The sequence below is a fragment of the Pinirhizobacter sp. genome (assembly GCF_036499745.1).
In the GTDB taxonomy this organism is placed as follows: domain Bacteria; phylum Pseudomonadota; class Gammaproteobacteria; order Xanthomonadales; family Rhodanobacteraceae; genus Pinirhizobacter.
In genome coordinates this window covers 57,473-169,595 of sequence record NZ_DASYDG010000030.1, presented here as the reverse complement: position 1 = coordinate 169,595, position 112,123 = coordinate 57,473, and the positions used below count along the sequence as shown (strand labels likewise).

Sequence of the window (112,123 nt, the reverse complement as noted above, 5' to 3'; positions counted from 1 at the left end):
CGGGTGGAAGCCATCGAGATCCAGATCGGCCGCACCGGCGCCGCCACGCCCGTGGCGCGTCTTGCCCCCGTGCAGGTCGCCGGAGTGACGGTGACCAACGCTACCCTGCACAACGCCGACCAGGTGGCACGGTTGGATGTTCGCGTGGGCGACGGGGTGATTGTCCGCCGGGCGGGCGATGTCATTCCCGAGGTCGTAAGGGTGGTGGAAGACATGCGGCCGAAGGGCACGCATCCGTGGAGCATGCCCTCGACATGCCCGGTCTGTGGTTCAGCCCTACTGCGCGAGGAGGGTGCCGCCGCTTTTCGGTGCTCGGGTGGATTGATCTGCGCTGCGCAACGAAAGGAAGCCCTGATCCACTTCGCCTCGCGCCGGGCGATGGATATCGATGGCCTCGGCGACCGCTTCATCGACGGCCTGGTGGAGCTGGGCATCGTGCACACGCCGGCCGACCTCTACGACCTCACCGTCGAGCGTTTCGTCGACATGAAACAGCAGCTGGACGAACGCGACGGCACGGTGCCTGAGACCGTACGCCAGGGCAAGATCGCCACGCGTTGGGCCGAAAACCTCGTTGATTCGATCCAGCGAAGCAAGCAAACCACGCTGCCGAGGTTCCTGTTCGGCCTGGGCATCATGCACATCGGCGAGAGCACGGCCAAGACGCTGGCCAACTGGTTGGGCAGCCTTGAACGCATCCGCCACACGCCGGCGTCGGTACTGCGCGTGCTTCCGGATATCGGCCTGGAGGTTGCCCGTTCGATCGAGGCGTTCTTCGCCCAGGAAGGCAACCAGCGCGTGGTTGATGCGCTGGTCGATCCGAAAGGCGCGAGTATCACTTTCAGTGATGAGTCCACGCCGTCGCCCGCGCTGCGTGATCGCCTGGGCATGACGGTGCTGCTGGATTCTTTGAATGTCAGCAAGCTCGGACCCAAGGCCACGGCGCTTCTGGCCCAGCATTTCCCGACATCGGCGAAACTGATCTCCGCGGGGGAAAGCCACTGGATTACCGCGGGGCTCAACGCTGCGGCGGCGGCGAACCTGGCTGCGGCGCTTGCTTCGAAGGAAACACGCCAGGAGTTGGGCAACGCTGAGAAAGCCGTGCAGGCTCTGCTGGCAGCCATCCCGGCGAAGGCGGAGGCCGCCAGCCTGCCGCTGGAGGGCCAGACCATCGTGCTCACCGGCAGCCTGCAGGCGCTGGGCCGCGATCGCGCCACGGAATTACTCGAATCACTTGGCGCCAAGGTGTCGGGCTCGGTGTCGAAGAAAACCACGGTCGTATACGCAGGCGAGGCGGCTGGCTCCAAGCTTGCCAAAGCCGCCGAGCTCGGGGTTCCAGTGAAGGACGAGGGCGATCTGCTGGCCTTGCTCACCTCGCATGGACTGGAGCCATAGGTGAGCGCACTTCGGGAGAGACTGGCGCGGCGCGCGTCGCTTCACGCGTTCGTCCGCGCGTTCTTCGGCGCTCGCAACGTGCTGGAAGTGGAAACCCCGGTGTTGTCGGCCGCCGCCAATACCGATCCCAATATCCAGAGTTTCTGCACGCAGTTCACCGGCCACGTCGATGCAGGCCCACGCGAGCGGTGGATGCGCACGTCGCCGGAATTCCCGTTGAAAAGATTATTGGCCGCAGGTTCCGGCGATATCTACGAGCTTGGCCGGGTGTTCCGCAACGGCGAGGCGGGTGGGCGCCACAATCCGGAATTCTCCATGCTGGAGTGGTACCGGGTGGGGTTCGACCACTTGCAGCTGGCCGATGAAGTGGTTGAGCTGGTGCGCGAGGCATTGGCGCTGAAGGGCCGCGAGGCCGGGGTGCTTACCGTAAGCTATCGCGAGTTGTTCCGTAGCGAGCTTGGCGTGGACGCCCTGCTTGACGAGATCGATCAACTGCAGCCACCGCTGGCCGGTTTCGGCATCGATCCGGAAGGACTCACGCGGGATGACTGGCTGGATCTGTTGATGACCCACCTGCTGCAACCGCGCTTTCCCCGCGACCGCATCACCGTGGTCGTCGACTACCCGGCCAGCCAGTGTGCACTGGCGCGCGTGCGTCGGGACGACCCGCCGGTGGCCGAGCGGTTCGAGCTGTACCTTGGGCCCACCGAACTTGCCAACGGCTACCACGAACTCAACGACGCGGCCGAGCAGCGGGCGCGTTTTGAACGGGACAACCGCGTTCGGCGGGAACGCGGGCAGATCGAATTGCCGATGGACGAAGCCTTGCTGGCCGTGCTCGATGGTCTGCCCGATTGCGCTGGCGTGGCCTTGGGTGTCGAACGCCTGCTGATGTGCCTGGAAGATTCCCATGCCATCGCCGATGTGCTGGCCTTTCCCTTCGACCAGGCTTGATGCAAATCGCAGCGCTGCTTTTCGTTGCAGCTCCGTATCCACATGGCAGGCCGATAGATGAATGACTCCATGAGCACGAACGTCGATCATGCCCCTGTCGACGACCGTCCCCTTAACCGCAGGGACGTCAAGACACTGCTGCTGTCGGCCTTGGGCGGGGCGCTGGAGTTCTACGACTTCGTCATCTTTGCGTACTTCACCAAGGTGCTGAGCGTACTGTTCTTCCCGGCGACGATGCCCGAATGGCTTCGCCTGCTCGAGACGTACGGGATTTTCGCCGTGGGCTACCTTGCCAGGCCTTTGGGCGGCGTCGTGATGGCGCATTTCGGCGACCGCATCGGTCGTAAACGGATGTTCACCCTCAGTGTGTTCCTGATGGCCGTGCCTACCTTGCTGATGGGCCTGTTGCCGGTGTATGCGCAGATCGGTGCACTGGCGCCGGTGTTGTTGCTGCTGTTGCGCATCGTGCAGGGCGTGGCCGTCGGCGGTGAAGTGCCCGGCGCGTGGGTTTTCGTGGCCGAACACGTGCCGGCACGTCGCGTGGGACTGGCCTGCGGCAGCCTTTCCGCCGGCCTCACCGCCGGTATCCTGATCGGCTCGTTGATGGCGCAGGGGTTGAACTCGCACATGAGCCAGGCCGCGATCCTCGACCATGGCTGGCGCATTCCCTTCCTGCTTGGCGGTGTTTTCGGCTTCCTCGCCGTGTACCTGCGGCGCTGGCTCAGCGAGACACCCGTGTTCATGCGCATGCGCGAACGCCGCGAACTCAGCCCGGAGCTGCCGGTGAAGGCCGTGCTTACGCATTACCTGCCCGGGGTGGCACTGTCGATGCTGGTGACCTGGGTGCTCACCGCGGCGATCGTGGTAGTGATCCTGCTTACCCCCACCATCGTGCAGACCGCCTTCAAGGTGCCGGCACCGCTGGCCTTCATGGGCGCCAGCCTTGCAGCGCTCGGATTGACCTTCGGTTGCATCGGCGGCGGCCTGCTGGTGGATGCCGTCGGGCGCGGCCTTGCCATGCTGTTGGGGTCGGTCGGCCTGGGCGTGGCAACTTACGCGTTGTACTTCGACCTCACCACGGGCGCTGCGCATTTCCTGCCGCTGTATACCCTGGCGGGATTCTTCGCCGGCATCTCCGGCATCGTGCCATCGGTGCTGGTATCGGCCTTTCCACCCAACGTGCGGTTCTCGGGTATCTCGCTGTCGTACAACGTGGCCTATGCCATCCTGGCCGCGGTGACGCCACCGCTGGTGGGCTACATGGCCAAGTCGGTGGGCGGCCTGGCTCCTGCACATTATGTCGGTGGCGTGGCGGTGATCGGAGTGCTGTGCGGGGTGTACCTGCTGGCCACGCGTCGCCGGCTCTTCGTTGCGGGCAACACTGTTTCATGACGCAGACAGATACACCACTTCTTCGATCCATCCACCACGTTGCGATCATCGCCGGCAACTACGAGCGCTCGAAGGACTTCTACACCCGTGTACTGGGCCTGCGCGTCATCGCCGAGGCGTATCGCGCCGAACGCGATTCCTGGAAGCTGGATCTGGAAGTCTCGCCTGGCATGCAGATCGAACTGTTCTCGTTTCCCAACCCGCCGGCGCGCGCATCACGTCCCGAAGCGATGGGCTTGCGCCACCTGGCTTTCAGCGTGCCGGACGTCGCGCAAGTGGTGGACATGCTCCATGCGCGCGGCATCGAGTGCGAACCCATTCGCGTGGATGAATACACCGGCCGGCGTTTCACCTTCTTCGCCGATCCCGATGGTCTTCCCCTGGAACTATACGAAGCCTAGAACTCAAGTTCCTGGGCGGCGCACAGGTAATCCACAATGGGCGCGACTCTCTTGAAGTTGTCCACGAGGTAGGACAGCAGTTCGGTGGAGCACGCCAGATCCTCGCTGAAATTCTCCCCGGCGGCGAAATTCTTCCGCCGCAGGTCGTCGATCAACGGGTGGTCGGCGGGAAAGCCGCGCGGTGGCCGCGACAGGCTTTCGCCGTAGAACTCGAAGCGCGAGGCGAAGGTCTTGCTACGCGTCGCGGCGATCCACGCCTTGGGATTGTCGTCCAGGAAGCTACGGATCTTCTTAAGTACGTCCGATTCCGGATGCCACAGGCCACCGCCGGCGAAGCATTCGCCAGGCTGCAGATGCATGTAGAACGCCGGCGCCTGGATCTCGTGGCGCCGCTCGTGGAAGAAGCGCGCGCCGGCCCAGGTTTTGTAGGGTGTCTTGTCGCCGGCGAAGCGGGTGTCGCGGTGCATGCGGAACAGCGAGCCGCCCACCTTGCGCGGGTCGGCGCGGTAGTGCGGGCTGATCTTCGCCAGCGGTGCGGCAAGGTCGGTGATCAGGTCCAGGTAGGGACTACGCACATGGCTTTCGTAGTCGTCCTTGTGGTCGTGGAACCAGCTGCGGTTGTTGTTGCGGCCAATGGCTTTGAAGAAGCGGAAGGTGGCGGGGCTGAAATAGACGCGTGGCATCAGGCAAGCTCATGGGCCCAGGCTTCGAGGCGATCGAGCAGGGCGTGTTGGTCGGGGGAAAGGTCCGGGCGCAGCCGTTGCACGGCAATTTCCGCGCGGTACTGGGCCAGGGTCAGGGTGGTCAGCTCGCCTTTGTTGTGCAGCCGGGCCTGGCGGAAGGCTTCCCAGCGCTCATGTTCGGCCAGGGTGAGTGTGTGCGGCCAGTTGCGCGCGCGATAGCGGAACAATAATTCCCCATACCGCGGATCGCGAAAGGTGAAGCCTGCCGTGCCCAGCATCTCGGCCGGCGTGGCGCGCACCTGGCCCAGCAGTCGTTTGTCGGCGTCGGGCAGGAAGCCATCGTAGAGCGCGAGTTCCGGGTCGACGGCCGGCGGCAGATTGGCGGCGTTGGCAAAGATGCGACGGAGTTTCTCCGCCAGGCCTGGATGGGTGCGCAACCGTTCGAGGTTGGCATGGGCTGCATCCATCTGCAGCCCAAGCCGTTCGATATCCGGTGCGGTGAGCACCGACAGCGGCGCCAGCGCGGGTGAACGGTTGGCGCGCACGGTGCGCAACGCCACGCGCTCGACACCCTCGGGAAGATCGGCCCGCGCGGTGAACATCCGATCGGCGATGGCTTCTTCGTCGAGATCGAACAGGGGAGTTGGGTCGTCGTTGAGGTCGAAGACGATGGTCTCGCCGTTGCGGGTGGGATGCATGGCCAGGGGCGCCACGATGGCCAGGCAATGCCGCGAGGCCGGGTAGCGTGAGGACACATGCACCACCGGCGTCATGTGGACCACATCGAGCAGGTCCTGCACCCGCGCCTTGCGCCGCAGGCCCAGGTACCAGTCCCACAGCCGCGGCTGTTTTTCGCGCAGCAGACGCGCCAGGCCGATCAAGGCCTCGACATCGGACAGTGCATCGTGGGCGCGCTCCTGTTTCAACCCGTTGGCGCGGGCAAGGTCTTCCAGCCGGAAACTCGCGCCGCCGTCCTCCCGGCGCGGCCACGCAATGCCATCGGGCCGGAGCGCATGGCACATGCGTACCAGGTCGATCAGGTCCCAGCGGGAATTGCCGTTCTCCCATTCGCGGCCATAAGGCTCGAAGAAGTTCCGGTACAGCAGGTTGCGGGTGAACTCATCGTCGAAGCGCAGCGAGTTGTAGCCCACCCCGCAGGTACCGGGCTGGGCCAGCTGCTCGTGCACGGCGGCGGCGAAGTCGGCCTCGATAAGTCCCTCGCGGTCGGCGTCCTGCGGCGCGATGCCGGTGATCAGGCAGGCCACCGGGTGGGGTGGGGAGTCTCGCGGGGGCTTGCCGAAGAACATCACCGGCTCGCCCACGGGCTCCAGATCCATCGTGGTGCGGATCCCGGCGAACTGCGAGGGGCGGTCGCGCCGGGGATCGGCGCCGAAGGTCTCGTAGTCGTGCCAGAAGAAGGTCGGGTCGGCCATCTTCACATCATCGCACGGCCCCTTGGCTTTCCAAGCCGCCCCGCGGTCCCTAGACTTCCCGCCAGACTAGGAGACACCATGGCCCAGGCCCACGAAGACAACCTGATCTGGATCGACCTGGAAATGACCGGGCTCGATACCGACGAGGATTCGATCCTGGAGATCGCCACCATCGTCACCGATCGTGAACTCAATATCCTGGCTGAAGGGCCGGTGTTCGCCATTGCCCACGAGGAATGGCGCCTGCAGGCGATGGATGCGTGGAACCGCAACCAGCACACGCGCTCTGGCCTGTGGGGCCAGGTGGCGGCGTCCCAGGCCACCCACTCGGTGGCCGAGGAAGCGACGCTTGCCTTCCTGCGCGAGTGGGTGCCCAGCGGCAAGTCGCCGATGTGCGGCAATTCCATCTGCCAGGACCGCCGCTTCATGCACCGGCAGATGCCGAAGCTGGAGCGCTTCTTCCACTACCGGAACCTGGATGTTTCCACCCTGAAGGAACTGGCACGCCGCTGGGCGCCTGGTGTGGCCAAGGGCCATGCCAAGGACTCCGCGCACACCGCGCTGTCGGACATCCACGATTCCATCGACGAGCTGCGTTACTACCGTGGCTTCATGGGCGAGCTGGGCGGCAAGGGTCCCGCCTCATGATCGACGCGATGTTCGCCACCACGCTGGACTGCAACGGGCGGCCGCTGGTGCTTGACCGTGCGCGGGTGGTGGGCATCGTCAATGTCACACCCGATTCGTTCTCCGACGGCGGCGCCCATGCCCATACCGCGTCGGCCGTGGCACATGGCTTGCGGCTGGCGGAAGAGGGCGCCGACATGCTCGACGTCGGCGGGGAGTCCACGCGCCCGGGTGCGGCGGATGTTTCCGTCGAGGAAGAACTGGCCCGGGTGATCCCGGTGATCGAGGGCCTGGTGGCAGCCACCCGGCTGCCCATTTCGATCGACACTTCCAAGCCTGAAGTGATGCGCGCCGCGGTGGCCGCGGGTGCGGGCATGATCAACGATGTCTATGCCCTGCGCCGCGAGGGAGCGCTCGATGCCGCCGCGGACCTGCGCGTGCCGGTGTGTCTGATGCACATGCAGGGCGAGCCGCGCATGATGCAGGACAACCCCCATTACGACGACGTGGTAGGCGAGGTGCATCGTTTCCTTACCGACCGGATCTTCTCCTGCGAGCTGGCCGGCATCGACAAGCGCCGCGTGCTGGTGGACCCGGGCTTCGGCTTCGGCAAGACACTCGAACACAACCTGGCGCTGCTGCGCGCCACGGCGCGCTTCGCCGAACTCGGTGCCGGGGTGTACACCGGCCTGTCGCGTAAATCGATGATCGGCCAGCTTACCGGTCGCAAGGACCCGGCCGACCGCGCCGCCGGCTCCGTGGCGGCGGGCCTGGTGGCTGTGCAGCGCGGTGCCATCATGCTGCGGGTGCACGACGTGGCCGCCACGGTCGATGCCCTGGCCGTCTGGCATAGCGTCAAGGCCGGCGATGTGGCCCCCCGGCCAGGTCCGGCCGCCCCACGCTGGCCGGACGACGAGTAGGACCCCCGTCCGCCGGGGGGTATCATGACCGCCTTTCGAGCCAAGGCGGCCAACGCAATGAGCCAGCGCAAGTATTTCGGGACGGACGGCATTCGTGGGCGGGTCGGCGACTGGCCGATCAATGCCGAGTTCATGCTGCGCCTGGGTCATGCCGTGGGCACCGCCCTGGCGGCCCGTCGTGGCGCGCGGGTGAGCGTGGTGATCGGCAAGGACACGCGGGTCTCCGGCTACATGTTTGAATCGGCGCTGGAAGCGGGCCTGGTGGCCGCCGGCGTGGACGTGAAACTGCTCGGTCCAATGCCCACCCCCGCCGTGGCCTACCTCACCCGCTCCATGCGCGCGGATGCCGGCATCGTGATCAGCGCCTCGCACAACCCGCACTACGACAACGGCATCAAATTCTTTTCCTCGCAGGGGGAGAAGCTTTCCGATGCGGTGGAAGCGGCGATCGAGGATGGCCTGGAAGGCGCCTTCGTCACCGTGGCCTCCGAGCAGCTAGGCAAGGCCCGCCGGGTGGATGATGCCGCGGCGCGGTACATCGAATTCTGCAAGAGCACGGTGAACGAGGATTTCTCGCTCGCGGGAATGAAGATCGTGCTGGACTGCGCCAATGGAGCCACCTACCAGGTGGCCCCGAAAATCTTCGCCGAGCTGGGCGCCAGGGTGATCACCATCGGCGCCGAGCCCGACGGCTTCAACATCAACCATGAGTGCGGCTCCACCAGCCCTGCAGCGTTGCAGAAAGCGGTGGTTGAGAAGGGCGCTGACCTGGGCATCGCCTTCGACGGCGACGGCGACCGCGTGCAGCTGGTGGACCGCCATGGCGTGCTCGCCGATGGCGATGTCCTGCTTTACGTGCTGGCGCGCAGCTGGCGCGAGCGGGGCATGCTGCGCGGCCCGGTGGTGGGTACGTTGATGAGCAACTACGGCCTGGAACGCGCGTTGCGCGAGATGGGCGAGGACCTGGTGCGCGCCAATGTGGGCGACCGCTACGTACTGCAGCAGCTGAAGGATCGCGGCGGCGTGCTGGGCGGGGAAACCTCCGGGCATATCCTTACTTTGGACCGGTTCACCACGGGCGACGGCATCGTCGCAGCGCTGGCAGTACTGGAGGCCCTGGTGATGTCGGGTGAGGACCTCACCGTGGCCCGCGCCGGGCTTTCCACCGTGCCGCAGGTGATGATCAACGTGCGTGCCGATGGCGCCCGCGAGGCTCTGGACAGCGAGCACGTAAAACAGACGTGCGGCGAAGTGGAAGCCGCCCTGGCTGGCCGGGGCCGCGTGGTACTGCGTGCCTCGGGCACCGAACCCCTGGTGCGGGTTACCGTGGAGGGGCCGGAGGAGGGCGAAGTGCACCAGTTGGCGACGCGGCTGGCCGACGCGGTAAAATCAGCGGCTACCGTCACCGGCTGATCAAACGCATGAAACACGTACCTACCCTGGATATCCGTCGCTACGATACCGACCGCGAGGCGTTCGTGGCGGAACTGGGCGCCGCCTACCGGGAATTCGGTTTCTGCTGCATCGCAGGTCACGGCATCCCGCGCCAGGATATCGATGCCGCCTACGACGACTTCGTGCAGTTCTTCGCCTTGCCCGACGCCACCAAGCGCAAGTATCACGTCCCCGGCGGCGGCGGGGCGCGTGGCTATACGCCGTTCAAGGTGGAAACCGCCAAGGATTCGAAGCTCCCGGACTTGAAGGAGTTCTGGCACATCGGCCGGGAAATTCCCCGGGATTCGAAATACGCCGAGGTGATGGCGCCGAACCTGTGGCCGGAAGAAGTGCCCGGTTTCAAGGAGCAGGGCTATGGCCTGTTCAAGGCGCTCGACAACCTGGGTTCACGGGTGCTCAGGGCGCTTGCCTTGCACATCGGCCAGCCAGAAGATTACTTCGCCGACAAAACCGACCAGGGCAATTCCATCCTGCGCCCGATCCACTATCCGCCGATCGAGCAGGACAACATTCCCAATGAGCGCGCCGGCGCGCACGAAGACATCAACCTGATCACCCTGTTGGTGGGCGCCAGCGCCGAAGGCCTGGAAGTACTCACGCGCGAGGGCGAATGGCTGCCCATCACCACCGAGGGTGACGCCATCGTGGTGAACATCGGCGACATGCTGCAGCGCCTGACCAACCACGTGTATCCGTCCACCACCCACCGCGTGGTGAATCCGCCCAACGCCAATGCACGCAAGCCGCGTTACTCCGTGCCGTTCTTCCTGCACCCGAACCCGGATTTCGTCATCGATGTGTTGCCTTCATGCGTGGATGGTGCTCACCCCAGTCGCTACCCCGAGCCGATCACGGCGCACGAGTATCTGCAGGAACGGTTGCGCGAGATCAAGCTGATCTGATTCGGCTGCTGCCGATACCGCAAGGGGCTGCGTGGGTTACGCAGCTCATTGCTGATGTCGTCTAGCCGTGCGTTTCGCTGGTTCCGATCAACTCTGGTACCGGCTTCGCCTCGCGCGAAAGGTACGGGTGCGCGAACACTGCGGACAGGATCACCACCACACCCGCGTAGAACGCCACGCCCAGCTCGCGCTGTTCGCCCAGCAGCAGCACCGCCAGCACGATGGCGTACACCGGTTCCAGGTTGGTCACCATCTGCACGCCGAAGGCGGTCAGGTGGCGCAGTGACACCAGGGCCAGGGCGAAGGGCAGCAGAGTGCAGCCGTAGGCCAGTAGCACCAACAACAAGGCATCGTGCCCAGTGGGAATCTGGAACCCGAAGAACGGCATGAACAGCGCCAGGAACACGCCGCCGGTGCCCAGCTCCACGCAGGTGACAGTCAGCGGATCGGCGTGTTCCACCATGCGCTTGTTGAGCGAAGCGAAGAGTGCGCAGAAAAACGCCGAGACCACCCCCACGGCGATGCCCGCGTACATATGCGCAGGCACGCCACCGGCCACAAGCGCTACGCCTGGTACTACGGCGACGCCAAGCAAAAGCTCGCGCGGATTGAAGGGCCTGCGCGCCACCCAGGGTTCCACCAGCGAAAGGAAGACCGGCGCAAGCGCGATGCAGGTAGCGCCCACCGAGGCATTGGCCAGCTTGATCGAGGCGTAAAAAGTAAGCCAGTGGATCGCCACCAGCACGCCGATACCGGCGTAAGCGCCGAGCAGGCGTAGCGGCATCGCCCGCAGCGAGCGCCACACCCGTGGCACCAGCAGCAACGCACCGGTTACCAGGGCCATGCGCCAGGTAACCAGCGACAGGGCGTCCAGTGCGATGGTCTTGCCCAGGATGGCCGTGAAGCCCCACAGGAGGACGCAGAAGTGGATCTGCAGGCGGGCTTTGGCGATGGGTTGCATGGGATGGCATGGTAGCAATCTCCCGGTGCCGGGCGAGAGAAAAGGTCGACTGGTTTCGTGGTGATGCCGGTTAGAGGATGGTGCGGTAGCCGGCGAGGGCCTTAGTGGTCTGGACCAGGCCGTGCTTGCGAAGCAAGGCGAGAAAGTCGTCAACAGACATGGGCGGGTTTAGCAACTGCGCCCTGGCTTTCTGGGCGGCTTTCACCACTGCAGCCGCGTCAAGATCGAAGAGGTTGTCCACGAACTCATCGGGGTGCTGGGCCTCGATGCCATAAGGCGCCAGGATCTCGGTGGGAAAATCGCGCTGATTCAGAGTCACGATGACACTGGCACCGCAGCGAATGGCGGCTGCCAGCACATGACGATCATCGGGATCGGGCAACGTCAGCCCCGGAATCAGATCTCGATACCATTCGACACAGGCGTCGGGGATCGCTTTGTCCATGAGGTCAGCGGTGCGCTTAACCTGTTCGGGAGATATGTCCGGACGGGCGGCAAGTAGACTGCGTTGCCATTCGTCGTGGATGTCAGCGCTCCAGCGCGGTCGAAATTTGCCCGTCAGGCCCAACCACATTACGAAGGCCCGCAAATGGCTGGGGTAGAGGATGTTTGCGTCGTAGATGGCGGTAAAGTTCGAATGCCTCACTCGTATCCCAATTCTTGTGCTTGTATGGCGAGTTCCGCCATGGCCTGCTCGCTGGCTTTATCTCGTGCATCCTTGAACTGCATGAGGTCTATAAATCGAACGCGCCTGTGCTTGCCGGTTCGATGAAACGCCAGGAATCCTTCCTCCAGGAGCTTGACCAAGTGCGGTCTGGATACATTGAGCAGATCAGCCGCTTCCTGGGTCGTCAGTTCTGCATGAACGGGCACTACTTTCACGGCATTGCCATCGGCCAACTCGGCCAGGATGTCCACCAATAGCCGAAGCGCCGACGTCGGCAGCTCCACTTGATGGGCCTGGTTATGATCATCAAAAATCTGGATGCGCTGGGTTTCGAACCGAGTTGCCAAATAGGCCGCCAAGGCGCGCTGACCCACTACGGCCGCCTGGACTTCGCGCTCGACAGGCAGCGTCACCTGGGTGTGGGTGGGTGTATTCATGGATAGGAGCTCCGGACATTCGCAATTTGGCGTATGCATGCTAAACGAAATAATCGAAATTCGCAATATTCGAAAGGGTGAGCCGGTAGCATTGGGCATAGAACCCAAACGTTGTGCAATTGGGTGCGGCAGGCTGCTTCGATTTGTGTAGTCATTCGCCAACTAGGAGCGCCGCTGGCTGGGCCGGATGCTGCAAGCGCGGGTATCCATTCGCGCTATTTCCAGTTGACGACTATTTCGCCGATTGCGTCTTTCCCGCCGGCGGTGCCTTTGCTGGCAAGTTCTTCACCTGATCAAGCAGCGCGTTACACGTGTTCTCTTCCTTGTTGTAGCTAGGCGAGATCAGCGGAATGAGTGCTGCCACTGGCGCAATCACCGCCGCAGCGACCACGCCGCCGCCGCGCAGGATCAGCGGCCCGGCATGCACGCCGGGGCTCGGGTTCTTCAACGTGCCATGCACGTACAGCGGCGAGCGCAGCGAGAACACGCGGAAGCCCTTGGTATGCGGCACGATGTCCAGGTCCATCTTTTCGGTCTTGAAATCCACCGTGCCTGAGACATTGATGATCGCGTCCTCGGTGTCGAAGGCAAACAGGCGGGCGTCAACCAGGCCGTTGGTGGCGGTCATGTCGGTGGCGGCGCAGTTGATCTTCACCGTCTTGTCGCCGAAGAGCTTGGCGCCGATGTAGTTACCGACGTTGAGGCCTGCAATTTCAAGCAGTGATTTGGAAATGGCGCCATCGTTGACCAGCATCTTGATCTCGCCGTTCGACGAGCCCAGCAAAGCTGCTACCGAATTTCCCGTGGCCGAGAGGGCGACATCGCCGTTGAGTTCGCCGAAGCTGGTCTGCATCGGGGCGAAGCCGGGGAAGAGTTCCTTCAGCTTCATGTGCCGGGCGGACATCTTGATGTTGCCCTTCATCGGCACCGCCTGGCCGTTCAGGCCGATCGTGCTGTCCACCGTGCCGCCGGCCATGCCGAACTTCAGGGGCTGAAGGCTAAGTACGCCGTTGTCCATCACCATGTGGGTTTGCAGCGAGGTAATGGGAAGCTTGGCATCCTGGATGATCTTTTCGCCGGCGAAGGTAACGTCCGCGTCCATCGCCTTCCAGCGATCGGTGCGGAACGGTTCCACCGGCAGCGCCTTGTCCGCCGGTTGTTTGGTGGCGTCGCCGCGCTGGGCCTTTTCCTTGTTGGAATCGGCACCGATCAGAGGGGCCAGGTCAGAGAACTGCAGCAGGTGAGAAGTGACATTACCCGAGAGCTTTGGCCGTGGTCCGCCGCCGTTGAAGGTGAGCGAGCCATTGAGATCGCTGCCGCCTACGCGTCCGGTGAAGTCCTGATAACGGAACACGCTATTGCCTTTCTTCAGGTTGGCGATCAAATGACCTTCGGTGGCGAAGGGGGGCGTGTCAGGCAAGGTGACGCCGGTGATCGCGTAGAGCTTGGCCATGCTGCTGCCGGAGAACCACAGGCGCACATCCAGAGCGCCCATGTTCACAGGGTCGGTCAGGGTGCCGACGATGGCAATGTGCGTGTCGCCGATGCGCGTATCGGCCTGCACCGGGAAAGGCTTGGTGGAATCGCGCAGGGCCAGCACGCTTCCGGTCTTGCCACGGCCCTCGATGGACGCGCCGTGGAAACTGCCCGACATCTTCCAGCCGAAGGCGTAAGTCTGCCGCTGCTTGGTTTCGTCGGCGCGATCGTTCTTGCCCGCCTTGTTCTTGCGCAGGTCTTTCGAGGTACCCACGGTGGCGCCAGCCTGGCCTCGGGAGGCCTGTTCCTGCTGGGCCAGGATGTCCGAGAACGGTATGGCTTTTTCCAGTTGCGCCACGTCGATCTTCATCGACAGCGCGGTGGCGGCGTCCGCCAGTTCAATGTGGCCCTTGTCGAAGCCGATCTCATTGAGCTCCATCGCCCATTCGGACGGCCCGGTGCTTTCGGGCATCTTGAAGGTCCAGTTGTCGCGGCCATCCTTCACCCGCTCAAGGTCGATGGTGGGCGCAGTCAACTGCAGGTGGGGCACGATGATGCGATGGTGCAACAGGCCAAGCGGCCCCAGGCGGAACTGCACGGCCTCGAGCTTGGCGAAACTTGGTGTCTTTGCCCAGTCGGGGTTGGCGACGGTGATGTCCCGTGCGGTGAATTCAGGCCATGGCACGATCGAGCCGATGCCCGTTTCCGAAGGCTCGCGCGCCCAGTGCACGCTCAGGTCGCCGTTGATGGCGAAGGGCCGGCCGATGGCTTCGGAGACCTTCTCATTGACGTAGGGCCTGGCCCGGTTCCAGTCGAAGGTGACGATCACGATCACAATGATCACGATAAGCAACAGCACGATGCCAAGCACCCATGCCAGGATTTTCCTGCCCCGTTTCATCGTGGGTATCCGCCGCGTTGCCAGTCCAGTAGTCCTAGCCATAACGGAGCGAGCGGCAAATTTATGTCGTTTGCCGTCGGCGAACCTTAATACCGGTTCAGTCGTCCGCGGGGTCGAGCTGCCAATAACCGGTGGCCTTCACCCACTCCGCGTTCACGCCATCGCGTGCCACCAGCGCCTGCCGGATCAAGCGGGCACGCCGTGATTCGGTGGCGATCCACCAGAACACGTCGCCATCGGGCAGGGGTAGCGCAGCCACGGCATCCTGTAGCAGGGTGCCGCCACCGGGCGGCGTACCGTCACGATGCATCCACGTCACCTGAACGTTCGCTCGCGATGGGAAAGACTGCCGATTATGTTCATCGGCAATCTCCACCAGCACCGTGGCGTTGGCGCCGGCAGGGAGTTCGCCGAGCCAGCGTCCGATCGCGGGCAGGGCGGTTTCATCGCCCACCATCACGTAGTGATCGAAGTCGTCGGCGATGAGCATCGAGCCGCGCGGACCGCCCAGGCCGATCACCTGGCCTGGTGCCGCCGTGGCAGCCCAGCTCGCCGCCGGGCCGTCGCCGTGCAGTACGAAATCGATGGCGAGCGTCTGCCTTTTTGCGTCGAAATGGCGTGGTGTGTAGTCGCGCATCGGCGGCCGCGGCGTGTCCTCGCCGAACACGATGCCATCCGCTCCCATGGTGGGTCGCGGCACCGGTTCGCCATTCACGGGGAAGAACAGCTTGACGTGGTCATCCGGTGCGGCGCTGTGGAAACCGGCCAACTGTTCGCCGCCGAAGGTGACGCGGCGCATCGATGGCGTGATGTCCTGTACCTCCAGCACCTGGACATGCCGGAACACCAGCGGATGCCGGACGCGCCGGCTGTCGTGAATGGCGACCGTCATGCCTTGTCCCCACTGGCGATGGCCGCGGCGGCCTTGCGCAGGATGGCGGTGATGCGCGCGGCTTCGTCAACATTCCAGGCACCGGCACGGGCGAACAGGGCGTGTTTGATTTCGTGCATGGCCTGGCGCACATCGTTGGGCGCATTCATCTTGTGCATGCGGTGCGCGTTGTCCTGCATGCGCCGCATCAGTGTGTCGACCTCGGCGCGGTTGCCGTCGAGCCAGGCCACACCTTCAGGCGTAATGGCGTAGCGCTTCTTGCCGCCGTCGGTGGCCTCGACCACCGCGTAGCCCAGCTCCTCGAGCATGGTCAGGGTGGGGTAGACGGTGCCGGGGCTCGGCGAATAACCGCCACCGACCATCTCCTCGATGGTGCGGATCAGTTCATAGCCGTGACGGGGTTGCTGTTCGACCAGGGCCAGCAGCAGCAGTCGCAGGTCGCCCTGGCCGAACATGCGTCCACGGCCGCCCATCGGGCCGCCGCGCATGTCTTCGTCGTCGCCAAAGAAGCCGCCGCCCCGGCGGCCACCGCCGCCGAACATGCCGTGGCGGCCCATGAAGTGATGGTGGTGGTGATGGGCGTGAGCCTCGTGGATGCGGTCGCGGATGTCGTTAAAACGGTCATGCCAGCGCATGGATCTATCTCCGATATATCGTAAGTGTGGATGTACGATATATCTTAGATAGTCCAAAGACAACCCCCTTGAAGCAGAATACTTCCGGGGGCCGGGTGATCAGCCGAAGGTAAAGGTAAAGGCGTGGAACGAGCCCTTCGGTACCTTGATGGTCACCACGTGGTCGTTGTAGTTGCTGCCCTCGGCCAGCGTGTAAAGCATGCTGGCCTGCACGGTGACTGGCGGCTGCGGCTTGCCGTCGACGGTGATTTCGAGCGTTGTGGGCGTGACGGCACTTGCCACCATGTGCAGCTTGGCAGCTTTGTAGTGCAGGCGGATCTCACCGTTCGCGCCCACCAGCGTGGCGTTCTCGCGGCCGATCTCCCAGGCACCGACCAGGGCGAACTTGTTCAGTTCAAGCCGCGCCGGTGCGGTGAAGTCGCGCGTGCCAAGGCGGCCGCTCTCGGGGCTGGCAAGGAATTCCTGGCGATCGCTGCCGAAGTACATCTCGGGACTGCCCACCTGGCCCAGCGTGCTGGGCGCCTCGTTGCCTTGAAGCGGCGGCAGGCCCAGCAGGGTGCGGATCTCGTTCTCCGTTTCCAGGTAGTGGCCTTCGCCGAAGCGCTTGGAAACGATGTTGCCGTTCTTGTCGATCAGGTACTCCGCGGGCCAGTACTGATTGGAGAACGCATCCCAGGTTTTCAGGTCGTTATCCATCGCCACCGGATAGGTGATGTTGTAACGCTTGATGGCGTCGCGCACGTTGCCTTCCTGGCGCTCGAAGTCGAACTCCGGCGCGTGCACGCCCACGATCACCAGGCCCTTGTCCTTGTATTTCTGGTACCACTGCGTCACGTGGGGAAAGGTTCGGATGCAGTTGATGCAGGAGTACGCCCAGAAATCCACCAGCACCACCTTGCCGCGCAGGCCCTGCATGGTGAGCGGCTTGGAGTTCAGCCAGGTGGCGATCCCGGTGAATTCCGGCGCCTTCTGCGCAGCCGCTGGCAACACGGCGGAGAGGCCGACCAACGCGGCAAGAAGGGGGACGAGGAAACGGCGGGCAAACATGGATGGTGTCCTTGGGTGTGCGAAGTCGTGGAAAAGACCGTGGTAACGCCATCTACCTTACACGGCGTACCCTTGCCGCTTCGTATCTTGCCCGGAACCTGATCGATGGCCCGTCAATCCCGCACGCAAGGCCGCCACCCCGAGCCCACGCCACCGTTGGGTTTCCGTGAGCGGCTGGGTGCGATGGCCAATGTGCCGCAGTTCCTGGCGGCGATCTGGCGTACCAGCCGTACCCTTACCGTGCTCGACCTTGGTTTGCGCCTGATGCGCGCGCTACTGCCGGTGGCCACGTTGTTCGTGGGCAAGCTGATCATCGACGAAGTTACCCGCCTGATCCGCGGCGGGGCGTTGTCGGGCGGCGTGCTCGACTACGAGCACCTGTGGTGGTTGCTGGGCACTGAGTTCGCGCTGGCGGTGGGATCGGACCTGCTGGGCCGCGTGGTGTCACTGGTGGATTCGCTGTTATCGGAGCTTTACGCCAACCGCACCAGCATCGAGTTGATGGAACACGCGGCAAGCCTGGACCTGGAAGACTTCGAGGACGCCGACCTGCAGGACCGCCTGGACCGCGCGCGTCGCCAGGTGGCTGGTCGCAGCGGCATGCTGTCGCAATTGTTCGGCCAGGCGCAGGACATCGTGACCATGGCCAGCTTCGCCATCGGCCTTGCGGTGTACACGCCTTGGTTGATCCTGCTGTTGGTGGTGGCGCTGGTGCCGGCATTCCTGGGCGAGATCCACTTCAACGCGCGTAGCTACCAGGTGAGCTATGAATGGACACCCGAGCGTCGCGAGCTGGACTACCTGCGCATGGTCGGTGCCAGCGCGAGCAGCGCCAAGGAAGTTAAAAGCTTCGGCCTGAACCCCTTCCTGATCGAACGCTTTACCAGGTTGTCCCGATCGATGTACGCGGCCAACCGGCGTATTGCCGTGGCGCGTGCAAGCTGGGGTGGCCTATTCACCACGGTGGGCACGCTGGGCTATTACGGCGCCTATGCACTGATCGCCTGGCGCACCGTGCATGGTGAATTCACCATCGGCGATCTTACGTTCCTGTCGGCCTCGTTCCGCCGGCTGCGCACCTTGCTGGACGGTTTGCTCTCCGGTTTCTCGCAGCTGGCGGGGCAAGCGCTGTACCTGGAAGACCTGTTCTCGTTTTTCCGCATCCAGCCTGAAATTCTTTCGCCGAAGGACGCCCGGCCATTCCCGGTGCCGGTGCGCGAGGGTTTCCGTTTCGTCGATGTCGGTTTCCGCTATCCCGGCGCTGAGCGCTGGGCCGTGCGCCATCTTGATTTCACCCTGCGCGCCGGCGAGGTGCTGGCGCTGGTGGGCGAGAACGGCGCGGGCAAGACCACCATCGTCAAGCTGCTTTCGCGCCTGTACGACCCCGACGAAGGGCAGATCCTGCTCGATGGCCACCCATTGGAGGACTACGACCTGGACGCACTGCGCGCGCACATCGGTGTGATCTTCCAGGACTTCGTGCGTTATTACCTTCAGGCGGGAGAGAACATCGCCGTGGGCCGCATCGATGCGCGCGATGACAAGACAAGGATCGAGGATGCCGCTGCGCGCAGCATGGCCGACGAAGTGATCGGCAAGCTACCCAACGGATACGACCAGATGCTGGGTAAATTCTTCAAGGGCGGTGTGGACCTGTCCGGTGGCGAATGGCAGAAGATCGCCATCGCCCGCGCTTACATGCGAGCTGCGCCCTTGTTGATCCTGGACGAGCCCACCGCGGCGCTCGACGCGCGCAGTGAATACGGCGTGTTCCAGCGTTTCAAGGATCTCTCCGCCGGGAAAACCGCGGTGATCATCTCGCACCGGTTCTCCACCGTGCGCATGGCCGATCGCATCCTGGTGCTGGGCAATGGCCGTGTGCTGGAAGTGGGCAGCCACGAAGAACTCGTGGCTGCCGGAGGACAATATGCGGAGTTGTTCGAACTGCAGGCCGCCGGATACCGTTAGGGCTTTTCGCGCACCGGTACATTGATGTTGCACAGGTCGATCTTGCCGGCGGGCAGGGTATAGAAGTCGTCGTGGCGGTTGCGCTTGGCGTCAACCACCGCGGCAAACGTCGCGGAGTCCGTGCGTAATACCTGGATCGGCGTGCGCTCGGCCGCGGGTACGTCGGTAGCCATGCGCACGCTCTTGATCGTGGTGCGCATGGAAGCGTCCTTGTAGAAACCCATGGGTTCGGCGCCGCGCGGGTAGGCTGAGAGGAATTCCATGCCCTTGATTACCTTGCCGGCAACGGCGAGGTTGCGATCGAGGTTGCGCGGGGCCTGGCCGATGATCGCGTACAGGGAACTGCCGCTGCCGGTGGTGGGACCGACGTCCCGCGCCACGCCTACCGCGCCGTAGCAATGGGCCAGCCACGCCTGGCCGCTGGCCTTGTTGCGGGCAGCGGGAAAGCCGTTGGAAAAACCTACTTCCGGTGCGTATACATCGCCGTCGGGCAAGGGTGTCCAGGCAAGCTTTGCGTCGATCGGGCGGGTGAATTCCGGGGGCAGGGAGGCCTTGGCCTTGCCCAGCGATTTCATCTTGGCCTTGTCGTCTTCCTCGGGATCGCCCCATTGGGTAACGAAGTTGTCCTGCACGCGGATCACTGCCAGGCCGTCGAAATAATGTTCGCGCACGAGGGTGCGGATATTGGCCGCATGCAGGGGCGTGAAGTCCGGTGCGAGTTCGATGATCACCCGGCCCTGGGGAAGATCCATGTACAGCAGGTTCTCAGGGTCCGGCGTACGCCATTCCTGTGGCGACGACTTGGCCAGGATGTCCTTCACCGGCGGCGTCTTGGTTGCATCGCTTGCCACCGCAGCGGTGGCCAGGCCCAGCGCAACCGCGCCGGCGAGCAGGAGGGTCTTCATCTTAAGCTTCCCCGAACGTTGGTCAGGGGCCGAACGTAGCAGGTTCGTCACACCAGCTGTAGGTCCTTCGGCCTGGAGCCAGGGAATACCTGCTGCACCTGTTTGGGAGAGAGGCCCCAGCCACGGGCCAGCAGTCCGCCGATCACGTCACGGTAGTTGTTGAGCACGGGGTAGTCGCGGTCCTGCAGAAGGTTCGGCTGGGTGATGGCCACCTGATCGCCGGCGATACGGCCGCCGCGGACGCGGCCGCCCAGCACCCAGTAGGTGGTGCCGTGACCGTGATCGGTGCCCTGATTGCCGTTCTCGCGGAAGGTGCGGCCGAACTCCGACACCACGATCACCACGGTGTTGTTCCATTCCTCGCCCAGTGCGTCGGCGTACGCCGCCAGCCCCGCGCCCAGGTTGCCCAGGTTGTTGGCCAGCTGGCCCTTGGCCGCGCCCTGGTTCACATGCGTGTCCCAGCCACCGACATCGACGAAGCCCAACCGGTACTGGTCTCGCATCAGCGTGGCCATGCGCTGGGTTTCCAGGGCGAATCCCTTGGCACTGACGGCTCCGCGCGCGGAGGCCACCATTTCCCTGGAAAGGTCCGCCGATACCTGTTGCCGGAGTTTCAGCCCGTCACTGGCGGCTTGCTCAAGCGGCGTACCACGGTACATGCCGGCCAGCAGTGCCGATTGTCGGTCGTCGAACGATGCCTTGCCGGCGCCGCGCAGCGAGATGTTCGGAATGTCGCCGGCACCCTGGAAGGACAGCGGCAGGGAATCGGTGAAGGCGATCGGTGTTGCCGGTTTCATCACCTGTGACAGGCGTGCCAGGAACCCCGAACGTTGCGCCATCGAATGGCCGTCCGGTTCGCCGGCCTCGATGTTGTCCTGTGTTTCGAAATGGCTGCGCGAAAGGTCGGTGGTGCCCGAGAACGGAATGAAGGCTACCTGCTTGCGATCCCACAGCGGCTTAATCGTGTCTTTCACTGACGGCGCCAGGCCCCAGTGGCCGTCGAGCGCGGTGGCGCTGTCGGGATTGGCGGCATCGGGTTTGGCGATCGCCAGTTTCGGTCGCGACTGGTAGTAAAAGTCGCTGCCATACGGCACCAGCAGGTTGTTGGCGTCATAGCCGCCACGCAGGAATACCACCAGCAGGCGCGGCGTATCCACGGGAGCTGCGAAAAGCCGTCCGGGCGCCAGGCCCAGGGCAGGGACGGCGGCGGCTGCCGCGCTGGCCAGGAGGAATTGTCGACGGTTCATGGCTACCTCTGGTTGAACTCGGGGCTGCTCAAAAGGAAGGTGTTCCATTCCACCGGCGACTTCGCCTGTGCCAGGGTGGCCTTCGTGGATTCAGACAGCCATGGCATCAAGGTGGCGGCGACCAGCGGGGAATTCTTAAGACCCGGCGGTGGCAGCCTTGGCGGTGGTGTCTTGTCGCCCGGTAGCGGTTCGGGTGCAAACAGCTGCGGTGCGCCGCCACCGATCGCCCGGGCGATTTCGAAGCGGCGGCTCAACTGGCCCGAACTGCTCCATGCACCACCATCGAGCGACCAGCCGTCCGGTGTGAGACGGCCAAAGGTTGGCTGCGCCATCTGTTGCGCCCAGCGCAGTATCGGCATCGGGCTCACCACTGGCTTGCCATCAAGGGTAAGTCGCAGCGCCGAGGCAATGAAGCGGTTCGGGTCCTTGAATTTCACCGGAGGCATCGCATTGAGCTCCGGTGCGGTGAACAGGGTGCGCATGACCTGCGCGATATCCCCATCGGTACGCAGGAATGTATCAGCCAGGCGGTTCAGCAGGGCCGGCGGTGGGTTGTCGCCGGCGAAGTACACGGCGATCTTCCGCGTGATGAATTTCGCGCAGGCGGGCGTGCGCGTGAGCTGGGTGACCGCGTGTTCGATTTCGTCGAAACCGCTGCCCTTGATCGGCCGTCCCATCAGCACCTTGTCGCTGAAGTCGTGCCGCGCCGGGTTGAATTCGAACAGGTTCTCGTAACGGTAGTAAGGCAACAGCCTGGGCGGCAACTTGCGCGCGGTGTCGTCGAGCTTCACGCCGACGCCGGTCAACACCAGCGCCATCTGCTGTACGTCGGCCTGGGTGTATCCGCCGTCCACGCCCAGCGTATGCAGCTCCATCAGTTCGCGGGCATAGTTCTCGTTGACGTGGCCCCTGGCGTTCTTGGAGTTATCCAGGAAGTCGAGCATGGCCGGGCTGGTAAGGGTCGCCATCACCAGGTCGCGGAACTTGCCCAGGGCATTCGGACGGATCACCCGGTCAGCGTAGTCGCCGACAAACAGGCGCACGCGCGCCTTGTCGCCGAATACGCTGAAGTGGTTCAGCCAGAACCAGGTGAGCTGCTCGCGAAGCTGGTCGCGGCCATACACCTCGTGCAGCATGATGGTGGCCCGGGTTTCCTGCTCCAGCACCTGGCCTCGCTGGCGAAGATCCTTGCGAGCCTGTACCTGTTGGGGTCCGTCGGGCATCGCGCGGATCACCTTCTGGGCGTCACGGAATTGCACGGCCAGGTCTTTCAGCGGGGTCTTCGTTACGGTCAGGCTGCGCACGAAAGCATCGATGGCTGGCGGCAGCGAGGTGTCGCTGCCGCGCAATTGTTCCTCGAGGAAGGCTTCGCGCCCTTCACGCTGATAGGTTTCAAGCGTCTGGGTATCGGCGCCGAAGCCCACGCGCGAAAGCCAGGTGATGTCATCGCGCCCGACCGGCGCGGCTTGCGCACAGGCGACGGGGAAGAGGGCCAGGGCAACGATCAGGTGGCGTCGGGTCACGCGAGGGTCCTTCTCCATGGAAGCTAAGAAGGAAACGCGCGACACCGCGATTGGTTAACCGGTCATGTTCGGTCGCCATTCACCGGCCGCGTTTTACCCATCAGAATTCGTCGACGATCTCCACTCCCGAGCCTGACCGGCGCGCGTAAAGCTCCGCCGCTTCGCGCACGGTGTCGGCATGACTGCGATTTGGCGCCTGCACCTCAAGGTAGTAGGTGCTGCTGCCACCCCCCATGTCGTCGGAATTTTCAGATGAACTGGAATCGTCGCGCATCACCGGCATCATGTCGTCCACTTCCTCGACATGCTCGATGCCCTCGATGCCGTGCAGCACATTGATCAGCGAATCGACGTCCTCGCGATTACCGGTAAAGCGGATGCGGATCATGGCCATGGATTCAGGCTCCTTGTCGCGGGAAGGCCTATCGTGGGACGCGCCGTGTGTGCCCCGGGTCAAGACGCCGCTACCATGCGCGTTCGCAGCACATTCAAAGAGGGCCCCATGGCCGACAAGCAGTACGACCGCCGCTACTTCGACAAGTGGTACCGCCATCCCCGCCATAGCGTGCAATCGCGTGCGGAGCTTCAGCGGAAGGTGGCCATGGTGGTGGCGCAGGCCGAGTACTACCTTGGCCGGCCCCTGCGCAATGTGCTTGATGTGGGTTGCGGCGAAGGCAACTGGCGGGCGGTCCTCAGGAAGTTGCGGCCTGGTATCGATTACCGCGGCCTGGACGCCAGTCCCTACGTGGTGGAGCGGTTCGGCCGCAGCCGCAGCATTGGCCTTGCTACCTTCGGCCAGCTCGAACACCTGCGCTTCGATGATCGTTTCGACCTCATCGTATGCACCGATGTACTGCACTACCTGCGCCCGGCGGAGATCCGCAAGGGCCTGGCCGGCATCGGTGAGATGCTCGAGGGCATCGCTTTCCTTGAGCTCTACACCAGCAAGGACGACGTCGCCGGAGACCACGACGGATTCTTCTCTCGAGCCCCGGCCTGGTACCTGCGGCAGTTCGGCGATGCCGGCCTTTTGCCGTGCGGCTCACACTGCTACCTGGGCCCGCGCCTGGAACGCCACGTCGCCGCCCTCGAGCGCGCCTGGTAACCCCATAAGGGGTCAGAGTCATTTTGGGATCGACGAGTGTGCGAACGCACCACTTAATGACTCTGACCCATTTACGGCTTGTCGCTAGTGCATGGCGACGAACCAGGCACCGGCGGCTATGAGGTTGTTCGCGCCGTGCGCCAGCACCGCCGGCCAGATCGATCCGCTGCGCACGCGTAGCCACCCGCACACCCAGCCGAGCAGGAACAGGTTGGGCAGGGCGTAAGCGGCGCCATGGAGGTCCGGCAGGTGGACCAGGGCGAACAGCGCGGCACTGGCGGTGATGGCGAAGGCCGACGACATGTGCTGGCTGAGAGCGCCCAGGAACACCCCGCGGAACAGGGTTTCTTCAACCATCGGGCCCACGCTCACCACTACCAGCAGCAGCACCACCCGGGCGCCGAAAGGCGTGCCACGGCCGATTTCGGTGATGGTCTGGCCCAGGTCCTGGCCGTGTGCGAGCCAGCTGGTCAGGATGCCGCCGACGATGGGTACGACGAAGCCCAGTCCCGCTGCCGTGACCAGGAACCGGTCCGATGCGCGGACGAAACCCAGGCCCGGCAGGCGCCCGGCGTCGAGCCAGGAGCTCCAGCGCCAGCGCACCAAAGCCATGATCATCGCCGTAGCCAGCAGCAGGGTAACCACCACCACCGTCGGTAATCGCAGCGCCGGCGCCAGGCCCGCGGAACCTGCGTCCAGCATCAGGTTGTCGATGACCAGGATCGACTGGCCGACGATGGCGCCCACGGCCAACTGCAGGAGGAAATAGACCGCGATCAACACCAGTGCTTCCCACCAGCGCGGCGGCGGCTGAGTGGCAGGGGTGGGAAGATCGATGGCGTGGCTCACGTGCTTTTTGTTCCGTTATGCGTTTACGGCAAGGTGGCGCCCTTATGCCTTGGGCGCAAGGGCGTCTTCCGGCAGGGGTGTTGCGGCAGCCGTGTATGATCGGCTGTTCCTGAATGGAGGAATCCCGGCGCCTGCCGCCGACCCATGTTCGTTTTCGACTGGCTATCCGACCCCTCGGCCTGGGCAGGCCTCCTGACGTTGATCGTCCTGGAGATCGTGCTGGGTATCGACAACCTCGTGTTCGTCGCCATCCTTGCCGACAAGCTTCCACCGGGACTGCGCGACCGGGCACGCTTGCTGGGCCTGGGCATGGCCCTGGTCATGCGCCTGGGCCTGCTGGCGGTGATGTCATGGCTGATTGCGCTCACCCAGCCGCTGTTCGACATCCATGGCTTCGGCCTGTCGTGGCGGGACATCATCCTGTTGGTTGGCGGTGCTTTCCTGTTGTTCAAGGCCACCCTGGAACTGCACGAGCGCCTGGAGGCGGGCGACGACGGCGATGGCCGCGGCGGGAAGCCTGCGAGCTTCTGGCTGGTGGTGGTCCAGATCGTCGTGCTCGACGCGGTGTTCTCGCTCGACTCGGTGATCACCGCGGTGGGCATGGTCGATCACCTGTCGATCATGATGATTGGCGTGGTGGTGGCGATGCTGCTGATGATCACCGCGTCCAAGCCTTTGACGGAATTCGTCAACGCGCGGCCCACGGTGGTGATCCTGTGCCTGAGCTTCCTGTTGATGATCGGCTTCAGCCTGGTCGCCGAAGGCTTCGGCTTCCACATCCCCAAGGGATACCTGTACGCGGCGATCGGCTTCTCTATCATGATCGAGACCTTCAACCAGACCATGCGCCGCAACCGCCGGAAGAACGTCGCCGGCGGCGTGCGCGGCATGCGTGCGCGGGCTGCCAAGGCCGTGTTGCGGATGCTCGGTGGCGATGAAGAAGATGCATCCCGCAGCAAGCCTACCGAGCCTGAGGCCGGGAACGAATCGGTGTTCGGCAAGGACGAACTGGCGATGGTGCAGGGCGTGCTTGACCTCTCGCAGCGCCCGGTACGCTCGATCATGACGCCGCGCACGGCGATTGTCTGGATCGATCCTGATGAAGACGTCCAGACGCTTCGGGACGAAGCCCGCCAATCGCCACATCACTGGCTCCCGCTGGCCCGCGGCGACCTGGACGCCCTGGTCGGCCTGGCCTCGTCCCGGGACCTGATGGCAAGCCTGGCCGAGCACGGCCGGGTGGATGTCGATGTCATCGCGCGCAAGCCCATCACCGTGCTTGAATCGCTGAGCGTGCTGCGCCTGATCGACGAATTCCGCCGCTCACCGTTACAGGTGGCGATCGTGGTTGACGAATACGGCAGCGTGCTCGGCCTCGCCACTCCCGCCGATGTGCTCGAAGCGATCGCCGGCGAATTCCCCGACGAGGCCCAGGGCGACCCGGCTGCCGTCAGCGAATCCGACGGCGCGTGGCTGTTCGATGGCAGCCTGGACTTCCGCCGCGTCGGCCACCTGCTCGATACCGAATTCACCGCCGACGACAGCTTCTCCACGCTGGCAGGGTTCGTGTTGCAGCACATGGGCCGCATGCCCGAAGCGGGTGATGCGTTTGCGGTAGCCGCGTGGCGGTTCGAGGTTGTCGCCATGGACGGGGCTCGCGTGCAGCGGGTCCGCGCTTCGCGCGGGGTGTAGGTCCGCTTCGCGGGGGGTGCCGGCTTCGCCGGGGGTGTGACGCTGCCGCGGGGTGCCGGCGCTGCGCGCCGGGTCTTGTCCCCCTGCCGGGGGACGCGTTCATTCTTTTTGCTTGCCCAAAAAGAACCGAACCAAGAAAAAGGGCACCCCGGGTTGCGGTGGCCTGCGCGCCTTTGGCGCTTCGGCGCGGGAGGGATCGCGGGGCCGGGTGAGCGCGCTTCCATGCGCGCGCACCCGGTGTCGGCATCCATGCCTCCACCCCTGCGGGGCCTTTTCCGCGCCCCCTCCCTCACCTCCACACGGGGCCCCGGAAGGGCTGATCGCCGTGGCTGTGCGCTTCGCGCGGATGCCAGTAGGCCCTTACGTCGCCCCCCAATGTTTGGAGCAATTGGTTACTGGGGGTCTGAGTCCTAGTGCGTGAGCGTCGACATGGCGGACCGGACCTCGAAGAGAGGAAGGACATTGCACTCAATTGCGATGTCTCGTCGGCATCGCACTCAATCACTATGACTCTGACCCCTAATGGCGTAATGGCGTAATGGCACATTAGTGGTGCAACGTAGGAAGCGTCTGCGCGCAGCGCACAGCGCCCGACACCGTGCGAGCGTTTCGGGGCCCCGTGGAGGGATCGAGGGAGGCGGGCCGGAAAAGGCCCCGCAGGGGTGGCGGCATGGATGCCGCCATCGGCTCCGCGCGCCGGGAGCGCGCTGAGCCGACCCCGGCCCGTCTCCCGGCCGCGCAGCGGCGAGCCCGACCCGGGGTGCCCTTTTTTCTTGGTTCGGTTCTTTTTTGGGCAAGCAAAAAAGAATGAACGCGTCCCCCGGCAGGGGGCAAGACCCGGCGCGCAGCGCCGACACCCCGCGGCAGCGCCACACCCCCGGCGAAGCCGGCAACCCCGCGAAAGCGCCGCCACTGCTATCGTGCGCCTTACCGAAAGGCCGAACGGGGAGAAGGCCATGCTCTGGCAGAAAGGTCGTCGTAGCGACAACGTCGAGGATGTGGGATCCGGGGGCGGTGGGCGGGGATTTGGCGGCGGCGGGTTCGGCGGGGGGCGTGGGCTGGGACTGGGCGGGATCGTGATCCTGGCCATCCTGGGGCTGGTGTTCTTCAAGGATCCGACGGCGCTTTTGCAGGGCGACCAGGGTGGTGCACCGGTGCAGACCCAGCAGCGGGCGGCGCCGCAACCGGGGGCGGCCAGTGCCACGCCGGAGCAGAAGGATTTCGTGCGGGCGATCCTGGGCGATACCGAAGACACCTGGCATCAGATATTCCAGGAGAAAGGGAAGACTTATGTCGACCCGAAGCTGGCGCTATTCCGCGGTAGCGTGAATACCGCGTGCGGTTCGGCGTCGGCGGCGGTGGGGCCGTTCTATTGCCCGGGCGACCAGGTCGTTTACCTGGACGTGGATTTCTTCGATGAGCTCAGCAGCCGGTTTCATGCGGCGGGCGATTTCGCCCGGGCTTACGTGATCGCCCACGAGGTAGGCCACCATGTGCAGGAACAGTTGGGCATCTTCGACAAGGTGGCGCAGGCGCGGCGCTCGGGCGCGCGTATGGAGGGGGCCGATGGCCTTTCGGTGCGGCAGGAATTGCAGGCGGATTGTTTTGCCGGCGTATGGGCCAACCGGGGGCAGCAGCGCAACAAATGGCTGGAGCCAGGGGACATCGAATCGGCCATGACAGCGGCAACGGCCATTGGCGACGACGCTCTGCAACAGCAGGCTCAGGGACGCGTGGTGCCGGATTCGTTCACGCATGGCACCTCGGCGCAGCGGGTGAAATGGTTCAAGGCGGGGTTCGCTAGCGGCGATCCGAACAGCTGCAATACTTTCGTCGGCGTGCCCTGATAAAGGAAAGGGTCGAAGCTGAACTTCGACCGCTCTCCATCAAGCGACCGCACTTTCCTGCATCCGCATCCAGGTTCAAACCACCAGCAATCAAGTCCGACGCGGCGGCTTCTTGCCCAGGTACGGCTTCTTGCCGTGCGGCTTGTCGCCACTGAAGCGACGCGGCGGCGGAGGCGGCGCGCTGCTTCCAGCTTCTTCCTGCCCGTTCCATTCGGCGATCTGCAGTTTCTGGCCCGACACCCAGACAGCTTTCAGGTGGGTGAAGACTTCCGGGGGCATGCCCTCGGGGAGGTCGATCAGGCTGTAGTGGCCGCGGATGGAAAGACGGCCGATGAACTGGCTGTCGATATTGGCTTCGTTGGCCACTGCACCGACGATGTTGCCGGGCTTTACGCCGTGGTCGTGGCCCACTTCAAGGCGGTAGGTACGCTTGCCGTGTTCGGTGACGTGCTCGCGCATGGCGCGGGCTGGGGCCGGGCGGCGTTCGGCGGAATCGAATTCCCGGCGGGGGGGAGCGTCGCGGCCGTGGTCGCTTCGCCGTGCGCGGTCGTCGCGTGACGGCCGGTCCGGTCGGTCGGTGCGCTCGGTACGCTGCGGACGCTCGGTGAATTCCCGGCGTGCGGGAGGCTCCAGCAGCAGGGGCTGGTCGCCCTGGGCGATGCGGGCCAGGGCAGCGGCGATCTCGACTGCCGGCACGTTGTTTTCCTGCTCGTACTGCTCGATCAGCTGCTGGAACAACTGCAGGCCGCCGGTGGCCAGCGACTCGCCGATACGGGTCTTGAACTTGGCGATACGCTGGTCGTTCACCGCTTCCACGGTGGGCAGCTGCATCTGTTCGATCGGCTGGCGGGTGGCGTTTTCGATTGCGCGCAGGAGGTTGCGCTCGCGCGGGGTCACGAAGAGGATCGCTTCGCCGCTGCGCCCGGCGCGGCCGGTGCGGCCGATGCGGTGCACGTAGCTTTCGGTGTCGGTGGGGATGTCGTAGTTCAGCACGTGGCTGATGCGCTCGACATCAAGCCCGCGGGCGGCGACGTCGGTGGCCACCAGGATATCGAGCTTGCCATCCTTCAACTGGGCGATCACGCGCTCGCGCTGCGGCTGGGCGATATCGCCGTTGATCGCGGCGGCGGCGAATCCGCGCGCCTGCAGTTTCTCGGCGAGCTCTTCGGTGGCCTGCTTGGTGCGCGTGAAGATGATCATCGCGTCGAACGATTCGGCTTCAAGGATGCGGGTGAGTGCGTCGAGCTTGTGCACGCCGCTGACCCACCAGTAGCGCTGGCGGATATTGGCGGCGGTGGTGGTCTTGGTTTTGATCGTGACTTCGACCGGGTTTTTCAGGTGCCTTTGCGCGATACGCCGGATCTGCGAGGGCATGGTGGCCGAGAACAGCGCAACCTGGCGCGTCTCGGGCGTAGCCTGAAGCACTTTCTCGACATCATCGACGAAGCCCATGCGCAGCATTTCGTCGGCTTCGTCCAGCACAAGGAAACGTAGCTCGGAAAGATCGAGCGTGCCCTTGTCCATGTGGTCGATCACGCGGCCCGGTGTACCCACCACGATGTGCGCGCCGCGGCGCAGGCCATGCAGCTGCGGGCCGTAGCTCTGGCCGCCGTAGATCGGCAGCACCTGGAAGCCGGGTATGTAGGTGGCGTACTTCTGGAAAGCCTCGGCTACCTGGATCGCCAGTTCGCGCGTGGGTGCCAGCACCAATGCCTGCGGCTTGCCATGGGTAATGTTGATGCGCGAGAGGATCGGCAGGGCGAAAGCGGCCGTCTTGCCGGTGCCCGTCTGCGCCTGGCCCAGGACATCCCGGCCCTCAAGCATCGAAGGGATGATCGCGGCCTGGATCGGCGAGGGTGTCTCGTAACCCACTTCGGTGAGCACGCGGGCGACGTTCGGCTCGAGGGCGAGCGCGCTGAACCCGGGCGTGGCCGGGGTGGTTTCGGAAGCAGGGGAAGACATGGGAACCTCGGGGAACATGGGACGCGCCAACGGCCTTTGCGGCGGGGCGAAGCGGGCATTCTAGCAGCCACGGGCACCGCCTGCAGAATTTTTGCTGCAATGCGGTGGGGTAGACTTGCCGGTCGCGAGTGGTTCGCATTCATTCACGGGAAAAGGTCGTTCGATGACAGGCATCGAGGTCATAACCGAACAGCGCAGTTTCGGCGGAACCCAGGGGTTTTACCGACACGAATCGACCGTCTGCAGTGGTCCGATGAAGTTCGCGCTGTACTTGCCGCCACAGGCCGCCGATGGCCCGGTACCTGTCGTGTACTGGCTGTCCGGGCTCACTTGCACGGAGGAGACCTTCACCATCAAGGCGGGCGCCCAGCGCGTCGCGGCTGAACTGGGGCTGGCACTGGTGATGCCAGACACCAGCCCCCGCGGCACGGGCTTGGAGGGCGCCACCGGCGACTGGGAGTTTGGCGAGGGCGCGGGTTTCTACCTCGATGCCACGCAGGCACCGTGGTCGTCGCGCTTCAACATGGGCTCCTATGTGGCGCGCGAACTGCCCACCCTGGTTGAGCAGGGTTTTCCCCTTGACCGGACGCGCCGTGGCATTTTCGGCCACTCCATGGGCGGCCATGGCGCGCTGGTCACGGCGCTGCGCCATCCCGGGCGTTATCGCTCGCTATCTGCGTTCGCCCCGATCGTGGCGCCCTCGCAGGTTCCGTGGGGTGAAAAGGCTTTTGGGCGTTACCTCGGCGACGACCGCGAGGCGTGGAAAGCCTTCGATGCCTGCGAGCTGGTGAAGAAGCAGAGGTTCGATGGCGAAATCCTCGTCGACCAGGGCCTGGCCGACCCATTCCTTGCTAGCCAGCTGAAACCCGGTTTGTTCGAAGCGGCTTGCGCGTTGGCTGAACAGCCCCTGCGCATTCGCCGCCACGAAGCCTACGATCACAGCTACTACTTCATCTCTAGCTTCATCGAAGACCACCTGCGCCACCACGCATCGGCTTTGCGCACATGAGTACGCCTGTCCTGCGCACGCCTCGCACGGAATGCCGGCTGGCCCGCATCCCCGATGCCAGGGCCGTGCATGCCTATCGCATCGAGAACCGGGCGCACCTGGCGCCATGGGAACCCTTGCGCGAGGACGGTTACTACACGCTGGAAGGCGCTCGCACCTCGATCGTGCAGTGGTCGAGCGTATCGCGGGCAGGTGTTGCATGGCCTTTCGTCATCTTCGAGCCCGATAGCGGCCAGATGATCGGCTCGTTCACTTTCGCCAATATCGTTCGCGGTGTGTTCCAGGCCGCGCACCTGGGTTACGGGCTGGCCGCGGCATGGCAAGGGCAGGGCGTGATGGCCGAGGCACTGCGCGCTGGCCTGCAGTATGCCTTTGGACCACTCGACCTGCACCGCGTAATGGCCAACTACATGCCACGCAACGAGCGGAGCGGACAATTGCTGCAGGCGCTGGGCTTCGAACGCGAAGGCATGGCGCGTGGATTCCTGAAGATCCACGGCGTGTGGGAAGACCACGTGCTCACGTCCAAAGTGCGCGACGACTAGGCCGCGGCGACTTGAAAGGAAAAGGCCGCTTTCGCGGCCTTCTCCATCTCGCATCGTTGGCTTGGCTCAGGCCTTGTTGCTGGCCGCGCCGCCACGGCGGTTGCGCCGGCGCTTGTTGCCGGCGGCGTGCTCGCCGCCACCATTGTTCACATGGCCGTGCGGACGGTGCGTGGCCGGTGGGCGCTGGCCCGGCTTGCCGTCGCGCGAACCGCTGCGCTGTGGACGCTGGCCCTGGGGCTGGCGCTGGGCCTGCTTCGGACGAGGTGCCGCTGCATCGGTGCGCAGCGGCGTGGACGGCTCGAAGCCGGCCATGTCGCTCACGTTGAGCTCGTCTTTCAGCAAACGACGGATGTCGCGCAGCAGGCCGGCTTCGTCGTGGCTGACCAGCGAGATCGCCTGGCCGTCGGAACCGGCACGGCCGGTACGGCCGATACGGTGCACGTAGTCTTCGGCCACCATCGGCAGGTCGTAGTTGATCACGACCGGCAGCTGGTCGATGTCGATGCCACGCGCGGCGATGTCGGTTGCCACCAGCACCGTGATCTTGTTGGATTTGAAATCCGACAGGGCCTTGGTGCGGGCGTTCTGGCTCTTGTTGCCGTGAATGGCAGCGGCGCGGATGCCGGAGACTTCCAGGTGGCGAACGAGCTTGTCGGCGCCATGCTTGGTACGGCTGAACACCAGCGTCTGGCGGCGGCTGTCGACCGACAGGATGTGCAGCAGCAGGTCGCGCTTCCTTTCGGCGTCCACCGGGTGCACGTGGTGGGTGACCAGGGCGGCCACCGAGTTGGCGGGAGTGACCGACACCTCGCGCGGATTGCGCATGAATTCACGAGCAAGCGCCTTGATCTCCGGCGCGAAGGTGGCCGAGAACAACAGGGTTTGCCGGTTCTGCTTGGGCAGCGCGTTGAGGATGCGCTTCAACGCCGGCAGGAAGCCCATGTCGAGCATGCGGTCGGCTTCGTCGAGCACGAGCACGTCGATCTTGGAGAGATCCACCGAACGCTGCTGCATGTGGTCGATCAGGCGGCCTGGGGTAGCCACGATGATGTCCACGCCGCGGCGCAGTGCCGTGAGCTGGTTGCCCATGCCCACGCCGCCAAAGATGACGGTGGAAGACAGGCGCAGGTGGCGGCCGTACTCGCGCACGTTGTCATGCACCTGGGCGGCAAGTTCGCGGGTCGGCGTGAGTACCAGCGCGCGCACCGGACGACGGCCGTCGCCCTGGGTCTTATCGGAGAGGCGTTGCAACAGCGGCAATGCGAAGGCCGCCGTCTTGCCGGTGCCGGTCTGGGCAGCGGCCATGAGGTCGGCGCCCTCGAGCACCAGCGGGATCGCCGCGGCCTGGATGGGGGTAGGTTCGGTGTAGCCCTGTTCGGACAACGCACGAAGAAGCGCGGGCGCAAGGCCCAGCGACTCGAAGGACATGGAAAAACTCCTGATGTGCCCGGGCGCTCCCTGATACCGCGCCTCAAGCTGGTGATTTCACGGCCGCCCATCGAATGAGGGGCTGGCCGGTGCCGTGCGCGCAACCGGGGTGGGGGATCGGGCGGGGGAATGTCCCTCGCCGATGAGTCCGCAAGGGAGTCGGGGGCGTCTACGAGCCGGACAAGTGTATCAGGCTTGGACTTCTCGTGCGACCTGGGCCCGTTCAGGCACGCCGTCCGACCAATAAGTAGCTATTGAACGGGGTACGGCCGCGCAGGGGCTGCATCGATACGCGGAGCCCCGCGTCGCGCAAGGGCGCCTGGATTTCCTCGGCAAGGGGGTAGTGCTGGGCACCGCCGGGAATCCAGCCTGAGGCCCGGAGAATGTGTTCTTCCCATACCGTGAAGCGGAACCGCCAGTTGGGTTCACGGACTACATTGCGCAGGATCAGTACCCCACCCGGTGCCACCAGCGAGGCGGCGGCCGAGAGCAGGTCCGGTTGTCGTTCGCGGGGCAGGTAGTGCAGCACGTCCAGCATGGCCACGTCGCCCTGCAGGTCATGGGCGTCCGCGGCATCACCATGTTGCAATTGCACGCGCCGGTCGATGCCGCCGCGGGCGAGCGCGACCTTGCCGACCTCGATCTTGCGTGCGTCGTGGTCGGTACCGATGTAGCGGTCGAGCAGGCCGCAGCCGTGCAGGTAGTGCGCCAGCAGGCCGATGCCGCAACCGATGTCGAACAGCGGCAGGGCGCTATTGCCACGCACGCGCGCCGCCGCCGCATATACCGGATCGGCTGCAAGCTTGAAGCCGATGTAAAGCCGCTGGTTGAATGTGCTGAAGCGGCGGGCAATGCGCCGGCGGGCACGGCGGTCCAGGTGGGGTACGTCGATGGCGGGAATCCTGGTCGTCCTCGGCGGCGAACCATCGAGCCGGTGCGACGTGCCCGCACCGGCTTCAGGTTCGATCAATGCTGGCCGGCACCGGGCGGTTTGGCGGCGACATAGGTGTTGTATTCGGCAGGCGACAGGCGGCCGTTGTGGTCCGCGTCGGCCTCGCCGAAATGTGCACGCAACTGCTTCAGTGCGTCGACGTCCTTGGGGATGTCGCTACGACCGAGCGACCCCTTGTGGTTTTTATCCAAGTCATCGAATGACGGCGCTTCGCCGGAGGTCGACGACGTGGTCGACGCGCTCATGGGCGCCTGGTTTGGATGCGGCTGGGGTTGCGCCGCCTGCAGGGCGAGTGCGGGGCCGGCCAGAAGGGTGATGGCGCCGGCGGCGAGGACATGACGAAGCTGCATGGGTGGCTCCTCCGTGGTTGGTCCGCTTGAGTCTATCCCCACAATGTCCTCGCCGTGTGAGCCGGATGTTTCAGGTCCGGAGGAATTTAAGGGGCAGATCAATGCCCCGCACCCGGTTACACTTCCCCGGGCCTCCGTCGGTCAACAAGGCTGATCATGTCGTTCCTTTCCCCCCTGCGAGAATTGGATCGGACCCAGCGGCACACGGTCCTTGCAAGTTTTCTCGGCTGGACGCTCGACGCATTCGACTATTTCCTGCTGACCTTCGTCATCGTCGGCATCTCCAACGAGTTCAAGGTTTCGCCCAAGGAAGTGACCTTCGGCCTGTTCCTTACGCTGGCGGCGCGTCCGATCGGCGCCTTGCTGTTTGGCCGCCTGGCCGACCGTTTCGGGCGCCGCCCGATCCTGATGCTCGATGTGATCCTGTTTTCCGCCTTCGAACTGGCGACCGCGTTTTCCTCTTCGCTCACCATGCTGCTGGTACTGCGCTTCTTCTTCGGCGTGGCGATGGGCGGCGAGTGGGGCCTGGGTGCCTCGCTCGCGATGGAGTCGGTACCGCCCAAGGCGCGTGGCCTGGTTTCCGGGTTGCTGCAAAGCGGCTATCCCTGCGGTTTCTTCCTCGGTGCCCTGGCCAACTGGCTGCTGATCGACCATATCGGTTGGCGCGGCTTGTTCGTGGTCGGCGCGGCGCCTGCCTTGCTGGTGCTCTACATCCGCCGCTCGGTGCCCGAATCCCCTGTATGGGAGGCAAGCCGCGCCGAGCACGGCAAGCGCAGCCTCACCGAATCGATGCGCGGCCACTGGAAGCTGGCGATCTACATGACCTTGTTGATGGCTGCCTTCAACATGTTCAGCCACGGCTCGCAGGATCTCTATCACACCTTTGAGGAGAAGAGCCTGCACCTGCCGACAGGGTCGGGCGCAGCCTTCATGCTGGTGGCCATGCTGAACCTGGGGGCGATGGTCGGCGGCCTGTGCTTTGGCGCCTGGTCCGAACGCATTGGCCGGCGTCGGGCTATGGTGATCGCAGCTTTGCTGGCGATCCCGGTGATTCCGCTGTGGATGCATGGTGGTTCGCTGCTGCTGTTGGCGATCGGTGCCTTCCTGATCCAGGTGATGGTGCAGGGCGCCTGGGGCGTGGTGCCAACGCACCTGAACGAGCTGTCGCCCGATGGCGTACGCGGCACGCTGCCGGGCTTTGCCTATCAGATCGGCAACCTGCTGGCCGCCTACACCGGCAACGCCCAGCTGCTGATTGCCGACTGGCATGGCGGCGACCTGGCCTTTGCCATGGGGCTGTGGATTGCCGTGGTGGCAGTGATCCTTGCCCTCCTGGCCGGATTCGGCCCGGAGGCCCGCGGCGTGGGTTTCGGCACCGGGCGTAAAGCCCCGTCGACGTGACTTGGGCACCACCCAGCCGCTAACATGACCGGTTTGCACCCCAGAGAACATCCCCATGCAGGCTGCGAAGGACAAGGTCATCTCGTTCCACTACACCCTCACCGTCGACGGTGAGAAAGTGGAAACCTCCCGCGAAGGCGGTGAACCGTTGTGGATCCTGCTCGGCCACGGCCAGCTGATCCCGGGCCTTGAAGCCGGCCTTGAAGGCAAGTCCGCGGGCGACACCTTCGAAGTCACCATCGCGCCCGAGCAGGGCTACGGCGAGCGCCGCGACGGCCAGACCCAGCGCGTGCCCAAGAAGTACGTCCCGAACGCTGCCAAAGCCAAGGTCGGCCAGACCATCGTGCTTGCGCTGAAGGAAGGCGGCCAGCGCGTGGTGACGGTACAGAAGGTGGGCATGACCACGATCGACGTGGACCTCAATCATCCGATGGCTGGCAAGACACTCACCTTCGCCATCGATGTCGATCTGGTACGCGACGCCACCGAAGAAGAGCTCAAGCACGGCCACGCTCATCCGAAGGGCGACGGCGAACATTGATATCCTGAGCTAGCCGGCAACAACAAAAAAGGCGCCTAAGGGCGCCTTTTTTGTTGCCGAAAGATCGATCAGACCAGCGCGATCTCAACGTCGACGTTGCCGCGCGTGGCGTGCGAGTACGGGCAGATGTCGCGGTGGGCGGTGTCCACCAGTTCCTGTGCGGTGGCCTTGTCCACGCCTTCCAGGTGTACGTCAAGCTTTACCTTGAGGCCGAAACCGGTCGGTTCACGCGGACCGATGCCGACATGGGCGGTGACCGATGCATCCTTCAGGGCGATCTTTTTCTCACGGGCGACGTGGCGCGTGGCGCTTTCGAAACAGGCCGCATACCCGGCGGCGAACAGCTGCTCCGGGTTGCTGCCGACGGCGCCGGCACCGCCCAGCTCCTTCGGGGTCCTCAGGTCGATGTCGATCACGCCGTCGCTGGATTTGGCGTGGCCGTCGCGGCCGCCGCTAACCGTGGCGGTGGCGGTGTAAAGAATCTTGCTGACGCTCATGGGGGGTTCCTTTCAGTGGGGGGTTAGACGGGGTTGTTGGTGCGAAGCCGGGCGGTAAGGTCGTGCAGATCGCCCAGCAGCTGCATGGCAGCGCTTTCTTCAAGGCCGGTGCGGCAGAACACCTGTTCGGAAACGTCATTTGCCTTGTGCCGAAGCGCATGGCCATCTTCGGTAAGGGTGACGATGAGTTCGCGCTCGTCGTCGGCATTGCGTTGGCGCGTCACCAGGTTCGCCTGCTCCAGACGCTTCAGCAGTGGGGTGAGGGTACCGCTGTCCAGTTGCAGCTGCTTGCCCAGTTCACCCACCGTCACACCATCAGTTTGCCAAAGCACCACCATGACGATGAACTGCGGATAGGTAAGGCCCAATTCGGACAACGGGCCGCGGTAACCGGCTGTCATGGCGCGGGAGGCGGCATAGAGGGCGAAGCAAAGGTGGTTGTCGAGCGGTCTCATGTTTCGAACAATAGCGCACAATTAAATTGTGCGCAATATGATTGACGGTGATCGTTCAGCGACCCGTTAAGCAGGACGGCCTAAAGGACGCGCCGTCCGTATACGAAGTGGTCTTTCCAGTAAGGGCCGTCCAGATTGTCCAGGCGCACGGTGCCGCCACTGTTGGGCGCATGGACGAAGCGGCCCTTGCCGACATAGATGCCTACGTGGCTTACCGAACCCCGGCTACCGAAGAACACCAGATCGCCGCTGGCGAGGTCTCCGGCATCCACGCGCTCGCGGCCCGCTCCCGCCATTTCCTGTGAGGTGCGGGGCAACATCACGCCAGTGGACGTCTTGTAGATGTAACCCACCAGGCCGCTGCAGTCGAAGCCGCCCGCTGGCGTGTTGCCGCCCCAGCGATAGGGCGTGCCGACCAGGCCGATGGCGCGGAAGAGTACGTCGTTGGCGGCGTCCGGTGGCGGCGCGGCGGCACGCTCGTTGGACCAGCCCAGGTTCATGGGGTGGGAGGGCGAACGGCTGGGGGATGACGAGCAGGCGGCAAGAAGCGCCAGTGAAAGTACGGCCAGCGCCCGGACAAGCGTGGAGCGGTGGTTTCGCGTGGCAGTGGTGCAGGCGCGATAGCCCATCGTGCGCAACGTCAGTGGCGTTGACCTGAGCTTATCAAAACAATGGCTTGCGTCAACCTCTTGAGTGAATCGATGAGAAGTGGTCTATAGCGTCCCACCTTATCGACTCAATCAGGGACACTAGTGCCCATGGAAATCGAATCGTTCGACATGATCGTGCTGGGTGCGGGATCCGGTGGCCTTGCCGCCGCCATCCGCGCCGGCCGCCACGGGGCTCGCGTGGCGATACTTGATGACGGCGTCATCGGCGGGACCTGCGTGAATGTGGGTTGCGTACCGAAGAAGGCCATGTGGTATGCCGCGCAAATATCCGACGGCTTCGGCCTGGCGCGGGACTACGGCTTCAAGGATGTAGGTGACGGCCGCCTGGACTGGCCGGCTTTCATCCGCCGCCGCCAGGCCTACATCGATCGCATCCACGCCGGCTATCGCAAGACCCTGGCCGAAACGCACGTGCACATGATCGCCGCCCGCGGCACATTGATTGCCGCCGACCGTGTCACCACCGGCACGCGCACATTGTCAGCCCCGCACATCGTCGTCGCTACCGGCGCGCGGCCGCGCCGGCTGGACACACCGGGCTTTGACCTGGGCATGGTGTCCGATGGCTTCTTCGAGCTGCGCGAATGTCCCCGCCGCACGGCCATCGTCGGCGGTGGGTATATCGCGGTGGAACTGGCCGGGGTCCTGCGCGCGCTCGGCAGCGACGTTACGCTTTATGTGCGCAACCGCCTGATGGGCGGCTTCGATGAGCCCATGGCCTATGCGCTGGGTGAGCACATGGTTGGCCATGGCATCGACATCAACTATGGCTGCCAGATCCAGGACGTTCGCCGTGAAGGCGCGCAACTGCGATTGACCTGCGACAAGGGCGATCAGCCCGGTCCCTACGATGCACTGATGTGGGCCGTGGGCCGCGACCCCAATTCATCGGATATCGGGCTGGAGGGCCTTGGCGTGGAGTGTGATGCAGGGGGCCATATCGTGGTCAACCGCTACCAGGACACCTGCGTGCCGGGCTTGCATGCCATCGGCGACGTCACCCAGGCCAAGGCCCTGACGCCAGTGGCCGTGCAGGCGGGCCGGCGCCTGGCCGACCGTCTGTTCTGCGGCAAGCCCGATGCCCACGTCGACCCCGATTACATTCCCAGCGTGGTGTTTTCCCATCCTCCACTGGGCACCGTGGGCCTGACCGAAGTTGAGGCGCGACAAGTGCATGGCGATGCCGTCACCGTTTACCACGGCAGTTTCGTACCCATGCAGTTCGCCCTGGCCGGGCGCAGCGAGCGCTCGCTGATCCGCATGATCTGCGCTGGGCCAGATGAACGCGTGGTGGGCCTGCACATGCTCGGCGTTGAAGCCGATGAGATCATGCAGGGCTTCGCCGTTGCCTTGCGCCTTGGCGCATGCAAGAAGGATTTCGACGCTACGGTGGCCATCCACCCGACATCGAGCGAGGAGCTGGTGCTCCTGAATGCTCGCACCGCCTAGTTGGAAGGTAGACCATGGAAACGTTCCAGTTGCACCGCGGCACCGCGCCACTGCTGGTGAGCCTGCCGCACAACGGCAGTTTCATTCCCGTCGACATTACCGAACGCATGCATCCGCTGGCGCAGGTTTCACCGGATTCGGATTGGCATGTCGATCTCCTCTACGACTTTGCCATCGGCCTGGGCGCCAGTGTGATCAAGCCATTGGCCTCGCGATACGTCGTGGACCTCAACCGGCCCGCCGACGGACACGCGTTGTATCCCGGGCGCACCGAAACTGGCCTGGTGCCCACGATGATGTTCGACGGCGCCCCGATCTATCGTGACGGCGAAGCTGTGGGTCCGGATGAAACCGCCGCACGCGTCAACCAGTACTGGCGGCCTTACCACACAGCGCTCGCCAGCGAGATCGCACGCATGCGCGATGTACACGAACGCATCGTGCTGTGGGAAGGCCATTCAATCCGTGCCGTGGTGCCGATGCTGTTCGAAGGACGGCTGCCGGACCTGAACCTGGGCACGGCCGATGGCGTCAGTTGCGATCCGTCGCTGCAGGCATCACTCGCGACGCAGCTGGAAGGCCAGGACCGCTACACGCATGTGGTCAACGGGCGCTTCAAGGGCGGCTATATCACGCGCGCTTACGGCAACCCCGGCCAGGGCGTGCACGCGGTGCAACTGGAACTGGCGCAGGTCAATTACATGGACGAGAAAACTTTCGCCTATGACGAAATCAAGGCTGCCGGATTGAAGAAAATCCTTCATCCCCTGCTGCAGGCGTGCATCGGCTTCGCCCAAGCTGCAGCGGGTGCTTCGCAATAACTTACGTTATTGATTAAAAAGGCGTTTTTTCAAGGAACGGAAGCTGAATGCCTTCAGGTTTGTTCATTGTGCGTACGCCTTTGACGGCGCAGGTTAGGCCCTGTCGCGCCGCCCGAGGCGTCGGGTTCCGACCGGGTCCGCGACACCTTCCAACCTAAGGCACTCAGATCATGCGCAAGCTTGCGATCGCTTCCCTCCTCGTGGCGAGTTTTGCCCTTTCGGGCGCCGTGCTGGCCGCCCCGCAGGCGGACGCCGCCGCCAAGTCGGGTACCACTGCCAGTTCCAGTTCTTCAACCGCTCCCGCCAAGCACAAGAAGCACAAGGCCAAGACCTCGAAGACCAAGTCGGATGCGGCAGCCTCTGCCAGCACCAGCGGCAAGTAACCGAAACTGCGGCACCGGTGAAACCCCCGGCTGCGAGGCCGGGGGTTTTTTTGCGTCTTCAGGCGACCGCGACGACCATGCCGTTGCGCAACCAGTCACCCAGCATCGCACCCGCCACGGTGGTAGCCGCCTCTTCGCCGGTGCGACGAGCAAGATCGATGCAGATTTCCCCGAAGCTCGCGCCCATCGTGGCCAGGTCCAGGCAAGTGGCCTCTTCAACCGGCATGCTGGCAAACCGTGTGGATAGTCCATGGCGCCAGACGCGGAGCGCTGGTGGGGTCGTTTCGGTTGGCGAGGTGGATGGAATCCTGTCCTCGTCCATCGCGCGCCAGATCGCCGCCACGTTGCTCTGCACGTGGCGCCAACGCAGGGTCGGTGCGAAGGTTAGAACCGCCTGGTCCCAATCGATATTGACCAGTGCGGCCATGGCAACAGGTGCCTGGTCGGGGCCGGCGAATGCACGGCGCAATGTCCAGTCGAGCCACGCCAGTTCACCTACGTCTGGATCCCGTGGCCAGGCATGATCCAGGTGGGCGGTGAAGCCATCGCCATAGGCGTCCAGGGTCCAGGCGTGAGGTGGATGCAGCCGGATATAAACGTCGGCGGCTTCGTCGAACGCAGCATCGCCGATCCACAAGCGGGTTTTCTCGAAGGTCTCGCGCAGGCATTGCTTGAGCTGGCTGCGATAGGCGTGGGTATAGACGGCCATGCCTTCCGGGGTGGCGCCCGCAGGCAATGGGTCTGCACCCTGCAGGTGGGCGCTGAATGACCGCTGCATATCCCTGAGATTCATGCCGCGCGGGTGCTTCGGTGGCATGCGGTTCCGCCGGCGATCGTGCGCGCCGCGGCAACCTCGGCGAGCAGTTCGGGCAGGGGCGGGATGTGGTCGTCGCGCTCGATCATCGTGGCGACGTCGCCCATGTATTCACAGGCACGCGCATAGAGATCCCACACCGCCGCCGGCACGGGCGCATCGTGCGTGTCGATCAACATGTGCTCGCCCTGGCTGTGGCCGGCCAGGTGAACCTGGCGAACGCGCTCCCAGGGAAGATCGACAAACCATTGCGCCGTATCGAAGCCGTGGTTGATCGCGCTGACATAGATATTGTTGACGTCCAGGAGAAGGTGGCAACCGGTGGCTTGGCACATCGCGGAAAGAAAGGCGGCCTCGGTCATGGCCATACCGGGGAACGCAATGTAGGTGGATGGGTTTTCAAGCAGTAATGCCCGTCCCAGGATGTCCTGCACGCGGTCGATGTTGGTGCAGACCACGGCCAGCGCTTCTTCGCTGTAGGGTAGGGGGAGCAGGTCGTGTGAATTGAAACCGTCGACACCTGTCCAGCACAGGTGGTCGGACACCCATAGCGGGTCGACACGATCGACCAGCTGGCGCAGTCGACGCACATAGCCGACATCGATGCCGTCGACGGCGCCGATGTTCAGCGATACGCCGTGCAGGGCGACGGGGTATTGCCCGCGCACGCGCGCCAGTACATCGAGCGGGCGGCCACCATCGACCATGAAGTTCTCGGAAATCACTTCGACGAAGTCCACCGGCTGGGGTGCCGCCAGGAAGGCATCGTAGTGGGGCGGCCGCAGGCCAATGCCGAATCCTTGGAAGGGCGTGATCGCATCGCGCTGCATGGTGGGCTCCTCAAAAAAAGGAGCCCGGACGGTTGTCCGTCCGGGCCTGGTCTTCGATCAGCCCGCCGGCGGGGTGGTGCTGCCACCCTGGGCCGAACATTCCTTCACCGACACGGCCTTGAAGCCCTGGCCCTTGCAGGAATTCTGGCCCTTGCACTCGTGGTTGCCGGATTTGCAATCCGACGTGCCCTTGCAGCTGTTGATGCCGTAGCAGTGCACGACCTTGACGTCATGCTCGGCAGCCTGCGCCGGGCTGACGGCGGCGACGGCGAAGATGGCGGCGGCGGCAGCGATGCCATAGGTAGCGGTATGGTTCATGGATGTATCTCCAGCGTGGGTTGATGCCGATTGGCGTGCATGAATTCGTGGACTCGATGCCGGCGGTTACACCGCCTTAAAAAAAATCATCAGCTGATTCGAAGCGCGCGATCGGCCGACCACTTGCCACCGCCGCGGGCCACAAGGTAGATCAACAAGGCGGCCCACGAAAGATGGGTCGGCCAGGCGTCGGGATACACGAACACTTCGATCACCGTGGTCATGCCTAGCAAGGCAAGCGCGGAAAGCCGCGTGGCCAGTCCCAGCACCAGCAACACCGGAATGAACGTCTCGGCGTAGGCCGCCATGTGCGCGGCGATGTCCGGTGGCACGAGGGGAATTTTGTATTCGTCCTGGAACAGTTGGTACGTGCTGTCGGTGATGGTAAGGAAGCCTTCGACCTTGGTGCGTCCGGACTGGAAGAAGATCGCGGCGATGGAAAAACGCGCCAGCAGGGCAAGAAACGAGTGGCCGACCACATCCGATACCCAGTCGCAGAGGTGGTTCCAGCGCGCGGCCAGGCTGCTGCGCATCGGTTGAATGGTGGTGTCGGTCATGGGAGATCCTTGGCGGATGGTGGGAGGGTGGCGTTGGTGAAGGCGCCCGTGGTGATCAGTTGCACCAGCGCCATGTCCAGGCGCGCGGCGTGGTGTGAATGGCGGGCCACGTTCATCGATGCCCCGAGCGCATGACCTGCCTGGATGGCCTGGAGAAGATCGCAGGTGGCCTGGTCTATCGCGGTGGTGTGGACACGGTCTGTCCGTCGCACGATGAGCGTGGCTTCACCCGTCCAGTGAAGGTCGCCCTGGACGGCGTGGCCGACGCGGCTGGCCTCCCAGATGCTGCGCGAAGGAAAGGCTGAGCTTTGCCAACGCACCGAGGGATGCAGGTGCAATTCGCAGCGGCCGAGGTCCCGTGCCGACATGTTCAGCAGGGTGTCCGGTTCCAGGGTCGGTGCGTCCGTGGCATGTGATGACGCCAGCAACAGCCAGTCCAGCCTTGCAACGTCCGCGAGGTAGGGAATGTCGCTGGCGGCTTCGATGGTTTCGAGGAAATCGGCAAAGTTTTCCCCATAGCCGATCAGGCGTCCGTCCAAAGGCATCGATCCGCTGGCATACAGGGCAGCTACCGACCGGAACCAGTCCCGTCCCACCAGGCACGCCACAGCAGGGAAATTCGCCTCGAGGGCATCGACACAGGCCTTCATCCAGGTGTTTCGATAGACCGCGAAGCCAGCCTGTGCCGAAAGCGCAGATGCGGGCGCCCCGTCACCACGGATGGCATCGATGAAGTGGTCCTGGAACGCGGCGAGGGAAACGTTCATGCTGCCTGCCTTTTCGCAGGCAGCCACTGGGCCGCCATGGCGCGCTCACGCATCAGTTCCTCCCACGATGGTATGTTGCCGTCGCGTTCGATCAGCACGGGCACGGCTCCCACGCGGGCGATGACATGGCGGAAGAGTTGCCAGACCTCATCGCCGACGGGCGCATCGTGGGAATCCACCAACAGGGCCGGCCCCAACACGGGATCCTGCGCATGCCCGGCAAGGTGGATTTCGGTGACTGCCTCCACCGGGAATGCGTCCAGATAGCCAAGGGCATCGGTGCCCAGGTTCCGTGCACTGACATGGACGTTATTGATGTCCAGCAACAGGCCGCATCCGCTGCGGCGTGCAAGCTCCGTCAGGAAATCGGTTTCGCTGAAATCGTGCCCATCCAGGTGCACGTAGTGCGAAGGGTTCTCCACCGAAATGGCGCGACCCAGTGCTTCTTGTGTGCGCTGGATGTTGTCGGTGATACGGGCGAGTGCTTGGTGGTTGCGCGGGAAGGGCAGCAGGTCCGGCGCGTACTCGCCGCGCCAGGTGGACCACGCCAGGTGCTCGGACACCAGCACAGGCTGCACGCGTTGCACCAACTCACGCAATCGTGCCAGGTGGGCGGCGTCGGGCGCGACATCAGCGGCCAGGGACAGTGATACACCGTGCAGCGACAGCGGGTGCCTTGCCGCCAGTGATTGAAGTGCCAGCCGCCGCGGACCGCCATCAACCATGTAGTTTTCCGGATGTACCTCGAACCATAGTCCTTCAGCGGTCGCGTCCAGCGCCTCGGGAAAATGCTCAAGCTTCAGACCGAGGCCAGCGCCAAGGAGGGAGGTGCGCATGGGATTGCCCTTCTTTCCAGGACGGCCGCCGGCATGCCGGCGGCCGTGTCCTTGTCAGGCGCCGACCTTGGTCAGCGAGCCGTGGCCTTTGGGCGTGGTGATCGCGGTGCAGGTGCCGGCGGGCACGTTCTTCCAGGCGTTGGCCTGGTAATCGGCCTTCGAAGTGCCCGCGCACGTGGTGCCTGCACCGGCGGCGCAGTCGTTATGGCCGGCCTTGGCCACGCCCCAGCACTTCTCGACCTTGGGCTTGGCGGCGTTGTGGTCATCGGCGAAGGCAGCGGTCGAGACCAGGGTAGCCAGGGCGAGGGCGATGGACGTCATGTGGCGAGCTTTCATCAGGAATCTCCAATCAAGGGGGGAGGGCTATCCCACGGTTACGGGGATGCAGCGGTGAATTCGGACGTGGACGCGAGTCGGTTACAGATCGTTGCGTCGAAATTCGTTGCGCCGTCCTGTAACCGTCGGGAACGATCCAACGAACTCACCATCGAATACACCGGAAGCCAATAATGAAGACGCGGGACCTCATCGCCAGCCTTGCCGCCGAAGTACGTCCGGTGGATCGCCACGTCGTTGCACGCCGGCTGGCATGGTCGGTCGCGTGCGGCATGCTGGTGGCGACATTGGCCGTGCTGTTGGTCGGCGGCACGCGGCCGGACATGGACCTGGTGATCGACTCCCCCGCCTTTTGGCTGAAGGCTGCCTTTCCGGCGGCGGTTGGCGTGGGAGCCCTTGTGCTTTGTAGCCGCGTCTCGCGGCCGGGGGCGCGCACGCGGCTTGGCTGGATCATGCTTGCCGTACCCCTCTTCGCCGTCTGGGCAGCGGCGGCTTATGTGATCGCATCGGCGCCGCCGCATCTGCGCACGCAATTGGTGCTGGGCCAGACCTGGCGCGTGTGCACGTTCAACGTGGTCTCGCTTTCGCTGCCGAGCTTCATCGCTACGTTCTGGGCCATGCGCGGTCTGGCACCGACCCGGTTGTCCCTGGCCGGTGCAGTGGCAGGCCTGCTGGCGGGGGCCCAGGCGGTGCTGGTATATACCCTGTATTGTGCCGAGATGGCGCCGCCGTTCTGGGCCACCTGGTACGTGCTGGGGATGTTGCTGCCCACTGGCGCCGGGGCATTGCTCGGACCGCGATTGCTACGATGGTAAGTACACTGGCTCATCCCCATGCATAAGTTGATTTCGGTGTCGTCCCGCAGACAGGGATGGAAGTGCCCATGAACACAGGTAGCCTGTCGCCTTCCGTGGCGGTGGCGGAGATTACGCTCAAGCAGTGTTTTGTTGCCGGGCTTGCCGGCGACGCCCTGGAATACCGCCGGTTCCTCGACGGCCTCAGTGGGCACATGCGCGCGTATCTTCGCCGGCGCCTTCCAAGGGCGCAGGACGACGTCGAAGACATCCTGCAGGAGATCCTGTTGGCGGTGCACAATGCGCGCCATACCTATCACGATGGACAACCGCTCACCGCATGGCTGCATGCCATCGCGCGCTACAAACTGATGGATTTTTTCCGCGCCCATTCACGCCGCGAGGCCCTGCACGATCCGATCAACGCAGACGACGACCGGATCTTCGTCGCATCCGATGTCGAGCCCGCCGACGCCCGCCGCGACATTTCCCGCTTGCTTGACACTTTGCCCGACCGCCATCGCCTGCCGATCGTCTTCGTCAAGCTGCAGGGGCTGTCCGTGGCCGAAGCGTCGCGAGCCACCGGTCTTTCCGAATCGGCGGTAAAAGTGGGTGTCCATCGTGGATTGAAAGCGCTTGCCGCGCGCATCCGGGGGGAGGCATGAAAACTGAAAACCTGATTGACATGCTCGCTGCCGAAAGTCCGGCGGTGGACCGCGCCATGCCGGCGCGCCGCTTCACCCTGGCGTTATTGGCCGGCATCATTGCGGCGGTGTTGCTGATGGCCGTTGGCCTGGGCGTTCGTCCCGATCTTGCCACGGTGGTGCACGGCGGCCTGTTCTGGGCGAAGGTAGCCTTCGCACTGGCCATGCTGGCCACGGCGCTGCTGGTGACATTACGCCTGTCACGACCCGGCTTGCCCATGGGCGGTAGCTGGGCGGCACTGGCAACGCCCGTGGTACTGGTCTGGGGCGTGGCGGCTTTCGTACTGGCACAAGCACCCGCTGGCACACGCCTGGCGCTGGAGCTGGGGCATACCTGGAAGGTTTGCCCGCCGTTGATCGCGGTACTGTCCATTCCCGCCTGCATCGCCATGTTCTGGGCGGTACGCAGCATGGCACCGGTGCGGCTGCGCCTTGCCGGTGCCGCTACGGGCCTGGTTGGCGGCGCTACCGCCACGCTGGCGTATTGCCTGCACTGTCCGGAAATGGCACCGCCGTTCTGGGCCATCTGGTACCTGGCCGGCATGCTCATTCCCGCGGCCGTCGGCGCGGTCATCGGGCCGCGCGTGCTTCGCTGGTAGCTGCGTTGCTAGCTGTCGATCCAGGCCACGCACTTCAGTTCGATGGCGATCGGCGTGGGCAGGCAATCGATGCCGACCGTCGTCCGACAGGCGTCGACACCCGTGAAGAACTTTGCATAAGCCGCGTTATACGTGGCGAAGTCGCGCGTCATGTCGGTGAGGTACACGGTGATGTCCACCAGGTTCGCGATGGTGGCGCCGCTGGCTTCAAGTACCGCCTGCACATTGGCGAACACCTGCTCGCACTGGGACTGGATGTCGTAGCCCACCAGCGTGCCGTGTTCATCGAAGACATTCCCCGGCACTGCGTTGTCCGCGGCGCGCCTGGGACCGACGCCTGAAAGAAAAAGCAGGTTGCCCACGCGCCGCGCGTGGGGATAGGCGCCGACGGGCCTGGGTGCGTTGTCGGTATTCACCGTACTCATGCGTGCGGGGACTCCATGGCGATGCAGACATTCTTTGCTTCGGAAAAGAACCGCAGGGCTTCCACACCGCCCTCGCGCCCCAGTCCTGATTGCCTGACACCGCCGAACGGCGTGCGCAGGTCGCGCAGCATCCAGCAATTGACCCAGACGATGCCGGTGGCAAGCTTCGCGGACACCCGGTGCGCCCGCGAGAGGTCGTCGGTCCAGAGCGAAGCGGCAAGGCCGTAGTCGCTGGTATTGGCCAGCGCAATGGCCTCGGCTTCGTCGTCAAAAGGAATAAGCGTAACGACAGGGCCGAAGATCTCCTGGCGATTGGTGGCAGTGTCCGCGCCCAGCCCTTCGATCACCGTGGGTTCGATGAACCAGCCCTCCGCGCATCGGCCTTCGACGTGCACGATGTTTCCACCGCAGGCCACCGTGCCACCTTCGCCGCGCGCCGTGGCGATTGCGTCGATTACCTTGCGGAAGTGCGCTTGGGACACCAATGCGCCGAGATCGGTGTCTGCGTGCAATGGATCGCCCACTGTCAGCGCGCGAACGCGTTCCAGGTAGCGTTGGCGAAAGCTGTCGTAGATGGAGCGCTGAACCAGCAGGCGCGAACCGCACAGGCAGATCTCGCCCTGGTTGGCGAACCCCGAACGCACGATGGTATCCAGCCGCGCATCGTCGATCCGCGCGTCGTCGAAGACGATGGTGGCGTTCTTGCCGCCCAGTTCAAGCGAGGTCTTGCGGAACAACGGCGCAGTGATGGCGGCAATCGAGCGGCCTGTGCGTGTGCTGCCGGTAAACGACACCGCCTTGATGCCCGGATGCCCCACCAGGTGGTCGCCGATGTCGGTGCCATGGCCGTGCACGATATTGAGTACACCATCGGGCAGGCCGGCTTTGGCTGCCAGTTCGCCGAACATCCACGCCGTGAGCGGGGTCACTTCCGACGGCTTGGCCACTACCGTATTGCCCGCGGCCAGCGCGGGCGCAATCTTCCAGGTGAAGAGGTAAAGCGGCAGGTTCCAGGGGCTGATGCAGGCCACTGCGCCCAGCGGCTGGCGTAGTGTGTAGTTCAGCGTGCCACCAGGCATCGGATGGGCTTCGCTGCTCCATTGGGTGATGGCCGCGGCGAAGAAACGCAAGTTGGCCACCGCGCGGGGGATGTCCAGGTTCCGCGCCAGCGCCAGCGGCTTGCCGTTGTCCCGCGACTCTGCCGCGGCGAACGATTCCAGATCAGCCTCTAACAGATCGGCAAGGCGATGCAGGATGGCAGCGCGCGCGTCCAGCGGCGTGGCGGCCCACGCGGGCGCAGCGCTGTTTGCCGCAGCTACGGCATCGTCGAGGTCTGCCCGTGTCGACGCCGGACAGCGCGCGAATACCCGGGCGGTGGCAGGCTCGAACACATCCAGATACGCGCCCTCGCGCGGCGCGCGTGCGTAACCACCGATGAGGTTGCCAAGGGTCACCATGCTCATGACAGCGACCGCGTGCGGCCACCATCGACCGCGATGCTGACGCCGTTGACGTAGGCCGCAGCCGGGGTGCACAGGAAAGCCGCCACGGCAGCCACTTCGCTGGCCTCGCCGAAACGGCCGGCAGGCACATGGGCCAGCATGCCTCGCTCGATCTCGCTGGCGTCCTTGCCAGTGCTGCGCTGGCTGGCCTCGACCAGGCCCGCAAGGCGCTGCGTGCGTGTATAGCCCGGCAGTACATTGTTTACGGTGATGCCGTCGGCGGCGATTTCACCGGCGAGCGTTTTTGCCCAGCCCGCCACGGCAGCACGCACGGTGTTCGATACGCCAAGGTTCGCCAGTGGCTCCTTCACCGAAGTGGAGATGATGTTCACCACTCGGCCAAAATGTGCGGCGCGCATGCCCGGCAGTACGGTGGTGATTAACACCTGGCCGCCGATCAAGTGTTGCCGGAACACATCGGCATAGGCTTCGGTGGAAGCGGCATGGGCCGGACCGCCTGGCGGTCCGCCGGAATTGTTGATCAAGATGTGCACGGGCGCAGCGGCGACGATGGCCTGGACCACCGCGCGTAGCCCTTCGGTATCGCCCATGTCGGCCACTGCGTGGTCATGCTTTTGCCCGGCTGGCCGGGGCAGGGCAGCGACCATGTTGGCAAGGGCAGTGTCCGAACGGGCGAGGGCGGTAACGGTAACGCCGAGCAAAGCGAGCTCGTGCGCAGTGGCGCGCCCGATGCCCTGCGACGCTCCACAGACGAGCGCGTGGCGCCCGGTAAGGTCCAGCTCCATCGACGCTTCCTTTGCTTAAGGCGGTGACCCGCCCATTGTCAGTGAGCGGTGTACTGCAACGCCAGCGCGGCCAGCCAGCATGGCCAGGCAAGCCAGGGCGTGAGCTTCCAGATGCCGTGCCAGCGGTTGAGCTGGCGGTTCTCAAACAGCGCCGGGGCTGCTGACCGCAACACGTGCTGCAGGCGCGCCCAGGTACGCAGGGGATTGCCGCGACCTTCTTCGGGCACCGCGATGATGCGCCACTGGTCGGGGTAGTGCGTACGCAGGATGCCGGCGATGCGGTACTGGGCGAAGAAGTGCAGCAGGAAGCAGATCACGCCGGCCAGCAGCAGGCCGCCATAGAGCGCCAGCAGCAGGACAGCGGAGCCCGGGTTGCTCATGTACCGACATCCTTGAGGATCTTCGGGATGGTGTCGCGCAGGGTGGAGATCACGCCGTTGCCCTGCGGGGTCTTGTCGCAGACGCCGTTCTTGATCGCCCGGCGGTAGCTGTCGCTCTGCATGCCCACGAATACCACGCCGTCCGGGCCGTGAGGGATCTTGAAACTGCCCGCCGTGGTCATCTTCACCGGCGCCTCGGCCGAGAATGCCGCGGGTGATTGCTCCCAATAAGTCTGGGCTTCCAGTTGCTTGGGCGAGGTATACACCACCAGGTACCGGGCCTTGTCGTTCTGCACGGTGAGTTCACCGAAGGCGCCGCTGGTTTCGGACGTCCAGCCCATGTACTCACAAAGCTGGAGGTCTTTCGAGTCGATCGGCTGGAAGGCTTCATCGAGCACCACCAGGGTGGGTGCGAAGAGATACGACGAATGCATCCAGCGGCCGTTGAGCTCGGCCTTCACGCCGATGTTGTACGGTAGCTTCGCCGTGGTGGGCAGGCGGAAAGCCAGGAAATAGCTTTGCTCCCCATTGAGGTTGGCCACCGGGCTTGAGTCGTTGACGACGAAACGGCGTGGCTCCGGCGGCAGCATGTCCTGGAAAGAGAAATCGGCGAAGGTGCTGCAGCACGCCGAGGCGTCGTTGAGCTTTTTCTTCGCCGCATCAAGGCCGGCCTCCTGGTTCTGCGCCGGCGCTCGCAGGTTCGGCGGCACGATGGCGTGGCAGCCGGCCAGGGCAAGCAGGCCGGCGATAGTGAGGGCAAGTTGGATCGGTCGTAGATGCATGGGCTTAAAGGGTCTAGAACTCGGCTGTCCCTGCCGCACGTGGATAAGGAATGGCGTCGCGGATGTTGGCAAGGCCGCACACGTACACCAGCAGGCGCTCGAACCCCAGGCCGAAACCGGCATGGGGAACGGTGCCGTAGCGGCGCAGGTCGCGGTACCAGGCGTAGGTATTTGCATCCAGGCCGAATTTCGCCATGCGCCGGTCGAGGTAGTCCACGCGCTCTTCGCGCTGGGCTCCGCCGATGATCTCGCCGATACCCGGTGCCAGCACGTCCATTGCCGCCACCGTGCGCTCGTCGTCGTTCAGGCGCATATAGAAAGACTTGATTGCCTCGGGATAGTTCATCACCACCACCGGGCGGCCGATGTGTTTCTCGGCCAGGTAACGCTCGTGCTCGGTCTGCAGGTCCACGCCCCAGGCCACGGGATAGTCAAACTTCTGGCCGCAGTTGCGCAGGATTTCAACCGCTTCGGTGTAGTCGATGCGTTCGAACGGCTGGCTGATGAAGGCTTCCAGGCGCGAGATGGCATCCGGCTGCACGCGCTCGGCGAAGAACGCCATGTCATCGCCGCGCTCGTCCAGGATGGTCTTGAAGATGGCCTTCAGGAAACCCTCGGCGAGGTCGGCGTTGTCGTTGAGGTCGGCGAAGGCGAACTCCGGTTCCACCATCCAGAACTCGGCCAGGTGGCGAGGGGTGTTGGAGTTCTCGGCGCGGAAGGTGGGGCCGAAGGTGTACACCTTGCTCATCGCCATGGCGTAGGCCTCGACGTTGAGCTGGCCCGATACCGTAAGGAACGCTTCCCGGCCGAAGAAATCCTTCCGGAAGTCGATCTTGCCTTCCGCATCGCGGGGGAGGTTGGCCAGATCCAGGGTGGACAGCCGGAACATGTCGCCGGCGCCCTCGGCGTCGGAGGTGGTGACGATCGGCGTGTTGACCCAGATGAAACCCTGTTCGGTGAGGTACCGGTGGATCGCCATCATCATGGTGTGGCGCACACGGGAGACCGCACCGAAGAGGTTGGTGCGGATGCGCAGATGGGCTACCTCGCGCAGGAATTCCATCGAGTGCTGCTTGGGCTGGATCGGGTAGGTTTCCGGGTCGTCGACGAAGCCGGTCACTTCAATGCCGGTTGCCTGCAGCTCGAAGGCCTGGCCCTTGCCCTGGGAGGGCACCAGGGTGCCGGTGGCGATGAAAGCCGCCCCGGCGGTGAGGTGCAGCACCTCGGTGTCGTAGTTGGGCAGGGTATTGGCGGCCACGACCTGGATCGGGTCGAAGCAGGAACCGTCGGTCAGGTTCACGAACGACAGCCCAGCCTTGGAATCGCGGCGGGTGCGCACCCAGCCGCGCACGGTCACCTGGCGCCCTTCCAGGGACGCACCATCGGCCGCCTTGCCGGCCAGGGCCTGTTTGACGCTAACTACCGTCATTGCTTGAAACTCCATGCGAGCCGCCCCCAAATGGGCGCAAGAAGACCCCGCATGATAATCTAATGCAGTGCAGCAGAAGACCCGTCCATGAGCATTTCCATCACTCCCGCCGCCAGCGAGCGCATGCGTAGCTTCCTGGCCTCCAGTCCCGGAGCCGCCGGTGTGCGTTTTGGCGTGAGAAAAATGGGCTGTTCAGGTTTCGGCTACGTGGTGGACCTGGCCGAAGGCGTGGCCGAGGGCGACCAGGTACTCGATATCGAGGGCATCCCCCTGGTGGTCAGCGATACCAGCCTGCCGTTGGTCGACGGCACCCTGATCGACTTCCAGCGCCAGGGCCTGAACGCATCCTTTGTCTTCCACAACCCCAACGCCGTGGGCGAATGCGGCTGTGGCGAGAGCTTCTCGGTCGACAAGGCCTGAACCGCCGCTTGCCCATCACGGGCTTTTGACGCTACTATTGTGGGCTGCCGTCCGCCTGGACGGTAAGACTTGCCTCACCGCACCCGCGGGAGGCTGCCATCCCCGGAAGGGGTGACATCCACAAGGAGACAACATGCGTCACTATGAAGTCGTGTTCATGGTCCATCCGGACCAGAGCGAACAGGTGCCGGCCATGATCGAGCGTTACAAAACGCTGATCGAAGGCGACAACGGCAAGATCCACCGCCTGGAAGATTGGGGCCGCCGCCAGCTGGCCTACCCCATCGCGAACCTGGCCAAAGCCCACTACGTGATGCTGAACATCGAAGTCGGCCAGAACGCGCTGAACGAGCTGGAATCCGGCTTCCGTTTCAACGACGCGGTGCTGCGCCACCTGGTGATCAAGCGTGACGAGGCCGATATCGAGCCTTCCTTCATCATCAAGAGCAAGGAAAAGGACGACGCCAAGGGTTCGCGTCGCCGTGACGACGACGATGGTGACGGCGAGCGCCGCATCAACCGTGACGCCGACGACAGCGACGACTGATAGGAGACCGACATGTCCAAATTTTTCCGCCGCCGCAAGTTCTGCCGTTTCACTGCCGAGAACGTAAAAGAGATCGACTACAAGGATCTCAACACGCTCCGCCAGTACATCACCGAGAACGGCAAGATCGTCCCGAGCCGCATCACCGGTACCAAGGCACGCTACCAGCGCCAGCTGGCCACGGCCGTCAAGCGCGCCCGTTTCCTGGCGCTCCTGCCGTACACCGATAACCACGACATCTGATGTTTCGGGCCCGCTTCACGGCGGGCCCGTCCATCGATTTCGGACAGCCATCACGGCTGCGCGGGCACGCCCCGCGCTAACGAAAAGGAATCATCATGGAACTCATCCTGCTGCAGAAAGTGAAGAACCTGGGCGACCTTGGCGACAAGGTGAACGTCAAGCCCGGTTACGGCCGCAACTTCCTCCTGCCCACCGGCAAGGCTGCCCGCGCCACGGCCGTCAACCTGGCCCAGTTCGAAGCCCGCCGCGCCGAGTACGAAGCCAAGGCGAAGGAGCACCTGTCCGGTGCCCAGGGTCGCCAGGCCCAGATCGAAGGCCAGGAAGTAACGATCACCGCGAACGCCAGCCCCGAAGGCAAGCTGTTCGGCTCGGTCTCCACCCGTGACATCGCCGAGGCCCTCACGGCCCGTGGCATCGCCGTGGACAAGAGCGAAGTGATCCAGTCCGCCGGCCCCATCCGCAACACCGGCGAGTATGACGTGATCGTCTCGCTGCATGCCGACATCCATGCGACCGTCAAGGTCATCGTGGTAGCCGAGAAAGCGTAAAGTTTTCCTCGCCTGGCATGGCCGAACGGGCGCCCTTGGGCGCCCGTTCTGTTTTATCCACCGGAACTCCACAGCAATACACAGGCTTATCCACAGCTTGTTGTCTCGGTCCGTGAGACCGGGACGCGTATCATCGTCCCCATAGCCAGCGGCGCTTCGCCCGCTTCGAGGTCAGCGCATGTCGTTCGTTCCCGAACGTAAGTCCCAGAACGCCGCGATCGAGGCCTTGCGCGTATCGCCTCATTCCCTGGAAGCCGAACAGGCTGTGCTCGGCGGCCTGATGCTGGCCCCCGACGCCATGGACAAGGTGGCCGACAAGCTCGGCGAGGACGACTTCTACCGCAAGGATCACCGCCTGATCTGGCGTGCCATTGCCGAGCTTGCCAACAAGGGGATGCCAAGCGATGCGGTAACCCTGGGCGACTGGTTCGAGGCCAACGGCATGGCCGAACTCGTCGGTGGCGCCAGCTACCTGATCGAACTTGCCAATGCCACGCCGAGCGCTGCCAACATCGCTGCCTATGCCGATATCGTGCGCGAGAAGTCCGTGCTGCGGCAGCTGATCGACGCTGGCACGGCGATCACCGAGGACGGCTACCGGCCCGAAGGCAAGAGCGTCCAGGAAGTGATGGAGCTGGCCGAGCAGCGCGTATTCAAGATTGCCGAGAGCGGCGCGCGCGGCAAGAAAGATATCGTCTCGATGCGCACGGCAGTCTCCGAGGCTTTCCGCCTGTTGTCCCAGCGCTACGAGAACCGCGGCCAGCTGACCGGCGTGTCCACCGGCTTCACGGATCTTGACGAACTCACTTCCGGCCTGCAGCCGTCGGACCTGGTCATCGTGGCCGCGCGCCCGTCGATGGGCAAGACGGCCTTTGCCCTGAACATCGCCGAGGCGGCCGCCATGCGCGGCAAGAAGTCGGTGGCGGTGTTCTCGATGGAAATGTCCGCATCGCAGCTGGCGTTCCGCCTTATTTCCTCGTTGGGCCGCATCCACCAGAGCCATCTGCGCACCGGCGACCTGGCCGAGGAAGACTGGCCGCGGGTCACCTCCGCGATCACCATGCTGTCCGATGCGAAGATATTCATCGACGACACGCCAGCGATGTCGCCGGTAGAGTTGCGTTCGCGCGCCCGCCGCCTGCAGCGCGAGCATGGCCTGGGCCTGATCGTGATTGACTACCTGCAATTGATGCAGGTGCCCGGGAACAAGGAGAACCGCGCCACGGAAATTTCAGAAATTTCGCGTGGACTAAAGGCCCTGGCCAAGGAGCTCGATGTACCGGTGGTCGCACTGTCGCAGTTGAACCGCTCGCTGGAGCAGCGTGCCGACAAGCGCCCGATGATGTCCGACCTTCGTGAATCCGGCGCCATCGAGCAGGACGCCGACGTGATCATGTTCATCTACCGCGACGATTACTACAACAAGGAATCCCCGGACAAGGGCTTGGCCGAGATCATCATCGGCAAGCAGCGAAACGGGCCTACCGATACGGTGAAGCTGGCTTTCCTGGGCCACTACACCAAGTTTGAGAACTACGCACCCGATTCATACATCGGTGGCTTTGATTGACGGGACGCTGCACCATCGAAGGGCGTCGCACTGAAGGACCCCGATGAGCCGCACCACCGTCGCTACCATTCACCTGGGCGCCCTGCGCCATAACCTGGGCAGACTGCGCGAACTGGCAGCCCCCGCGCAGGTGATGGCGGTGGTCAAGGCCGATGCCTACGGTCATGGCCTGGAGCGTGTCGCACGCGCGCTGGATGATGAGGCCGATGCCTTCGCCGTGGCCGCCATCGCCGACGGGCTGCGCCTTCGCGCAGCGGGACATCGGCAACGCATCGTGGTGCTGTCAGGCCCCGACGCCGACGCCGATATTCCCGAGATGCAGCGGCTGAAGCTCGAGGCTGCCATCCACCACGAATCACAGCTTGCCCTGCTGGCCGAGGCACAGCCGAACCGGGGCCGCCTGCGCGTGTGGCTGAAGATCGATACCGGCATGCATCGCCTGGGGTTCGCCCCGGAACTGGCGCGCGACATCCACGCTCGCCTGGCGTCGATGCCCGGTGTGCATCCGCAGATCGGGCTGATGACCCATTTTGCCGAGTCCGAGGTGTTCGACGGCAAGGCTACTGCTGCACAGCTGGCGCGTTTCCACGCCGCCACCGACGGTATCGACGCTCCCCGATCGCTGTCCAATTCCGCAGGCGTGCTCGGCTGGCCGGATGCAAAAGGGCAGTGGGTACGCACCGGCGGCCTTCTTTACGGCCTGTCGGTCGTGGAAGGTCAACCCGGCGGCGATCTCGGATTCCGCCCGGCGATGACCCTGGCCACCCGACTGGTGGCGATCAACCAGGTCGTCGCCGGCGAAAGGGTGGGCTACAACGGCACCTACACCTGTCCGGAGGACATGCGCATCGGCGTGGCTGCCATCGGCTATGGCGACGGCTATCCGCGCAGCGCGGCGGCCGGTACGCCTGTCGAAGTTGGCGGCGTGCGTGTGCCGCTGGTGGGCCGTGTATCGATGGACCTGATCACGCTGGACCTGCGCACTGCGCCCGATGCCAAGGTCGGCGACCGTGTCGTGCTTTGGGGTGAGTCGCTTCCCGTGGAGACCGTGGCCGCTCAAGCTGGCACGATCTCCTACGACCTCACATGCGGCATGACCCGCCGCGTGCTGTTCGTCGAAGATGACAGCTAGCCGGCTCACGTGTTGAGACCGCATCGCGTTATCGTCGCCCCCTCTCATCAGGACATTCGATCCCATGGCCAAGGCGAAAACCGCCTATGTCTGCACCGATTGCGGTGCTGAACACAACAAGTGGCAGGGCCAGTGCATCGAGTGCAATGGCTGGAACACACTGAGCGAATTCGTGGTGCAGCCGGCCAAACCGGCGGTGGCTGGCGCAGGTGCGCGTCGCGGTTACGCCGGTGAAGCCGCAGGCGCGCCCAAGGTCACCGCGCTCACCGAAGTGGCCCTGACGGCCGAATCACGCACCACCACCGGCATCGGCGAGCTCGACCGCGTGCTTGGAGGAGGCCTGGTCGACGGCTCGGTCGTGCTCATCGGCGGCGACCCCGGCATCGGCAAGTCCACCCTGTTGCTGCAGATGCTCGGCACGCTCGGTGTAGTCCTGCCCAGCGTGTATGTCACCGGCGAAGAATCCCTGGCCCAGGTCGCCGGCCGCGCCCAGCGCCTGGATCTGCCCCTGGCGCCACTTCGGGCATTGGCCGAAACCTGCATCGAACGCATCCTGGACCAGGCGCTGGCCACGCGGCCGCGCGTGCTGGTGATTGATTCCATCCAGACCATCTGGACCGAGACCCTCACCGCGGCCCCCGGCTCGGTCAGCCAGGTGCGCGAATCCGCCGCACGGCTTACGCGCTTTGCCAAGGAAACGGGAACCTCGGTATTCCTGGTGGGCCATGTCACCAAGGAAGGCGGTATTGCAGGCCCCCGCGTTCTGGAGCACATGGTCGATGCGGTGCTCTATTTCGAGGGTGAATCCGGCAGCCGCTTCCGGGTGTTGCGCGCGTTCAAGAACCGCTTCGGCGCGGTGAACGAGCTGGGCGTGTTCGCCATGTCCGACAAGGGCCTGCGCGAGGTGCCCAACCCGTCGGCCATTTTCCTTTCCACCCATAGCGGCCCCACCTCTGGCAGTGCGGTGATGGTCACCCGCGAGGGCACGCGTCCCCTGTTGGTGGAAGTGCAGGCACTGGTCGATCAATCATCACTGGGCAATCCGCGCCGTGTGGCGCTGGGCATGGAGCAGAACCGGCTGGCCATGCTGCTGGCGGTGTTGCATCGACATGGCGGCCTGGCCGTGTACGACCAGGACGTCTTCGTCAATGTGGTCGGCGGCATCCGCGTGCAGGAGACGGCGGCGGATCTTCCTGTATTGCTGGCGGTGCTTTCCAGCTTCCGCGACCGGCCGTTGCCTGAGAAGACGGTGGCGTTCGGTGAGGTCGGCTTGTCAGGTGAAATCCGTCCTGTCCCCAATGGCGAGGAACGGCTGAAAGAAGCTGCTACCCATGGCTTCCGCCGCGCCATCGTGCCGAAAGCCAACGCGCCGAAGAAGTCCCACATCGGTGAGATGGAGATCCTCGCTGTGGATCGCCTCGGCGATGCGATCGGGCAGGCGATGGGCTAGCGACCGTCGTGGAGGTTCCGGGCGCCTCGACGAAGTTTTTGGTCAGGTTTGACCTACTTCAATGTGGGCGGAAGCTGAAAGCGACGAGTTCGCACGCGCGGTAGCGTTATGGCTCCAAACACAAAGGAGCAAACAGACCATGTCTCTGCCGCCACTACAATGCAGCATCCCAGCCATCACCATTACCGCCGCTTCGCTTGCGGCACCCAATGCCGCCGCCGCGGGGCAAAATGCGACTGCTCCAACCCAGGTGAGTAACGTCGCCGAACGTCATCGTCAACACGACGATCAAAAGCATTTGACCGTCAAACCCGAGATGTCGGCCGCAGCCGCGGCCAGCCAGGGCGAACCGAAAGCGTAGTTCTCCGGCCCTGTCCGGCAGGTAATGCTGCCGTGCTGCACCGGATGCTTCCTCAGAGCGTCCGGTGCAGCACCAGCTCCAGCACGAACTTCGTGCCGATGAAGGCCAGGAAAAGCATTCCCATGCCCAGCAGGGTGAGGTTCACCGCGCGGCTGCCGCGCCAGCCATAACGCCAGCGTCCCAGCAGCAGGGCACCGAAGATCGCCCAGGCGATGATCGACAGCACCGTCTTGTGCACCAGGTGCTGGCCGAAAAGGTTGTCCACGAACAGCACGCCGGTAAGCAGGGTGAGCGTGAGCAGCGCGAAACCCACCGCGATCATGCGGAACAGCAGCGATTCGGCCAGGGTAAGCGGGGGCAGGGCGCGCAGCCAGTGCTTGAACTGGCTGCGCCGCAGGGCGCGTTCCTGGATCGCCAGCAGGATCGCCAGCACCGCGGCGATCGACAGCACGCTGAAACCAAGGAACGCGAAGGTGATGTGCAGCTTGATCTGCCAGTCCTTCAACTCCGGCGCTGTCGTCGGCGCCACGAAAGCATCCAGGGTCGTGAAATTGACCGTAAGCGGATCCAGAGCCACGAATAGGGCCGTAAGCGGAAAGATGAAGATGCCCAAGCCAGCGATAGGCCTGAAAAGGTTCACCCCGATGGTCATGGCGGACACCACCCACGCCACCAGCGAAAGCACTGCAAAGAAGTGAAGATCCAGCGTGCCGCGATGCAGGCCCAACAGCAGCCAGGCGTGCAGGATCACGGCCATGCCCGCCAGCCACATGGCCAGCCGGCCCATGGGGGCGTGGGAGCCGAAGAGGGGACGCGCCAGCGCCAGGGCGGCGGACAGGTACAGGGCGATGGCGGGCAGGGCGACGAGCGTCACGGTCATGCGGTGAGTTTGGCATAGCCCCCCGCCCTGGCGAAACGCGCCTTCTGCCGCATCGGCTATAATCGCGGACTTATCCGTCTGTCATCACCGGCATCCCATGTTCGATTCCTTAAGCTCCCGTCTTTCTGAAACCGTCAACCGCCTGCGCGGTCGTGGTCGCCTGACGGAGGAAAACATCCGCGAAAGCTTGCGCGAGGTACGCATTGCCTTGCTCGAGGCGGACGTGGCCCTGCCAGTGGTGCAGGCGCTGATCGAACGGGTAAAGGTGCGCGCCGTCGGTCAGGAGGTCATGAAGAGCCTCTCGCCGGGCCAGGCCCTGGTCAAGGTGGTCAGCGACGAGCTCACCGCCGTCATGGGCACCGCCAATGCGGAACTGAACCTTGCCGCCACGCCCCCGGCCGTCGTGCTGATGGCGGGCCTGCAGGGCGCCGGCAAAACCACCACCGTGGCCAAGCTTGCGCGCTTCCTGAAGGAGCGCAAGAAGAAGAAAGTGATGGTGGTCAGTTGCGACGTCTACCGTCCGGCCGCCATCGAGCAGCTGAAAACCCTGGCCGGCCAGGTGGAAGTTTCCTTCTTCCCCTCCGATGGTGGACAGGATCCGGTCGCCATTGCGAAGGCCGCGCTGGAAGCCGCCCGCCGCGAGGTGGTCGACGTGCTGATCGTCGATACCGCCGGCCGTCTGCATGTCGACGCCGAGATGATGGCCGAGATCAAGCACCTGCATACCGCGTTGAACCCCATCGAGACCCTGTTCGTGGTCGATTCGATGACTGGTCAGGATGCCGCCAACACGGCCAAGGCATTCTCAGAGGCCCTGCCGCTCACCGGCGTGGTGCTGACCAAGGCCGACGGTGACGCCCGCGGCGGTGCCGCGCTGTCGGTGCGCTACGTCACCGGCCGTCCGGTGAAGTTCCTGGGCGCGGGCGAGAAAACCGACGCCCTGGAGCCGTTCCATCCCGACCGCGTGGCCCAGCGCATCCTGGGGATGGGCGACGTGCTGTCGCTGGTCGAGGAAGTCGAGCGCAAGGTCGACCAGGACAAGGCCAACAAGCTCGCCCAGAAGGTGATCAAGGGCAAGCGCTTCGACCTGAACGACATGCGCGACCAGCTCGAGCAGATGAACAACATGGGCGGCCTGGCCGGCCTCATGGACAAGTTGCCGGGTGTGTCGAACCTGCCGGAAAACGTCAAATCCCGGGTCAACGACAAGGAAATCGGCCGCATGGTGGCCATCATCGGCTCGATGACCAAGAAGGAGCGCCGCCACCCGGATCTCCTGAACGGCTCGCGCAAGGCCCGCGTGGCCCGTGGCTCGGGCACCCAGCCGGCCGACGTCAACCGACTGCTCAAGCAGTTCATGCAGATGGAAAAAATGATGTCCAAGCTCGCCCGTGGCGGTGCCAAGGGGCTGATGCGCCAGATGGCCGGTGCCATGAAGGGCATGGGGGGCGGTGGCTTCCCACCGATGCGCTAAGTCGCCGGGCTTGGCAAAAGCCTGTCTGGAAGGCTTCTTCGCGGATTTAATTGAAGTTTTTTTTAGGGGTTACCCCTTCCTTTTTCCGTCGCACTCGCTAGAATGCACGGTCTACCGCGCACGAATCTCGTGCGCCTGCCGGTCCCCGGCGATTCTGGAGCAAGTAACTATGGTTAAGATCCGTCTTTCGCGCGGCGGCGCCAAGGGCCGTCCGTTTTATCACGTCATCGTGACCGACGGTCGCAACAAGCGTGATGGCCGCAATATCGAGCGCGTGGGCTTTTACAACCCCGTCGCCGCCGGCAAGGACAAGCGTCTGGAGATCGACGTGGCCCGTATCCAGGCCTGGATCGCCAAGGGTGCCCAGTGCACGGACAAGGTCCGCGCCCTGGTCAAGGAAGCCGGCAAGCAGGCTGCCTGATGTCATCGCCCGGACGGAGCGTCCGAGTCGGACGCATCGTTGGGGTGTACGGCGTGCAGGGTTGGGTCAAGCTCGAGTCGTGGACCGAGCCCCGCATGCGCATTTTCGATTACCAGCCCTGGCGCCTCACCGCACCGGGGATCGATCGTGAAGTCCGGAACGTCGAGGGCAGGCAGCAGGGCAAGGGCATCGTGGCCCGCCTGCCTGGCATCGACGATCGCGAGGGCGCCGCAGCGCTGACGGGCACGGAAATCACCGTGGCCCGCGAGCTGCTTCCGGCGCCGTCACCGGGCGAGTACTACTGGACCGACCTCGAAGGTTTAGAGGTAGTCACCATCAACGACGTACCGTTGGGGCGGGTAAGCCACCTGTTCGCCACCGGTGCCAACGACGTGATGGTGGTCAGGAGCGCAGACAAAGAGCGTCTGATTCCTTTCGTCCAGGGTTCGTACGTGCGTTCGGTGGATATTCCCACCGGTCGCATGGTGGTCGACTGGGATCCTGAATTCTAGCTTTCGAAGGCAGGACCATGCGCATCGATGTCGTCACGCTGTTTCCCGACTTCGTGCAGCAGTCCGCCGCGGTAGGTGTCGTGGGGCGCGCGCAGCAGCGCAAGCTGTTGCAGGTTGAAACCTTCAACCCGCGCGATTTCACCCATGATGTCCACCGCACGGTGGATGGCCGACCCTTCGGGGGCGGGCCCGGCATGGTGATGCTGATCGAGCCCTTGCGGGCGGCCCTTGCGGCGGTCCGCGAGGCAGCACCGGAACCGGTGCACGTGATTTACCTCAGTCCGCAGGGAACGCGGCTGACGCAGGGCAGGGTCAAGGCGCTGGCAGCCATGCCGCGCATTGCCCTGGTTTGCGGACGATACGAAGGCGTGGATGAACGCCTGTTGGCACATGAGGTCGACGAGGAGCTCTCGATCGGCGATTATGTACTGTCAGGTGGCGAGCTTGCGGCAGCGATTGTGATCGACGCCGTGGGCCGGCTCCAGGAAGGCGCGTTGAACGACGCGCTCTCCGCCCAGCAGGATTCGTTCTCAGACGGCCTGCTGGACTGCCCGCATTACACCCGGCCCGTGCAGCACGACGCATGGGGCGGTGTTCCGGAGGTACTTCTTTCCGGCGACCACGCAGCCATTGCGCGCTGGCGCCTGAAGCAGTCCCTGGGCCGTACCTGGCTCCGTCGGCCGGATCTGCTCACGCAGCGGGTGCTCGATGATAAATCGAGGGCTTTGCTGGATGAATTCCGCCGTGAATACTCACGGCTTCAACAAGCTGAGGCCGACAACGGCTCGCAGCACTGAAATTTTTGAACGGGTGTGCCATGAACAAACTCATCGAACAGTTCGAATCCGAGCAGATCGTCCGCCAGCTGCCGGATTTCGGTCCTGGCGATACGGTCGTCGTCAACGTCAAGGTGAAGGAAGGCAACCGCGAGCGCGTCCAGGCGTTCGAGGGCATTGTCATCGCCAAGCGTAGTCGCGGCCTGCATTCGGCCTTCACCGTGCGCAAGATCTCGCACGGCACCGGCGTCGAGCGCGTCTTCCAGGCCCACAGCCCGACGATCGACTCGGTCACCGTCAAGCGCAAGGGCAAGGTCCGCGGCGCCAAGCTGTACTACCTGCGCGGTCTGGAAGGCAAGGCTGCCCGCATCAAGGAAGACGTCGCCGCCGCCGCCAACATCAAGGCTGCCAATATCAAGGCCGCCAAGGCCGCTGCTGCCGCCAAGTAATTCGGCGCGGGGCGGGAGCTTTCATCGGCCCGCCCCCAAACGCAGTGCCTGGATAAGAAAAACCTTCGGGGCTCGCGCCACGAAGGTTTTTCCGTGCGTGGGATTTGTGTGCGTCAGGCGTGCGTAAAGTCGTGCCTGTCCGCCACCACCATCACAGGTTCCTGCAGGAAGTTGCCCTGCACGAAGTCCACGCCGCAGGCGAACAGTAGCGACGTACTGGCCGCATCTTCCACCCACTCGGCGATGGTCTGCTTGCCCTGGGTGCGGGCCTGGGTGCATATCTCGGCGATTTTCTTCTGGTTCTCCGGGTGCTGCGGGAGTTCGGTCATGAAGCTGCGGTCGATCTTCAGGTAGTCGGCGTCTACATGCGTGAGCATCTGGAAGGAATTCAGGCCCGAGCCGAACTGCTCCAGGCCGAAGCGGCCGCCCACCTTTTTCCAGGCGGTGACGAACTCCTGGGCCGGGCGCAGGCTGGTCAGTACCTTGCTCTCGGGCATCTCCACCACGATCGTGCTGCGGCGGAGTTTCGCATCGCCCATGCGCTGGGCGAGCCATGGCAACAGCGTGGCATCGTGCAGGGATGCCAGGGTGAGTTTGACGAAATACGTTGTCGTCAGGCCATCGCGCTCCCGCTGGCGCAGGGTATCCAAAGCGTGGTCCAGCACCCAGCGATCAACCGCGGGCAGCATGCCGTGGCGTTCGGCCACCGGCATGAAGTAACTGGGCAGGACGTCGCCGTTGGGCCCGCGCATGCGCACCAGGATCTCGTAGAACTCGCCGGCGGCATCCTGCAGGCTGATGATCTGCTGGTGGTAAAGCAGGAAGTTGTCGCTTTCCAGCGCATCGCGGACCAGGTTCAGCCAGTACAGGTCGCGTTCGGCATCGGCCTTTTCACGAGCTGAAGGATCGTGCACCTCGCTGCGGTTGCCGCCCTGGCTCTGCGCGTTGCGCAGCGCCGTGCTGGCTTGCTCGAGCAGGGTCTCGGTATTGGCGTTGCGCTCGGCCAGCAGGCTGCCGCCGACGGTCAGGCTCACCGTGATCGAACGCGAACCAACGTCGAAGATCTGTGCCGCCACGGAACTGCGCAGGTTTTCGATCAGGCCGTGCACTTCGGCATCGGAGCGTGCATGCAGCACCACGCCGATGGTGTGTTCGCCCAGCACGCCGGCCTCGTCGTCCTCGTCCAGCACGTCGCGAATCCTGGTGGCTATACCGGCGAAGAGCTGGTCGGCATTGCCCATGCCGATCGCCGGCACGATGTCCTTCCAGTTGTCCGGTTCCACCAGGAGCAGGGCCCTGCCGGTCTCGCCGTCGGCAGCCGAGGCCACGGCCCGGTCCACCAGTTCCAGTGTGTGGGCGCGGTTCCACAGGCCCGTCACGGTATCGCGGGTGAGCTGCGCCACGACGTTCGGGTCGATGATTTCGCGGCGGAAGACGATCTGCAGGCAGGGTTCGCCCTCGAACGTGGCGTGCGCGAACTCCACGATGGTCTTGAACCGGTTGCCGTCGCCGCGCCGGGCCTGGAATTCGATGTGCTCCACCGGCGGCTTGTCGCCGCGCGAGAGGTTGCGCAACAGGCTCTTGAAGCGGTCGGCGTCTTCGCTGGCGATCATGTCCAGGATGGGCAGGCCCAGGATGTCGTCGAACTCCTCGAAACCGAACTGCTCAAGGTAAGCCTGGTTCGCGCGCACGTGCATGCCTTCGTGCACATAGGCAATGGCATCGCGGGAGGAGTCGAGCAAGGCATCGCAGCGGCGCTCGGATTCGCGCAGCGCGGTTTCCAGACGGCGCACGTGGCGTCGGGTGGTGAGCGATTCGAATTCCCGGCGGACGATGGCCAGGGTCTGTTCGGGGCGGCTGCGCAGGGCCACGCCGCGGATGCCCGCGGTGAAGAGATCGGCGATGGTGTCTTCGTTGAATCGCTCGATGATGGCGATGATGGAAACATCCTTGCCACTGGCCTCCACCTGGCGCACCACGGTGGCAACGTCGAGCTTCTTCGTGGAGGGATTCACCAGCACGATGTCCGGGCTTTCATCCAGCGACTGGGTGAATTCCTCTGGCGTACCCGCGCGCGATGGCCGCACGGCGATGCCGCCGTTGCGCATCACGTTGATCAGCTGCTCGGCCTGTTCGACGGAGTCCTCGACGAAGGCGATCTTGATGACGTTGTCTTGTTTCATGCTGGGCCGGTGGCGATTCGTGAGGCCGCGATCGCCAGGTTGCCCCCCGTGGTCGCTTCGCGTTCCCTTCAGTTTGTACCCCAATCGTTGCGCCAATACCATCGGCGGTTTTCGTTGGTCCTTGAGCGTGTCGGCCCCTATAGAGGCGTCTTGGAGGGCTCACCCTGTTCCTCGCGGACCAGCCGGGGCACCAGGTATCCGGGCAGCCGTTCGCGCATGGCCTGGACCAGGGCCAGTGCCCGTGCGTCGCTCACCTGGAAATGGGCGGCGCCCTGCACGCGGTCGAGCTGGTGCAGGTAATAGGGCAATACCCCGGCAGCGAAGAGCCGCTCGCTCAGGGCGCTGAGCGTCTGGGCGTCATCGTTCACCCCGGCCAGCAGTACCGACTGGTTGAGCAGGGTCGCCCCGGCGTCCCGGAGGCGCCGGCAGGCTTCTTCGACATCTCCATCGAATTCGTTGGCGTGATTGGCGTGCAGGACCACCACCTTCTGCAGCGGCACGTCGTCAAGCCATTGGATGAAGGCATCGTCGATACGCTCGGGCAGCACCACCGGCAGCCGGGTGTGGATGCGCAGGCGGCGTACATGGGGCAGGGCGCGCAGCCGGTCGGTGAGTTCGGCGAGCTTGCCGGTAGCCAGGGAGAGCGGGTCGCCTCCGGAAAGGATCAGCTCGGTGATGGAGGTGTCGCCGGCAACATGCTCCAGCGCCTGGCGCCAGGCACCGGCCGCGGCGATTTCCTCGCCATAGGGAAAATGCCGGCGGAAACAGTAGCGGCAGTTCACCGCGCAGCTGCCGCTGGCGATCAGCAGCGCCCGGCCCTGGTACTTGTGAAGAAGGCCCTGGGCGCCGCGTGAGGCCAGGTCGCCCACGGCGTCGTGGCTGAAACCCGGGACGGTTTCCATCTCCGCCAGCTGGGGCAGCACCTGCAGCAGTAGCGGGTCGCGGGCGTCGCCATGGATCATGCGCTGGACGAATCCCCGCGGCACCCTCATGGCAAAACCCGCGTCATCGGCGGGAAGGCTCGCTGCCAGGTGCGGCAGGCCCAGCATGGAAAGCAGCTCCAGCGGGTCGGTGACGGCGTCGCGCCACGCCGCGCGCCAGTCGGGCGCGGCGTGAGATAGGCGGCTGGCGGGGCTTCCGGGTATCATGGTGGGCCTAGGTGCAGGCGGGCGCCGCCTGCGATATCGATCATTTTAGCCGCTGGGGACAGCGGTTTTTTCATCCCGGAGTTTATAAGGCATGGCCACATACGGTCTCAACGACGTCAAGAATGGCGTGAAGATCATCGTCGACGGCGATCCCTACGTCGTCGTCGAGGCGGAGTTCGTCAAGCCGGGCAAGGGCCAGGCCTTCACCCGCATCCGCATCCGCAACCTGATCAACGGCCGCACCACGGAAAAAACCCTGAAGTCGAGCGACTCCTTCGAGGGCGCGGACGTGGTCGACACCGATATGCAGTACCTCTACAACGACGGCGAGTTCTGGCACTTCATGCAACAGGAGACATTCGAGCAGCACCAGGCCGATGAAACCGCCGCCGGCGACGCGGGCAAGTGGCTCAAGGGCGAGGAAGAGTGCGTGGTTACCTTGTGGAACGGCCGCCCCATCTCGGTCACCCCGCCGAACTTCGTCGACCTGAAGATCGTCGAGACCGATCCTGGTGTCCGTGGCGACACTTCAGGTGGCGGTGGCAAGCCCGCCAAGCTCGAGACGGGCGCCGTGGTGCGCGTGCCACTCTTCGTCAACCAGGATGAAATCATCCGCGTGGACACTCGTACCGGTGAATACTACAGCCGCGTGAAGTAACGATATGACACTACCGCTCGGTGCCGCCGTCGACCTCGTGATCGAGGCCCGCTGGGTGGTCCCCGTCGAACCGCATGGCGTGGTGCTTGAAGGCCACGCCGTGGTGGTGGATGGCAACACGATCCTTGCCATCCTGCCCATCAATGAGGCGCGCGCCCTGTACGAGCCGCGCCAGTCGGTGAGCCTGCCCGAACACGCCCTGATGCCAGGCCTGGTCAACGCCCACACGCACAGTCCGATGACACTGCTGCGCGGGCTGGCCGACGACCTGCCGCTGATGACATGGCTGAACGAGCACATCTGGCCGGTGGAAGGCGCCTTCATGGGTCCGGAGTTCATCCGCGACGGCGTGGAACTGGCAGTGGCCGAGATGATCCGCGGCGGCACGACGTGCGTCAACGAAAACTATTTCTTCCCCGACGTGATCGGCGCCACTTTCAACCGCATGGGCTTTCGTGCGGTGGTGGGGCTGCCGGTGATCCAGTTTCCCAGTGCCTGGGCCACCACCCAGGACGACTACTTTGCCCGCGCCCTGGAAGTTCACGACAGCTTCCGTGGCCACTCGCTCTTGAGTACCGCCTTCGTGCCGCACGCGCCCTACACCGTGTCGGACGAAAGCTTCGAGCGCATCCGCGTACTGGCCGACCAGCTGGACATTCCCGTGCATTTGCATACGCACGAGACGGCCCAGGAAGTGGAAGACAGCAAACGCGACCACGGTATCCGCCCGTTCCAGCGCCTGCAGCGCTTGGGAATCGTCAACGACAGCCTGGTCGCGGTGCACATGACCCAACTCACCGACACCGAGATCGCCACCTGCGCCGAGCACGGCGTGAGCGTGGTGCATTGCCCGGAGTCGAACCTCAAGCTCGCCTCGGGCTTCTGTCCCGTGCACAAGCTCCGCCAGGCCGGCGTGCGCGTGGCCATCGGCACCGACGGCTGCGCCTCGAACAATGACCTGGACATGTTCGGCGAGATGCGTACCGCGGCGTTGTTGGCCAAGGCCGTGGCCCAGGATGCGTCGGCCTTCGACGCGGCATCCGTGCTGCGTTCGGCAACCCTTGAAGGCGCCCGCGCGATCGGCCTGGGCGAGCGGGTCGGTTCGATCGAACCTGGCAAGCAGGCCGACCTCACCGCCGTACGTCTGGACGACCTGGAAACCCAGCCGCTCTATCATGTGGCATCGCAGCTGGTGTACGCGGCCGCGCGCCACCAGGTGAGCGATGTATGGATCGCTGGCGTGCGCAAGCTCGTCGACGGCATCCTTGCCGACGTCGACACCGACGCCCTGCGTGCGCGCACCCGCCAGTGGCGCGAGCGCATCGCCGCGGTCTGATCTGCTTCTGGCACTCGAAGGAAATCTCATGGAACACGCCACGAACGCCAATGTCAGTGCCGCGGAAATCGCCCGTTTCGGCAAACTCGCGACGGGCTGGTGGGATCCAAACGGCGAATCGCGCCCGCTGCACGACCTGAACCCCGTGCGCGCCGGTTTCATCGCCGATCGCATCACCCTGCGCGGCGCCAGGGTGGCGGATGTAGGCTGCGGTGGAGGCTTGCTGAGCGAAGCCCTTGCCCGTGCCGGGGCTCAGGTCACCGGCATCGATCTTGGCGAGAAGGTGATCGGCATCGCCAGATTGCATCTGTATGAATCCAATCTTTCCGTGGACTACCGCGTGCAGGGCTCGCATGAGCTTGCGCTCGCCGAAGCCGATACATTCGACGCGGTCTGCTGCATGGAGCTGATCGAGCACGTCCCCGATCCTGCCGCGCTGGTGCAGGATCTCGCCCGCATGGTGAAGCCGGGCGGCCGAGTATTCATGAGCACCATCAACCGCACGCCGCTGGCCTTCGGTGCGGCCATCGTCGGCGCCGAATACATCACCCGCATGTTGCCGCGTGGCACGCACCACTACGCGCAGTTCCTCAAGCCCTCCGAGCTAGGCGCCCTGCTGCGCCGGGCAGGGCTGGAACTCGATGAGGTCAAGGGCCTGGGGTACAACCCGCTTTCGCGCAAGGCCTGGCTCACTGGCATGACACAGGTGAATTACATCCTTGCCGCGACGCGGCCGGCATGAAGCCATTGCCGCAGCCGCTGGCCGGGGTATTCCTGGACCTCGACGGCACCATCCTCGATACCGCGCTTGATCTGTATGCCGCGCTTGAATCGGTGTGCGCCGACGACGGCGTGTCACCCCCGCCATTCGACATGGTTCGGCAGGTGGTTTCGCGTGGTTCCCGCGCCATCCTGGCCACGGCCTACCCACATGATTCCAGTGCAAGCCTGATCGAACGCATGCCCGGCTACCTCGCCCGCTACGAGCGTGACATCGCGGTGCATACACGTGCGTTTGATGGCATGGATGAAACTTTGCTGGCGTTGGAAGAACGAGGCGTGCCCTGGGGCATCGTCACCAACAAGCCCGGTTTCCTCACCGACCGCCTGCTGGCTGCGTTGAAGATGGACCTGCGCGCGGCAAGCGTGGTGTCCGGCGATACACTGCCTGTGAAGAAGCCCGATCCGGCGCCCGTGCTGCTGGCGTGCGAACGGGCCGGTGTCGATCCTTCCCAATGCCTGTTCGTCGGCGACGATCGCCGTGACGTCGAGGCCGGACGCGCTGCCGGGTGTTATACCGTGGCCGTGGGTTGGGGTTACCTCGACGGTGGCGACCCGCGCACCTGGGGCGCGGACCTCGTGGTGGACACCGTAGCCGAGTTCGCAGCGGTGCTGGGCTTGCCCGTACACGCATGAGCGACGCGGCATTCCAGAGTTACGTCGATCAATGGCTGGCTTCCGATCCGCAGCAGCGGGTGGCCCTGGGCTTCCTGGATCCTGCATCGCGCAACGGCCATGTCGCTCTGGCGGCCTTCGAACGGGAGATCGTGGGCGCTGCCTACGGCATCCGCGAGGCGCAGGTGGCTGCGGTGAAGCTCAACTGGTGGGCCGAGGAGCTCTCCGGCGCCCGTGCCAGTGGAGGACGTCATCCGCTTACCCGGGTGTTGTTCAACCAGCCCCAGGCCGATGTCCTGCCCATGGAGTTCTGGATTGCGCCCGTGCTGGCCGCGATGGGCCAGCTCGAGGAAGGTACCGCGGCCGATTTCCCGGCCCAGGTAGCGGCCACCACTATCCTGCATGGCGCCCTGGCCCGGCTGGAGACGGGCTGGTGGTTTGGCGCCGGCGCCGACCCCGGCCGGGCCACCGCGGTGGCCACCCAGGCCCATCTGCTCGGATCGCTGGCCATGGTGGACGAGCAAGCCGAAGTTGAGCGCCTGGCCCTGCCGATGGCACGCATGGCGCGTTTTGGCCTCACCCGCGCTGGTTTGCGTATGGACGGCCCAGCCCGTCGCGACGCGGTGAAAGCGCAGGCGGGCGATATCGCCGCGGCCCTGCGCCAGGCGGCCGCACCCGGCGCGCCGCTGTCGCTATTCCGCGCCATGACGCTCCGCCAGGCCCGGCGCCGGGCGGAACAGGCTGCCCGGGCTGTGGAGCCGCTGGCCGTGCTCAAGCAGCCACCTGCCGTGGGCGGTCCCAGCACCGCGCTATTCGCCTGGCGCGCTGCGCGGAACTCCCGTCGGGCGACCCAATCCCGATAGGAACATGGGCCGAACGCAGCGTTCGCCGGCACTCACCATTGCCATGACCCCGCCCCAGCCCCATTGTGATCGACTAGCTGCCCGCCTCCCCGCGCCAGGAACTGTTTGCCATGTTCAATGAAGACCGCCCCTCCTCATCGCTGCCGGACGTGGCCTCGCTGCCGCACGCCTCAGGCTCCGGTGTCCTGGACTGGGTAGGCATGGATGGTATGGAAATGCCGGTGCAGTTCGACGCCGGAGACGGCCAGGTGCGTCAGACCAGTGCCCGCGTCGGGGCCTTCGTCAACCTGGCCAGGGAAGACGCCCGCGGCATCCACATGTCCCGCCTGTATCTGCTGGTGGACGAAGCGCTGAGCGCCGGCCCGGTGGATGAGGCGATGCTGCGCAGGCTTCTCGAATCGTTCCTGGCCTCCCACGAGGGGCTGTCCGATGCCGCGCGCGTGGTGATCCACTTTGATCAACTCATCCGCCGTCGCGCCCTGCGCAGCGACAACAGCGGTTGGCGCGCGTATCCCGTGCGGCTGGAAGCGGTACTTGCCGATGGCAAGTTCAGCATGGAAATCGGTACGGATGTCGTGTACTCCTCTACGTGCCCTGCCTCCGCTGCGCTATCGCGGCAGATGATCCAGCAACGCTTCGCTGAGGATTTCAAACCCGGCCAAGCGCTTGAACACGAGGTGATCCTGCGCTGGCTGGGCACGGAGAAAGGCATCGTGGCCACGCCGCATGCCCAGCGCAGCACGGCCAAGCTGTGTATCCGCCCGGCGGCGATGAACCCGCCGAAGCTGCTGGCGATCATCGACGCGGTGGAAGCGTCGCTCGGCACCGCGGTGCAGACGGCGGTCAAGCGCGAGGACGAACAGGCCTTCGCACTGGCCAACGGTGCCAACCTGATGTTCTGCGAAGATGCCGCCCGCCGCGTGCAGCAAACCCTCGATGCCATGCCTGGCATCGCCGATTTCCACGTACGCATCGCGCATCACGAAAGCCTGCATCCTCACGATGCCGTGGCCTATGCGGGCAAGGGCCTGACTTAAGGCTTGTCGATCCCCGGCAGCAGCAGGGGATCGAGCCTCACGCCAAACCAGTTGAAGCCCCAGTGCACGTGCGGCCCGGTGGCGCGTCCGGTCATGCCGGCCGCGCCGATCACCTGGCCCTGGACAAGGTGTTGGCCGGGTTTCACGTCGATACGCGACATGTGCAGGAAGTTCGATGACAGCCCGAAGCCGTGGTCGATCACCACGGTACCGCCGGTGAGATAAAGGCTGGGCTTTGCGAAGGTCACGATACCCGCCGCCGGTGCCTTGATCGGCGTGCCGGTGGGAACGGCGATATCCATGCCCGAATGGGGAGCCTTCGGATCGCCGTTGTAGATACGCTGGTTGCCGAAGCGGCCGCTGATGCGGCCGGTGACCGGCCATATGAAGCCATGGGCGAAGTCTTCGCGGTTGTCGTCGCGGCTGCGTACGGCGGCGACTTCAGCCTGCTCACGGGCGATGCGTGCGGCCAGCGCCGGATCGGGATTTACCGTTTGCGGCGGCAAACCCGTAACGCGCTCGATCGGCCAGTCACGTGCTTCGATCGCAATCGCTATGTGGCGCACGGTGCCTCGGGGGCCGGTCACGTCGACATTCAGCGGCCCCTGTTCGTCGCGACCTGCACCGAACACCACCGTGCCGTCGCCGCCCACGCGCACGTCCTTGCCCGCCACGGTAACGCGAGAGCCTGGAGGCACATGGGCCACCACGATGCCGCCCTGGGAAAGCCGGGCAGGGATCGGCGCCGCGCTGGCGGCGAAGACTGCCAGGAGCGCGGCGGGAGCCGCAAACCAGTACCTCAACGCGCGAACGCCAGCCGCTGGCCGCGTACGGAGTCGTCCACCTTCTCACCGTCCCACACGCGCTGGCCGTTGACGAAGGTAGCGGCGATGCTGGCGGTGAAGGTGGTGCCCTCGAACGGCGACCAGCCGCACTTGGACAGCACTTCATCGCGCGTGACGGTGTGCGGCGTGTTCGGATCCACCAGCACCAGGTCCGCGGCGTAGCCTTCGCGCAGGAAGCCGCGGTCGACCACGTCGAACAGGATCGCCGGGGCATGGCACACGGCTTCGACCACGCGCTCAAGGGTGAGCTTGCCCTCGATCACGCGCTCGATCGCAGCCTGCAGGGCGTACTGCACCAGTGGCAGGCCCGAAGGTGCCTTGTCGTATTTTCCGGCCTTTTCTTCCAAAAGGTGCGGCGCGTGGTCGGTGGCCAGCACGTCGATGCGGCCTTCAGCCACCGCGCGGGTGATCGCTTCGCGGTCCGACGCCATCTTGATCGCCGGGTTGCATTTGATCAGGAAGCCTTTTTCTTCGTAATCATCGGCATCGAAATGCAGGTAGTGCACGCAGGTCTCGGCGGTGATCCGCTTGCTGGCCACCGGGCCAGGCTCGAACAGGGCCAGTTCCTCGGCGGTGGAAATGTGCAGCACATGCAGGCGGGTGTCGTGCTTGCGGGCAAGTTCGATGGCAAGCCGGGTGCTTTTGATGCAGGCCTCGCGCGAGCGGATCAGCGGGTGTTCACGCGCGGGAATGTCCTCGCCGTACTTTTCGTGTGCCCGGGCCAGGTTTGCGTCGATCATCGGGGTGTCTTCACAGTGCGTGATGATCACCGTCGGGCAATCGCGGAAGATCCCGTCCAGTACCTCGGGGTCGTCCACCAGCATGTTGCCGGTAGAGGCTCCCATGAACACCTTCACACCCGGGGAGGTGGTCGGATCGAGCGCGCGGATCGCTTCGAGGTTGTCGTTGCTGGCACCCATGTAAAAGGCGTAGTTCACCGCGGAGGTTTCGGCCGCACGGGTGTACTTCGCTTCCAGCGTGTCGCGGTCGAGCGCCGGCGGCCTGGTGTTGGGCATTTCCATGAAGCTGGTGATGCCGCCGGCGGCGCAGGCACGCGATTCGTGGCCTATGTCAGCTTTGTGGGTAAGGCCCGGTTCACGGAAGTGCACCTGGTCGTCGATCATGCCGGGCAGCAACCACAGGCCCGTGGCGTCAATCACCTGTTCGCCGTCCTCGGGGGTCAGTTCCCGGGCAATGGCGGCGATGCGGCCGTCGCGGACGCGTACGTCGGCGTGCAGCCGCTTGTTCTCGTTGATCAATTCAGCGTTACGGATCAGCCACGCATTGGTCATGGAATCTGCTCTCCATGCGCGCGACAGCGCGCGAAGGTGAAATGGTCGGGGACGGGGTCGTGACCCCCGGTACACAGGGGCTGGCAGCGAAGCAGCCGCCATGCGGCCAGCACACTGCCACGTGACGCCCCGAAACGCGCGATCGCCACCCGGGCGTAATCCGAACAGCTGGGATGGAAACGGCAGCGCTGGCCCAGTAGCGGGCTAATCCAGCGCTTGTACTGACGCAACAGCCATTGCAGGAATCGGGACACGGGGCGGTTCGGGGTACTCGTGATTGGGAGGCGGCTGTCGTGGAGTGTATGGCGCCCCGACGACAGTGGAAGGGGCTAGTATTTCAGAAGGCGGTTGCCGGGGTAAGTCATATTCGGCTATAACAGCCCGCCGCCGGGGGGGCGAACACTGGGTGAAGGACATGGTGAAGAACACACGTAGTTCTGCAGTATCCAAGACTCCGGCCAAGAAAGCGGCAGGTGGTGCCAGTGAGGCCAGGAAGCCGGCCAAGCCGGTAGCCCAGGCCGCCAAGGCAGCGAAAGCCGTCAAGGCCACCAAGGCGTCCAAGGCGGTGAAGACCGTGAAGACGCCGGCCAAGAAACCGGTGGCCAAGCCCGCGCCGGCGAAGAAAACCGTCGCAAAGGCACCGGTGAAAAAAGCCGCGCCCGCCACCAAGAAGGCAACGCCCGTGAAGAAGGCAGCACCCGTGGCGAAGAAAGCCGCGCCCGTCAAGACCGCGCCGGTGAAGAAGGCGACTGCCAAGACACCGTCGAAGGCACCCGCCAAAACCGTGCCAGCGAAAAAACCTGTAGGAAAAACGCCCATCGTGGCGAGCAAGAAGGCACAAGTCATCAAGCCTGCGGTACCATCGCCCAAGGTTGCCAAGGCGCCGGTCGCGAAGACCGCCGCTCCCGCACCTGCTGCACCGAGCCGCCACGTGCCCCAGGCCGCGGCCGGCAAATCCGCCACGGCCACGTCGGTCGCGCCTCGCAAGGCGTCGGCGGTGGGCAGTTCCTCACACAAGAACGAAAAGTCTGCGCAATCACGAATGAATAGTCTTGCTTCTGCTTCGAACGACAACGGCGTCACCCGTGAAGACGGGCGCTACGCTTTGCCCGCCACGACCACTGTGGACCTCCCCAAGGGCTACCGCCCGAAGGGCGACGAGGAATACATGAATCCCCGTCACCTGGCCTACTTCCGCAACAAGCTGCGCGATTGGCGCGACCAGTTGGTGGAAGAATCGCGCCAGACGATGGATAACCTCCGCGAAGAAGTCCGCGATGTCGGCGACGAAGCCGAACGGGCCACCCGCGAAACGGAAAACTCGCTGGAACTTCGTACCCGCGATCGCTACCGCAAGCTCATCTCCAAGATCGACGGTGCACTGCGTCGCATCGAGGACGGCCGCTACGGTTATTGCGAAGAGACAGACGAGGAAATCGGCATCGAGCGCCTGGACGCCCGCCCGATTGCCACGCTATCGCTTGACGCGCAGGAACGGCGCGAGCACCTGCAAAAGCAGATGGGCGACTGACCCATCAACGAAAAACCCCGCTTCGAAGCGGGGTTTTTTTTCAGGCTGCCGTGGCGGCGGCGTAGGCCTTCAGCCGCGCCAGCATGGCGGCAAGGCCATTGCTCCGGGTCGGCGACAAATGCTTGGCCAGGCCGATCTGCTGGATGTAATCCGGTTCCGTGGACACGATCTCCGCCGCCGAACGCCCAGAGTACACGCGCAGGATCAGGGCGATCAGGCCGGACACGATGGCTGAGTCGCTGGTGGCCTGGAAGGTCATGCGCGCGGCATCGCCCGAGGGCACCAGCCACACCATCGACTGGCATCCGTGCACCCGGAATTGCTCTGTCTTGAGCTCTTCGGGGAAGCGTGGCAACTGGCGGCCGAGGTCGATCAGGTACTGGTACCGCTCACTCCAGTCGCTGAAGAAGGCGAACTCCTCGACGATGGCGGCCTGGGCTTCAGCTGCCGTGGGTTCGTGCGGGGCGTTTTCCCGTGGGACGTTCATTTGGCCATGCTCCAGCGTGTGCCTTGCGGGCCATCCTCGATGGTCACGCCCATCGCCGAAAGCTCATCTCGGATGGCATCGGCGCCGGCCCAGTCGCGCGCGGAGCGGGCTTCGCGGCGACGTTGCAGAAGGGTTTCCACGGCGTGGGCATCGACATTCTCACTGATTCCGCGCTTGAACCATGCTTCTGGATCCTGTCCCAGCAGCCCCAGCGCCGCGCCAGCGGCGAGCAGCGTGCCCTTGGCCGCCGGGCGTTCGCCGATCGGTGCTTTGCGCGCGGTATCCGCCAGGTGGGCGATTTCCGCTAATGCTTGCGGCGTGTTGAGGTCGTCGCACAGGGCGGCTTCCACCGCGTCGGGAATCGCCGATTCGATGGGCTCGATGTCGGCCAGGTCGCGCAGCACTCCGTACCAGCTGTCGAGGGTACGAACGGCCTGCTCGATGGTGGCGGGCGACCAGTCAAGCGGCTGGCGGTAATGGCCGCGCAACAGCAGCAGGCGCAACGCCTCGGGCGGGTGCATGTTCAACAGTTCGTGCACCACCAGCACATTGCCCAGAGACTTGGACATCTTTCGGCCTTCCATGTTCAGCAGGCCGTTATGTAGCCAGAACCGGGCGAAGATGCGGCCGCCATGGGCGCAGGTGCTCTGCGCCACCTCGTTCTCGTGATGGGGGAAAACCAGATCCACGCCGCCGGCATGGATGTCGATGGTCTGGCCAAGGTGCGCCGCGCTCATGGCCGAGCACTCGATGTGCCAGCCCGGGCGGCCGCGGCCCCAGGGGCTGTCCCAGCCGGGCAAGGTAGCGTCGGAGGGCTTCCACAGTACGAAATCGGCCGGGTTCCTCTTGTAGGGCGCTACTTCGACGCGTGCGCCGGCGATCATGTCGTCCGGGTCGCGGCCGGAAAGTGCGCCGTAGGCCTCGTAGGATGCTACGTCGAACAGCACGTGGCCCTCTGCCTCGTAGGCGTGGCCGCCGTCGATCAGTTGGCTGATCATTTCTACGATTTGTTCGATATGGGCGGTGGCGCGGGGTTCGATGTCCGGCGGCAGCACGCCCAGGGCGGCCATGTCCTGGCGGTAGGCTTCGGTGAAACGGTCGGTGATCTGCCCGATCGGAACGCCGGCGGCCGCTGCGGCGGCATTGATCTTGTCATCCACGTCGGTGATGTTGCGGGCGAATACCAGCCTGGGGAAATGGCGGCGCAGCAGGCGCGCCAGCACGTCGAACACCACGGCAGGGCGGGCGTTGCCGATGTGGACGTAGTCATACACGGTAGGGCCGCACAGGTACATCGTCACCCGTTCAGGGTCGGCCGGGACGAACACTTCGTTACGGCGGGTGAGGGTGTTGTGCAGGGTAATCGGCATGGACGCTTCCGGGCGGGTTTCAAAGCCAGCCGGACATGGTAGCAAGGCGCCGGTCGGCTGGTCATATTCTAAGCGTCGATTCAGCGTGAACCAACGAAAATACCGCCATGCGCAGGCCCTGCGCCTTTTTTCGGAGACCGCTAGCATGTCCCGTTTCGTCCTTCCCGCCCTGTTGCTTGCCTTTGCGACCACGGGGGTCTTCGCGCAGGACGGCCGCTACGGTCCGCCACCGCCACCCCCGCCGTCGGGCGACGTCGATAATGCGCATTTCGGTTGGGCCGACGTGCTTCGCGTGGATCCGGTCTACGGCATCGCACGCACCGAAACCCCGCGCCAGGAATGCTACGACCAGCAAGTCACCACCCAGAGCCGTGGCACCGGCAGCGCAGCGGGCACCATCCTGGGTGCCGTGGTCGGTGGCGTCCTGGGCAACACCATCGGCCACGGTGACGGCCGCAAGGCTGCCACGGTAGCCGGCGCGGTGGCCGGCGGCGCCGTCGGCAACGCCGCCAGCCGCGGTCCGGATGGCAGCTACACCAGTACCCAGACCACCTGCCGCGATGTACGCGCCGTATCCGAGCAGCGCCGCATCATGGGTTACGACGTCGAATACCGTTATCGCGGCGAGGTCTACAACTCGCGGCTGGCCTACGACCCGGGCGAGCGCCTCCGGGTCCGCGTCTCGGTCTCCCCGGCCGATTGACCCCTGGTAGAAGAAGCCGCCCCCGGGCGGCTTCTTTCTTCTTGCGCATCGCACCAAACCCGGTCATGATTACCGTTCACCTTCCGGAATTTCCATGTCCGCAGCCGTCTATACCGCCGAAGTCCTTACCAGCGCCCGCATGGCAGCCGGGATGACTTCGCGTGCTCGTCGACCGCTGATCGGACATGGCGCCGGGTAGGCTGTCGCACGCGTTCCAAGCGTATCGATGAGTAAACCCGGCCACCGCGCCGGGTTTTTTTGTTTTCGTCCCGAGCTTTGACCTTTCCTGGAACCCTCAGATGACCGTCCGCCATTTTCTCACCACGCAGGATTACAGCCGCGCCGAGATCGACGCGCTGCTCGACCAGGCGGCTGCCTTCAAGCGCAGCAAGCAAGGCCGGCAGATGGCGGGAAAGTCCATCGCCCTGATGTTCTTCAACCCTTCCATGCGCACCCGCACCAGCTTCGAGCTGGGCGCCTTCCAGCTGGGCGGGCACGCCATCGTGCTCGCGCCGGGCAAGGATGCCTGGCCGATTGAGTTCGAGGTGGGCACGGTGATGGATGGCGATACCGAAGAGCACATCGCGGAGGTTGCCCGCGTGCTTTCGCGCTACGTGGACATGATCGCCGTGCGCGCCTTCCCGAAGTTCATCGACTGGAACGAAGACCGCAAAGACAAGGTGATCGCCGCGTTCGCCAGGCATGCCACGGTGCCGGTGGTGAACATGGAGACCATCACCCATCCTTGCCAGGAACTGGCCCACGCCATGGCCATGCGCGAGCACCTGGGTGATCTTTCGAAAAAGAAATACGTACTCACCTGGACCTACCACCCCAAGCCGCTCAATACGGCGGTGGCGAACTCGGCGCTGCTGATCGCCACCAAGATGGGCATGGACGTCACCCTGCTGTGTCCCACACCCGATTACATCCTGGACGAACGCTACATGGCCTACGGCCGCGAGAACGCCCAGGCCAACGGTGGTTCGCTGCGCGTGTCGCACGACATCGAAGAGGCCTATACCGGCGCGCACGTCGTGTACGCCAAGAGCTGGGGCGCGATCCCGTTCTTCGGCCGTTGGGATGAAGAAAAACCCATCCGTGATGCCAACAGGCATTTCATCGTGGACGAAGCAAAGATGGCGCTGACCGACGACGGGCTGTTCAGCCATTGCCTGCCGCTGCGCAGGAATGTCAAGGCGACGGACGCAGTGATGGATTCGCCCGCCTGCATTGCCATCGATGAGGCCGAGAACCGCCTGCACGTGCAGAAGGCCGTGATGGCCTCGTTGCTGGCCGGGCACTGACGGCGGTATGTATACGCCCGCCGCCTTCGCCGAAAGCCGCACTGATGTCGTGCACGCCCTGGTGCGTGCGCATCCGTTCGCCACGGTGATCGTGCAGGGCGATGGCGGCTCCGTCGTCAACCACCTGCCGATGGAGTGGGTGGATGGCAACCTGCATGGCCACGTGGCCCGCGGCAACGAATTGGCATCGTTCGACGGCGCCACGGTGCTGGCGATCTTCCACGGGCCCGATGGCTATATCAGCCCGAACTGGTACCCCAGCAAGCACGAGACCGGCCGCGAGGTTCCCACCTGGAATTACGCCGTGGCCCATGTGCATGGGCGGCTGCGCGTGACGCAGGATAGAACCTGGCTGCGCGGCTTGCTCGAACGGCTAACCGACCGCTTCGAGGCCAGCGAACCCGCCCCGTGGCACGTGCACGATGCGCCGGCCGACCACGTTGAAAAAATGCTCGGTGCGATCAGCGGCATCGAGATACTCATCGAGCGTGTCGAGGCGAAATACAAATTGAACCAGAACCATCCGCCGGCCAACCGTGCTGGTGTCGTCGCCGGGCTGCGCCGGCGCGGTGCACCCGGTGACGCCGCACTCGCCGACCTCATGACCTCCCACGTTTGAAGAACCAAAATTCCCAGGACACATACTTACCCATGAGCAAAGACATCGTTCTCGCCTTCTCCGGCGGCCTCGACACCAGCTTCTGCGTGCCTTACCTGCAGGAGCGTGGCTGGGCCGTGCACACCGTGTTCGCCGATACCGGCGGCGTCGATGCCGAGGAACGCGCTTTCATCGAAGAGCGCGCCGCGGAGCTCAAGGTGGCCAGCCACCGCACCGTCGATGGCGGTCCGGCGATCTGGGAAGGCTTCGTCAAGCCGTTTGTGCACGCCGGCGAGGGCTACCAGGGCCAGTACCCGCTGCTGGTGTCCGATCGTTACCTGATCGTCGATGCGGCCATTGCCCGCGCGAAGGAACTGGGCACGCGCGCCATCGCCCACGGCTGTACCGGCATGGGTAACGACCAGGTCCGCTTCGACCTCGCCGTGAAGGCACTGGGCGACTACGAGATCGTCGCCCCGATCCGCGAAATCCAGAAGGAACACACGCAGACGCGTGCCTACGAACAGGCGTACCTGGAAGAACGCGGCTTCGAAGTGCGCGCCAAGCAGAAGAGCTACACCATCAACGAGAACCTGCTTGGCGTCACGCTTTCCGGCGGCGAAATCGACCACTGGAAGGAACCGGGCGAGGGCGCCCGTGGCTGGTGCAAGCCGCGCGCCGAATGGCCTGCCGAAGCGCTGAAGGTGACGATCGGCTTCGAGAAGGGCGAGGCGGTTTCCATCGACGGGGAAAAACTCCCCGGCGCCAGGCTGCTGGCAAAGTTGAATGCGCTGTTCGCCCCATACGGTGTGGGCCGTGGCATGTACACCGGCGACACGACGATCGGCCTGAAGGGTCGCATCGTGTATGAAGCACCGGGCCTGATCAGCCTTCTCGCCGCGCATCGCGCGCTGGAGGAAGCCGTACTGACCAAGCAGCAGAACCGCTTCAAGCCGGAGGTCGCCCGCAAGTGGGTGGAAGTGGTGTACGAAGGTTTCTTCCACGACCCGGTCAAGACGGATCTCGAAGCGTACCTCACCTCCAGCCAGGCCTGCGTGACCGGTGAAGTGGTGCTGCGCACGGAAGGTGCCCAGGTGACCGCCGTGGAAATCCGCTCGCCGCATATCCTCAACGCCAAGGGTGCCACCTATGCGCAGTCGGCCGACTGGGGCGTGGCCGAGGCCGAAGGCTTCATCAAGCTCTTCGGCATGAGCTCTACCCTCTGGGCTGAAGTGAACCGATGAGTACCGCTGAACCCACCATCGACGGGGCGGCCCTGCTCAAGGCAACGCTTGCGCACCTGGGCGCGCTGGTCAGCCATGACACGCGCAATCCGCCGCGCGAGATCGGCACCGGCGGGATATTCGACTACCTGCGCGACCAGCTGCAGGGTTTCGACGTCTCGGTGACCGACTACGGCGCGGGCGCGGTCACCTTGTTCGCCACGCGGGGAAACCCGAAGTACCTGTTCAATGTGCATCTGGACACCGTGCCTGATTCGCCGCACTGGACTCAGGACCCACACACCTTGACGGTGACCGAAGACCGCGCCATCGGTCTGGGTGCCTGCGACATCAAGGGTGCCGCGGCGGCCTTGGTGGCCGTGGCCCAGGCATCGAAGGGCGACATGGCTATCCTGCTGTCCACGGATGAAGAAGCCAACGATGCACGCTGTATCGACGGCTTCCTGAAAACCCATCCCCGTTACGAAGCGGTGATCGTCGCCGAGCCCACCCGCGGCGAGGCCGTGCTGGCGCACCGTGGCATCCACTCGGTGCAGATGCGATTCAAGGGCCAGGCAGGGCACGCCTCGGGCGACCAGCGCCCTTCCGACAGTGCCTTGCACCAGGCCATTCGCTGGGGAGCCGCCGCGCTGGATTTCCAGCAGGCACAGTCGCACGAGCGCTTCGGTGGCTTGACGGGCCTGCGTTTCAACATCGGCAAGGTCGAAGGTGGCATCAAGGCCAACATGATTGCCCCCACCGGCGACATCCGCTTCGGTTTCCGTCCCCTGCCGTCGATGGATGCCGACCGCATGCTTGAGACCTTCCGCACCCTGGTCGAGCCCCAGCCCGTGGAATACGGCGAGACCTTCCGTGGCGATTCGCTTCCTGCCGGCGACACGGCCACCGCCGAAGCCCGCCGCCTGGCTGCGCGCGACATCGCCGATGAACTAGGCATCCCCGTGGGCAACGCCGTGGACTTCTGGACGGAAGCGGCGCTCTTCTCCGCGGCCGGCTTCATCTCGTTCGTCTACGGTCCCGGGGACATCGCCCAGGCGCATACCGCCAATGAGTGGGTCGCCCTTGCCCAACTGGAAGACTACGCCCGCACCATCTACAGGATCGTGGACAGTGGAAACGCATAAGCACACGCGAAAAACCATTGTGCGCCTGCTCTCGAGCATGGGCAGCGCACGGGAAATCCAGCAGTACCTGAAGCGCTTCTCGCAGCTCGACGCCAGTCGCTTCGCGGTGGTGAAGGTCGGCGGCGCGGTGCTGCGCGATGACTTGCCCGCGCTCACCTCATCGCTGGCCTTCCTGCAGCAGGTAGGCCTGACACCCATCGTGCTGCACGGTGCCGGCCCGCAGCTGGACGAAGAACTCGCAGCCGCGGGCATCGTCAAACAGACCGTCGGCGGCCTGCGCGTTACCTCGCCTGAGGCTTTGGCCATCGTACGCCGCGTGTTCCAGGCCCAGAACCTGCGGCTGGTGGAAGCGCTGCAGCAGTCAGACACGCGTGCCACCTCGGTGCCGTCGGGTGTGTTCGCCTCGGACTTCCTTGACCGGGAAACCTACGGACTGGTCGGCAAGGTGCGCGAAATCAACCTGGCGCCGATCGAGGCGAGCCTGCGCGCCGGCTCCATCCCGGTGATCGCCAGCCTGGGCGAAACCGACAGTGGGCAGATACTTAATATCAACGCCGACTTCGCCGCCAACGAGCTGGTGCGCGTGCTGCAGCCCTACAAGATCGTGTTCCTTACCGGCACCGGAGGCCTGCTTGATGGCGAGGGCAGGATCATCGACTCGATCAACCTTTCCACCGAGTACGAGGCGCTGCTGAAGCAACCCTGGCTGCATTCGGGCATGCGTCTGAAGATCGAGCAGATCAAGGATCTGCTCGATGGCCTGCCGTTGACCTCCAGCGTGTCGATCACCCAGCCCTCGGAACTGGCCAAGGAACTGTTCACCCACAAGGGCTCGGGCACGCTCGTGCGTCGTGGCGAGCGCGTGCTGAAGTTCGAATCGTGGCAGGGCGTGGACCTTGACCGCATGCGGAGCCTTGTGGAGTCGAGCTTCGGCCGTGCGGTAGTGGAGGACTACTTCCAGCGCACCAGGCCATTTCGCATCTACGTGAGCGAGAACTACCGCGCCGCGATGATCCTGACCAACGAAGACGGCTATGCCTACCTCGACAAGTTCGCTGTGCTCGACGATGCCCAGGGTGAAGGCCTGGGGCGTGCCGTATGGCAGGTGATGCGCGATGAAAACCCCCGCCTGTTCTGGCGTTCGCGCCATGGCAACGCCATCAATCATTTCTATTACGCCGAATCCGACGGCTGCTACAAGCAGGACCGCTGGAAGGTGTTCTGGTATGGCATGCAGGATTTCGGTGATATCGAACGCTGCGTGACGCATTGCGCCACGCGGCCTGCCACCCTGGTGGAAGCATGACGGCAAAACATATTGGCATCGTCGGCGCCCGCGGGCACACGGGCGCGGAATTGATCCGCCTGGTTCAGGCGCATCCGGGCATGGAACTTGCCTTTGTGTCTTCGCGCGAGCTCGCTGGGCAGCGCGTGGCCGACCACGTCGACGGTTTTACCGGTGAACTTCGCTACGAGAGCCTGGATGCTGCAGGCGTGGCGGCGAAAGGCGCCGACGCCGTGGTGCTGGCCTTGCCCAACGGCAAGGCGGCGCCCTACGTCGAGGCTCTGGACGCGACCAAGCCCGACACGGTGATCGTGGATCTCTCCGCCGACTACCGCTTCAACGAGGCATGGTATTACGGCTTGCCGGAATTGACCCGAGGGCGCTGGCGAGGCCAGAGGAAGGTAAGCAACCCCGGTTGTTATGCCACGGCCATCCAGCTGTCGATCGAGCCGCTGAAGGATCTCCTGGCGGCGCCGCCGGTGTCTTTCGGCGTGTCGGGCTATTCCGGTGCCGGCACGACGCCTTCGGACAAGAATGATCCGGAAAAACTCCGCGACAACCTGATGCCGTACTCGCTCACCGGCCACACGCACGAACGGGAAGCCAGCCGCCACCTTGGCGTGCCGGTGGAATTCCTGCCTCACGTGGCGCCGCATTTCCGCGGGCTTACCGTCACCACCAATATCTACCTGGTGCGCCCGGTGAAGCTCGAAGACATCACCACGCGCTTCCGCCAGCGCTATGCCGGGGAGCCTTTGGTGAAGGTGCTCGATGAAGCGCCGTGGGTAAGCCGCATTGCCCATAAGCATCATGCCGAGGTGGGCGGGTTCACCGTGTCCAACGACGGCAAGCGCGTGGTAGTGGTGGCAACGCTGGATAACCTCCTGAAAGGCGCGGCCACCCAGGCCATGCAGAATTTAAACCAGGTACTCGGGTTCGACGAGTTCACCGCCATTCCCAAGGACTAGCCACCATGGCCCAACCCCTGTGGCAAAAATCCGACAGCAAGGTGGACGCGAGGATCATGAAATTCCTTGCCGGCGCCGATGTCGTGCTGGACCGTGAATTCTTCCTGCACGATATCCAGGCCAGCCAGGCTCACGTACAGGGCCTGGCCCGCATCGGCGTGGTCAGCGATGAGGAAGCTGTCGCCATTGCGCGCGAGCTTGACCTTCTGGCGGATGATTTCCGCAGCGGCGGCTTCGTACTGGATGATCGCTTCGAAGACGGCCATTCGGCGATCGAAGCCCGGCTGACCGAGCGCCTGGGCGACGCGGGCCGGCGCGTGCACACCGGACGCAGCCGCAACGACCAGATCCTTGTGGCAACACGGCTTTGGCTGAAGGATCAGCTCGCTCACCTGGCGGCGCTCAACCTGGCGATCGCCCGCACCTGTCTTGACCGTGCCGCCGCCGAGAGCCTGCCGCTGCCCGGTTACACCCATCTGCAGCGGGCGGTGGTGTCGTCCACCGCCATGTGGTTTGCCGGTTTCGCCGAAGGCTTCATCGACAACGCCACCCGTGCGCGCGACACCGCTGCGTGGATCGATGCCAACCCGCTCGGCACCGCGGCGGGCTACGGCGTGAACCTGCCGCTTGATCGCCAGTACACCACCGCGGCGCTCGGTTTCGGCCGCATGCAGGTGTCGCCGATCTATGCGCAGCTGTCACGTGGCAAGTTCGAGATGGCCGCACTGGAGGCAATGACATCCGCGCTACTGGACCTGCGTCGCCTGGCCTGGGACCTTTCGCTCTTCACCACGGCCGAGTTCGACTTCGTCTCCCTTCCCGGGGAATACACCACCGGCTCGTCGATCATGCCCAACAAGCGGAACCCGGATGTCGTGGAGCTGCTGCGCGCCAGCTACGCTACCGTGGCCGCGGCGCGCACCGAGATCGAGCAGTTGCTGTCGCTGCCCTCGGGCTACCAGCGCGACCTGCAGTTCTCCAAGGGCTCGTTGTTCCACGGTTTCACCCATGGACTATCTGCACTGGAGCTCGTGCCCGACATGCTGGCCCGCATGACATGGAAGGCCGAACGCATGCGCGCGGCGATCGAACCTGCGATGTATGCCACCGACGTCGCCATCGAGCAGGCCGCCGCCGGGGTGCCTTTCCGCGATGCTTACCGCGCTGCTGCAGAGACCGCAGCTTCGGCAGGCGAGGGCAGGAGCCCTGAATCGAGTCTCGCCGCGCGCGTGTCGCCCGGCGCGGGACATGCGTTGGGACTGGACGAACTGCGAGCCCGCCTCGACGCGCTGGCGGGCTAGGCGGCCATGAAACCTGCCTTCAGCGAACGCGCATTGCCACCCTGGCGCCGCGCCGTGCTGAAGGTCGGCAGCAGCCTGCTGGCGGCACCTGACGGGGGCCTTACGCCCAGGCACGCGCTGGGCCTGGCCCATTTCGTCTCCGCCTGCCATGCGCTGGGACGCGACGTGGTGATCGTGTCTTCCGGGGCCGTAGCTGCAGGTCGCGTCGTGGCTGGCAAGACCGTGGGCGAACACGTGCCCCTGGCCGCGCGCCAGGCATTGGCGGCGCTTGGCCAGGCGCCGTTGATGGCGCTGTGGCAGCGTTTCTTCGATCGTCCGGTGGCCCAGGTGCTGTTGACCCACGACGACCTGCGCAATCGACGCCGCTATCTCAACGCCCGCGCCACGCTTACCGAACTGCTGGCCATCGGGGCACTGCCGGTAGTGAACGAGAACGACACCGTGGCAGTGGAAGAATTGAAGCTCGGCGACAACGACAACCTGGCCGCCACCGTGGCCGCGCTGGTGGACGCCGACCTGCTGTTGATCGCCACCGACATCGGTGGCCTGTATTCCCACCATCCGCGCGATCCGGGCGCACAGCCGGTGGACGACGTGACGGCGATCACCGTTGACATCCTGCGCATGGCCGGCGATGCAGGGTCGGCTGCGGGTACCGGCGGCATGGTGACCAAGCTGCAGGCGGCGCAGAAGGCGGCCAGCGCCGGCATCGCCACCATCCTCTTCGACGGCAGCGACGCCGATACCGTTCGCCTGTTGGCCCAGCAACGGTTCCGCGGCACGTGGCTGCACGCTGCCGGCGGGCGCCTGGCGGCACGTAAATACTGGCTGCGCCACGCGCCTGCCGTGGAAGGCGGCATCGACGTGGACCCAGGCGCCGCCGCGGCGATCAGTGGACGCGGTGCTTCGCTTCTGCCAGGTGGCATTGCCTCGGTGCGCGGGGAATTCAGCCGTGGCGACATGGTGGACATCCATCACAATGGCCAGCGCATCGCCCGCGGGATCACGCAGTACGCAGCCACCGACATCCGTCGCATCGCCGGCCGGCATACCCGTGATATCGACGGCGTGCTCGGCTATAGCTATGGCGAATCCGTGGTGCATCGCGACGACATGGTGATGGCGAAGGAGATCGCATGAAGAGTGCCGGCGAACAGGCATTGGCGTGCCGGGATGCCTCGGCGGCGGTCGCCGCGCTGGACGGCGATGCGCGACGCCGGCTGTTGCACGCCATGGCCGATACGCTCGTGGCTGCAAGCGCGGACATACTGGCAGCGAATGCGCTCGACACCGAAGCCGCGCAAGCTCGGGGCATGGCAGCGGCCATGCTGGACCGCCTGCGCCTGGATGACGCCCGCATACAGTCCATGGCCCAAGGCGTCCGCGAAGTGGCTACGTTGCCCGACCCCGTCGGCGTAGTGACGCGCCGCGAGACCCGGCCCAACGGCATCGTGGTGGAGCGCGTGCGCGTACCGCTTGGCACCATCGCGATGATCTACGAGGCCCGCCCCAACGTCACCGCCGATGCCGCCGCGCTGTGCCTGATGGCGGGCAACGGCGTGGTGCTGCGGGGCGGCTCGGAAGCAGCGCATTCGAATGCGGCCATCGCCTGTGCGATCGCCGTGGCGCTGGAAGCCCATGGCGTGCCCGGCGCCGCCGTGAGCGTAGTAGAAGACCTCTCCCGCGAAGCCATGGTGCAGCTGCTACAACTCACCGACATCATCGACCTTGCCATTCCCCGCGGTGGTGAAGGCCTGATCCGCTTCGTCGCCGAGCACGCCCGCGTGCCGGTAATCAAGCACTACAAGGGCGTGTGCCACCTGTACGTGGACAGCGCCGCTGACCTCGATCTTGCGCTGCGCCTGCTAGTGGACGGCAAGGCAAGTCGGCCTGGCGTATGCAATGCGCTGGAAACGCTGTTGGTGCATGCCGACGTGGCCGGCCAGTTCCTGCCCCGGGCCGTGGCCGCGTTGCCACAGGTTGAATGGCGAGGCTGCGACCGATCACGCGCCATCACCGCCATGGCCGGCGCTACCGACGACGACTACGCCGCCGAATTCCTTGATCTGATCATCGCGGTGCGTGTGGTCGACAACCTGGACGACGCCATTGCACACATCCGTCGCTTCGGCTCCGACCACACCGAGGTGATCGCCACGCGTGACGCCGCTACGGCCAATCGTTTCGTCGCGGCCCTGCGCTCAGCCGTGGTGATGGTCAACGCCTCATCGCGCTTCAGCGACGGCGGCGAGCTGGGCCTGGGCGCCGAGATCGGCATCTCCACCACCCGTTTGCATGCCTATGGACCGATGGGTGCAGAGTCGCTCACGATCGAGCGTTTCGTGGTGCGCGGGGAGGGGCAGGTGCGTCATCCGCTAGCGTAAGCGGGGTACCCAGCAGCAACGCCAGGTGGTCCACGAACTGCCGCACCCTCGCCAGGATATGCCGGTCGAAGGGAAAAGCGCGTGGTCGCCCACGCGGATGGCGAGGTCGTAGCCCTCGTCGATCAGGTTCCGACAGAAAAGAGGTGGGTCATGAAGAAGATGGCAGGCAAGGGGACCAGCGACATCGTACGCAAACCGTTGTTGTCGGCATCGCTGGCGGCGGGAACCCGGGTGGGCAGGGTAGAGGTCAAGGAAATCACGCTGGTCGAAGGGCAACCTACAGGGCGCCACCGGCACCCGGCTCCCGTCATCTGCTATGTGGTCAAGGGCACTATCCTATTCCAGGTGCAGGGCCAGGAAGCGCGGCATTACCCCGCGGGTTCTGCCATCTTCGAACCAGCCGATACCGTGATCGAACACTTCGACCCGGTGGATGGTCCGGCGACCTTCGTCGCTAATTACCTGCTGGAGGAAGAGAGCCAGCCGTTGATCCAGATGCTCCCGGTCGGGGGAAACTAGGTCTCGTCCACCATGGCGTGAACTGGACACCCGGCGTACCAAGCTGGCGGGAAGGGTTTGCGATGGAGTTCGATTTATCGTGAGATCCTGCGCGCTTGCCGCGCGGCGAGGCCTTGCGCGACACTCGTTCCTGATCAAGGGAATAAGGGCAGGGAATGAGGAACACATCCGCGCGCCGGATTGACGTCAAGCAACCATGAGCAAGGCGCCCAGGCTCGCGCTTTCGGCTCTTCTCCTTGTACTGACGACGGCAAGGGTGGCCGCTCATGAACCGGTAGCGATAACGACCCCTGATGGCGGCGATCCCGCCGCACGACCAGGGGACGATTTCTACCGTTATGCCAACGGCCATTGGCTCGACACGACGTCCATGCCGCACGACCACACCGACGTGGGCACGCTTCAGGACATGATTGACAGGACGACCGCGCAATTGCATGAACTGATGCAGGCGGAGGCCGCAGTCGCAGTTCACCAGCCTGCCAATGCCGCCGAAAAAGTAGGTGCGTACTATCGCGCCTACCTCAACCAGACAAAACGCGATGCTTTGGGTTGGCAACCCATCAAGCCATTGCTCGACGGCGTGCGCCAGGCAACCACGAAAGACGCACAGGCGGCTTTGATGGGACGCGCGCCGATGAGTTTCGAGGGATCGCTGTTCGGGCTCACCGTGGATGTTGACCATCGCGACCCGACACATGCGGCTGTGTTCTTGAGCCTTTCCGGCACCGCGCTGCCTGATCGCGCTTATTATCTCGACAAACGGTTCGCCGCACAGCGCTCGGCCTATCGCACATACCTTGCCGCATCGCTCGCGCGCATCGGCTGGCCGGCGCCAGAGGACTCAGCTCGCCGCGTCCTTACCTTCGAAACGGCGCTGGCCAGGGCCAGTTGGAACCAGGCGCAGCAGCGCGATGTACTGTCAACGAACAACCCAGTGACACCCGCCGACCTTGAACGCCTGGCGCCGGGGTTTCCGTGGCGGCACTTCCTCCAGGCCTCTGGCGTTCCCGGCGACGCCCACCTGGTGGTAGTGGAGAAGGCTGCGTTTCCGAACGTCGCCAAACTGTTCGCTTCAACACCATTGTCCACTATCGAAGCCTGGCAGGCCGCACGGATCCTGGATCACGCATCACCGTTGTTGTCCAGCGACTTCACCGACGCATGGTTCCGCTTCCGGGGAACGGCGCTAGCCGGACAATCGGCACCACCAGATCCCTGGCGGCTCGCCGTCCAGGCCATTGCGGGCAGTGGCTGCCCCGGTGATCCATCCGTGTGCTTCGGAAGCCTGCGCTGGAGCGTCGGGCAACTCTATGTAGCGAAGTATTTCCCGGCATCCTCGCGTGACAGCGTGCGGGCGATGATCCAGGAGCTACGCGATGCCTACCGTGATCGCATCGGCAAGCTGGCATGGATGTCGCCCGGAACACGGGCCGAAGCCCTGCGAAAACTCGACGCCTACACAGTGAACATCGGATACCCCGGTCATTGGCGCCAGGACGCCCCCGATGTGATTCGTGACGACGACCTGGTCGGCGACGTCTTGCGGTCCGCAGCCGTCGACTGGCACTACGAGTTGGGTCGGCTCACTCGACCAGTAGACCCCACCGAATGGGACGAGGCCCCGCAGACGGTGGATGCAAACAATGGCGAGGCGTTGAATATCGAGTTCCCGGCGGCGTTACTGCAGCCACCGCTCTTTGAACCGAAAGGCGATGCGGCTGGGAACTATGGCGCACTCGGCTCATTCATCGGCCACGAATGGACACACGGCTTCGATGACGACGGCCGCCACATGGACGCGGCCAACCGCCTCCGCGACTGGTGGGGCAGGGCCGACGGCCGCGCATTTGCCCAGCGTGCCGCAGCGCTCGGCAGACAATACGCCGCCACGGAACCGGTGCCCGGCATGCACATCGATGCCGACCAGACCATGGGCGAGAATATCGCCGATCTCGGCGGTGTTACCCTGGCCCTGGACGCGTATCACCGCGCTTTGGCGGGCAAGGCAGCGCCCACGCTGGACGGCTTTACCGGCGACCAGCGATTCTTCCTTGCGTGGGCTCGCTTGTGGCGTGGCAAGAAGACACCGGAGGAACTACGCAACCAGGTAACGGACGATGTGCACTCACCCTATCCGGAGCGCGTAAATATCCCCTTCCGGAATATCGATGCCTGGTACGAGGCTTTCGGGGTGAAGGCCGGCGATCGCTTGTATCTGGCGCCCGCGGCGCGGGTGCGCATTTGGTAGGTAAACGGGGGTCTGAAATACCTTCTGCCCAGGAAACTCCATGACTGAACACAAGATCTCAACCCTCGTCTCGGCGGCCATGTTGCTCGTCACCGGCATTTCGGCATCACGAGCTGCAGAAGCGGTGCCGCCCGCGTTGAACCCACCCGGCGGATACACCGTCGCTTTCAAGGCTGAAGCGAGGGGCGTTCAGATCTATACCAGTAAGGCTGCCGCCGGCGCGTCTCCCCAATGGACACTCGAGGCGCCCCTGGCAGAGTTGAAGGGGGCCGGCCATGTGATCCATCACTATGCTGGACCGTCCTGGGAAGCCGTCGACGGCAGCAAGATTTCACGTGACACCAGTACGCAGGTTGTAACCGTGCCTGCGAAGCAGGCTTCCAACGATATTCCCTGGCTCTTAGTAAAAGTCGTGGCCGACCCCGCGCCCGGGGTATTGGGCAAGGTCGAATATGTTCAACGGATATCGACGCACGGCGGAGCGGCGCCCGCCAAGCCACCGGTCCGGGCCGGTACGAAAGTGGGCGTGCCCTATACCGCGACCTACGTGTTCTACGCCAAGCCAGGCTGACAGCCTTGAAGATGATCCTGGGATAATCAAGGGTAGGCATGGACACGTTCGAGCTGGTCCGACATGGCGTCACACGTCGGCAGTTCCTTACCCTTGCCGCCGGGACTACCGCGGCCGTCGTCATCCCGTTCCTGCCTGCCTATGCCGCGGTGCCGCGGGGCGATCTTGTTCCCGGAAACCTGAAGACGGAGTCTGCTTGCAATCCTCTTGGTGTCGACGTGCCGGGGCCGCGGTTGAGTTGGCAACTCTCCTCCCGGGAACGCGGCGCTCGCCAGGGTGCCTATCGCGTCCTCGTTGCCACGTCGCAAATCCAGTTGGCGCAAGACCGGGCCGACGTGTGGGACAGTGGCCGGGTGAACTCGGCATCCTCGGTCGACATCGACTATGCCGGACCACCATTGCAGGCTCGCCAGCGTTACTACTGGAAGGTGCAGGTCTGGAACCAGGACGGGCGTCGCTCGGCCTGGAGCGATCCGGCCGGATGGGAGATGGGGCTGATGTCGCCCGACGACTGGACGGGGCGCTGGATCGGGCGCGGCGCCCAGGAGGCGTCGGCGGGCGAATCTCCCGCACCGCTACTGCGCCGCGAGTTCACGCTGGATAAGCCGGTCCGGCACGCTCGAGTCTATGTGGCGGGTGTCGGTTATCACGAGCTCGAACTCAACGGCCAACGAGTGGGTGACCACGTGCTCGATCCGGCATGCACTGATTACGACAAGCGCGTGCTGTATGTAACGCACGACGTTACCGACATGCTCAAACCAGGACGTAACGCGCTCGGTGCCGAGCTGGGGCGCGGTTTCTTCGGGTTGCGGACGTCGACGGCATGGGCGTGGACGAAGGCAGCCTGGCATGGCGATCCACGGCTGCTGCTGCAACTGGAAGTTACCTATATCGACGGCACGCGCCTGGTGGTGGCAACCGACATGGATTGGCGGACAACCGATGGTCCAACCCGCTTCGATTCCCTCTACGCCGGCGAGACGTACGATGCACGCGCCGTGCAGCCAGGGTGGTCGCAACTGGATTTCCATGACGACAACTGGCTCCCGGTGATGGCAATGGATCCGCCCAGGGGGCGGCTGGTTGCGCAATCGATGGAGCCGATCCGTGAGCTTGAGACTGTGGATGCCGTTTCGATCTCCGAGCCGCGGCCCGGCGTGTACGTCTTCGACATGGGTCGCACACTGGGTGGTTGGGCCCACTTGCGCGTCGACGGTGAGCGCGGCGCCCGCATCATCCTCAAGTACGCGCAACAACTGAAGGCCGATGGCACTGTCAACCTGGACCAGGGTTACGTGCACGGCGGGCGGTTCCAGACCGACGAATACGTGCTGCGAGGGGGCGGCATCGAGACCTGGCACGCGCGCTTCAGTCACAAGAGCTTCCGCTATATCGAGGTCACTGGCCTGGATCATGCGCCCGGGCTGGCCATGTTACGCGGGCAGGAAGTGCGATCGTCGGTTCGAGCCACGGGTGGATTCTCCTCATCCAGTTATCTGTACAACCAGATTCACGCGATGGTGAATCGAAGCGTTGGGCACCACTTGCTCGGCATCCCCGCGGTGGATGTGATGTATGAAAAAATCGGCTGGACGGCGGATGCGCAACTCAACACGCCGTCGATGGCCATCAACTACGACACCCATCGCTTCCTGGCCAAGTGGCTGGATGACTTCGCCGACAGTCAAACAACCGAAGGTGGCATTCCCCTGATCGTGCCCAGTGGCGGCTGGGGATATGACGCGCAAGGACCTGAGTGGAAGGCAGCCTACCCGATCGTGATGTGGGAGCTGTATCGCCGGTTCGGCGATCGTCGCGCGCTTGCCGACCACTACGATGGCGTGCGCCGCTACGTCGAATGGGAAATGGGCAGGCTCGATCCTTCGGGACTGGCCACGACCGACCTCGGCGATTGGCTGGCGCCGGGCGGATACACACAGCCACCGGAGGATTCGCGGCTAACGGCTACCGCCTACCTCTACCGTGATTTGCAGATCCTGGCTTCATCCGCGGCCGTGCTCGGACGGGCAGCTGATATTCCTGGCCTTAAGAAACAGGCTTCGGAACTTCGCGAGCGTTTCAACATCACCTTCCTCGACCGCAACCGCGGCATCTATCGAACTCGCACCGACCCGGGCTACCGGCAATGTTCCAACGCGATCGCCCTGGCATTCGGGCTGGCGCCGCCGGAGTTCGGGCAGCGCGTGGCCGATCAACTCGCCGCCGACGTCCGCGCGCGCGGTGACCACTTGAACACCGGTGCGCTGGGCACGGCTGTGCTGCTGCCGGTGCTGACCGACGCTGGCTACGTCGACGTCGCCCACGCCATCGCTGGACAGCGCACGTTTCCAAGCTGGGGCTTCTGGCTTGCCAACGGAGCGGACACATTGTGGGAAACCTGGGAGTTGCAACAAACCGGGCAGGGGCGGCCACCGTCCCACGACCACTACCTTTTTGGTTCGATCGACCCATGGTTTTACGAGCAGATCGCAGGCATCACACCAGCGGCGCCAGCCTACGAGCGAATCGGTATCGAGCCCTTTATCGATGGACCGCTTCAATGGGCGTCGGCCTGGATGGATACGGTGCGCGGGCGCGTTACCGTACATTGGAAGAAGATTCCTGAAGGTGGGTTGGAGCTGACGGTCGACATCCCCGCCAATGCCACGGCCGACATTCGCCTGCCCGTCAAGGCGGGGGATACGGTACTTGAGGGTGGCCTGCCGCCGGTGAAGGAACGGGGGATCGAGCCCCTGGGCGGATCGGCCTATCGAGTCGGCTCGGGGCATTATGTATTCACCGCGTCTAGTAACCAGGGCCAACGTGGCGCCGTGGCTGATCCGCGCCAGCATCCAGACAAAACCTAGACGTCCGGCAGATTAGGGTGCGTGGCCTGCCCGCCTTTCCCATTCCTCCAACGAGATATCTGCCCATGAGCTCCCGTGTTGCATCGCGTGGCTCCGTCATGGCCAATGCCATTTACGGGCTTCTCAATCCCATCCCCTTCGGCTTCTTCGTTGCCGCGCTGGTCTTCGACATCACCTATGCCCGCACCGGCGTGGTGCAGTGGGGAAAAGGCGCTGCCTGGCTGATCGTCATCGGACTGTTGTTCGCGGTGATCCCGCGCCTGGTCAACCTGGTGCAGGTCTGGATTACTTCGCGGCGAACCGCCTTGCGAGCCGACCGCCTCGACTTCTGGCTTAATCTTGCAGCCATCGTGGTTGCGATCATCAATGCCTTCGTGCACAGCCGGGATGCCTATGCGGTGATTCCCACCGGCGTGTGGCTTTCAGTGTGCACGGTGATCCTCCTGGCCATCGGCCGCGTCATCATCGCCGCGCAGGCGCCCGCGGGGGATTTCGGTCATGAATAAGCTTGTCTACCGCGGCGTATTGGCCGTTGCGTGCGCGGCCATCCTTGGCGGATGCAGCGGGAAGGCGTCGCTCGATGCCTCGCAGCAGTCGGGCAATGATCCTTCACTACCCAAGGCGAGGAATTTCCTGGTGCCGCCCATGCAGGTACCTGATGGGGTCGGCTGGAAACAGGGCCAGGCGCCGAAGGTGGCAGCGGGGCTGAAGATCGAGAAGATCGCCAGCAACCTTGCCCACCCCCGCCAGCTTTGCCTCCTGCCCAATGGGGATGTCCTGGTGGTGGAATCCAATGGCCCTGGCACGGAGCCTGTAACCACGCCCAAGCAACTGATCGCCGGCATGGTCAAGAACCAGTCGGGAAAGGGGGCGAAGGGTGGCAACAGGATTACCTTGCTGCGCAAGACCAGCGGCAGCGGTGAGTGGGAGAAGCACATATTCATCGAGCACCTGAATTCCCCATTCGGGGTGCAATTGATCGGTGGTTTCCTTTATGTCGCCAACACCGACGGCATCGTGAAATTCCCCTACCAGGCGGGAGAAACCCGGATTACGGTGCCCGGCGAACCGTTCACCGACCTGCCCAGCACCATCAACCACCATTGGACCAAGGCACTGCTGGCGAGCCCTGATGGCAGCAAGCTCTATGTCGGCGTCGGCTCCAACAGCAACATCACCGAGAACGGCATGGACGTGGAATACCGGCGTGCCGATGTGCTCGAGGTGGACGTTGCCACCGGCGGCAGTCGTATCTATGCATCGGGCATTCGTAACCCCACCGGCCTCCAGTGGGAGCCGCAGAGCGGCAAGCTATGGGCCATCGCCAACGAACGCGACGAGATCGGCGCCGACCTGGTACCCGACTACATGACCTCCGTGCAGGAAGGCGCGTTCTACGGCTGGCCCTATAGCTACTATGGCCAGAATGTAGACACGCGGGTGATGCCGCAGCGCCCGGATATGGTCAAGAAGGCGATCAAGCCGGATTACGCGCTCGGTTCGCATGTTGCCGCGCTGGGGCTGTGGTTCTCGCAGAACAATGCCCTGCCGGAGAAATACCACGATGGTGCCTTCGTCAGCGAGCACGGCAGTTGGGATCGCTCGCCGCTGAGCGGCTACGAGGTGGTGTATGTCGCCTTCAAGGATGGCAAGCCCGTGGGCAAGCCCGAGACCGTCGTCAGTGGTTTCCATTCGGATGACGAGTCGCAGCTTTATGGCGCGCCGGTTGGGCTGGCACAGGACAATGAAGGCGCACTGCTGATCGCCGATGATGTGGGTAATACCGTCTGGCGGGTGACGGCTCAATAGCCCGGCGGGTCACCTGAAGCTCGCCGCCGGGACATCGGATAACTCCTGAATTTTTACTTCGGCAACAGCGCCCGCATTTGGTTAGCAGTCCGGCGGTCGCCTATGGCTTCGGCTGCCTTAGCTGCGCCGATAAGTGCGTTGCGTCGGCCGGGCGCCGCCGCCAGGGCCGCCCTATATGCCTCAAGCGCCTCCCGGGGTCGTTGCGTCGCCATGAACAAATCGCCCAGTTGTTCCCGTGCCGGAATGACTGGCCCAGGAGTCATCGAAAGTTTTTCGATGGCGTCCTCCTGGTCAGCTGCCGCCCGGAGCATGTCGATAGCCGGGTCGTAATGCGATTGCGCTGCCAACTGCCAGGCTTTGGCTTCCTTGGTGAGAATCTCAACCTGGTTCACCCAGTAGGTACTTCCAGCGGTAATCAACTGCTCTCGGCAGGCATCGAGTCTCGCGATGTCCAGGTAGGCCGCTTGGGCGTTTCCAGCGCGGGCATGACCAACAGCGCGGGCCCAATAGACAATGGCGGACACTTCCGGCGACGAGGCAGGATGTGGTCGTAGCCCCAGGGCGACGTCCCATTGATGGCCCTCCATGGCGAGACGAACGGGCATGACGGTGGCCGTGTATTCCCTTTTGAACTCGTCGTCGAGCAACGACAGTGACCTGACCAGATCTTCGGCATCAGGACGCTTGTCGCTCTGAAGATAGGCGTAGATGAGGTAATCCATCGCGTGGAGTTCCTCCCCGACGTCATCCTGGCTCTGCGCTGCTGCGCGCGCGGCCATGTTCGATGCGATGGCCTCTTCCCATAGGCCCATCCGTACGAAGATGTGCGATGGCATATGCAGGGCGTGGGGCACGGAAGGGGCGATTTGCGAATACGCGCGCGCCGCGGCCAAAGCACGTGGTGCCAATTCCACGCTGTCATAGGCATGGATGATGTAATGGGCGAGACCAGGGTGGTTTGGAAGATCACGATAGATCGGTTCCAGGATCGCCCCCGCGCGCCTCTGGTTTGCGTACGATTTGTCTTCCGGCGGAGCGGTCCCAATCAGCGAAAGGGAGTAGAACACCTGTGTCTCGACGTCTGCCGGGAAGCGTTTGGCGGCAGCGGCCATCGCTGCTTCGTAGGCCTTGGCCCGGGCAGCGGGCGGTATAAGAATCGCGTTGTGATAATACGCAGCGATGGCAGCGATAAAAAGGCGTTCGCGTTCGGTCCGGACAGGTAAAGTCAACGCTTGCTTGACCGCCGCTTCACCCTTGGCGAGTTCTACCTGGCTCGGTGGGCTCCAAAGCTCGTGGAAATTGGACATCGCGATGCCCCAATGGGCCATGGCACAGGAAGGATCAGCCGCAGTGACATCACCGAAGGCCTTCTCCGAGGCGGTATAGGCAAACGAATGCAGCAAGGCGACAGCGCGCTCAAAATCGCGCTCAACCTTCGGCGCGCACGACGTTGGGAACGTCACCTCGCCGACGTCGGCCACGTTCTCCGGTCCCCCGTGCGATTGCATTTCGTGGGATGAGACCGCAGACGCATAGGAGAGGGTGCTGGCTATCAGCAATGGGATGATTCGATGCATGACTCGGGTCCTTCCGGCAGTGAGTGGTGCCGAATGGTGTTACCCGGGACATGACGCGTCCATCGCAGATGTCTCAAAGTACAGCTTGCCGACGTTGTTGCTGACGCAGTTCACAAAGATATCCAGACGGCTTCCGTTGCATGGGCGCATCTGATCAAACGTCGAATCATCACTTCGATAAAAGCGCTCGCATCTGGCTGGCCGTCCGCGTGTCGGCAACAGCATCGGCCGCCTGGGCTGCGCCGTTAAGCGCCCCGCGTCTACCGGGTGCCGCAGCCAACGCTGTCTGGTATGCCTGAAGTGCTTCCCGGGGTCGATGCGTCGCCAGCAGCAAGTCGCCCAGCTGCTCGCGCGCCGGAACGATCGGCCCCGGCGTCAATGGAAGTTTCTCGATGCCGTCTTCCTGGTCCGCTGCAAGGCGAAGCCCCTCGACGGCCTGGTCGGGATGCGATCGTGCCGCCAGCTGCCAGGCCTTGCTCTCCTTGGCGAGAATATCGACCTGGGTGGCCCAGTAGGTTTTCCCGTCGGCCGCCAATTGCTGCCGGCAGCTTTCGAGTTTCGCTATGTCCTCGTCGGCGGCTTGAGCGTCTCCACTGCGCGCATGGGCAACGGCGCGGGCCCAATAGACAATGGCGGCCACTTCCGGTGCCGAACCCGGCTGTGCTTGGAGCTTCGAGGCAACATCCCATTGACGGCCCTCGATGGCGAGCCGGACCGGCATGGCGGTGGCCGCGTACCCCGCCTTGAAATCGCTCCCAGCCTGCGTGTTCATCATAGACAGTGACTGGACCACGCCTTCGGCTTCAGCGCGTTTGCCGCGCTGAAGATAGGCGTAGGTAAGGTAGTCCATCGCATGCAGTTCCTCACCGAAGTCACCCTGGCTATGCGCCGCGGCACGCGCGGCCACGTTCGATGCGATGGATTCGTCCCATAGGCCCAGTCGCGTAAAGATGTGCGATGGCATGTGCAGGGCGTGCGGTGCGGAAGGTGCGATCTTCGAGTAAGCGCGCGCTGCGGCCAGGCCGCGCGGCGCCAGTTCTGCGCTGTCATAGGCGTGGATCAGGTAGTGGGCAACGCCGGGGTGGTCCGGGTGATCGCGATAGATCGGTTCCAGGATAGCGCCCGCGCGCTTCTGGTTTGCATGCGACTTGTCTTCCGGCGCAGCCGTAGCGATCAGCGACAGGGCGTAGAACACTTGTACCTCGGTGTCGGCCGGATACCGTTTGGCAGCCGTGCCCATCGCCGTTTCATAGGCCTTGGCCCGGACCGGCGCCGGTACATGATCGGCGTCGCGGTAGTACGCAGCGACGGCCGCGATGAAAAGGCGCTCGCGTTCAGTGCGGACGGGCAAACGGTTTGCCTGTTTGACCTCCGCCTCGCCCTTGGCGAGTTCTTCACGGCCCGGTGGGCTCCAAAGTTCGTGGAAATACGACATCGCGATACCCCAGTGCGCCATGGCACAGGAGGGATCGGCCATAGCGACATCCTGGAAGGCCTTTTCGGATGCGGTATAGGCAAAAGAATGAAGCAGGGCGACGGCACGCTCGAAATCATGGGCAACCTTCGGTGCGCACGATGTGGCGAATGTCACCTTGCCAAGCTTCTCCGGTGCCGGATGCGAGTGCATCTCCTGGGATGAAGCGGCCGATGCGTAGACCATCACGCCGGCTATCAGCAGTGGAATGATTCGCTTCATGGCGCTCGGTTCCGGCAGCCGGTGGCCACGATCATAGGCCGATCTGCCGCGCCGGGTCATCCGCTCAGAAAGCGACGCCAAATCTCGACAGAAGGAAATCGATCACCGTGCGCAGCTTCGCCGTAGGGTGGCGATCCTGGGCGTAGACCAGATACATGGGCGAGGGGAGGAGCGACCATTCAGGTAACACCGGCAGGAGCCTGCCTGACGCAAGGTCGTCCGCCAGCACGGCTTCAGGCTGCAGCGCGATGCCCATGCCGTTCAAGGCGGCGATGCGAAGGGTATTGCCCTGGTTGGCGGAAAAGCGGCCCTGCACACCTACCTGGCATGATTCGCCGCCGGGTCCGACAAGACGCCAATGATCGTATCGCCGCCAGTACGAAGGCCCCAGGCAGTCGTGTTCGGCCAGTTCCCGTGGATGCGCAGGCTGGCCTCGCTTGGCCAGGTATGCGGGAGCGGCGGCAAGGATCCGCCGATAAGGCTTAAGGGGGCGTGCGACCAGGCTCGCATCGTCTGGCTCACCGATAAGAACGCCCACGTCGAAGCCATCGTCCAGCAGGTGCGGACGACCGTTGTCGAGCGTCAACTCGATGGTCACTTCCGGATGGTCGGCCATGTACTGGCCAAGCGCCGGCACCAGGCTATGCGTGCCGAAACTGACCGGCGCGGTGAGCCTTAGCAACCCCCGCGGACTCGCCTGCAATTCCGAGGCGCTCAATTCCGCGTATTCGATGCTGGCCAGGGCCTGTTTGCATCGCTCGTAGTAAAGCCTTCCCACATCGGAGAGTGTTTGCCGGCGCGTCGTGCGATGCAGTACGCGCGCGCCCAGGCGCGCTTCGATGTCACGGATATGCTTGGCGACCATGGTGGACGACACGCCGCAGGCATCCGCGGCGGCGCTGAAACTGCCAAGGTCCACCACCCGCACGAACATCTCCATGCTGGCAAGCTTGTTCACACTTAAAACCCAGGGGTTCTGAATTGGTGAAAATATGCCATGTTTATCCGCCGACCGTCCACGTGCATCATGGCCACTTGACCCCTGGCGACTGGAAGGACGTGGAATGAACGATGCCGATGCCCCTTACCACGCACACGTCTATTACGTGCCCGGACAGCGCGACCAGGCCGATGCATTGCGCGTTCGCCTGATCGCGATGAAGCAATCGGGTGACATACCTACCCTTCTGTTTGTCGGCCAATTGCGCGATGGGAAGGCAGGCCCCCATCCGATCTCCCAGTTCGAATTTCATTATCTGAAGCAAGCGCTGCCAGCGGTAATGGGCATCCTGGAAGGGTCGGGGTTGACCGCCCTGGTTCATCCCCTCACCGATGACGATGTGGCCGATCACACGACCCTGGCCACGTGGATCGGCGCCCCGATCGAGCTTGATCTGTCCACGCTGGATCCACCCGGGCAGAACAAGGGAGTGCCACGCTTCGGCAAGACGGATTTTTGAAGTACCAGCACGCTGGCTGTCTTTTGTCTACGCCGCCGCCTGGGTCACCGACCCGCGCGCCGCACGGTCGCGCAAGCGAAGGAAGGGGCGTTCCACCAGGTAGTGAAGAATCGCCGCAGCACACAACGCGGCGAGCAGGCAGCAGGCGAACGTAAGCAAGCCATGCTGGGTAAGGGCGGCAGGCAGATGCTTGAATGCCAGGCTAAGCACCGCCTTGTGGCTCAGGTACAGGCTGTACGACACGGCCGCCATCCAACCTGCGCCTGGCACGCGCGCTTTCGCCAGCACACCGCCGGGTGCCGCTGCGGCGACCACCAGAAAGGCCAGCCCGATCGACAGCAGGGGAAACCCGAAGACGCATGCTTCGAAGGTAAGGATGTTGCTGAAGATCCACACCGAGATCCCGACCACCACCGCACCCGCGAGTGCAAGCACGTTCGGATGTCGCTGGGCACGCTCCCAGAATACCGAACGGTAGACGCTGACGATGGCAAGGGTGATGCCGGCCAGCAGCCCATCCAGGCGCGCGTACGTGGGGTAATAGACCATCTCCATGTAGCGGCGGATATTCATCTCCCACACGCCGCCATCTTCCGCCGAAGGTACCGCCGACTGCCACCAGGCCAATCCCCGCCACACCATGCCGGCAACGCAAAGCCCCAGGATGATCGCCGCTACGCGACGCGCGCTGGCATGGGGTGCCACGGTTATTACTGCCAGCGGGAATATCAGGTAGAAGTGTTCCTCCACGCATAGTGACCACGCCGACGAAAACGCATGCCCCGTGCTTTGGTCCACGAACAGGTTCATGGTGAAGGTCAGGAACTGCCAGAGCGGCTGGATCACCGGTTGCTCGCGCAGGGACGGGAAAGAGAAGAAGACCACCAGCACGGCCAGGTAGGCCGGCAGGATGCGGTAGGCACGTTGCCGGTAGAAGGCTTTCAGGTTGAGCTGGCCATCGTCCTTGAATCGAAGCAGGAGTTGCCGGCCGATCAGGTAGCCGCTGAGGACGAAGAAAAGGTCGACCCCCATCCATCCATAGGTTTCGATCCAGGCAAATCCGTTGCCCATGCCTCCGGCGATCCAGGAGTGGGTACACACGACCGATACGATCGCCACTGCGCGTAATAAATCAAGCCCTGATAACCGGCGCACAAAGTGCCTCCCTGCGGTGGTGCGCAAGCATAGCGATGGGATCAGGGCAATTCGAGGGCAGCGACGGGGCTAGGGGATGGCGCTGCCCGGCTTGCTGGCCTGAAGTTGTTTGACCACGGCATCCAGCGGCAATGGCGGCGACACCAGGTAGCCCTGCACGAAGTCGCAGTGATGGGCTTTCAGCCACGCCAGTTGCTCGGCGGTTTCGACACCTTCCGCCACCACGGTGAGATCCAGGCTGTGGCTTAGCGCGATCAGCGCCAGGCAGATCGACGCCGACCGTGCGTTGGTGGTGACCTCGGTAACAAACACCCGGTCGATCTTCAGGCTGTTGATCGGCAGGCTTCGCAGGTAGGCCAGGCTGGAAAAACCGGTGCCGAAGTCATCGAGTGCTACCGGCACGCCCAGGGCCTGCAAGTCGCGCATGGCCCGCAATGCCCGTTCGGGCTGATGCATGAAGCTGCTTTCGGTAAGTTCCACGTGCAGCGCGCCGCGGGGCAGTCCATAGGCCTTGATCACGCGATCGATTTCCTGGGCTACATCGACGCGGGCAAATTCGATGGCTGACACATTCACCGCAATGCCCAGCTGGCCCCATCCCGCGACGGTCAGGTGCTGGTGGGCAGCCGCAGCCTGGCGAAGCACCCACGCACCCAGCGGAAGGATCAGGCCGGTTTCCTCGCAGAGCGGGATGAACTCCGACGGCGGCATGAACAGGCCATCGCTTTGAGGCCATCGCACGAGGGCCTCCAGCATCGCCACCTGGCCATCGGCCACATTCATCACCGGCTGGAAGTGCAATAGCAATTCCTCGTTCTCGATCGCCCCGCGCATGCGTGCGGTCAATTGCAGGCGCTGCCGCGAGCTCTTGGCCATGGCAGGCTCAAAGCGGCGCACGGTGCCCTCGGCGACACCGGCGCGCTGTGCCGCGAGCGCGGCGTGGCCGATCACTTTCTCCGCCGTCGCGCCTTCGGCCGGGAAGGAGGCCAGCCCAACCCGTGCATCGAGCGAGTGGATCGCCGAATGCCATGGCACCGGTTCAGTCGCCGCCGCCATCAGGGCGGCCAGGGCCTCTTCATGTCGCGAGTGCTCGAGCATGGTCAGCACGAAGGTCTCGCCGGGGCGATGCGCGGCCAGGCCGAAGCCGGCGCCCAGTTTGGCGAACCGCGTCGCGACCACCTTGATGACTTCACGGCCCACTGCCAGGCCGAAGGTATCAGCGATGACATCCAGTCCACGCAGCTGCACATAAGCAAGGTCGTACCAGCCGCCGGAGGTTGCCCGGTCATCGAGCGCCTCGACCAGCGCCTCGATGTTCAGGAGGTCCGTCAGTGGATCGTGGGTAGCGCGATAGGCAAGGTTGCGCTGGATCGCCATGCGTTCACTGACATCTTCGGCGAGCACCAGGCGGCCGTGCCTGCCACCCATCTCGATATCGGAAGCATGCACCCTCACTTCGAACGTACTGCCATCACGCCGGCGATGCACCCATACGCTGGTCTCGTCGAACCCGTCAGTGTCGCCGATGCTGTCCGTCACCCGTGCTTCGTAGCCCTCCGGCCGTATGTCCAGGATCGTCATGGCCAGGAATTCATCGCGCGTGTAGCCATAGGCACGTTGCGCTGCCTCGTTCACTTCTACGAAGGCCAGTGTCTCGATGTCGAACACCCAGAAGGGAAGGGGGTTTTTGTCGAACATCAGGCGCAGGCGTCGCTCGGCATCGGCAAGATTGGCCTCGCCCAGGACACGCTCGGTGATGTCCACGATGGTACCGGCCAGGGTCGATTCGTCGCGATCGGTGATCCGTGCACCCTTCGTTGCGATCACGCGTACATCGCCGTCGGGGCGGATCAGGCGGTATTGCAGGTCGATGGGCGTGCCATGGATCCAGGCATTGCGCACGCTCAGGTCCACGTCATGGAGATCGTCTGGATGGACCATGGCATAGAAGAAGTCGGTCGTGGTCGAGACCAGGCCGGGATCAAGCCCGAAGATCTGCGCCACCGTGGGCGACCACTCCAGCCGACGGGAGGCACGCTCCACGCTCCATGTGCCGGTCTTGCCGGCCTGCTGTGCCTGGGTCAGGCGGCGGGCGCTGGTGGTAAGGGTCTTGAGGTAGCTTGCCCGCGAAACGTCCGCCGCCCTGATGCGTTGGTAGAGATAAGCAAAGGCCAGCCAGTACAGTGCGTAGATGGCGACACTCAAACCCATCAGCACATACCAGGGTTTCAGCAGCTCGCTGACAGCGATGCCCACACCCACCCTGACCGGATAGGCGCCGAGCAAGCTGTCGGCGGTGATGCGGCGGGTACCGTCGATAGCGCTGATGCGTTCGCCATGGTGACCGACGTAGGGCGCGAACAGGCGACTTACCGGCGTACCGACCAGGGTCTTGGCCTGCCGGCTTCGGGCCAGGATCGTGCCGTATTGATCAGATACGGCGGCAACGCCGTTCGTGCCGGCATCGAGTTCGTCCACGATGTGTTGCATTTGTGCGGCCTTGACCCGGGCCAGCACCCATCGGCGCTGGTCCAGGGGCACCGCCAGCGGCAATGTCCAGATGCCGCCGGCCTCGGCCACCGGCCCCATGCGCAGGTGTGTGCGGTCGTCGTATCCGGCCGCGGCAATCCACGTTGGCAAAGCCTGGTCGCCCGCCGTGCCTGCCATCAGGCTTCGCCCGTCGGTGTCGACGATCGTCAGCGTTACCATTTCCGGCTGGCGCTGCAACACGCCGGCTATGGCGGCGGCCGAAAGCGTAGGTGCCTGGGCTGGGGCGGTTCGTTCCAGGTTGGAAACATCGAAGGCGACACCGGTCATGGCGCGTTCGAGGTTGCGGATTTCGGAGACAAGCAAGCGCTCGCCACCGGACGCCAGCGCCTTGGCCTGTCGTTCGGCCGCCCCCATGCGGGTCAACCTGTCGCTGCGCAGCAGCAATGCAAGGCACAGGCCGAGCAATAGGCCAAGGATCATCCCGGCCCGCCAGACGACACTCGCCGACCGGCGCTCCGACATCGGCGGAATCCCTTCAGCATGTTTGGACGCCATCAGACCCCTTCGTGTTCGCTATTGCCGGGGGCCGAAGCGAACCATGCACTCAAGACTGCATTCTGGATCGGCAGGTTATGGGAATGCTTTAGCCTGCCTTCCGATAGCATCTCAAATGGGGCCGGGGATTGCGGTCCGGTGGTCGGTGGATGTAAAGTGTCCTTGACACTCGGCGGAAGGGGCCGCAGATGGCACGCCAACGCGCTTATAAACGTTACAACCGCACGGTTCTCGTGCTCAGCTTCGCTTACATTGTGCTGCTGTTCGCCGCCGAGGTGGCGATCGGTCGCGGCCATCTTACCGGTCCCCTGGCCTACGTGGTTGCCGTACTGCCGGCTTTGCCGATTATCGGCATCTTCGCCGCGATCGGCCGATACCTGGTGGAAGAGACCGATGAATACATTCGTTTCCTCACCGTGCGGCAGACCCTGATCGCCGGTGGCCTGGCCTTGAGTTTTGCCACCGCCTGGGGCTTCCTGGAAAGCTTCGACCTGGCCCCGCATTTCGATGCCTATTGGATTGCGGTGATCTGGTTCGTTGGCCTGGGCGTCGGTGCGTGCATCAACAAGTTTCTCGGCCACCGGCTCGAAAACGAGGCTTAAGCCTGTCCATGGCCATGGTTTATCGACCGATTGATCCTTCAGATCCTGCCGAGGTTCACGCCTTCAGCCTTTTCTGCGAAAACGCACGGCGGGACTCGACAGAAGGGTATATTCCCGATTCCGATGACGAACGATCGCAGACACGCCTGGAAATCATCGCCCAGCTAACCGGGGATCCGTCGAAGCATCGTTGCATTGCCGGTTTTGATGGCGACACCATGGTGGGCGTGATCCGCCTGAACATGATGACGATCGACAAGCTTCCCGCCTGCCACGTCCGCGCGCTGTGGGTGCACCCGGATCATCGAGGCCGCAGTGTGGCGACAAGGCTCAAGGAGCTCGCCGAAGTATGGGCACGCAGCATGGGTTCGGTCTTGATGGATTCGAATGTCCGCGTTGCCAACGAACGAATGATTGAGCTGAACAAACGGCTGGGTTACGAAGTGGCGCGGCTTAATTTTCGCAAGCGACTTGATTAGGGCGTCCTGCATGTCACCAACACCTTCGCTTGTTCCAGAAGAACATATCCGCCAGCGGCATCTCGATCGCCTGGTGATGATGTCCGATGGCGTGTTCGCCATCGCCTTGACGTTGTCCGCGGTAGAGCTCCGGCCGGAATTCCAGGCAGGTAAATCGTTCTTCGATATATGGGCCTTGCCCCTGGGCGTGTACTTCATGAGTTTCCTGCTGATCGCCGCGGTCTGGATGGCGCATCGGCGGAACCTTGCCCACATGAGCGATGTGGATGGGCCGGCCACGTGGCTGAACCTGTTGTTGCTGAGCCTGGTGGGCCTGCTGCCGGTGGTGGTCCGCTACTTCCTGACCAATGTGGACAACACCACGCATTCGGGCACGGTGGCCTATGGAGCGGTCCTGGCGGCCACCTATGCCAGCCTGGGCCTGGCCTGGGGCTACAGCTCGCTCGTGGCGGGACTGGCGCCGACCCTCTCTCGGAGGCGCTGCCTTTCCTGGCTGGCGGAATACCTTTTCGTGGCCGTGGTCTTCCTTGCCCTGGTGCTATACACGCTTGGCTTTACCTGGGTGGCAATACCCGTGGCAGCGATCGGCATCGGCTTGCGGCTGCTGTCGGTATCGCTTGGCCGTGGTGAGGCCCCCATCAAGGCGTGATTTCAATGGAACGGGAGAATTCAATGACCGACGAAGGACGCGCAGCACCAGGCCATCGAGGCGGATGGTTCAGGCACCTGCGCGCGCGGCCGCGCTGGGCCATTGCCGGTGGTATTTTCCTTGCCCTGCTGGTGATCCTGCTGATGGCGGGCAAGAGCTTCAACCTGGCCTTGCTCACGGCTTTCGATGCCGCAGCGATAAGCTTCCTTGTTTCGATAGCGCATCTGTTCGCCCGCTCGGACAGCAAGAAGATGAAACTCCGCGCCAGGGCGCAGGCGCCGGGCCGATGGGCGGTATTGTGGAGCAGCGTGATTGTGGCCGGCACGGTACTTGTGGCGCTGGCCATTGAACTGGGCAAGGCACACGACAACAGCACCTGGGGCGTGGTGGCGGCGTGCGGCAGCCTGCTGCTCACGTGGTTGTTCTTCAACACCATGTTCGCCATGCACTATGCGTACGACTATTACATGTGCAACAACGGCTCGGAGCGTTTGCAGTTCCCAGGCACGAAGGAACCGGACTACTGGGACTTCCTTTACTTTGCCGCAGTAATCGGCATGTGCTTCCAGGTGTCCGATGTGCAGATCGCCGACCAGTACCTTCGCCGCACGGCCCTGGGGCAAAGCGTGATCGCCTTCTTCTTCAATGTGGTGATCATTGCCATCACCGTCAACGTGGTGGCCAGCCGCGCCTGAGGGGCACCGACATGCTCAAGACCCTGGCCATCTGGTCTCACTTGAAAAGGAGTCGAGCCAGACGAGGGTGCAGGGACAGCGGGATCTGGATGAACCGGCCCGGTGTTGGCCAAGCCGATAACGCTCGGTATGAGTCCTCACCTACCACCGCGAAGGCGCTCACGGGCAGGACCACCCTCGAAGGTGTCACCTTGCCGCTTTATTCAGCCTGGGTAGTCGCTCTGGGGCCGTAACACCGGGTAAAGTGCATACCATCACAGCCAGAGGACATACGCGATGAGTAAGGGCATGGATTCAAAGAAAAGCGACAAGAAGAAGCCCGCCAAGACCATGAAGGAAAAGAAGGCCGCCAAGGACGCGAAGAAGGCTGCGGCGCGCTAGTTGCCATTGGCATAAGGCCCTGCCGCCTTACAGCGGCAGGGCCGGGTCGGTGTGGCTTAACGCCTCACACCTATGGGCGCGCCACGGACCAGGGGATCGGCCCTCCGCACGGACATTCGCCGTCGTCGTGCGCGTGGCCGAACAGGGCTTCGAGCAATGGCTGCGAGGGCGACCATTCACCGACAGCGGGATGGATCAGCATGGCCTTGCGTGCTGTTAGCCAATCACCTGAAAGAGCGGCATCGATCACGGCACGTTCGTAAGCCTTCACCGACTGGACCATGCCGAGCACGGCATCGGGCAGGGCATCGGTGGCTTCGGGCGTAATGGTGTTCCGGTCGATGCGCGAGGCAATCTCCACGATGTCGTCATCGGGCAGGCCTGGGATGGCACCCTGGTTGCGTGTGTTCACAACGATGGTGGCGGGCAGGGCACCGGTGAGGGCGCTCATCACGTCAATGGCGATGCGGTGATAGCCCGAGCTGACACGGAACGGATCGACGTCAAGCTCCACGCCTTCATCGAAGGCGGAGCCGCCTTCCGCCTCGAGCTTCATGTAGCTGCCCGACCGCTGGTTGAGATAGGCCGCATAGGCTTGCACGGCGCCGTGGCCATCGCCGGCATTGAGTTTCGATGTAAGTGAAGCGATTAGCGCAATGTTGAGTTGCTCGATCTCGCCACCCCGGCTGGCACCCTGGCTGCGCTGGTTGGCCAGGGCGCGCTGCCGCTCGTAATAGAAGAACAGGTATTCCGTCGGTATCAGGCGCAGCGACCGGATCATATGCACGTCGAACAGCGGCGCCAGGTACAACTGGCGAAGCAGCGCCTCGTCCTCTAGCAGACGGTCGAACACATCCTGGCCGTTGTGCCATACGCCGCGTACCCAACCCAGGTGGTTCAGGCCCACGTAATCGCAGATCACATCGTCGTTGGGTAACCCCAGCGCGCGGGCGATATTGTGGAAAAGCTCGGTGGGGGTATCACAGATGCCCACAATGCGGGCCCGGGTGTGGCTGCTCACCGCCTGGGTGATCAGGCCTGCCGGATTGGTGAAGTTCACAAGCCACGCCTCGGGGCTGAGCCGTTCCACCAATCGCGCCTGCTCGATGGCTACCGGCACGGTGCGAAGCGCCATGGCGATACCGGCGGGGCCGGTGGTTTCCTGTCCCGGATAACCACGCGTGATGGCAGCCATTTCATCGGCGGCACGCCCGGCGATGCCGCCCACGCGCACGCTGTTCAGGACGAATCGCGAGCCTTCGATGGCTTGCTCGATGCTGCTGGCGCCGCGCACGCGCAAGTGGCCACCGAATTCGGTGACGATGGCCTGGCCAAGCGCCACCATGATGGCCAGCCGCGTGGCATCGGGGTCCCACAACACCATTTCTTCGGCGCCCAGCGCCTGGGCCACCTCGTTCACGCCGTAGACCACCAGCGGTGCGCGCACGCCGCCTCCACCGATCAGGGCGACTTTACCCTCCATAGGTTTGCTCATGAAAACTCCCAAGCTGTTGAATATCTGGCAACCCCGCCAGCGCACCTGCTTCGGTCGCGCATAACGCGCCGCAAATGCAGGCCCGCTCGAGGCATGTGTTTAGATCGCGCCCGTCGAGCAGGGCATCGATGAAGCCTGCATCGAAGGCGTCGCCGGCGCCGGTGGTATCGCGAACGACCACCCTCGGCGGTTTCACCCGCCATGCATGTTCGCGATCCACACCCAATGCACCGGCGGGCCCAAGCTTCAGCGCGCCGTGTCCAAAACCCTCTTTGCGTACGAACCTGGTGAAGGCCTCGTCCTGATCGCTGCCCAGCAGCAGGCCGCACTCTTTCTGGTTCGGCAGGAAATAGTCCACTTCCAGGCAGGTATCCCGGTTCAGTGGATTGCCAAGCCATTCCGGGCTGAAGCCAACGTCCAGCGACGTGGTGCAACCGGCACGTTCCAGCCGTGGCAACAGGCTTTGCGCGATGCCGCGTTCAAGGGGCAGGGCGAAGTGTACGTGGCGCGTGGCGCACAGGTCGGCGATGACATCTTCGTCGGTCAGTAGCTGGCCAAGCTCCGCGTTGGCGCCTTTGTAGGTAAAGAAGCCGCGGTCGTCGTCCATGGAGGCGCTGGCAGTTACCCCGGTGCCCGCCGGATGGGCACGAAGGCCTTGGGTAGAAACGCCGAAATCGCCCAGCCGCGCGGTAAACCATGGCATGTCGACGGCGCCGACCAGGCCGAACAGCCTCACGCTGCGACCCAGCCGCGCCAGCCCACAGGCGGTGTTTACGCTGCCGCCGCCTGGCTCGCGGACATAGCCGCGCGAAAGCACCTCCTCGCCAGGGCGTGGCCAGGATGCCAGGCCGGTGAAGACGTGGTCGATATACACCTCGCCCACGACGGCAACATCGAAGGCGTTCATGGTTGCCTGAAGGGCCATGCCCGCTCCCGCTTTGCCTGGATCAGGAAGACGACGCTGCCACCCAGTAGCGCCAGTGCGCCGGCTGCCACGTGCTTGGGCTGGCCGGTCGCCACGATATACAACCAACCTGCCACGCTGATGACGATCGGCAACGGATAAAGCGGCATCGAGAAGGCGTCAGGGTCGCGGTCGGGACGACGGCGAAGAAGCACCACGGCAAAACACTGCGCGATGAACTGGAACATCACCTGCACCAGGATCAGCACGGCGATGATGTCATCCAGCGACAGCAGGCAGGCGAACGCCGAGGTTACGCCCACGAACACCAGCGACACCGTGGGGAAGGCGCCTCGTGGATGCAGCCGTCCGAATACGGCGAAGAACTGTCCGCTGCGAGCGGCAGCGAACGGCACGCGGGAATAACCCAGCAGCACCACCAGCGCCGATGCCCAGCTTGCCACCAGGATCACCAGCACCGCGGTGGTGCTGCCGGCGGGGCCGTAGATGGTCTGCATGAAATCGGCTACCACCGCCTTCGAGTGTGCCGCCACGTTCCATGGCAACACGCCAAGGATGGTGATGTTGAGCCCGAGGTAAAGCACCGCCACCAGTGGGATCGAACAAAGCACGGCAAGGGGAATGGTGCGGCGGGGCTGCTTCATCTCCCCACCGAGCATGCACACGTTGTTGTAGCCGCCGTAATCGTACACGGCGATCAGCGCCACCGCGCCCAGTCCCAGCCAGAAGCCGTGCGGGTCGGGATTTTCCATGTTGAGGAAATTGCCGGCCAGGCGAGTGTCGAAGTGCAGTACCCCGCTGGCGACGATCCAGGCGCACGCGCCCAGTACCAGCACGGTGATCAGGATGGAGAGCTTCTGTACCGAGCCCACGCGCCGATACAGCAGGGCGGTGTTGAGCAGGCATAATGCGGCGGCCACGGCCGATTGTTGCCAGCGCGCCATTCCCGGGATGAGAAAGGCCAGGTACTGCGCGAAACCCACCGAGGCTGAGCCAATGGAGAGTGGCGCGGCCAGCAACGTCTGCCACAGGTAAAGGAAGCCGAACAGTTTGCCGAAACTGTCCCGTCCATAGGCTTCGCGCACGTAGTGATAGGGGCCGCCCGACTTCGGTATGGCCGAGCCCAGTTCCGCCCACACCAGGCCGTCGCACAGGCAGAGGAAGGCCCCGGCCACCCAACCCAACAGCACCTGGGGTCCCGCCAGCGCGGTCAACGCCAGCGGGATGGTAATGAACGGCCCGATGCCGATCATGTTCAGGACGTTGGCCGACAACCCGCCCCAGAAACCGATGACGCGCGGAGGCGTCGTCGGAAAACCCGTTGCTGTCGTCGCTTCGATGTCCAGGCGTGGGCGGCTCTGCACTAGAACGAGTACTTCAAGGTCAGCAGGGTGGTTCGCCCCGCCTGCACGATATCGCTGATCGCCAGGTCATGCCTACCGATGTGCGACCAATAGCTGTAGTTCCGGGTCAGGTTCGATACCGACAGATCCACCCGGAAGCGT

General features: G+C 64.2%; 114 protein-coding genes (2 of these 114 cut by a window edge). 63 read left to right on the top strand and 51 right to left on the bottom strand.

Annotated features, from left to right (window positions below; translation table 11 throughout):
- The 4 genes from ligA to VGM61_RS11030 all read left to right on the top strand — a co-directional run.
- A protein-coding gene (ligA, locus tag VGM61_RS11045) for an NAD-dependent DNA ligase LigA (protein ID WP_331522863.1) crosses the window boundary here: on the top strand, positions 1–1,395 show its 3' portion. It extends 1,008 nt beyond the left edge of the window; 1,395 of the gene's 2,403 nt are visible here — the last part of the coding sequence; its start codon lies beyond the left edge, outside the window; it ends in the stop codon at positions 1,393–1,395.
- Positions 1,396–2,349, top strand: a complete 954-nt coding sequence (epmA, locus tag VGM61_RS11040) for an EF-P lysine aminoacylase EpmA (RefSeq protein ID WP_331522862.1) — start codon at positions 1,396–1,398, stop codon at positions 2,347–2,349.
- A 69-nt stretch (positions 2,350–2,418) separates the two neighbouring features.
- Complete coding sequence (locus VGM61_RS11035) at positions 2,419–3,741, top strand: MFS transporter (protein WP_331522861.1); 1,323 nt, start codon at positions 2,419–2,421, stop codon at positions 3,739–3,741.
- Positions 3,738–4,142, top strand: a complete 405-nt coding sequence (locus VGM61_RS11030) for a VOC family protein (RefSeq protein WP_331522860.1) — start codon at positions 3,738–3,740, stop codon at positions 4,140–4,142. The genes VGM61_RS11035 and VGM61_RS11030 overlap by 4 nt, the downstream gene beginning before the upstream one ends.
- On the opposite strand, the gene VGM61_RS11025 is transcribed toward VGM61_RS11030, so the two are convergent.
- On the bottom strand, positions 4,139–4,825 hold the full coding sequence (locus tag VGM61_RS11025; RefSeq protein WP_331522859.1) for a DUF2461 domain-containing protein: 687 nt from the start codon (positions 4,823–4,825) through the stop codon (positions 4,139–4,141). The two genes, VGM61_RS11030 and VGM61_RS11025, sit on opposite strands and share 4 nt — an antisense overlap.
- Positions 4,825–6,258, bottom strand: coding sequence for an exodeoxyribonuclease I (gene sbcB, locus VGM61_RS11020; RefSeq protein WP_331522858.1), 1,434 nt, complete (start codon positions 6,256–6,258; stop codon positions 4,825–4,827). The genes VGM61_RS11025 and sbcB overlap by 1 nt, the downstream gene beginning before the upstream one ends.
- A gap of 78 nt (positions 6,259–6,336) precedes the next feature.
- Here sbcB and orn point away from each other — a divergent pair, with 78 nt between their 5' ends.
- From orn to VGM61_RS11000, 4 genes are read left to right on the top strand one after another with little or no spacing between them, the layout of a single operon-like run.
- Positions 6,337–6,906, top strand: coding sequence for an oligoribonuclease (gene orn, locus VGM61_RS11015; RefSeq protein WP_331522857.1), 570 nt, complete (start codon positions 6,337–6,339; stop codon positions 6,904–6,906).
- Complete coding sequence (gene folP, locus VGM61_RS11010) at positions 6,903–7,805, top strand: dihydropteroate synthase (RefSeq protein WP_331522856.1); 903 nt, start codon at positions 6,903–6,905, stop codon at positions 7,803–7,805. Before orn ends, folP begins: the two co-directional genes overlap by 4 nt.
- Positions 7,806–7,862: 57 nt before the next feature.
- Entirely contained in the window at positions 7,863–9,218 is a 1,356-nt protein-coding gene (gene glmM, locus VGM61_RS11005; RefSeq protein WP_331522952.1) for a phosphoglucosamine mutase, read from the top strand.
- 8 nt (positions 9,219–9,226) lie between these two features.
- Positions 9,227–10,162 carry an isopenicillin N synthase family dioxygenase gene (locus VGM61_RS11000; RefSeq protein WP_331522855.1) on the top strand — a complete coding sequence of 312 codons (936 nt, stop codon included), beginning with the start codon at positions 9,227–9,229 and terminating at the stop codon, positions 10,160–10,162.
- Positions 10,163–10,223: 61 nt separating this feature from the next.
- On the opposite strand, the gene VGM61_RS10995 is transcribed toward VGM61_RS11000, so the two are convergent.
- From VGM61_RS10995 to VGM61_RS10965, 7 genes are all read right to left on the bottom strand, one after another.
- A complete protein-coding gene (locus tag VGM61_RS10995; RefSeq protein WP_331522854.1) occupies positions 10,224–11,123 on the bottom strand; it encodes a DMT family transporter in 900 nt (299 codons plus the stop codon).
- 70 nt (positions 11,124–11,193) lie between these two features.
- On the bottom strand, positions 11,194–11,769 hold the full coding sequence (locus VGM61_RS10990; RefSeq protein WP_331522853.1) for a PIN domain-containing protein: 576 nt from the start codon (positions 11,767–11,769) through the stop codon (positions 11,194–11,196).
- Positions 11,766–12,227 carry an excisionase family DNA-binding protein gene (locus VGM61_RS10985; RefSeq protein ID WP_331522852.1) on the bottom strand — a complete coding sequence of 154 codons (462 nt, stop codon included), beginning with the start codon at positions 12,225–12,227 and terminating at the stop codon, positions 11,766–11,768. The genes VGM61_RS10990 and VGM61_RS10985 overlap by 4 nt, the downstream gene beginning before the upstream one ends.
- Before the next feature lie 232 nt (positions 12,228–12,459).
- A complete protein-coding gene (locus VGM61_RS10980) occupies positions 12,460–14,604 on the bottom strand; it encodes an AsmA family protein (protein ID WP_331522851.1) in 2,145 nt (714 codons plus the stop codon).
- Between the two features lie 97 nt (positions 14,605–14,701).
- Positions 14,702–15,496 carry a siderophore-interacting protein gene (locus tag VGM61_RS10975; protein ID WP_331522850.1) on the bottom strand — a complete coding sequence of 265 codons (795 nt, stop codon included), beginning with the start codon at positions 15,494–15,496 and terminating at the stop codon, positions 14,702–14,704.
- On the bottom strand, positions 15,493–16,131 hold the full coding sequence (locus VGM61_RS10970; RefSeq protein ID WP_331522849.1) for a PadR family transcriptional regulator: 639 nt from the start codon (positions 16,129–16,131) through the stop codon (positions 15,493–15,495). The genes VGM61_RS10975 and VGM61_RS10970 overlap by 4 nt, the downstream gene beginning before the upstream one ends.
- Before the next feature lie 99 nt (positions 16,132–16,230).
- Positions 16,231–17,178, bottom strand: a complete 948-nt coding sequence (locus VGM61_RS10965) for a thioredoxin family protein (protein WP_331522848.1) — start codon at positions 17,176–17,178, stop codon at positions 16,231–16,233.
- Positions 17,179–17,283: 105 nt separating this feature from the next.
- On the opposite strand from VGM61_RS10965, the gene VGM61_RS10960 reads away from it, so the two are divergent.
- Complete coding sequence (locus tag VGM61_RS10960; protein WP_331522847.1) at positions 17,284–19,146, top strand: ABC transporter ATP-binding protein; 1,863 nt, start codon at positions 17,284–17,286, stop codon at positions 19,144–19,146.
- On the opposite strand, the gene VGM61_RS10955 is transcribed toward VGM61_RS10960, so the two are convergent.
- The 4 genes from VGM61_RS10955 to VGM61_RS10940 all read right to left on the bottom strand — a co-directional run bounded on the left by VGM61_RS10955 (position 19,143) and on the right by VGM61_RS10940 (position 23,215).
- Positions 19,143–20,051, bottom strand: coding sequence for a peptidylprolyl isomerase (locus VGM61_RS10955; RefSeq protein WP_331522846.1), 909 nt, complete (start codon positions 20,049–20,051; stop codon positions 19,143–19,145). The two genes, VGM61_RS10960 and VGM61_RS10955, sit on opposite strands and share 4 nt — an antisense overlap.
- Positions 20,052–20,098: 47 nt before the next feature.
- Positions 20,099–21,298 (bottom strand): DUF1501 domain-containing protein, encoded by a 1,200-nt coding sequence (locus tag VGM61_RS10950; RefSeq protein WP_331522845.1) that lies wholly within the window; start codon positions 21,296–21,298, stop codon positions 20,099–20,101.
- A gap of 2 nt (positions 21,299–21,300) precedes the next feature.
- Positions 21,301–22,821 (bottom strand): DUF1800 domain-containing protein, encoded by a 1,521-nt coding sequence (locus VGM61_RS10945; RefSeq protein ID WP_331522844.1) that lies wholly within the window; start codon positions 22,819–22,821, stop codon positions 21,301–21,303.
- 100 nt (positions 22,822–22,921) lie between these two features.
- On the bottom strand, positions 22,922–23,215 hold the full coding sequence (locus VGM61_RS10940) for a hypothetical protein (protein ID WP_331522843.1): 294 nt from the start codon (positions 23,213–23,215) through the stop codon (positions 22,922–22,924).
- Between the two features lie 108 nt (positions 23,216–23,323).
- On the opposite strand from VGM61_RS10940, the gene VGM61_RS10935 reads away from it, so the two are divergent.
- Positions 23,324–23,926 carry a class I SAM-dependent methyltransferase gene (locus VGM61_RS10935; protein ID WP_331522842.1) on the top strand — a complete coding sequence of 201 codons (603 nt, stop codon included), beginning with the start codon at positions 23,324–23,326 and terminating at the stop codon, positions 23,924–23,926.
- An 84-nt stretch (positions 23,927–24,010) separates the two neighbouring features.
- Here VGM61_RS10935 and VGM61_RS10930 read toward each other — a convergent pair whose 3' ends face one another.
- Positions 24,011–24,775 (bottom strand): type II CAAX endopeptidase family protein, encoded by a 765-nt coding sequence (locus VGM61_RS10930; protein ID WP_331522840.1) that lies wholly within the window; start codon positions 24,773–24,775, stop codon positions 24,011–24,013.
- Between the two features lie 144 nt (positions 24,776–24,919).
- Between VGM61_RS10930 and VGM61_RS10925 the strand changes: the two genes are divergently transcribed.
- Together VGM61_RS10925 and ypfJ are read left to right on the top strand one after the other, a co-directional pair.
- Positions 24,920–26,467, top strand: coding sequence for a TerC family protein (locus VGM61_RS10925; protein ID WP_331522839.1), 1,548 nt, complete (start codon positions 24,920–24,922; stop codon positions 26,465–26,467).
- A gap of 956 nt (positions 26,468–27,423) precedes the next feature.
- Complete coding sequence (gene ypfJ / locus VGM61_RS10920; protein ID WP_331522838.1) at positions 27,424–28,314, top strand: KPN_02809 family neutral zinc metallopeptidase; 891 nt, start codon at positions 27,424–27,426, stop codon at positions 28,312–28,314.
- Positions 28,315–28,404: 90 nt separating this feature from the next.
- Here the strand turns inward: ypfJ and VGM61_RS10915 are convergent, their stop codons facing one another.
- Positions 28,405–30,276: a DEAD/DEAH box helicase gene (locus VGM61_RS10915; protein WP_331522837.1), complete on the bottom strand. Its 1,872-nt coding sequence runs from the start codon at positions 30,274–30,276 to the stop codon at positions 28,405–28,407.
- A gap of 163 nt (positions 30,277–30,439) precedes the next feature.
- Here VGM61_RS10915 and fghA point away from each other — a divergent pair, with 163 nt between their 5' ends.
- Both fghA and VGM61_RS10905 read left to right on the top strand, forming a co-directional pair.
- Positions 30,440–31,285: an S-formylglutathione hydrolase gene (gene fghA, locus VGM61_RS10910; RefSeq protein ID WP_331522836.1), complete on the top strand. Its 846-nt coding sequence runs from the start codon at positions 30,440–30,442 to the stop codon at positions 31,283–31,285.
- Positions 31,282–31,830 carry a GNAT family N-acetyltransferase gene (locus tag VGM61_RS10905; RefSeq protein WP_331522835.1) on the top strand — a complete coding sequence of 183 codons (549 nt, stop codon included), beginning with the start codon at positions 31,282–31,284 and terminating at the stop codon, positions 31,828–31,830. The genes fghA and VGM61_RS10905 overlap by 4 nt, the downstream gene beginning before the upstream one ends.
- A 66-nt stretch (positions 31,831–31,896) precedes the next feature.
- Here the strand turns inward: VGM61_RS10905 and VGM61_RS10900 are convergent, their stop codons facing one another.
- The 3 genes from VGM61_RS10900 to VGM61_RS10890 form a co-directional block, all read right to left on the bottom strand.
- The gene (locus VGM61_RS10900; protein ID WP_331522834.1) at positions 31,897–33,258 is read right to left on the bottom strand and encodes a DEAD/DEAH box helicase; all 1,362 of its coding nucleotides are present in this window, start codon (positions 33,256–33,258) and stop codon (positions 31,897–31,899) included.
- 223 nt (positions 33,259–33,481) lie between these two features.
- Positions 33,482–34,228: a class I SAM-dependent methyltransferase gene (locus VGM61_RS10895; protein ID WP_331522833.1), complete on the bottom strand. Its 747-nt coding sequence runs from the start codon at positions 34,226–34,228 to the stop codon at positions 33,482–33,484.
- Complete coding sequence (locus VGM61_RS10890) at positions 34,225–34,560, bottom strand: EF-hand domain-containing protein (protein ID WP_331522832.1); 336 nt, start codon at positions 34,558–34,560, stop codon at positions 34,225–34,227. The genes VGM61_RS10895 and VGM61_RS10890 overlap by 4 nt, the downstream gene beginning before the upstream one ends.
- Before the next feature lie 156 nt (positions 34,561–34,716).
- Here VGM61_RS10890 and VGM61_RS10885 point away from each other — a divergent pair, with 156 nt between their 5' ends.
- Together VGM61_RS10885 and VGM61_RS10880 are read left to right on the top strand one after the other, a co-directional pair.
- On the top strand, positions 34,717–35,961 hold the full coding sequence (locus tag VGM61_RS10885; RefSeq protein ID WP_331522831.1) for an MFS transporter: 1,245 nt from the start codon (positions 34,717–34,719) through the stop codon (positions 35,959–35,961).
- A 55-nt stretch (positions 35,962–36,016) separates the two neighbouring features.
- Positions 36,017–36,502, top strand: a complete 486-nt coding sequence (locus VGM61_RS10880; protein WP_331522830.1) for a peptidylprolyl isomerase — start codon at positions 36,017–36,019, stop codon at positions 36,500–36,502.
- A gap of 68 nt (positions 36,503–36,570) precedes the next feature.
- Here the strand turns inward: VGM61_RS10880 and VGM61_RS10875 are convergent, their stop codons facing one another.
- From VGM61_RS10875 to VGM61_RS10865, 3 genes are all read right to left on the bottom strand, one after another.
- Positions 36,571–36,999 carry an organic hydroperoxide resistance protein gene (locus VGM61_RS10875; protein ID WP_331522829.1) on the bottom strand — a complete coding sequence of 143 codons (429 nt, stop codon included), beginning with the start codon at positions 36,997–36,999 and terminating at the stop codon, positions 36,571–36,573.
- Between the two features lie 23 nt (positions 37,000–37,022).
- On the bottom strand, positions 37,023–37,454 hold the full coding sequence (locus VGM61_RS10870) for a MarR family transcriptional regulator (RefSeq protein WP_331522828.1): 432 nt from the start codon (positions 37,452–37,454) through the stop codon (positions 37,023–37,025).
- Between the two features lie 80 nt (positions 37,455–37,534).
- Positions 37,535–38,083 carry a C40 family peptidase gene (locus VGM61_RS10865; protein WP_331522827.1) on the bottom strand — a complete coding sequence of 183 codons (549 nt, stop codon included), beginning with the start codon at positions 38,081–38,083 and terminating at the stop codon, positions 37,535–37,537.
- Between the two features lie 129 nt (positions 38,084–38,212).
- On the opposite strand from VGM61_RS10865, the gene gorA reads away from it, so the two are divergent.
- The 3 genes from gorA (at position 38,213) to VGM61_RS10850 (ending at position 40,778) form a co-directional block, all read left to right on the top strand.
- The gene (gene gorA / locus VGM61_RS10860) at positions 38,213–39,574 is read left to right on the top strand and encodes a glutathione-disulfide reductase (protein WP_331522826.1); all 1,362 of its coding nucleotides are present in this window, start codon (positions 38,213–38,215) and stop codon (positions 39,572–39,574) included.
- A gap of 14 nt (positions 39,575–39,588) precedes the next feature.
- Positions 39,589–40,395 carry an N-formylglutamate deformylase gene (gene hutG, locus VGM61_RS10855; protein ID WP_331522825.1) on the top strand — a complete coding sequence of 269 codons (807 nt, stop codon included), beginning with the start codon at positions 39,589–39,591 and terminating at the stop codon, positions 40,393–40,395.
- Positions 40,396–40,565: 170 nt separating this feature from the next.
- Entirely contained in the window at positions 40,566–40,778 is a 213-nt protein-coding gene (locus tag VGM61_RS10850; protein ID WP_331522824.1) for a hypothetical protein, read from the top strand.
- Between the two features lie 58 nt (positions 40,779–40,836).
- Here the strand turns inward: VGM61_RS10850 and VGM61_RS10845 are convergent, their stop codons facing one another.
- The 7 genes from VGM61_RS10845 to VGM61_RS10815 all read right to left on the bottom strand — a co-directional run bounded on the left by VGM61_RS10845 (position 40,837) and on the right by VGM61_RS10815 (position 45,236).
- Complete coding sequence (locus tag VGM61_RS10845; RefSeq protein WP_331522823.1) at positions 40,837–41,595, bottom strand: DNA-binding domain-containing protein; 759 nt, start codon at positions 41,593–41,595, stop codon at positions 40,837–40,839.
- Complete coding sequence (locus tag VGM61_RS10840; RefSeq protein WP_331522822.1) at positions 41,568–42,422, bottom strand: DUF692 domain-containing protein; 855 nt, start codon at positions 42,420–42,422, stop codon at positions 41,568–41,570. The genes VGM61_RS10845 and VGM61_RS10840 overlap by 28 nt, the downstream gene beginning before the upstream one ends.
- A gap of 57 nt (positions 42,423–42,479) precedes the next feature.
- Entirely contained in the window at positions 42,480–42,740 is a 261-nt protein-coding gene (locus VGM61_RS10835; protein WP_331522821.1) for a hypothetical protein, read from the bottom strand.
- Positions 42,741–42,829: 89 nt separating this feature from the next.
- The gene (locus VGM61_RS10830) at positions 42,830–43,297 is read right to left on the bottom strand and encodes a DoxX family protein (protein WP_331522820.1); all 468 of its coding nucleotides are present in this window, start codon (positions 43,295–43,297) and stop codon (positions 42,830–42,832) included.
- Complete coding sequence (locus VGM61_RS10825; protein ID WP_331522819.1) at positions 43,294–44,064, bottom strand: DNA-binding domain-containing protein; 771 nt, start codon at positions 44,062–44,064, stop codon at positions 43,294–43,296. The genes VGM61_RS10830 and VGM61_RS10825 overlap by 4 nt, the downstream gene beginning before the upstream one ends.
- The gene (locus VGM61_RS10820) at positions 44,061–44,900 is read right to left on the bottom strand and encodes a DUF692 domain-containing protein (RefSeq protein WP_331522818.1); all 840 of its coding nucleotides are present in this window, start codon (positions 44,898–44,900) and stop codon (positions 44,061–44,063) included. The genes VGM61_RS10825 and VGM61_RS10820 overlap by 4 nt, the downstream gene beginning before the upstream one ends.
- Before the next feature lie 54 nt (positions 44,901–44,954).
- The gene (locus VGM61_RS10815; RefSeq protein WP_331522817.1) at positions 44,955–45,236 is read right to left on the bottom strand and encodes a DUF2282 domain-containing protein; all 282 of its coding nucleotides are present in this window, start codon (positions 45,234–45,236) and stop codon (positions 44,955–44,957) included.
- Positions 45,237–45,409: 173 nt separating this feature from the next.
- Here VGM61_RS10815 and VGM61_RS10810 point away from each other — a divergent pair, with 173 nt between their 5' ends.
- The 3 genes from VGM61_RS10810 to VGM61_RS10800 all read left to right on the top strand — a co-directional run bounded on the left by VGM61_RS10810 (position 45,410) and on the right by VGM61_RS10800 (position 47,333).
- Entirely contained in the window at positions 45,410–46,051 is a 642-nt protein-coding gene (locus tag VGM61_RS10810; protein ID WP_331522816.1) for a DUF1109 domain-containing protein, read from the top strand.
- 68 nt (positions 46,052–46,119) lie between these two features.
- Positions 46,120–46,695 carry a sigma-70 family RNA polymerase sigma factor gene (locus tag VGM61_RS10805; RefSeq protein ID WP_331522815.1) on the top strand — a complete coding sequence of 192 codons (576 nt, stop codon included), beginning with the start codon at positions 46,120–46,122 and terminating at the stop codon, positions 46,693–46,695.
- A complete protein-coding gene (locus VGM61_RS10800; RefSeq protein WP_331522814.1) occupies positions 46,692–47,333 on the top strand; it encodes a DUF1109 domain-containing protein in 642 nt (213 codons plus the stop codon). The genes VGM61_RS10805 and VGM61_RS10800 overlap by 4 nt, the downstream gene beginning before the upstream one ends.
- An 8-nt stretch (positions 47,334–47,341) precedes the next feature.
- On the opposite strand, the gene VGM61_RS10795 is transcribed toward VGM61_RS10800, so the two are convergent.
- Genes VGM61_RS10795 through asnS form a run of 6 tightly spaced genes read right to left on the bottom strand, consistent with a single transcriptional unit; the run spans position 47,342 to position 52,597 of the window.
- Positions 47,342–47,758: a RidA family protein gene (locus tag VGM61_RS10795; protein WP_331522813.1), complete on the bottom strand. Its 417-nt coding sequence runs from the start codon at positions 47,756–47,758 to the stop codon at positions 47,342–47,344.
- A complete protein-coding gene (locus VGM61_RS10790; RefSeq protein WP_331522812.1) occupies positions 47,755–49,221 on the bottom strand; it encodes an aldehyde dehydrogenase in 1,467 nt (488 codons plus the stop codon). Before VGM61_RS10790 ends, VGM61_RS10795 begins: the two co-directional genes overlap by 4 nt.
- On the bottom strand, positions 49,218–50,006 hold the full coding sequence (locus tag VGM61_RS10785) for an SDR family NAD(P)-dependent oxidoreductase (protein WP_331522811.1): 789 nt from the start codon (positions 50,004–50,006) through the stop codon (positions 49,218–49,220). Before VGM61_RS10785 ends, VGM61_RS10790 begins: the two co-directional genes overlap by 4 nt.
- Positions 50,007–50,044: 38 nt before the next feature.
- Positions 50,045–50,386: a hypothetical protein gene (locus VGM61_RS10780; protein WP_331522810.1), complete on the bottom strand. Its 342-nt coding sequence runs from the start codon at positions 50,384–50,386 to the stop codon at positions 50,045–50,047.
- Entirely contained in the window at positions 50,383–51,168 is a 786-nt protein-coding gene (locus VGM61_RS10775) for a MalM family protein (protein WP_331522809.1), read from the bottom strand. Before VGM61_RS10775 ends, VGM61_RS10780 begins: the two co-directional genes overlap by 4 nt.
- A gap of 13 nt (positions 51,169–51,181) precedes the next feature.
- Positions 51,182–52,597: an asparagine--tRNA ligase gene (gene asnS / locus VGM61_RS10770; RefSeq protein ID WP_331522808.1), complete on the bottom strand. Its 1,416-nt coding sequence runs from the start codon at positions 52,595–52,597 to the stop codon at positions 51,182–51,184.
- A gap of 87 nt (positions 52,598–52,684) precedes the next feature.
- Between asnS and VGM61_RS10765 the strand changes: the two genes are divergently transcribed.
- The 8 genes from VGM61_RS10765 to VGM61_RS10730 all read left to right on the top strand — a co-directional run bounded on the left by VGM61_RS10765 (position 52,685) and on the right by VGM61_RS10730 (position 58,868).
- Complete coding sequence (locus VGM61_RS10765; protein WP_331522807.1) at positions 52,685–53,017, top strand: iron-sulfur cluster assembly accessory protein; 333 nt, start codon at positions 52,685–52,687, stop codon at positions 53,015–53,017.
- Positions 53,018–53,150: 133 nt separating this feature from the next.
- The gene (rpsF, locus tag VGM61_RS10760) at positions 53,151–53,564 is read left to right on the top strand and encodes a 30S ribosomal protein S6 (protein ID WP_331522806.1); all 414 of its coding nucleotides are present in this window, start codon (positions 53,151–53,153) and stop codon (positions 53,562–53,564) included.
- Positions 53,565–53,576: 12 nt separating this feature from the next.
- Entirely contained in the window at positions 53,577–53,807 is a 231-nt protein-coding gene (rpsR, locus tag VGM61_RS10755) for a 30S ribosomal protein S18 (protein WP_250623437.1), read from the top strand.
- A gap of 95 nt (positions 53,808–53,902) precedes the next feature.
- Positions 53,903–54,355, top strand: a complete 453-nt coding sequence (gene rplI, locus VGM61_RS10750) for a 50S ribosomal protein L9 (RefSeq protein ID WP_331522805.1) — start codon at positions 53,903–53,905, stop codon at positions 54,353–54,355.
- Positions 54,356–54,533: 178 nt separating this feature from the next.
- Positions 54,534–55,925, top strand: a complete 1,392-nt coding sequence (locus VGM61_RS10745) for a replicative DNA helicase (RefSeq protein WP_331522804.1) — start codon at positions 54,534–54,536, stop codon at positions 55,923–55,925.
- 43 nt (positions 55,926–55,968) lie between these two features.
- On the top strand, positions 55,969–57,057 hold the full coding sequence (gene alr / locus VGM61_RS10740) for an alanine racemase (RefSeq protein WP_331522803.1): 1,089 nt from the start codon (positions 55,969–55,971) through the stop codon (positions 57,055–57,057).
- 64 nt (positions 57,058–57,121) lie between these two features.
- Complete coding sequence (gene radA, locus VGM61_RS10735; RefSeq protein WP_331522802.1) at positions 57,122–58,507, top strand: DNA repair protein RadA; 1,386 nt, start codon at positions 57,122–57,124, stop codon at positions 58,505–58,507.
- Positions 58,508–58,646: 139 nt separating this feature from the next.
- Positions 58,647–58,868, top strand: coding sequence for a hypothetical protein (locus VGM61_RS10730; protein ID WP_331522801.1), 222 nt, complete (start codon positions 58,647–58,649; stop codon positions 58,866–58,868).
- A 52-nt stretch (positions 58,869–58,920) separates the two neighbouring features.
- On the opposite strand, the gene VGM61_RS10725 is transcribed toward VGM61_RS10730, so the two are convergent.
- Complete coding sequence (locus tag VGM61_RS10725; RefSeq protein WP_331522800.1) at positions 58,921–59,748, bottom strand: cytochrome C assembly family protein; 828 nt, start codon at positions 59,746–59,748, stop codon at positions 58,921–58,923.
- Between the two features lie 97 nt (positions 59,749–59,845).
- On the opposite strand from VGM61_RS10725, the gene ffh reads away from it, so the two are divergent.
- The 5 genes from ffh to rplS all read left to right on the top strand — a co-directional run bounded on the left by ffh (position 59,846) and on the right by rplS (position 63,380).
- Positions 59,846–61,222, top strand: coding sequence for a signal recognition particle protein (gene ffh, locus VGM61_RS10720; RefSeq protein ID WP_331522799.1), 1,377 nt, complete (start codon positions 59,846–59,848; stop codon positions 61,220–61,222).
- A gap of 169 nt (positions 61,223–61,391) precedes the next feature.
- Positions 61,392–61,643, top strand: coding sequence for a 30S ribosomal protein S16 (gene rpsP, locus VGM61_RS10715; RefSeq protein ID WP_331522798.1), 252 nt, complete (start codon positions 61,392–61,394; stop codon positions 61,641–61,643).
- On the top strand, positions 61,643–62,155 hold the full coding sequence (rimM, locus tag VGM61_RS10710) for a ribosome maturation factor RimM (protein ID WP_331522797.1): 513 nt from the start codon (positions 61,643–61,645) through the stop codon (positions 62,153–62,155). The genes rpsP and rimM overlap by 1 nt, the downstream gene beginning before the upstream one ends.
- A gap of 17 nt (positions 62,156–62,172) precedes the next feature.
- Entirely contained in the window at positions 62,173–62,952 is a 780-nt protein-coding gene (gene trmD, locus VGM61_RS10705) for a tRNA (guanosine(37)-N1)-methyltransferase TrmD (RefSeq protein WP_331522796.1), read from the top strand.
- Between the two features lie 20 nt (positions 62,953–62,972).
- Positions 62,973–63,380 carry a 50S ribosomal protein L19 gene (rplS, locus tag VGM61_RS10700; protein WP_331522795.1) on the top strand — a complete coding sequence of 136 codons (408 nt, stop codon included), beginning with the start codon at positions 62,973–62,975 and terminating at the stop codon, positions 63,378–63,380.
- 113 nt (positions 63,381–63,493) lie between these two features.
- Here the strand turns inward: rplS and VGM61_RS10695 are convergent, their stop codons facing one another.
- Positions 63,494–65,563: an EAL domain-containing protein gene (locus tag VGM61_RS10695; RefSeq protein ID WP_331522794.1), complete on the bottom strand. Its 2,070-nt coding sequence runs from the start codon at positions 65,561–65,563 to the stop codon at positions 63,494–63,496.
- A 137-nt stretch (positions 65,564–65,700) separates the two neighbouring features.
- Positions 65,701–66,711 carry an EF-P beta-lysylation protein EpmB gene (epmB, locus tag VGM61_RS10690; protein ID WP_331522793.1) on the bottom strand — a complete coding sequence of 337 codons (1,011 nt, stop codon included), beginning with the start codon at positions 66,709–66,711 and terminating at the stop codon, positions 65,701–65,703.
- A 91-nt stretch (positions 66,712–66,802) separates the two neighbouring features.
- On the opposite strand from epmB, the gene efp reads away from it, so the two are divergent.
- The 6 genes from efp to folE2 all read left to right on the top strand — a co-directional run bounded on the left by efp (position 66,803) and on the right by folE2 (position 72,000).
- Positions 66,803–67,369, top strand: a complete 567-nt coding sequence (gene efp / locus VGM61_RS10685; protein WP_331522792.1) for an elongation factor P — start codon at positions 66,803–66,805, stop codon at positions 67,367–67,369.
- Between the two features lie 4 nt (positions 67,370–67,373).
- Positions 67,374–68,705: a TRZ/ATZ family hydrolase gene (locus VGM61_RS10680; RefSeq protein ID WP_331522791.1), complete on the top strand. Its 1,332-nt coding sequence runs from the start codon at positions 67,374–67,376 to the stop codon at positions 68,703–68,705.
- A gap of 28 nt (positions 68,706–68,733) precedes the next feature.
- Entirely contained in the window at positions 68,734–69,447 is a 714-nt protein-coding gene (ubiG, locus tag VGM61_RS10675; protein WP_331522790.1) for a bifunctional 2-polyprenyl-6-hydroxyphenol methylase/3-demethylubiquinol 3-O-methyltransferase UbiG, read from the top strand.
- Entirely contained in the window at positions 69,444–70,121 is a 678-nt protein-coding gene (locus VGM61_RS10670) for an HAD-IA family hydrolase (RefSeq protein WP_331522789.1), read from the top strand. The genes ubiG and VGM61_RS10670 overlap by 4 nt, the downstream gene beginning before the upstream one ends.
- Positions 70,118–70,963, top strand: coding sequence for a squalene/phytoene synthase family protein (locus VGM61_RS10665; protein ID WP_331522788.1), 846 nt, complete (start codon positions 70,118–70,120; stop codon positions 70,961–70,963). Before VGM61_RS10670 ends, VGM61_RS10665 begins: the two co-directional genes overlap by 4 nt.
- A gap of 110 nt (positions 70,964–71,073) precedes the next feature.
- On the top strand, positions 71,074–72,000 hold the full coding sequence (folE2, locus tag VGM61_RS10660) for a GTP cyclohydrolase FolE2 (protein ID WP_331522787.1): 927 nt from the start codon (positions 71,074–71,076) through the stop codon (positions 71,998–72,000).
- On the opposite strand, the gene VGM61_RS10655 is transcribed toward folE2, so the two are convergent.
- The 3 genes from VGM61_RS10655 to yidD are packed head-to-tail and all read right to left on the bottom strand — an operon-like array spanning position 71,997 to position 74,391.
- Entirely contained in the window at positions 71,997–72,770 is a 774-nt protein-coding gene (locus tag VGM61_RS10655; RefSeq protein WP_331522951.1) for a M23 family metallopeptidase, read from the bottom strand. The two genes, folE2 and VGM61_RS10655, sit on opposite strands and share 4 nt — an antisense overlap.
- 29 nt (positions 72,771–72,799) lie before the next feature.
- Positions 72,800–74,137 (bottom strand): dihydroorotase, encoded by a 1,338-nt coding sequence (locus VGM61_RS10650; RefSeq protein ID WP_331522786.1) that lies wholly within the window; start codon positions 74,135–74,137, stop codon positions 72,800–72,802.
- Complete coding sequence (yidD, locus tag VGM61_RS10645; RefSeq protein ID WP_331522785.1) at positions 74,134–74,391, bottom strand: membrane protein insertion efficiency factor YidD; 258 nt, start codon at positions 74,389–74,391, stop codon at positions 74,134–74,136. Before yidD ends, VGM61_RS10650 begins: the two co-directional genes overlap by 4 nt.
- 161 nt (positions 74,392–74,552) lie before the next feature.
- Here yidD and dksA point away from each other — a divergent pair, with 161 nt between their 5' ends.
- Positions 74,553–75,668: an RNA polymerase-binding protein DksA gene (dksA, locus tag VGM61_RS10640; protein WP_331522784.1), complete on the top strand. Its 1,116-nt coding sequence runs from the start codon at positions 74,553–74,555 to the stop codon at positions 75,666–75,668.
- Positions 75,669–75,708: 40 nt separating this feature from the next.
- Here dksA and VGM61_RS10635 read toward each other — a convergent pair whose 3' ends face one another.
- Positions 75,709–76,155 carry a SufE family protein gene (locus VGM61_RS10635; protein WP_331522783.1) on the bottom strand — a complete coding sequence of 149 codons (447 nt, stop codon included), beginning with the start codon at positions 76,153–76,155 and terminating at the stop codon, positions 75,709–75,711.
- Positions 76,152–77,525 (bottom strand): cysteine--tRNA ligase, encoded by a 1,374-nt coding sequence (cysS, locus tag VGM61_RS10630; protein WP_331522781.1) that lies wholly within the window; start codon positions 77,523–77,525, stop codon positions 76,152–76,154. The genes VGM61_RS10635 and cysS overlap by 4 nt, the downstream gene beginning before the upstream one ends.
- 145 nt (positions 77,526–77,670) lie before the next feature.
- On the opposite strand from cysS, the gene VGM61_RS10625 reads away from it, so the two are divergent.
- From VGM61_RS10625 to VGM61_RS10550, 16 genes are all read left to right on the top strand, one after another.
- Entirely contained in the window at positions 77,671–78,228 is a 558-nt protein-coding gene (locus VGM61_RS10625) for a glycine zipper 2TM domain-containing protein (protein WP_331522780.1), read from the top strand.
- Between the two features lie 299 nt (positions 78,229–78,527).
- Positions 78,528–79,535, top strand: a complete 1,008-nt coding sequence (locus VGM61_RS10620) for an N-acetylornithine carbamoyltransferase (RefSeq protein ID WP_331522779.1) — start codon at positions 78,528–78,530, stop codon at positions 79,533–79,535.
- Between the two features lie 7 nt (positions 79,536–79,542).
- On the top strand, positions 79,543–80,154 hold the full coding sequence (locus VGM61_RS10615) for an FMN-binding negative transcriptional regulator (RefSeq protein WP_331522778.1): 612 nt from the start codon (positions 79,543–79,545) through the stop codon (positions 80,152–80,154).
- Positions 80,155–80,186: 32 nt separating this feature from the next.
- A complete protein-coding gene (locus VGM61_RS10610; RefSeq protein ID WP_331522777.1) occupies positions 80,187–81,377 on the top strand; it encodes an argininosuccinate synthase in 1,191 nt (396 codons plus the stop codon).
- A complete protein-coding gene (locus VGM61_RS10605) occupies positions 81,374–82,501 on the top strand; it encodes an acetylornithine deacetylase (protein ID WP_331522776.1) in 1,128 nt (375 codons plus the stop codon). The genes VGM61_RS10610 and VGM61_RS10605 overlap by 4 nt, the downstream gene beginning before the upstream one ends.
- A 37-nt stretch (positions 82,502–82,538) precedes the next feature.
- Complete coding sequence (locus VGM61_RS10600) at positions 82,539–83,807, top strand: acetylglutamate kinase (protein ID WP_414694861.1); 1,269 nt, start codon at positions 82,539–82,541, stop codon at positions 83,805–83,807.
- Complete coding sequence (argC, locus tag VGM61_RS10595) at positions 83,804–84,754, top strand: N-acetyl-gamma-glutamyl-phosphate reductase (RefSeq protein ID WP_331522774.1); 951 nt, start codon at positions 83,804–83,806, stop codon at positions 84,752–84,754. Before VGM61_RS10600 ends, argC begins: the two co-directional genes overlap by 4 nt.
- A 5-nt stretch (positions 84,755–84,759) precedes the next feature.
- Complete coding sequence (argH, locus tag VGM61_RS10590) at positions 84,760–86,055, top strand: argininosuccinate lyase (protein ID WP_331522773.1); 1,296 nt, start codon at positions 84,760–84,762, stop codon at positions 86,053–86,055.
- A 6-nt stretch (positions 86,056–86,061) separates the two neighbouring features.
- The gene (proB, locus tag VGM61_RS10585) at positions 86,062–87,195 is read left to right on the top strand and encodes a glutamate 5-kinase (RefSeq protein WP_331522772.1); all 1,134 of its coding nucleotides are present in this window, start codon (positions 86,062–86,064) and stop codon (positions 87,193–87,195) included.
- On the top strand, positions 87,192–88,439 hold the full coding sequence (locus VGM61_RS10580; RefSeq protein WP_331522771.1) for a glutamate-5-semialdehyde dehydrogenase: 1,248 nt from the start codon (positions 87,192–87,194) through the stop codon (positions 88,437–88,439). Before proB ends, VGM61_RS10580 begins: the two co-directional genes overlap by 4 nt.
- Positions 88,440–88,589: 150 nt before the next feature.
- Positions 88,590–88,958 (top strand): cupin domain-containing protein, encoded by a 369-nt coding sequence (locus VGM61_RS10575; protein WP_331522770.1) that lies wholly within the window; start codon positions 88,590–88,592, stop codon positions 88,956–88,958.
- Between the two features lie 196 nt (positions 88,959–89,154).
- Positions 89,155–91,209, top strand: coding sequence for a M13 family metallopeptidase (locus VGM61_RS10570; protein WP_331522769.1), 2,055 nt, complete (start codon positions 89,155–89,157; stop codon positions 91,207–91,209).
- 40 nt (positions 91,210–91,249) lie between these two features.
- Positions 91,250–91,780 (top strand): DUF3455 domain-containing protein, encoded by a 531-nt coding sequence (locus VGM61_RS10565; RefSeq protein ID WP_331522768.1) that lies wholly within the window; start codon positions 91,250–91,252, stop codon positions 91,778–91,780.
- Positions 91,781–91,818: 38 nt separating this feature from the next.
- Complete coding sequence (locus VGM61_RS10560) at positions 91,819–94,650, top strand: family 78 glycoside hydrolase catalytic domain (RefSeq protein WP_331522767.1); 2,832 nt, start codon at positions 91,819–91,821, stop codon at positions 94,648–94,650.
- Between the two features lie 65 nt (positions 94,651–94,715).
- On the top strand, positions 94,716–95,156 hold the full coding sequence (locus tag VGM61_RS10555) for a DUF2231 domain-containing protein (protein WP_331522766.1): 441 nt from the start codon (positions 94,716–94,718) through the stop codon (positions 95,154–95,156).
- Positions 95,149–96,459 carry a sorbosone dehydrogenase family protein gene (locus VGM61_RS10550; RefSeq protein ID WP_331522765.1) on the top strand — a complete coding sequence of 437 codons (1,311 nt, stop codon included), beginning with the start codon at positions 95,149–95,151 and terminating at the stop codon, positions 96,457–96,459. Before VGM61_RS10555 ends, VGM61_RS10550 begins: the two co-directional genes overlap by 8 nt.
- Before the next feature lie 53 nt (positions 96,460–96,512).
- Here the strand turns inward: VGM61_RS10550 and VGM61_RS10545 are convergent, their stop codons facing one another.
- From VGM61_RS10545 to VGM61_RS10535, 3 genes are all read right to left on the bottom strand, one after another.
- Entirely contained in the window at positions 96,513–98,036 is a 1,524-nt protein-coding gene (locus VGM61_RS10545; protein ID WP_331522764.1) for a hypothetical protein, read from the bottom strand.
- Positions 98,037–98,205: 169 nt separating this feature from the next.
- A complete protein-coding gene (locus VGM61_RS10540) occupies positions 98,206–99,732 on the bottom strand; it encodes a hypothetical protein (RefSeq protein WP_331522763.1) in 1,527 nt (508 codons plus the stop codon).
- Positions 99,733–99,796: 64 nt separating this feature from the next.
- Entirely contained in the window at positions 99,797–100,690 is an 894-nt protein-coding gene (locus tag VGM61_RS10535; RefSeq protein ID WP_331522762.1) for a LysR family transcriptional regulator, read from the bottom strand.
- A gap of 106 nt (positions 100,691–100,796) precedes the next feature.
- Between VGM61_RS10535 and VGM61_RS10530 the strand changes: the two genes are divergently transcribed.
- Positions 100,797–101,192, top strand: coding sequence for a DOPA 4,5-dioxygenase family protein (locus tag VGM61_RS10530; protein ID WP_331522761.1), 396 nt, complete (start codon positions 100,797–100,799; stop codon positions 101,190–101,192).
- Between the two features lie 27 nt (positions 101,193–101,219).
- On the opposite strand, the gene VGM61_RS10525 is transcribed toward VGM61_RS10530, so the two are convergent.
- Positions 101,220–102,347, bottom strand: coding sequence for an acyltransferase (locus VGM61_RS10525; RefSeq protein ID WP_331522760.1), 1,128 nt, complete (start codon positions 102,345–102,347; stop codon positions 101,220–101,222).
- Between the two features lie 69 nt (positions 102,348–102,416).
- Positions 102,417–105,359, bottom strand: coding sequence for a bifunctional diguanylate cyclase/phosphodiesterase (locus VGM61_RS10520; RefSeq protein ID WP_331522759.1), 2,943 nt, complete (start codon positions 105,357–105,359; stop codon positions 102,417–102,419).
- 221 nt (positions 105,360–105,580) lie between these two features.
- Here VGM61_RS10520 and VGM61_RS10515 point away from each other — a divergent pair, with 221 nt between their 5' ends.
- The 4 genes from VGM61_RS10515 to VGM61_RS10500 are packed head-to-tail and all read left to right on the top strand — an operon-like array spanning position 105,581 to position 107,817.
- Positions 105,581–105,994 (top strand): hypothetical protein, encoded by a 414-nt coding sequence (locus tag VGM61_RS10515; RefSeq protein ID WP_331522758.1) that lies wholly within the window; start codon positions 105,581–105,583, stop codon positions 105,992–105,994.
- Entirely contained in the window at positions 105,949–106,473 is a 525-nt protein-coding gene (locus tag VGM61_RS10510; RefSeq protein ID WP_331522757.1) for a GNAT family N-acetyltransferase, read from the top strand. The genes VGM61_RS10515 and VGM61_RS10510 overlap by 46 nt, the downstream gene beginning before the upstream one ends.
- A gap of 10 nt (positions 106,474–106,483) precedes the next feature.
- A complete protein-coding gene (locus VGM61_RS10505; protein ID WP_331522756.1) occupies positions 106,484–107,122 on the top strand; it encodes a TMEM175 family protein in 639 nt (212 codons plus the stop codon).
- A gap of 23 nt (positions 107,123–107,145) precedes the next feature.
- Complete coding sequence (locus VGM61_RS10500; RefSeq protein WP_331522755.1) at positions 107,146–107,817, top strand: DUF1345 domain-containing protein; 672 nt, start codon at positions 107,146–107,148, stop codon at positions 107,815–107,817.
- 451 nt (positions 107,818–108,268) lie between these two features.
- Here VGM61_RS10500 and VGM61_RS10495 read toward each other — a convergent pair whose 3' ends face one another.
- The 4 genes in view from VGM61_RS10495 to VGM61_RS10480 are tightly spaced (each overlapping or abutting the next) and all read right to left on the bottom strand, a layout consistent with a single transcriptional unit that may run on beyond the window.
- On the bottom strand, positions 108,269–109,693 hold the full coding sequence (locus tag VGM61_RS10495) for a 6-phospho-beta-glucosidase (RefSeq protein ID WP_331522754.1): 1,425 nt from the start codon (positions 109,691–109,693) through the stop codon (positions 108,269–108,271).
- A complete protein-coding gene (locus tag VGM61_RS10490; RefSeq protein ID WP_331522753.1) occupies positions 109,671–110,618 on the bottom strand; it encodes a carbohydrate kinase family protein in 948 nt (315 codons plus the stop codon). The genes VGM61_RS10495 and VGM61_RS10490 overlap by 23 nt, the downstream gene beginning before the upstream one ends.
- Positions 110,597–111,982, bottom strand: coding sequence for an APC family permease (locus VGM61_RS10485; protein ID WP_331522752.1), 1,386 nt, complete (start codon positions 111,980–111,982; stop codon positions 110,597–110,599). The genes VGM61_RS10490 and VGM61_RS10485 overlap by 22 nt, the downstream gene beginning before the upstream one ends.
- On the bottom strand, positions 111,982–112,123 hold the 3' portion of the coding sequence (locus tag VGM61_RS10480) for a TonB-dependent receptor (protein ID WP_331522751.1). 2,705 nt of this gene lie beyond the right edge of the window; 142 of the gene's 2,847 nt are visible here — the last part of the coding sequence; its start codon lies beyond the right edge, outside the window; the stop codon is at positions 111,982–111,984. The genes VGM61_RS10485 and VGM61_RS10480 overlap by 1 nt, the downstream gene beginning before the upstream one ends.

Coding starts and splice junctions, on each gene's coding strand:
- VGM61_RS11035 (WP_331522861.1), top strand. CDS start 2,419: ATGAGCACGAACGTCGATCATGCCCCTGTCGACGACCGTCCCCTTAAC.
- VGM61_RS11030 (WP_331522860.1), top strand. CDS start 3,738: ATGACGCAGACAGATACACCACTTCTTCGATCCATCCACCACGTTGCG.
- VGM61_RS11025 (WP_331522859.1), bottom strand. CDS start 4,825: ATGCCACGCGTCTATTTCAGCCCCGCCACCTTCCGCTTCTTCAAAGCC.
- sbcB (WP_331522858.1), bottom strand. CDS start 6,258: ATGGCCGACCCGACCTTCTTCTGGCACGACTACGAGACCTTCGGCGCC.
- orn (WP_331522857.1), top strand. CDS start 6,337: ATGGCCCAGGCCCACGAAGACAACCTGATCTGGATCGACCTGGAAATG.
- folP (WP_331522856.1), top strand. CDS start 6,903: ATGATCGACGCGATGTTCGCCACCACGCTGGACTGCAACGGGCGGCCG.
- glmM (WP_331522952.1), top strand. CDS start 7,863: ATGAGCCAGCGCAAGTATTTCGGGACGGACGGCATTCGTGGGCGGGTC.
- VGM61_RS11000 (WP_331522855.1), top strand. CDS start 9,227: ATGAAACACGTACCTACCCTGGATATCCGTCGCTACGATACCGACCGC.
- VGM61_RS10995 (WP_331522854.1), bottom strand. CDS start 11,123: ATGCAACCCATCGCCAAAGCCCGCCTGCAGATCCACTTCTGCGTCCTC.
- VGM61_RS10985 (WP_331522852.1), bottom strand. CDS start 12,227: ATGAATACACCCACCCACACCCAGGTGACGCTGCCTGTCGAGCGCGAA.
- VGM61_RS10980 (WP_331522851.1), bottom strand. CDS start 14,604: ATGAAACGGGGCAGGAAAATCCTGGCATGGGTGCTTGGCATCGTGCTG.
- VGM61_RS10975 (WP_331522850.1), bottom strand. CDS start 15,496: ATGACGGTCGCCATTCACGACAGCCGGCGCGTCCGGCATCCGCTGGTG.
- VGM61_RS10970 (WP_331522849.1), bottom strand. CDS start 16,131: ATGCGCTGGCATGACCGTTTTAACGACATCCGCGACCGCATCCACGAG.
- VGM61_RS10965 (WP_331522848.1), bottom strand. CDS start 17,178: ATGTTTGCCCGCCGTTTCCTCGTCCCCCTTCTTGCCGCGTTGGTCGGC.
- VGM61_RS10960 (WP_331522847.1), top strand. CDS start 17,284: ATGGCCCGTCAATCCCGCACGCAAGGCCGCCACCCCGAGCCCACGCCA.
- VGM61_RS10955 (WP_331522846.1), bottom strand. CDS start 20,051: ATGAAGACCCTCCTGCTCGCCGGCGCGGTTGCGCTGGGCCTGGCCACC.
- VGM61_RS10950 (WP_331522845.1), bottom strand. CDS start 21,298: ATGAACCGTCGACAATTCCTCCTGGCCAGCGCGGCAGCCGCCGCCGTC.
- VGM61_RS10940 (WP_331522843.1), bottom strand. CDS start 23,215: ATGGCCATGATCCGCATCCGCTTTACCGGTAATCGCGAGGACGTCGAT.
- VGM61_RS10935 (WP_331522842.1), top strand. CDS start 23,324: ATGGCCGACAAGCAGTACGACCGCCGCTACTTCGACAAGTGGTACCGC.
- VGM61_RS10925 (WP_331522839.1), top strand. CDS start 24,920: ATGTTCGTTTTCGACTGGCTATCCGACCCCTCGGCCTGGGCAGGCCTC.
- ypfJ (WP_331522838.1), top strand. CDS start 27,424: ATGCTCTGGCAGAAAGGTCGTCGTAGCGACAACGTCGAGGATGTGGGA.
- VGM61_RS10915 (WP_331522837.1), bottom strand. CDS start 30,276: ATGTCTTCCCCTGCTTCCGAAACCACCCCGGCCACGCCCGGGTTCAGC.
- fghA (WP_331522836.1), top strand. CDS start 30,440: ATGACAGGCATCGAGGTCATAACCGAACAGCGCAGTTTCGGCGGAACC.
- VGM61_RS10905 (WP_331522835.1), top strand. CDS start 31,282: ATGAGTACGCCTGTCCTGCGCACGCCTCGCACGGAATGCCGGCTGGCC.
- VGM61_RS10900 (WP_331522834.1), bottom strand. CDS start 33,258: ATGTCCTTCGAGTCGCTGGGCCTTGCGCCCGCGCTTCTTCGTGCGTTG.
- VGM61_RS10890 (WP_331522832.1), bottom strand. CDS start 34,560: ATGCAGCTTCGTCATGTCCTCGCCGCCGGCGCCATCACCCTTCTGGCC.
- VGM61_RS10885 (WP_331522831.1), top strand. CDS start 34,717: ATGTCGTTCCTTTCCCCCCTGCGAGAATTGGATCGGACCCAGCGGCAC.
- VGM61_RS10880 (WP_331522830.1), top strand. CDS start 36,017: ATGCAGGCTGCGAAGGACAAGGTCATCTCGTTCCACTACACCCTCACC.
- VGM61_RS10875 (WP_331522829.1), bottom strand. CDS start 36,999: ATGAGCGTCAGCAAGATTCTTTACACCGCCACCGCCACGGTTAGCGGC.
- VGM61_RS10870 (WP_331522828.1), bottom strand. CDS start 37,454: ATGAGACCGCTCGACAACCACCTTTGCTTCGCCCTCTATGCCGCCTCC.
- VGM61_RS10865 (WP_331522827.1), bottom strand. CDS start 38,083: ATGGGCTATCGCGCCTGCACCACTGCCACGCGAAACCACCGCTCCACG.
- gorA (WP_331522826.1), top strand. CDS start 38,213: ATGGAAATCGAATCGTTCGACATGATCGTGCTGGGTGCGGGATCCGGT.
- hutG (WP_331522825.1), top strand. CDS start 39,589: ATGGAAACGTTCCAGTTGCACCGCGGCACCGCGCCACTGCTGGTGAGC.
- VGM61_RS10850 (WP_331522824.1), top strand. CDS start 40,566: ATGCGCAAGCTTGCGATCGCTTCCCTCCTCGTGGCGAGTTTTGCCCTT.
- VGM61_RS10845 (WP_331522823.1), bottom strand. CDS start 41,595: ATGCCACCGAAGCACCCGCGCGGCATGAATCTCAGGGATATGCAGCGG.
- VGM61_RS10840 (WP_331522822.1), bottom strand. CDS start 42,422: ATGCAGCGCGATGCGATCACGCCCTTCCAAGGATTCGGCATTGGCCTG.
- VGM61_RS10835 (WP_331522821.1), bottom strand. CDS start 42,740: ATGAACCATACCGCTACCTATGGCATCGCTGCCGCCGCCGCCATCTTC.
- VGM61_RS10830 (WP_331522820.1), bottom strand. CDS start 43,297: ATGACCGACACCACCATTCAACCGATGCGCAGCAGCCTGGCCGCGCGC.
- VGM61_RS10825 (WP_331522819.1), bottom strand. CDS start 44,064: ATGAACGTTTCCCTCGCCGCGTTCCAGGACCACTTCATCGATGCCATC.
- VGM61_RS10820 (WP_331522818.1), bottom strand. CDS start 44,900: ATGCGCACCTCCCTCCTTGGCGCTGGCCTCGGTCTGAAGCTTGAGCAT.
- VGM61_RS10815 (WP_331522817.1), bottom strand. CDS start 45,236: ATGAAAGCTCGCCACATGACGTCCATCGCCCTCGCCCTGGCTACCCTG.
- VGM61_RS10810 (WP_331522816.1), top strand. CDS start 45,410: ATGAAGACGCGGGACCTCATCGCCAGCCTTGCCGCCGAAGTACGTCCG.
- VGM61_RS10805 (WP_331522815.1), top strand. CDS start 46,120: ATGAACACAGGTAGCCTGTCGCCTTCCGTGGCGGTGGCGGAGATTACG.
- VGM61_RS10800 (WP_331522814.1), top strand. CDS start 46,692: ATGAAAACTGAAAACCTGATTGACATGCTCGCTGCCGAAAGTCCGGCG.
- VGM61_RS10795 (WP_331522813.1), bottom strand. CDS start 47,758: ATGAGTACGGTGAATACCGACAACGCACCCAGGCCCGTCGGCGCCTAT.
- VGM61_RS10790 (WP_331522812.1), bottom strand. CDS start 49,221: ATGAGCATGGTGACCCTTGGCAACCTCATCGGTGGTTACGCACGCGCG.
- VGM61_RS10785 (WP_331522811.1), bottom strand. CDS start 50,006: ATGGAGCTGGACCTTACCGGGCGCCACGCGCTCGTCTGTGGAGCGTCG.
- VGM61_RS10780 (WP_331522810.1), bottom strand. CDS start 50,386: ATGAGCAACCCGGGCTCCGCTGTCCTGCTGCTGGCGCTCTATGGCGGC.
- VGM61_RS10775 (WP_331522809.1), bottom strand. CDS start 51,168: ATGCATCTACGACCGATCCAACTTGCCCTCACTATCGCCGGCCTGCTT.
- asnS (WP_331522808.1), bottom strand. CDS start 52,597: ATGACGGTAGTTAGCGTCAAACAGGCCCTGGCCGGCAAGGCGGCCGAT.
- VGM61_RS10765 (WP_331522807.1), top strand. CDS start 52,685: ATGAGCATTTCCATCACTCCCGCCGCCAGCGAGCGCATGCGTAGCTTC.
- rpsF (WP_331522806.1), top strand. CDS start 53,151: ATGCGTCACTATGAAGTCGTGTTCATGGTCCATCCGGACCAGAGCGAA.
- rpsR (WP_250623437.1), top strand. CDS start 53,577: ATGTCCAAATTTTTCCGCCGCCGCAAGTTCTGCCGTTTCACTGCCGAG.
- rplI (WP_331522805.1), top strand. CDS start 53,903: ATGGAACTCATCCTGCTGCAGAAAGTGAAGAACCTGGGCGACCTTGGC.
- VGM61_RS10745 (WP_331522804.1), top strand. CDS start 54,534: ATGTCGTTCGTTCCCGAACGTAAGTCCCAGAACGCCGCGATCGAGGCC.
- alr (WP_331522803.1), top strand. CDS start 55,969: ATGAGCCGCACCACCGTCGCTACCATTCACCTGGGCGCCCTGCGCCAT.
- radA (WP_331522802.1), top strand. CDS start 57,122: ATGGCCAAGGCGAAAACCGCCTATGTCTGCACCGATTGCGGTGCTGAA.
- VGM61_RS10730 (WP_331522801.1), top strand. CDS start 58,647: ATGTCTCTGCCGCCACTACAATGCAGCATCCCAGCCATCACCATTACC.
- VGM61_RS10725 (WP_331522800.1), bottom strand. CDS start 59,748: ATGACCGTGACGCTCGTCGCCCTGCCCGCCATCGCCCTGTACCTGTCC.
- ffh (WP_331522799.1), top strand. CDS start 59,846: ATGTTCGATTCCTTAAGCTCCCGTCTTTCTGAAACCGTCAACCGCCTG.
- rpsP (WP_331522798.1), top strand. CDS start 61,392: ATGGTTAAGATCCGTCTTTCGCGCGGCGGCGCCAAGGGCCGTCCGTTT.
- rimM (WP_331522797.1), top strand. CDS start 61,643: ATGTCATCGCCCGGACGGAGCGTCCGAGTCGGACGCATCGTTGGGGTG.
- trmD (WP_331522796.1), top strand. CDS start 62,173: ATGCGCATCGATGTCGTCACGCTGTTTCCCGACTTCGTGCAGCAGTCC.
- rplS (WP_331522795.1), top strand. CDS start 62,973: ATGAACAAACTCATCGAACAGTTCGAATCCGAGCAGATCGTCCGCCAG.
- VGM61_RS10695 (WP_331522794.1), bottom strand. CDS start 65,563: ATGAAACAAGACAACGTCATCAAGATCGCCTTCGTCGAGGACTCCGTC.
- epmB (WP_331522793.1), bottom strand. CDS start 66,711: ATGATACCCGGAAGCCCCGCCAGCCGCCTATCTCACGCCGCGCCCGAC.
- efp (WP_331522792.1), top strand. CDS start 66,803: ATGGCCACATACGGTCTCAACGACGTCAAGAATGGCGTGAAGATCATC.
- VGM61_RS10680 (WP_331522791.1), top strand. CDS start 67,374: ATGACACTACCGCTCGGTGCCGCCGTCGACCTCGTGATCGAGGCCCGC.
- ubiG (WP_331522790.1), top strand. CDS start 68,734: ATGGAACACGCCACGAACGCCAATGTCAGTGCCGCGGAAATCGCCCGT.
- VGM61_RS10670 (WP_331522789.1), top strand. CDS start 69,444: ATGAAGCCATTGCCGCAGCCGCTGGCCGGGGTATTCCTGGACCTCGAC.
- VGM61_RS10665 (WP_331522788.1), top strand. CDS start 70,118: ATGAGCGACGCGGCATTCCAGAGTTACGTCGATCAATGGCTGGCTTCC.
- folE2 (WP_331522787.1), top strand. CDS start 71,074: ATGTTCAATGAAGACCGCCCCTCCTCATCGCTGCCGGACGTGGCCTCG.
- VGM61_RS10650 (WP_331522786.1), bottom strand. CDS start 74,137: ATGACCAATGCGTGGCTGATCCGTAACGCTGAATTGATCAACGAGAAC.
- dksA (WP_331522784.1), top strand. CDS start 74,553: ATGGTGAAGAACACACGTAGTTCTGCAGTATCCAAGACTCCGGCCAAG.
- VGM61_RS10635 (WP_331522783.1), bottom strand. CDS start 76,155: ATGAACGTCCCACGGGAAAACGCCCCGCACGAACCCACGGCAGCTGAA.
- cysS (WP_331522781.1), bottom strand. CDS start 77,525: ATGCCGATTACCCTGCACAACACCCTCACCCGCCGTAACGAAGTGTTC.
- VGM61_RS10625 (WP_331522780.1), top strand. CDS start 77,671: ATGTCCCGTTTCGTCCTTCCCGCCCTGTTGCTTGCCTTTGCGACCACG.
- VGM61_RS10620 (WP_331522779.1), top strand. CDS start 78,528: ATGACCGTCCGCCATTTTCTCACCACGCAGGATTACAGCCGCGCCGAG.
- VGM61_RS10615 (WP_331522778.1), top strand. CDS start 79,543: ATGTATACGCCCGCCGCCTTCGCCGAAAGCCGCACTGATGTCGTGCAC.
- VGM61_RS10610 (WP_331522777.1), top strand. CDS start 80,187: ATGAGCAAAGACATCGTTCTCGCCTTCTCCGGCGGCCTCGACACCAGC.
- VGM61_RS10605 (WP_331522776.1), top strand. CDS start 81,374: ATGAGTACCGCTGAACCCACCATCGACGGGGCGGCCCTGCTCAAGGCA.
- VGM61_RS10600 (WP_414694861.1), top strand. CDS start 82,539: ATGGGCAGCGCACGGGAAATCCAGCAGTACCTGAAGCGCTTCTCGCAG.
- argC (WP_331522774.1), top strand. CDS start 83,804: ATGACGGCAAAACATATTGGCATCGTCGGCGCCCGCGGGCACACGGGC.
- argH (WP_331522773.1), top strand. CDS start 84,760: ATGGCCCAACCCCTGTGGCAAAAATCCGACAGCAAGGTGGACGCGAGG.
- proB (WP_331522772.1), top strand. CDS start 86,062: ATGAAACCTGCCTTCAGCGAACGCGCATTGCCACCCTGGCGCCGCGCC.
- VGM61_RS10580 (WP_331522771.1), top strand. CDS start 87,192: ATGAAGAGTGCCGGCGAACAGGCATTGGCGTGCCGGGATGCCTCGGCG.
- VGM61_RS10575 (WP_331522770.1), top strand. CDS start 88,590: ATGAAGAAGATGGCAGGCAAGGGGACCAGCGACATCGTACGCAAACCG.
- VGM61_RS10570 (WP_331522769.1), top strand. CDS start 89,155: ATGAGCAAGGCGCCCAGGCTCGCGCTTTCGGCTCTTCTCCTTGTACTG.
- VGM61_RS10565 (WP_331522768.1), top strand. CDS start 91,250: ATGACTGAACACAAGATCTCAACCCTCGTCTCGGCGGCCATGTTGCTC.
- VGM61_RS10560 (WP_331522767.1), top strand. CDS start 91,819: ATGGACACGTTCGAGCTGGTCCGACATGGCGTCACACGTCGGCAGTTC.
- VGM61_RS10555 (WP_331522766.1), top strand. CDS start 94,716: ATGAGCTCCCGTGTTGCATCGCGTGGCTCCGTCATGGCCAATGCCATT.
- VGM61_RS10550 (WP_331522765.1), top strand. CDS start 95,149: ATGAATAAGCTTGTCTACCGCGGCGTATTGGCCGTTGCGTGCGCGGCC.
- VGM61_RS10545 (WP_331522764.1), bottom strand. CDS start 98,036: ATGCATCGAATCATCCCATTGCTGATAGCCAGCACCCTCTCCTATGCG.
- VGM61_RS10540 (WP_331522763.1), bottom strand. CDS start 99,732: ATGAAGCGAATCATTCCACTGCTGATAGCCGGCGTGATGGTCTACGCA.
- VGM61_RS10530 (WP_331522761.1), top strand. CDS start 100,797: ATGAACGATGCCGATGCCCCTTACCACGCACACGTCTATTACGTGCCC.
- VGM61_RS10520 (WP_331522759.1), bottom strand. CDS start 105,359: ATGTCGGAGCGCCGGTCGGCGAGTGTCGTCTGGCGGGCCGGGATGATC.
- VGM61_RS10515 (WP_331522758.1), top strand. CDS start 105,581: ATGGCACGCCAACGCGCTTATAAACGTTACAACCGCACGGTTCTCGTG.
- VGM61_RS10505 (WP_331522756.1), top strand. CDS start 106,484: ATGTCACCAACACCTTCGCTTGTTCCAGAAGAACATATCCGCCAGCGG.
- VGM61_RS10500 (WP_331522755.1), top strand. CDS start 107,146: ATGACCGACGAAGGACGCGCAGCACCAGGCCATCGAGGCGGATGGTTC.
- VGM61_RS10495 (WP_331522754.1), bottom strand. CDS start 109,693: ATGAGCAAACCTATGGAGGGTAAAGTCGCCCTGATCGGTGGAGGCGGC.
- VGM61_RS10490 (WP_331522753.1), bottom strand. CDS start 110,618: ATGGCCCTTCAGGCAACCATGAACGCCTTCGATGTTGCCGTCGTGGGC.